Below are 111,299 nucleotides of genomic sequence, written 5' to 3' on the forward strand. Positions count from 1 at the left end.
GCCATCGCGGCGAGGACGTCGTAATACCAGCCGAACGGCGCCTCGGGGACGCCGAACCAGCGGAAGTAGTTGGCCATGTAGCCGGCGTGGTCGGAGACCCGGGCCATGGTGAGCAGGTAGCCGTCGTCGGACGTGTTCGCGCCGATGAAGTGCCACAGCACCAGCGTGCCCACGACGATCGTGTCGAGTCCGGTGAACTTCCACCAGTGCGAAGGCAGGAAGTTGCGGTGCCCGCGCCCGTCCGTGCCGTCGAGGCGGCCGAGGGCGACCAGGGCGATCGCCGTGGCGAGGAGGGCCACGATCATCGCGACCAGCTTGATCAGCGTGGGGCTGGACGAGAACCGGGAGTCCACGTTCATCGTGAACGACAGCCCGGCAGGCGCCGCCCCGTCGCGGAGGTCGCTGAACACGCCCACGACCTGCGGGCGGAGATCGCCGGTGAGGGAACCGGCGATCGGGTCGCCGGTCGGGGTGTTCAGGCCCACGAATTCGGCGGATGTCGCGTCGATGTTCGATGTGATGCGGATCTCGCTGCAGGCGCCCGACTGCACCTGCGCGCGCGGCGCCGTCGCGATGGTGACGTTGCGGTCGAGCACGTCCACGGACTTGTCCGACACCCGCACGAACATCGCGTTCAGCGCGGCACCCTCGCCCTGCGCGGGCGCCGTGGCCAGCAGGATCCCGCCCTGCGCGGGCAGCCCGGACACCGCCGAACACGGGATCGCCGCCGCCAGGTCGATCGGGACCTGCGACACCAGCGGTGCCTCGAGGTCACCGACGACGCCGTTCTCCGGCCAGTTCACCGCTGCGGTCGTCTGCTGCACCGGCATGAACGGCGTGGCCACTGCCAGCACGAATCCGATGAGGCCGGTGACGATGGCGATCAGACGAGCGGTCCGGTACTCGCTCCGCCGGTCCTGGCGAGCAGGCGGCGAAGAGACTTCGGGATCGGAGACGGAAGTTGTCAGAGCATCGGGCACGGTTGTCGATGGTATGTCAGGAACCTGAGGAGGCATATTGCCGCCTACCAGAGGGTAGGGGCGTCTCTAGTAGTAGCGCACCGGTCCGGCCGACCACGTACCCGACCTGGTCACCTGTTCGGATTCGACCTGGGCGGGTGTCGCCGACTCGTCCAGCGGTGTGTACCGCTCGAGTGAACCCCAGTCGCGGTCCCAGTCGTTCGACAGGTAGGTGGCCAAAGTGCTCGCCGACAGCAGCTGGTCGGTCCAGCCCAGCGGGCCGCCGCCGAACTTGTCCTGCCAGGCATTCGTGGACTCGGCCCCGATGCGGTCGGGAAGGACACGCCACTGCGGGACCTCGGCGACCCCGTACCGGTGGTCGAACGGGCGCTGGCAGGGGAATGCGAGCCCGACAGCCCAGTCGAGGAGCACCGGGTCGCTGGACCCGACGACGGTCTGCAGCGTCTGCATCTTCGGCACCCGCGGCGGGGTGACCGCCAGCCACTGGCCGGGATCGGTGTCCGGGTCGTCCGCGACCAGCCGGACAGTGTTCGCCTCGGCGGGGAGCTGATCGAACGGCACCCGCAGGTTGCGCCACGACGGCGACGGTCCGATGTCGATCGGGTCGACGGTGCCGAGCGCGGTGACGGACCCGTCGGGTCCGGTCACCCCGTACTCGACCTTCAGGCTCTGACCGGGGGTGACGACGCCGTCCGCGTCGACCGACCGGATGCGTCCGGCCGCCGAGATCGTGAGGATCGGTGCGTCGTCGCTGCGGTCGGGCAGCCCGTACCAGCCGGTGGTGAGGGAGGCGGGTTTCTGCTCCCCACCCCGCTGGTAGCTGCCGAGGACGGGGGTTCGGGCGGGGTCCAGGCCGAACGGCAGCGTCACGGTGCTGCCGTTGACTCCGGCGGTGGCCTCGGTGCCGCCGCCGGTTCCGGAACTGGTGCCGGTGGTCGTCTCGTCGGTTTCGGTGTCGACGGTGTTGGCGCCGCCGGTGGCAATCTTCTCGGAGTCGGCGGTGAGGTCGTCTGCGATGCCGTTGGGGGTGAAGCCCTCCGCGGACGTTGCGCCGAACGCGCCCGCACCGTTCGGATCGGTGACCGGTGTGAGCGGCTGCAGCAAGGCGGCGGTCGGGTCGGTTTCGACGAGGACCTCGTCGGCGAGCGCGCACGTGCCGCCGGTGACCGACTCGATGTTGGCCTTCGCGATGGAGTACCCGGGGTACTGCGCGACCGCGCCCTTCAGCAGCGACAGCACCTCGAACAGGACGACGGCACCGGCCGCGACGGTCAGCGGCGACGGCGCGAGCATCCGGGCGCGCTTCCCGTTTGGCTTCTTGCCCGTCTCGTACGGCTCGCGGACGTGGTACCAGGCGGCGAGGAGCAGCGTGAGGACCGTGAGTCCGAGGAACAGCGTGGAGAAGCCCTTGCCCGCGATCATCGGCGGCTTGTCCCACCACGGGACGCCGTAGCTGGAGACGTACCACCAGCCGTTGGAACTGGTGAACGCGACGGCGAGGATGAACAGGACACCCGCGGCGAACAGCGTGCGGTTCCGTTTGGAGCGGATACTCGCCGCCCCCACCCCGACCGCGGCGAGCACCGCGACCGAACCCGCGAGCCCCGCGTACACCCCGAAGTGGTGGGTCCACTTGGTGGGCGTGAACATCATCAGCAGCAGCGACGCGAACACGATGCCGAGGATGCGGCGCGACGGCCCGATCGCGGTCCCGGGCACCTTCCCCTTGCGCAGGATCAGCATCACGCAGACCACGACGCACAGCAGCATCACGAACACACCGAAACGTCGGGCCAGCGAGCCGTCCGGGGAGATCCCCATCAGCGAGTCCCAGCGCAGCCGCTCGTCGAACCAGGCCACGTTGGGGCCGAGGGCGGTGCGCACGCGTGTCGACTCGAGCACCGTCGCGAGTGTCTGATCCGCGAAGACGGCCACCAGCACGACCGTTCCCGCGGCGAGGATCGGCAGGATCTGGGACGCGAATCCCACCCGGTGGCCACGCGCGATGATGATCTGCAGGATCGGCCGCGCACCCGCGATCAGGGCGGCGATACAGATCAGCCCGGACGGTCCGGCGGCGAGCGAGAACGCGGCGATCAGCACGGCGACGGCACCGGGAAGCAGTCGTCCGGTGGCGATGGCCCGCTCGATCGAACACCACGTGAGGAGGGCGCCGAGCGCGATGACCGGTTCGGGACGCAAACCGTTGTCGTACGGCAGCCAGAACGCCAGGAAGACCAGGCCACCGGTCCAGAGGGCAGTCCTGTTGCGGCGCACGGCCACACCGAGGCGGGGAATGACCTCCCGGCTGATCACCATCCAGCAGAGCAGCGCCGCAAGCAGCGTCGGCAGTCGCATCCACATGCTCGCCGTGCTCACCTTCGCCAGCGCCGCGAGCAGTTCGTACGACCAGCCGAACGGCGCCTCGGGGACGCCGAACCAGCGGAAGTAGTTGGCCATGTAGCCGGAATGCTCCGACACCCGCGCCATGCCCAGGAGGTAGCCGTCGTCGGACGTGTTCGCGCCGACCACGTGCCACAGCAGCAGCGTCCCGATCACGACGGCGTCGACGCCGGTGAACTTCCACCAGTGCGCAGGCAGGAAACGTCGGGCGCGCCTGCCGTCGATGCCGTCCACGCGGTGCAGCGCGTACAGCGACGTCAGCGTCGCGAGGACGCACACGATCATCGCGAGCAATTTGAGCAGCGTCGGGCTGGACGAGAACCGGGAGTCGGGCTCGACGTGCACGCTCAGGTCGGCGGGCGCCGCGCCCTGCAGATCGGTGAACAGGCCGACCATCTGCGGTCGCTGGTCGCCCTCGACGGACCCGGCGAGCGGTTCGGCGGTGCCCGTGACCTCGGCCGACGTCCGCTGGTAGTCGGACGTGACGGTGAGTCCGGTGCAGCCCTGCAGATCCGCCGCACCCGCCGAGATCAGGGACCTGCCGCGCAGGGTGACGTCGACCGTGCCGCCGGCGCCCGCCTTCACGACGAGGCCGTTCTTCTCGAAGTCGGGCGCCCGGTTCGGGAGGGTCGAGACGACGGTGCCGCCGTCGGGCCCGAGTTGGGTGAACACCGAGCAGGGAACGTTCACCTGCATGGCCAGCGGCGTGTACGAGACGAGTGGCGCCTCGACACTGGCGAGAGTGCCGCCCTGCGGCCAGTCGATCGTCGCGGCGTCCTGCTTCACCGGCAGGAACGGGGTGGCCAGCGCGAGAACGAAACCGATCAGGCCGGTGACGATCGCGACGAGCCGGGAAGTGCGGATGCTCCGAACGTCGGGCAGCGGCGGTTGTGGCACAGCACGATGTTAGTCACCCGTGAGTACTTGTTAACCGCCGGACGTTAATAAGTACTCACGGGTGGCGCAGCCACCGGACGTCCCACACCCACACGCCGTCGACCGATTTCGCGGGCGCCCCGACGAGTTGCCGGACCGTCTCGCGCAGGACGCGATCGTTCTGGGTGTGCGGCAGGACCAGGACGTCGGCGTTCCAGAACTTCAGGTCGGTCAGCGCCTGGGCCCTTTTCGCGTCGTCGATGGCCGGCACCTGGCCGGACGACTGCGCGGAGGCGAGCAGCAACGCGGTCGGGCGGTCGTCGGGCCCGTACTTGCCCCGCTGCTCGCTGCCGGCCGGGCCGACGAAATATCCACCGGCAATGGGGAATGCGAGATCCTGCTCGGTTTGCCAGCGCAGCATCCGGGCGTTCTCCGGGGAGGGGAGCGGCACCGTGACGACGGAACCGTCGGTGACGTACTCCCGCCACGTGCCGTCGGCGAAGAAGTTCGGTGCGGTGTCACGCTGCACGACGGCCAGGGGTGTCGGCGCCAGCGGAAGCAGCGCCACCGCGAGCCACCCGATCCACAGCAGGGTGGTGGTCCGCTGGCCCTCGCGGGCGGACGCCAGGGCGCGGTCGGTGCCCAGTGCGAGCAGCAGGGCGGCGGCGGGCAGGCAGCCCATCGCGAAGCGCGATTCGAGGACGGATTCGAGAAGCGGCAGGTGCGAGATCAGCTTCCATGGCAAGGGAATTCCGGTGTCCCAGCCGCCGATCGTCAGCGACGTCCCGAGCGACAGGACGCCCATCACGGCGACCGTCGCGGCCGCGGCGCGCGCGAGCGGCATCCGCCACAGCCACAGCGCGGACAGGCCGAGGAGAATCAGCAGGGGCCAGCCGAAGTACGCGTTCTCCTCGGTCGCGTTCATGCTGAACTCGGCGGACCCGGGCTCGCCCGCCAGGGAGGACGTCGGGAAACTGGTGAACGATTCGGTGTCGTTGCCCACCGGGCCGTGCTCGATCGCCCGGTAACTGTCGGGTCCGAAGAACTGCCACCAGAGGGGAACGGCGGCGATGGCCAGCGCGACGCCACCCGCGATCGCAAAACCCTTGATGCTGTGCCTGACTGCCGCGAACGCGGTCCGCGGGCGCGACGCCGCGTAGGCAACCCCGAAGACCGTGAACGCCAGCGCGTAGATCAGCAGCGGTTCCTCGCCGAGGAAGATCTGGTAGGCGATCAGCAGGCCCAGCACAATGCCGTCGCGCACGGGTCGCGCGCCGCTGCCCAGCCTGATCACGGCGAGCGCGATGAAGGGCAGCAGGAACAGGGCGACGAAGTTGGGATGCCCGTTGGTGTGCGAGATCAGGGCGGGTGCGAAACCGCACAGGCCGCCGCCGACAGCCGCCGCGAGACGCGAGGACACGACGTGCCGCGAGAAGACCCAATACCAGGCAATTGCCGTGCCCGACAGGCCAAGTGTGAGTGCCAGAGTGAATGTGACGTTCGGTCCGAACAACAGCGTGACGGGCGCCAGCGGAATGCTGATGCCGAACATCGCCGTGTTGCCCATGAGGTTGACGCCCAGCGGATAGTTCTGCAGGTCGCTGGACAGCGGGTTCTCCAGATGGACCAGCGAACGTGCGGCGACCGCGAAGAACCATTCCCACATGGTCTGGTCCTGGCCGCTGCGCACCAGATAGCCGGTTCCGAGGTGTTTCCACTGGCGGGCCAACACGAATGCGGCCAAGCCGACGTAGAAGACGACCACTGCGACATCGGCCGGGTGCGGCCGGAAACGCGAGCGGACAGGGCGAGCGGTGGTGCTGGTGCTCTCGGCGGGCCGAGTCGTCTCGACCGGGGTGAGTATCTCAGTCACGCAGCAGCGCCTCCGGGTCTCGGGTCGATGTCAATCGGTCGAGGGTACCGGAGGTCGCTGAGAGCTTCCTGGGTTGCGATCGGGTAATTGTTGCGTGTATCACATCAAGTTGATTTGTGAACTTCTGATCAATACAGGGATATTCTTCTGCCCCACTGGTTACGCTCAGCATGCTTTTCCGTATCGGTTGCAGTGCATTCTGAATGGGGTCGGCATGACGGACATCAGCACATCTCGATTTGGGTACAAACGCTTCACACGGACGGTTGCAGTCGCAGGCATCGCAGCGCTTGCCATGGTAATAGGCAACGGCTCGGCGTCGGCCGGCGTGGACAATTCCAGCTCCGTGATCGATTCACGAGGAAATCGCATCGAAGTCGTCCAGGGCGACACACAGTATCAGGTCGTACCCCCGCTCGACGGCGTACCTACCAGTGTGGAGTTCTTCCACAACGGTTACGCGGGGGTCGCCATCACCGGGCCGAACGCGGAAGAGTTCAAGGGAACTCAGCTCACCGTCGGTTATCAGATCGGTTACCCGGTCTCGTTGGCAGGCGCGACCATCGTCCTCAACTCGCCCGGACTCGGGTTCGCAATCGGGTCGAGCAATGGAATCAACGTCGATTTCGGCCCGATGGGGATGCTTGAAGGTTTCGGACTGAACGCAGGGACCAACGCGGAACTCGCCGGCGACATCATTCCGTCGCAGGAACTCGACATCGACCTGGAACCGGGTGGAATCACCACCGTCCCGCTCCTGGAGGGTCAGGAGTTCGACGGATCGGCGGCTGTGGTCAGGATGCAGGGAGTTCACGGTTCCATCTCCGGTGCTATCGGGCCGGTCACCATCCGTCCGTACGCCATGGCGGTGACGGAGAACGGTGACACCGTGATGACTTACGGTGTGCCGCAGAAGCTCAACTAGGCAGCCCGCCCGACAGGGTGCCTGACACGGGTCGCCGGACCGAGGTCCGGCGACCTTTGTCGGCTCACATGGACGACGACGTCGCTGGCGACGAACACGGCGGCGCCGAGCAGTGCGATCACGAAAAGCGCCCAGTGCCCGACGTAGACACCGACGATCGCTCCGATCGTCGCGGCTAGTCCGGCATGCACGATCACCTCACTGGGGGCGGTGCCGAGTAGATAGTCTTCGGCACCGCTACCGGCGCGTCGAGGCTCCACTGCATCCGGCATGACCGCTCCTCGCGACGACCCGACATTTCCCCTCGGGGCGCGGAAAATACCCGCTTCCCTGATTGGGTGCGGAGTTCCCGCGACGCGGCGAAATAAACTCGAACAGACCGATCAGTTTCTTGTGACGACGACGAACGGCCCGGTCTCCGACACCGTGAATCGCGGGTCGTCGAACAGTTCCTTCGGGAACGTGACGGTGTAGCGGCGCACGTTGGGGTCGTTGGGATACACGTCCTCGGCGAGCCGCAGCGTGTACCCGTCGGGGCCCTGACGGAACACGAACGCGTCGGGGGTCCGCCACGGCGCCGCGTCGAGTGCGGCCACCAGCTGGTCGGATGTCTCGAGCTCGCTCCACTCCGCGATGGTCCGGGCGCGTCCGGCGAAGTCCGCCAAGGGATTCGAGTAATGCGACGTCAGCGCCTGGAACCCGAGGTAGGGGTAGAAGCTGAGGAAGCTGGTGTCGGCGGTGAGGACCACCGTGTCGTCGCGGTCGCGGGGGACCTGCGCCCGGATCAGTTCGTCGACTGCCGCGTAGTGGGCGGCGGCCCCGGGTGGACGCTGGTCGGCGCGTTCGCCGTTGCCGTCGGTGTCGGTGTAGGCGACGGCGATGTCGGAGTCGAGGAACTTCGGGATGTTCTGGACGAACGACAGCGCACCGAGCACGCCGATCACCAGGACCGCCCCCTTGACCCGCGGGTTGTCGCTGGTCGCGAGCACGAGCCACCCCGCGAATTCGACGAATCCGAAGACGCCTGCCGCGCCGAGCAGGACGATCAGCACAGGCTCGAGCCGGAACGAGAGCAGGGTGCTGCCGAGCACCGTGAACGCCATCGACAGCAGCGACCACAGGTAGATGGCCACCACGCCGACGCCGAGGGCCTGCGCGCGCCGCGATGTCGACGCGCGGGCGACGAGCCAGATGGTGCCGAGCAGGCACAGCGCCCCGGTGAGGGAGAAGTGGATCATCGGCAGCGGCAGTTGTGCGCCTGCCTCGGGCAGGTAGTGCAGCGCGGTTCCCGACGCGGCGGGCGAACCGCCCACGACCTTCAGCAGATACGGCAACCACACGGTCAGGGCGAGGAGCCCGGACACGGCGGCGATCACGATCAGCCGGACCAGCGGGTCGATCGCTGCCCGCCACGACTTCCGGTCGCGCACCCGCAGCGCCGCCGCAAGTAGTGCGAGCAGGGTGATCGCGAAGGCGGCAAGTCCGAGATAGAGCGTGTAGAACGTGGCGGCGAGACCGAGGAACAGGCCGGTGCCGATCACGGCACCCCAGCCGCCGCGGCCGTCGACACGATTCAGTCCGCCCCAGGCGAGGACGAGCGCGGGACCGATCAGCAGCGTGATGACGGCGCCGTACGGTTCGGGCGAACCGTAGGCCAGGACGAGGGCCGTCGTCGCGAGGGACACGACGATGGCGAGGTCGTGGCGGATCAGGTTGCTCCACAACACCAGTGCCACGACGGCGGCGACGGCGAGGGACCCGATGGCGTACGGCTTGAACGCCTCCCAGCCGTCCATGCCGAGGAGGTTGGCGACGCGTCCGCCGGCCCAGAACCAGCCGGCCGGGTAGTACGGCGGCAGGTCGGCGTACGTCATGTCGCGCAGTGCGGCCGAGTCGGTCAGCCGCGTGAGATATTCGGTGCGGAACTCCTGGTCGACGGAAACGCCGTGCAGGTACAGCTTGGTCGCGGCGAGCGGCAGACCGAGCGTGACGGTGACGAACCCGGACAGGCTCGCCCACGACAACAGTCGGGCGAACCGCACGGCCCGGTGCAGCCGGACCAGCAGCACCGACACCGCGATACCCGCGATGGCCACGACCTGGCCGACCGTCGTAACCGCCTGGGTCACGTTGGACGAGTTGAACGCAGGCCACTGCACCCGCCCGAACGCGAACAGTCCGACCGCTGCCACCACCGCGGCCACGACGGCCCCCAGCAGCATTTCGACAGCTGTCGACAGGGACCGTCGGGCCGGTGCTACGTCTGCTTCCGTCACGAGGGCGAAGCTTAGATGGGCAGCTTCTTGAAGATCGGTCGCGGGATGTGCCGCAGGATCATCATCACGTACCGGAACGCGCCGGGCGCCCAGACGAGATCCTTGCCCTTCTCCGCCGACGTGACGGCGAGCTTGGCCACGTCTTCCTTGTTCACCGTCAGCGGGGCTTCCTTCACGTCCGCGGACATGCGGGTGCGGACCTGGCCGGGACGGATGACGAGGACGCGGGGACCGAACTCGCGCAGGGCCTCACCGAGTCCGAGGTAGAAGCCGTCGAGTCCGGCCTTGGTGGAGCCGTAGACGAAGTTGGAGCGGCGCACGCGCTCGCCCGCGGCGGACGACATGGCGATGATCTGGCCGAAGCCCTGTGCCTTCATCTTCTCGCCGACCAGCACGCCGACGGACACGGCCGCGGTGTAGTTGACCTCGGCGATCTGGACGGCCTTGCGCTGGTTCTGCCACAGTTCCTCGGCGTCGCCGAGCAGGCCGAACGCGACGATGGCAACGTCGACGTCGCCCTTCGCCCAGGCGTCGTCGATGACCTTTGGGTGGGTCTCGGTGTCGACGGCGTCGAAGTCGATGACGTCGACGGCGTTCGCGCCTGCCGCCTTCAGCTGGGCCACCGCGCCGTCGCGCCCGGGGTCGCCCGGCAGTGCGGCGAGGATCACCCGCATCGGCGCCTTCTTCAGGTACTCCTCGCAGATCGCGAGACCGATCTCGGAGGTGCCACCGAGCAGCAGGAGGGTCTGGGGGTTCCCGACAGCGTTGATCACTACAGTTCCAACCTTCTGGACATATCGGAGGCGAAGACATTGGTGGGGTCGTACTTGCGGCGGGTGGCGATCCACTCGTCGATCCGCGGGTACATGGCGTGGAACGTCTCGGCGGTGGTCCGCGAGTCCTTGGCCGTGTAGAGACGGCCGCCGAACTTCAGGACCCGCTTGTCGAGTTCGGTGACGAACTCGTTCAGGCCGGGCTTGATGCGGAAGTCGACGCAGATGTTCCAGCCCGGGATCGGGAAGCTCAGCGGCGCTTGGTTGCCCTCGCCGAACAGCTTGAACACGTTGAGGAACGAGTAGTGCCCCGACGTCTGGATGTCGCGGATGATGGCCTTGAACTCCTCGACCGCGGTGGTCGGCACCACGAACTGGTACTGCAGGAATCCGTTCGACCCGTAGGCGCGGTTCCACTCACCGAACATGTCGAGCGGGTGGTAGAACTGCGTCAAGTTCTGGACCTTGTCGCGGTAGGTGCCGGACTTCCGGAACCACAGCTCGCCGATCATCGAGAAGTTGAACTTGTTGGCGAGGCCGTTCGGGAACACGTCCGGGAACGTCAGCAACTGCGGCGCGTCGAACGCCAGCGGGTTCTTCTGCAGCTTCGCAGGCAACTGGTCGAGCTTCGCCAGCGAGCCACGGGAGATCGCGGCCCGGCCCAGCTTCGGCGGCGCGGCGATGGCGTCGAACCACGCGCTCGAGTACTCGTAGTTGGCCTCGCTGCCGTCGCTGTGCAGCGCGATGGTCTCGTCGAGCGTCTGGGTGACGTCGCCGTCGGCGATGAAATATGCCGTCTCGGTCGGCGTCATCTTGATGGTCGCCTTGAGGATGATGCCCGTCAGGCCCATGCCGCCGATCGTCGCCCAGAACAGCGCGCCCTTGGGGTCGTTGCGACCGCCCTTCGGCGTCAGCGTCCGCACCTTGCCGTCGGCGGTGAGCAGGTCCAGCGACACCACATGGTTGCCGAAGCTGCCGGCGCTGTGATGGTTCTTGCCGTGGATGTCGGAGCCGATGGCCCCGCCGACGGTGACCTGCCGGGTGCCCGGCAGCACCGGAACCCACAGACCGAACGGCAGCGCCGCCTTCATCAGCTGATCCAGGTTCACACCGGCGTCGACCTCCACCAGGTGGGTGTCGCGGTCGATGCGATGGATCCGGTTCAGCGCATTCATGTCGATGACCAGGCCACCGGCGTTTTGCGCCGGGTCGCCGTAGGAGCGGCCGAGGCCACGGGCGATCACCCCACGCTGCAGGTGAGCCGGCTTCGACTCGTTCTGCTCCGCGACCTGGGCGACCGCTTGCGCGATCACCTCCACGTCGGGAGTGGACAGCACCTGCGCCGTGGTGGGCGCGGTGCGCCCCCAGCCGGTGAGGGTGCGGGTCTGTGTGGGGAGCGCCTGGGTGGGCGTCTCTTCTGCTGTCGTGGACATCGGCATAGAGGCTACCGCCTGTGAGTACTTCTCAACCGCGGGCGGTTAAGAAGTACTCACGGGGCGCTAGCCTCGTCGTCGTGTCAGAAACCCAGCCGAGTCACGAGCACGAACCTCACGTTCCGCTCCCCGTCGAGATCCCCGTCACCGAGAACATCGCCGACGACGCACTGGACCTGAAGACGCAGATCGTCCGTTTCGTCCTGACCGGTGGACTGTCGGCGGTCGTCGACTTCGGCCTGTACTTCCTGCTGTTCGAGGTGGTCGGGCTGCCAGTCAACGTGGCGAAGTCGATCAGCTTCATCGCGGGCACCACCACCGCGTACCTGATCAACCGCCGGTGGACGTTCAAGGCGGAACCGAGCCGTGCCCGCTTCGTCGCCGTCGTGATCCTGTACGCGGTCACGTTCGCGGTGCAGGTGGGCCTCAACTGGGTGATGTACCACGCATTCCCCGACGAATGGTGGCGTCTGCCGCTCGCGTTCGTCATCGCGCAGGGCACGGCGACGGTCATCAACTTCGTGGTGCAGCGCGCGGTGATCTTCAAGATCCACTGAGGCGGCCGCCGGAAGCTTCCACTGACTGGCCCGGCAACCGGGCGGCAATGCCCCGGCGGGTGCTGCGATACCGACTGGTCGGGTGTTTCGGTAACGACTCAGCAACTTCCCTGGCGCTGCCGACGCGTTCGGTGAGAATCGATCAATGCTGATTGTTCTCGATACCTCGGCCGTCACGCGAGACGCGCGCTTCGAGACGTTCGTCCGCGACACCCTCGACCGAGGCAGCCGGGTGCTCGTCCCCCGACTCGTCCTCGTCGAGGTCGCTCACCGGTACCAGCGGGAGTCGGTCGCGATGATCGAGGCCCTCACCGTCCAGGCGCGAATGTACGACCGGCTCGGGCTCCGCGACGACCTGTCGGCGTTCGTGGACGCCGCGCGGGCCAAGGCCGACGGCTACGTCGACTCGCTGGCCCGGCAGCTGGAGGCGATGGGCTGCGACGTGATCGAGCCGGCGTACACCTCGCACCTCGAGGTCGCCGCCCGTGAACTGCAGCGCCGTCGCCCGTATGTGGACCGGAAGCGGCGCGGTTACACGGCCACGGTGAACTGGTTGACGGTCCTGGACATCGCGGATCGCCGCCCGTCCGAGGACGTCGTGTGGGTCAGCGCGAACTCCCGGGGGTTCGGGAGCGGCGAGCCCGGGGCGTGGCACGACGAGATCTGGGCCGAGCTGCAGGACCGCGGTCTCGACCACCGGCTGCGGTGGGTGACCGGGCTCGACGACGTGGATCTGCGGGACACCGGCCTGCCCCGCCGCGAACGGGTCTCCGTGCCGATCGCTGCCCCGCCTGCCGCGGTCCCCGCTCCGCCTGCCGCCGTCCCCGCCCCGCCGTCCGCGGTCGCCTCCCCGCCCGCCGCGGCACCACGACCCGTGGTCGCGGCCCCGCCACCCCGGTCGCCCCTCGTCGTTTCAGACCCCGTGGTCCCCCCGGTCGCGCAGACGCCGCGCCCCCGGGTGGCGCCGCAGCGGATCCTGCCCTCGGCCAATGCGGACACCGGTGGCCGCCGCGGTATCGGCCGAATGCGGGGCGGTCGTAAGCGCAAGGTCACCGTGGTGGAGGAGCTGGACGACCTCGATTTCGGCTGATCCGACCGGCCGGTAACGATTCGGGCAACGGTCATAACGACTTGGGGCCGAAGCCACCATCAGCGACACACGAGCGTGGCGAGTACTCCAAGGTTGAACTTACGTATCCGTCAACGGCGACGGGTATCGGCGACCAGGGGAGAAGGCATGAAATCTGTGCCGAACGACCGCAAGCCGTCTGCGCCGCAGCGGAATGGGACACCGACCGTCCAATACCGTTCGGGGGCGCGGCTGGCGGGGCCGAGTATTGAATCCCAGGTTCTCTACCAGGCGTGCAGATGGTTCCTCCGGCCCGTGGTGCGGATGGCGCCGATCAACGAGTCGGCGATCCGCAGGGCCGCGCTGCTGGATCTCGCGGCGGGGATCCGCCCCGCGTCCGGTATCCGCCGCCAGAAGGTGCGGCTGCCCGGGTTCGATGCGGAGATCGTCCGCGCCCCGGGAGTCTCACCGGAGCTGAGCGACGGCGTCGTCCTCTATCTCCACGGCGGCGGGTTCCTGTGCTGCGGACTGAACACGCACCGGCCGGTGGTCGCGACGATCGCGAAGCTGACCGGACTGCCGGTGATGCACGTCGGCTACCGGCAACTGCCCGACACGAACATCAGCGGTTCCGTCGACGACTGCCTGACGGCGTACAAGTGGTTGCTGGAGAACGGAGCCCGCGCGGGCGGGACGGTGTTCGCCGGTGATTCGGCGGGTGGGTTTCTCGTGTTCGCGACGGCGTTGAAGGCCCGCGAGGAGGGTGTCGATCTGCCTGCCGGACTGGTCGGGCTGTCGCCGCTGCTGGACCTGGACTGCGCCGACAAGCTGGTGCACGCCAACGCCGCCCGCGACGTGTTCGCTCCCGTGGAGGCGCTCGTCACCATCGGCAAGCTGGGCGGCGAGGTGGACGGCGTGCTCGACCCCGCGCTGTCACCCGTGAACGGCGTGCTCGAGGGTCTGCCGCCGTCGTTGCTGTTCGCCGCGGAAGGGGAGGTGCTGCGGTCGGATTCGGAGCTGATGGCGCATCGGCTGAGCGCTGCGGGTGTGCCGGCGACGCTGCAGATCTGGGACGGTCAGGTGCACGCATTTCCGGCGTTGTGGCCCGGACTGCCGGAAAGTCGTGTGGTGCTTCGGCGTATCGCGCGGTTCGTCGCGTCGCGGGTGCGGCCGGACGACGGTGTGGCCCGGGACAAGACCGCCTGACTACCGCGGCGGTCCCTTCTCCAGGACGATCGTCGTCGACCGCGCACTACCCGCCTCGTCGAGCCAGCGCAGTTCGACCGCGTCGCCGGGGTGCCGCGCGATCATGAGTCCGGTGAGGTCGTCCGAGGACCGGATGGGGATTCCGTCGAACTCGGTGACGACGTCCCCGATCTCGATGCCCGCATCGTCGGCGGGGGTGCCGATGCTGACCCAGAGGACCTCGGCGCCGCGAGCGTCGTCGGTGACGCTGATCCCGAGGAGGGGAGTGTCGCCGATGTGCACGGTGGCGGACGCCGTCCCGGCGCGGACCTGATCGACGATCGTCATCGCGGTGTCGATGGGCACCGCATACGACCTCGGCTGGGCGGGAGCGGGTTTCGCCGGATCGGAGTCGGCGTTGCCTGCGGTGTTCACGCCGATGACGGCAGCGGCGTCGTCGACGAGGGGGCCACCGGAGTCGCCGGGCCGGACCGCCGCATCGATCTGGATCAACCCGTTCAGGCGGTTCCGGGAACCGTCGATGGAGCTGCGGGCGGTGATCGCCTGCCCGAGATCGGTCACGAAACCCCGCGCCGCCACCGGAACTCCGCCCCCTTCGGCGTTGCCCACCGCGGTCACCGGGTCGCCGATGCCGATCGCGGTGTCCTTCGCGAGGGTCGCGGCGGGGAGGTCGCCCGCGCCCTGGAGCCGGAGGACCGCGATGTCGCGCGAACTGTCGTAACCGAGCACGTCCGCGACGTATTCCGCACCGTTACCGAGGCTCACCGCGCTGATGTCGAGTGCACCGTCGATCACGTGATGATTGGTGAGGACGACGCCGTCGGGGGTGAGCACGATGCCTGTTCCCGCGGTTTCGACGAGCCCCGAGTCGGCGACGAGGGTGACGATCGCCGGGACCACCCTGGCCTCGACCTCCTCCGGGGACAGGACGACGGGCGGCGGCGGTGGCGGTGGGGCGGGCTGGGCCACCGTCGCCGCGGGCTGCCGCGATTCGCGGACCGTCGGTGCGCTCAGCAGCAGGCTGCCGATCACCGCCGTGGCCACGGCGAGGACCGTTGCGGCGCGGGGCGTCGTCATGCCCGGGTGTCGTCGTCGCGGATTCGGTCAGGACTGTTTCAGCGACCCCCAGCCGTGCCAGGTGTCGATCTCGATCCACGCGCTGACCCGTTTCCGGTCGCGGACGGGGTACGGCTTGCCGCTGTAATGCGTCGCGAGGCGGTCGATGTCGGCGAGGTCTTCGTCGTCGACGAACTCCGTCACCCGGCCCTGGACGCTGACGTGGGTGATCCAGTCGCCGGGGTCCATCGCGGTGAGGCTGACCCGGGGGTCGCCCCGCAGGTAGTCGAGGCGCTTGCGCTCGGCGTCCATGTTGACCAGCACCCTGCCGTCCTCGTACAGATACCAGGTGGCCACGGACACGGGCTGCCCGTCGGGCCGGACGCAGGCGATGGTGGCGTAATTGGGCCGGGCGAACATCTCGGCGGCCTTCGGTGTCAGAGGTGGCTTCGACATGTCCGAAAGATACTCCCTAGCGTCGGTCCCGGAACTGCGGTTCGCGCTTGTCCTTCCGCGCGGCGGTGGCCTCCTCGAAATTGTCGGTCAGCAGCCGCACCAGCAGCTGTCCCAGGCCTTCCTGGTGGATGTGGGCTTCGAGGGAGGCGGCGTCGAGCCCCGACCACAGCGTGCGCTTCGTCAACTCCAGACCCGGCCGGGAGAAGCGCGACATGCGTTCGGCGAGGTCGAAGCATTCGTCCAGCAGGTCCTCGCCGGGCACGCACCGGGACACGAGTCCGATCCGTTCCGCCTCCGCGGCGTGTACGTCGCGCCCGGACAGCATGATCTCGAAGGCTCGGGACGAACCGATCGCGCGGGGCAGGAGATAGCTCAGTCCCAGTTCGCTGGCCGTCAGTCCGTTGTTGATACCGGCCGCGCGGAAGTACGCGTCCTCCGCCGCGATCCGGATGTCGGAGGCGAGCGCGAGGCACAGCCCGCCGCCGATGGCGGCGCCGTTGACGGCGCTGATCACCGGCTGGTGCATCCGGCGGAGCGAGAGCACCACGTTGTCGAGCATCTCCATGGCCCGCAGTGCCACGGTCGGCGGGGTGAGGCCGTCGACGTGGGGGAGCGGGCCCGCGGATCTCTGGTCGGCGCCGGAGCAGAAGCCGCGGCCCGCGCCGGTGACGACCACCGCGCGCACCGAGTTGTCGTTGCTGATCTCCTCCAGCGCGTTGCGGAACGGGATCATCACGTCGAACGCCATCGCGTTCATGCGTTCCGGGCGGTTGAGCGTCACCAGGGCGATACCCGGCCGGGGGTGGTCGACGACGACGAAGGTCACGCCCTCGATACTAGAACACGTTCTCGTAAGTCACCCCCCATGTGAGTGTTTTCGTGTACCCGGGCACACGAAAACACTCACATGGGGAAGGTGGGGAGCGCTCCGGTGTCGATGGCCTGCTTCAGCGACGGCGCCGCCGAATCCTTCTCGGACAGCTGGAACGTCAGCGGGCTGCCGTCCCGGCCCGTCGTCGGCCAGTCGATGCCCAGGTCGGGGTCGAGCGGGTGCAGGTCGTGGTCGAGGGCCGGCGTGTACTCGATCGAGCACAGGTACATCACCGTCGACGCGTCTTCGAGGGACAGGATCGCGTGGCCGACACCGGCCGGAAGGTAGACGGCACGGCGGTCGACGTCGTCGATGAGCACCGAATCCCACTGCCCGAACATCGGCGACCCCACCCGGAGATCGACGATGACGTCGAGGAACGCGCCCTTGACGCAAGTGACGTATTTCGCCTGCCCGGGCGGGTCGTCGGTGTAGTGGATGCCCCGCAGGACACCGGCGGCCGACACCGAGCAGTTGGCCTGCGCGAGTTCGAGCGGGTGCCCGACGGCGGCCTCGAACTCCGACCCCTTGAACCATTCGAGGAACACGCCGCGGTCGTCGCCGAACTGCCGTGGGGTGATCTCCCACGCGCCGGGGACCTTCAGTTCCCGATACTCCACGTCACCAGTCCTTGCCGCGTTCGAGAAGTTCGAGGAGGTAGTCGCCGTAGCCCGATTTGCCGAGAGCCTCCGCACGCGAACACAGTTCGGCGTCGGTGATGAACCCGCGGCGCCACGCGACCTCTTCCGGGACGCCGATCTTCAGCCCCTGCCGGTGTTCGAGCGTGCGCACGAAGTTCGACGCCTCGAGCAGCGAATCGACGGTGCCCGTGTCGAGCCACGCCGTTCCGCGGGGCAGCACCTCGACCTGCAACCGTCCGGCCTGCAGGTAGGCCTGGTTGACGTCGGTGATCTCGTACTCGCCGCGGTCCGACGGCCTCAGGTCGCGCGCGATGGAGACGACGTCGTTGTCGTAGAAGTACAGCCCGGGGATCGAGAAGTTCGACTTCGGGGTGGCCGGCTTCTCCTCGATCGACATGGCGCGGCCGGTGTCGTCGAACTCGACCACACCGTAGGCGCTGGGATCGGACACCCAGTAGGCGAAGACGGCGCCGCCGTCGATGTTCTCGAAGCGGTTCAGCCGCGAACCGAGACCGGGGCCGTAGAAGATGTTGTCGCCGAGCACGAGGGACACGGACTGGTCGCCGATGTGGTCGGCGCCGAGGACGAACGCCTGCGCGAGGCCGTTCGGTTCCTCCTGCACCTTGTACGTGAGGTTCACCCCGAACTGGGAGCCGTCGCCGAGGAGCCGGCGGAACTGCTCGGCGTCGTGCGGGGTGGTGATCACGAGGATGTCCCGGATGTTCGCCAGCATCAGGGTGGAGAGCGGGTAGTAGATCATCGGCTTGTCGTAGACCGGGACCAGTTGTTTGCTCACTCCGAGGGTGATCGGGTGCAACCGGGACCCGGTGCCGCCTGCCAGGATGATTCCACGCATGTGCGCAGTGTTCCAGTGTTCGCGCCGGATAGAAACTCGGGCTCGCCACTAGGGTGGGTGCACATGAGGCTTCTCGTGACCGGCGGCGCCGGGTTCATCGGCGCGAATTTCGTGCACCAGACGGTCGCCGAGCGGCCGGACGTGCAGTTGACGGTGCTCGACGCGCTGACGTACGCCGGCAACCGGCGCTCACTCGACGCGGTGGCCGACCGCATCGAGTTCGTGCACGGCGATGTGGCGGATTTCGCGCTGGTGGATCGCCTGGTCGCGGAGTCGGACGCGGTGGTCCATTTCGCCGCGGAATCGCACAACGACAATTCGCTGGCCGATCCGACGCCGTTCGTGCAGACGAACGTGATCGGCACGTTCTCGCTGCTGCAGGCCGTCCGCGCCCACGACGTCCGCTATCACCACATCTCCACCGACGAGGTGTACGGCGACCTCGAACTGGACGACCCCGAGCGCTTCACCGAGTCGACCCCGTACAACCCGTCGAGCCCGTACTCGGCGACCAAGGCGTCGAGTGACCTGCTGGTGCGGGCGTGGGCGCGGTCGTTCGGGGTGCGAGCCACCCTGTCGAACTGTTCCAACAACTACGGCCCCTACCAGCACGTCGAGAAGTTCATTCCGCGTCAGATCACCAACCTGATCGACGGCGTGCGCCCCCGCCTGTACGGCAGCGGGAAGAACGTGCGCGACTGGATCCACGTCGACGACCACAACGCGGCCGTCTGGACCATCCTGGAGAAGGGCAGTCTCGGCCAGACGTACCTGATCGGCGCCGACGGCGAGGTCGACAACCGGACCGTCGTCGGGACGCTGCTCGAACTGTTCGGCCGCGACGCCGACGACCTCGACTTCGTCACCGACCGCCCCGGCCACGACCTGCGCTACGCGATCGACTCGACGCGTCTGCGCACCGAACTGGGCTGGACGCCGCAGTACGAGGATTTCCGCAGCGGGCTCGAGGCCACCGTGCGGTGGTACCGCGACAACGAGTCGTGGTGGCGGGCGCAGAAGGAATCCGCGGAGAAGGCGTACGCGGCTACGGAATCCGTCATCGGCTGAGGCGCGCCGGTCAGTCGGGGACCGACCCGCGGAACGCCCACGCCCGCGCCGTCAGTGCGATGCGCCCGGCGTCGTCGCGCGGCAGTCGGGCATCGAGCAGGTCGCGAAGAGCGGTTCGGCGTCCGGCGGGCAGCGACGTGCAGTAGCCGGGCGCGGGGCCCTGACCGCCGAGGAACGGCCGCCAGAAGTCGTCGAAGCCGGCGAACACGGTGGGAACGTCGAGCGGGTGCACGGTCACCTCGGTGAACCCGGCGGTGGCCAGCGCGTCGCGGAGAGGCTGAGGCCGGCAGAGCGGGAAGCGGACACCCTCGTCGAGGGTTGCGGCCACCTCGTCGAGTTCGCGGGCGGCGTCCCAGAAGACGCGGATCATCTGCATGCCCTCGGCGTAGTCCCACACGTACCCGGCGACCGTCCCGCCCGCGCGGGTGACGCGGCGCATCTCGGCGAGCCCCTCCACCGGATGCGGCACGAAGTTGAGGACCAGCCCGGACACCACGCGGTCGAACTCGCCGTCCGCGGCAGGGATCGATTCGGCGGTGCCCGGCCGCACGTCGAGGCGGGGATCGTCCGCGCCGGCCCGGGCCGCCGCGGCGAACGGCTCCGAAGGCTCGACTCCGACCACCCCGGCCGGATCGAACAGTCGGAGGACGGTGTGGGCGAGGGCGCCGGTCCCGCATCCCACGTCGCACCAGACGTCGCCCGGGCCGGCGGCCAGCCACCGCAGGAACTGCGGCGCGACCAGCCTGCTCCAGCGACCGATGTAGTTCTCGTACGCGGGATCGACCTCCCAGGCGTCCGTCATCGCGGTCTCCTCACGAGGGCTGCGGCACCCGGGAATCCTCGTGCACGAGGGCGTTGCGCAGCGAACGCGAACCGGCGACCGCAGCGACGAAGCCGGCGAGTACCTCGCACAGCGTGAACACCAGGCGGGATGCGAGGGCCAGCCCGAGCGCCACCCCGCTGTCCATGAACGGCGACAGCGCCGCGACGACGACGGCCTCGCGGACCCCGATGCCGGACGGCGCGACGACGACCAGCACGCCGGCGCACATGCCGAGGGCGATCGCGCCGATGCACTGCACCAGGGTGCCCACCGCGAATCCCGACGTGCTCGACGCGAGGAGCCACAGATGCACGCCGTACAGCACCCAGCTGACGGCGCACCAGCCGAGCGCCCGCCCGATCTTGTGCATCGTCAACTGCCGGTGCAGCGGTGCGCGCCGCAGGATCCGCAGGGCCAGGTTCACCAGCCGGGTGAGGATCGGGGGATAACAGCAGACGAGGGCGATGGGGACGAGCACGATCACCGCGACCGCCGCGACGGTGCTGATGTGGAACAGGGCGGGCAGCGCCAGCAGCCCGACGACCAGTGCGGATGTGATGCTCAGCCCCACGGTGACGAGGACGGCGACGAATCCGTTGGCGCGCGACACCCCGGCCCGGCGGACGAGTTCGGTCTGGAGGACGAACGCCCACACGCTGCCCGGCAGATACTTGCCGAGCTGGCCGACCAGATAGCAGCGGGCGGCGTCGAACGCGGGAATCGGGTGTTCGAGGGCGCCGAGCGCGTGCTGCCACGCGCGCACCGCGGCGGCCATGCCGAGGAACACGAACACCGCGGAGGCGGCGAGCGCCCACCAGTCCAGCTGGCTGATGGTGTCCCGGACCTCGGCCCACTGCGATTTCACGGCGAACGCGACGGCGACGACGATCGCGAGGGTGACGAGGATTCGCAGCGCGTTCATCAGGACGGCGCGGCCGCCGCGGTCGGGGACGATCTCGGGATCGGTGTCCACGAGGACCACCCCCTCACCGGCAGTGCGCTGCGGCAGTGCAGCGTTCGTTTCCGACGATAGCAATCAGGGGGCGCAGGATCAGGAAACGAGCGGTTTCACCGCAAGCCGGCGCCACCAGGTGAACGCGTCGGCGAGCGACTGCGGGAGTTCCGCGTCCGCCTCGAGCCGCCCCGACGCGAACAGATTCACCACCGCCTCGATGTCCCGGTCGGCGATCCCGGACCGGCTCATCCCCACCCGGTTGGCGCCGCGCAGGGCGGCGGGATTGCCGAACACCGTGGCGAACGGCGGAATGTCCTTGGCGACGACCGATCCCATTCCGACCATCGCGCGCGCCCCGATCACCCGCCGCTGATGCACCACCGCGCTCATGCCGATATTGACGCCGTCGCCGAGGGTCACGTGGCCGCCGAGGGTGCTCGACGGTGACAGGACGCAGTCTTCGCCGATCCGGACGTCGTGCTCGACGGACGTGTGGTTCATGACGAATCCGCCGCGCCCGATGGTCGTCGGCCGCTCGGCGCCTTGCTGGACGGCGCTCATCTCCCGGATCACGGTGCCGGCGCCGATCACCACACCCCGGTGCGGGCTGACCTCCGTCCACGTGCGGGGATGCGTCTTCCCGATCCACTCCGGCGGCGCCCCGAGCGTTGCGTGGGCGCCGATCCAGCAGTCGTCGCCGATGTCGAGGGGGCCGGTGAGGACGGCATACGGTCCGATGCTCACCCGGTCCCCGACGGTGACGCCGTCGCCTATCACGACGGTCGGGTGGATCTCGCAGTTTTCACCGATGGTCATGAAAGTTTCGGATTCCTTCCAGGAGCCGTGCAGACCGTGGGAACCTTCAAGGGGTTGCAATCTGTGAAGACGGTGTGAACTGCACGTCAATCTATCGGAGGAACCGTGATCGCGATCTCGAGTATTTCCTTCGGAGAGGATGTCGAGCGCGAGGTCCTCGACACCCTGCGATCCGGGATGGTCGCGCAGGGACCGAAGGTCGCGAGGTTCGAGGAGGGGTTTGCCGAACTCGTCGGCACCCGGCACGCGGTGGCCGTCAACAGCGGGACCACCGCGCTCATCGCGGCGCTGCGGGTGCTGGACCTTCAGCCCGGCGACGAGGTGCTCACCACCCCGTTCACGTTCGTGGCGACGCTCAACGCGATCCTCGACGCCGGCGCGACGGCACGGTTCGCCGACATCGGGGAGGCCGACTTCGCGATCGACCCCGACGTCGCGGAGCAGTGCGTGAACGAACGCACCCGGGTGCTGATGCCGGTGCACCTGTACGGGCAGACCGCGGACATGGGTGCGCTGATGCCGCTGGCCGAGTCGCGGGGACTGGCCGTGGTCGAAGACGCGGCGCAGGCGCACGGCGCCACGTTCGACGGCAGGGGCGCGGGCAGCTTCGGGCTCGGCTGCTTCTCGTTCTACGCCACGAAGAATCTCACCACCGCCGAGGGCGGGATGGTCACGACGGACGACGACGCGGTGGCCGACCGGTTACGGGTGCTGCGGAATCAGGGCATGCGCGGGCGCTACGAGTACGAGATGGCCGGCCAGAACTTCCGGATGACGGACCTGCAGGCCAGTCTCGGGTTGCCGCAACTGGGTTCGTATCTGCAGCAGGTCGAGTCGCGCCGGCGGAACGCGGAGGCGCTGCGGACCGGGTTGAAGGACGTCGAAGGTCTGGTTCTGCCTTCGGAACTCGCGGGCCGCGGGCACGTGTGGCACCAGTTCACCGTCGTCCTCGCGCCGGACGCACCGATCGACCGCGACACCCTCGCCCGGCGTCTGGGCGATCGCGGTGTGGGCAGCGGCATCTACTACCCGAGAACCGTCTACGACTACGACTGCTACCGCGAGCATCCCCGGGTGATCGTCTCGCCGACACCGATCGCGACGTCGGTGGCCCGCCGGTGCCTCAGCATCCCCGTTCACGCCGCGCTCTCCACCGACGACGTCGACCGGATCGTCGCGGCGGTCCGCGAGGCGATGGAGGCGTGATGACGTCCACGCGACCGCGGATCGCGCTCGTCGGATCCGGGAAGATGGGTTCGCTGCACGCCCGCGTCCTCGCGCAGTCGCCGCTGTGCGACCTGGCGCTGCTGGTGGAACCGCGGGAAGACCACGGACGGGACGTCGCCGCACGGTTCGGCGCCGAGTGGGCCGCGGATTTCGACGACCTGGACGGCATCGACGCCGTCGTCGTCGCGGCCGCGACCCCCGCACACTACGAGGTGGCAGGCCGCGTCCTGGACCTCGGGAAACCGCTGCTCGTCGAAAAGCCGCTCGCCGCAACGTACGAGGAGAGCACCGATCTGGTGAAACGCGCCGCCGCAACGGGTGTCCCGCTGATGTGCGGTCTGCTCGAGCGATTCAACCCGGCGGTCCGGACGGCCCGCGAATTCGCCGGTGACGTGTGGCAGGTCAACGGAATCCGGCACTCGCCGTTCGTCTCCCGCATCCCCACCGGTGTCGCGACCGACCTGCTGATCCACGACGTCGACCTGGCGATCGGATTCGTCGGATCGCCGCCGGTCGGGGTGAAGGCCGAATTCGGTTACTTCCACGACCGTTCGCGGCGCAACGACGCCGAGGACTGCGCGGAGGCGGTGCTGCGATTCGAATCCGGTGCGGTCGCCACCATCTCGGCCAGCCGGGTGAGTCAGCGGAAGGTCCGGCAGTTGTCGCTGCTGGAGCCGGACCGTCTGATCGAGATCGACCTGCTGCGCCGCGACATCACCATCTACCGGCACATCGACGACGACCTGCCCGCCGACCGCGACGGGTACAAGCAGCAGACGGTGATCGAGATCCCCACCATCCGCTACAGCGACGAACCCCTCGCCGCCCAGCTCGCGCATTACGTCGGGCTGGTCGGCGGCGAGGGGGACGCCGACGCGGAGCGCGAGTCGATCCTGCCCGCGCACCGCGTGGTCCACGAGGCGACCGTATCGGCTACCGGCTGAGCGCTCCGGCGACCGCCAGCCGGGTGTCTTCCGCGATGAGGTCGGCGTTGAGGGTGGCGGCGGCGGTCAGTCCGGCTCCGGCAGCGACGATCACCTGCGCCTTCGGGTCCGCGACGTTGCCTGCCACCCACACCCCGGGAACAGCGGTGGCACCGGTCGCGTCGGCGGCGACGGCGGTGCCGATCACGTGTCCGGCCATCTCCATCTCGGTGGTGCCGAGGCCGAGGGTCGTGAGGAAGTCGGCGCGGGCCCGGAACAGCGGCGGGACCACCACGGCGGCGAGGGGGAAGACCCGGCCCGTGCGCAGCCGGACACCGGTCAGCCGGTCGTCGCGCACGTCGAGTCCGGCCACCGCACCGTCGATCACGGCGACGCCGCGGGCGGCGAGTTGCTTGTATTCCTCGCCGGTGGGTTCGTTCGCGTCGTTCAGGAACAACGTCACCTGATCGGTCCACTGGCTCCACATCAGTGTCTGGTGCACCGCCAGCGGACTGCCGGCCAGGACGCCGACCGGCTGGTCCCGGACCTCCCAGCCGTGGCAGTACGGGCAGTGCAGTACGTCCCGTCCCCATCGTTCGGCCACCCCGGGGATGTCGGGGAGGACGTCGACGAGGCCGGTGGTCACGAGCAGCCGCCGCGCTCCGACGGTCCGGCCGTCGGCGAGCGTCACCCGGAACTCTCCGTCCCCGATCTTCTCGGCGGATGTGACGGTGCCGGTCACGATCTCCCCGCCGTAGCCGGTGACCTCCTCGCGTCCGACGGCCAGGAGTTCACCGGGAGGGGTGCCTTCTCGGCCCAGATAGTTGTGAATATGCCCGGCCGGTGCGTTGCGGGGTTCGCCCGCGTCGATCACGAGCACGGATCGGCGGGCCCGCGACAGGGTCAGTGCCCCGCTGAGTCCGGCCGCGCCGCCGCCGATGACCACCACGTCGTAGCTGTCTTCCATCGCGTTCTCCTTCGTTCGTCGACCTCGTGACGTCCACTGTCCGGGGAGATCGCGATCCTGGCAAGAATGTTTGCCAGTGTGGCAACATGGTGGTGTGAACGACGATCTACCCGATCTGGACGGCGTCCTCGACGCCGTGGGACCGCGGCTCAAAGCGCTCCGGCAGCAGCGGGGCGCGACCCTCGCCCAGCTCTCCGAATCCACCGGGATCTCGGTGAGCACCCTGTCGCGGCTCGAGGCCGGCCAGCGCAAACCGACCCTCGAACTGATGCTCCTCCTGGCCCGCGCCCACCAATTGCCCCTGGACGAACTGGTCGACGCACCCGCCACCGGCGACCCCCGCGTCCACCTGAGGCCGCTCGACCGCAACGGCACGACGATCATCCCGCTCACCCGCAGGCCCGGCGGGATCCAGGCGTTCAAGCACGTGATCCCGCCGGGCGACCCGACCGCGGTACCGAACCTGCAGGTCCACGAGGGCTACGAATGGCTGTACGTCCTGTCCGGCCGGCTGCGGCTGCTGCTCGGCGAACACGACGTGATCCTGACGCCGGGGGAGGTCGCGGAATTCGACACCCACGTGCCGCACTGGTTCGGCAATCCCGGACCGCAACCGGTGGAGATCCTCAGCCTGTTCGGTCCCCAGGGCGAGCGGGCGCACGTCCGGACCGTCCCGCGGGGAACGACGTAGGGCAGCGACCGTCGGTAGAATTCGTGCGGACCGGTGACGAGCGCTCCCTCCGAGGCGCAGGACGTGATGGGGAGGCCCTGTGCGACGCTGGATTCTCGGTGTTCCCGTAGCGGTTCTGATTCCGCTCCTCGCCGCCTGCTCCACGTCCACGGCACCGCCGGTGGCGCAGCCGCAGGAAGAGTCGCCGCCCGTGGTCGCGACGCTCGTGGGCCTGGGCGATTCGATCCCAGCGGGTGACGGTTGCCCCGGGTGCACGCCGTTCGTGGAACTGTTCGGCGATCAGCTGTCCGGCGACGACGCCGTGCCCGTCCAGGTCGCGAACCTGGGTGTCGGGGGCTGGACCAGCACCGACCTGCTCGACTCGCTCGAACCCGGCGCATACGACGCCGACGCCGTGAGTGCCGCCGATCTCGTCACCGTCACGATCGGCGCCAACGACTTCTACACCGAACTCGACGACTACCTGGACGGCGACTGCGGCGGCGACGACGGGCTCGGCTGCTTCGCGCCGGTGCTGCCGCAGCTGCAGACCACGTTGACGTCCGTGCTCGACCGCATCGCCGAGCTGCGGGCCGGTCAGCCGACCGCGGTGCTGGTCACCGGGTACTGGGACGTCTTCCCGGACGGCGACGTGGCCCGCGACTTGTACGGTCCGCAGTTCCTCCGCGACAGCGCCGTGCTGACGTTGCGCGCCAACGACGTCATCTCGGAGGTCGCGGGCGAGGAGGGCGCCACCTACGTCGACCTCTTCAGCACGTTCAAGGGGACGTGGGGCGACGGCGACCCCACCGGACTGCTGGCCGACGACGGCGACCACCCGAACCAGGTCGGCCACCAGCTGATCGCCGACGCGTTGTCGTCCGCGGCGGCCGCGTCCGGGTCGGCCGATTTTTCGGGAGTCACGGCGTCCGGTTGGTCGCCACGCTGACTGTTCCTCCTCCCCCTCCTCCGCCCACGAAAGTGCCACGCGCCCTGCATCAAAGCCAGGACAAGACCTAGACCGGTCAGGATCCGCCCCCAAAACGTTCCCGGCGGGGAGAATTCGAGGGTAAGGGTGGACACCGTGCCGCGGGTGGGTGGCAACTTCACCTGGAGGAGCCCGCCCGGGCTCGCCGAAGTCTGGGCGGGTCTGCCATCCACTCTCGCACTCCATCCCGGCCAGGCCAGCAACGCGAAAGTTGCGGTGCCCGATCCCGTAAACTCCACGGTTTCACGGGTGTCAGTGGCGGCGTTGTCGGCCAGCACGTGCAGTGTCCGCGGCGACGCGGACAGCCGTCCGTCGGGCCACTTTTGTGGCGCGATGCGGTGGCCGACCGTGACGGTCCCATCGTGAGTCACTGTCCACTCGCCGGGGGGAAGACGGTCCAGTGCGTGCGTTCCGCCGTAGGGGCCGCTGTTCTGGACCACTACAGTGCCGAGCCGCAGTGCGTCGAGCCAGCTCACGCTGGTACCAGGCGCCTTCGCCAGCAGTCGGTCGACTGCATCGGGGCACTCGACTCCGCCGTAGTAGTTGAGACACAGTGAGTCGACGAAGTCCTCATAGCTGATGCCTGCGTAGCTGTTGACCGCCTTGACGCCCGCAGGCTGCCAGACGTTGCCGAACAGAATGTCGCCCCATTGATCGGTAGGTTTCTCGCTCGGAATGTTCTCTGGATGCGCGATGACGAAAGTGGTCCCCGGATAGCGGTTCCTGAAGTGGTCCTCATAGAAGGAGATGTGGCGAGGGAACTTCCACGGCGTGACAGAGCAGTTTCCAGGAAACCACGCGTTGGTCTGCACAGCCAGCACCACAACGATTCCGACGGCGAGTGCGGACGAAAGCGCGCGCGGATTACGCATGGAAATACCGACAGTCGAGACAACGAGTGCGGCGGCGATGCCGAGCGCGACGAGATGAATCCTGCCGTCTTCGGGCACGTTCGACCACGACAGGTAGAACTGCACGAGAAGGAGCCCGCCGGTGAGGACGGAACGACGCATCACGTGGCTGCGATGGAGTCCTGCGGACAGCACGACCGCGGTCGCTACCATCACAGGGAGCTGGCCGTACTCGATGAGTCGCACCGGCCACCGGAACAGCCAGAGCTGGGACGGACCGAGCAGCAAAACCCCGTAGACGGCGCCGAACAGAATCAGCGAGACGCTCCTGCGTCCCATGGTCCGGAGTGTGTTCCAGCGGATCCACGGTGCGAGGGGAACAATGAACCAGACCAGATACACGAGCGGAACGGTCATGACGGGTTGGCCGAAAGCGGGTATGTCTGGTCGATTCGAGAATGCGCTGGCATTGAGAACGTCGCCCAGATCGGGGCGGAGGAAACCGTCGTTGTGCGCACCTCCCTGCGTCCGAACCGACACCTCGGTGGTGAAGGCCAGCGGGAGGTAGACGATCAGTGTGGCCAGTAGCACGGAAGCTCCGCTCCACAGTAACCTCGCGAGGCCGGAGTACCGGCGGAAGGCAACGCACTCACCGATCACTGCGAGATACACGACAGCGACGCCCACTGCGCCGTAAGGGTTTCCGGTCGTCAATGCGAGGAATCCGAATACGAACGGAACCAGTGGATTCAGGCGACCCTGTGCGGAAGCCCTCGTCGACCACCACACGTGCGGAATCCACGCGAATGCAATCAGGCCAGACGCCCAACTCGATGCGTCGAAGTACAGGGTGTACCCGGCAAACGGCATGCCGAATCCGGCAACAAAGGACATCGACCGGGTCGCACCGTACTGGCGAGCAACCACGTAGACACCCACAGCGAGGATGGCGAGAAACTGCATCTTGACGAGGGTGATGCCCACTGCCAGATTGGGCACCGACGCGATCAGGAGGGAGTCGGCGAGAATGACGGGGTTGTACGTGCCGTACAGAGCCTCTGCCGGAAGATTCCCGCCCGCCCACATGTCGGGGATCAGAGTCGGCCACGACCCCGCCAGGAGACGCTCGCCGACGGCGTACCAACCGGGCGCGAATGCCGCGGCGCTGTCATCCCAGAAGTAGAACGAGCGATTAGAGAACAGAGGAATCCCTGCCGTGGCGGCCACGGCGACGGCGAGCAGAACCGGCGTTCCGATCCGCTTCGCGACGTCCGGAAGCGAGATCACGGATGGGCTTCGGTCGAGCGAGTGATGCCTCGAATTCGCATATCCGGAGCGTAGTATTTCGGCGGGTCGATGCCGGGAAACGGGAGGCGGTGGCAGTTCGTGTCTGGTCTCATTCAGCCGAATCCGCGAGATGCCGGCACGCCCGAACTGTCCGTGGTGATTCCGGCGTTCAACTCCGAGGAGGTGCTTGAATCCACGGTCCGGAGCTTTGCAGAGCACTTCGCCGGCCGCGACGTCGAAATCATCGTCGTACAGAACGGATCGACCGATTCCACCGTCCGGGTATGCCAGGCGCTCGCGGACGAGTGGACGGACCCCACCGTGTCCTTCGCCTTTCTGAACAGTGCAAAAGGGATGGGTAACGCTCTGCGAACGGGGGCCTTGGCGTCTCGGGGTGACCGGGTGATACTGACTGCGGACGACCTTCCCTTCGGGTTCAGTGACATCGACGCGGCATACCGACTGGAAAGAGAATGGGGGCAGCTTCCTTCGGTGATCATCGGATCGAAGGCGCACCCCGAATCTGTGGTCGATCGTGGGCCCCTGCGGTCGGCGATGACGATGGGCTTCGGAGCCCTTCGGAGGGCGTTGCTGGGGACCCGGACCGGAGACCCCCAGGGGACCTTCGTGGTGGACGGAACCCTGCTGCGCAGTCTCGCCGACCGGCTGTCGGAGCCGGGTTTCCTCTTCACGACCGAACTGACCTACGCCCTCGAGTTGTCGGGTATCGCGCCTGTCGAGGTGCCCGTCCGGTTGAACGATGATCATCGGGCCCATCCGAGCCGGATCGCACTCACGGATGTAGTGCGCATGGCGTGGGGATTGCTGTCCCTGCGCCGACGCAGGCAAGGGCTCTGCGGTGCCTCCGTGAATCTGTCCGGAACGGCAGGCTGAGCCGCGACGAAGGCGACGGTCGCGATACCCTGCGCATGTGGATACAGCAAGCGCTTCCGTTTCCGATGTCGAGCTAACCGAGCATCGGGCGGAGTCTGATCGCCTCGTTGTACAGCGGGGACCGTTCACGGGCACCTCCTCGATCGTCAACGACGACCTCTACGCAGTGGTCAAGCGCGGTGGGTCCACCCGCACACGATTCCAACTTCGTATGCACGCCGGCGCCACCGTGCATACCAACACCTTTTTCGGCCGATTCCCTGCCAGCTACTGGCAGCGATGGACGACAGCAACCGAGGTCACAGCGATAGCGCGCGTCGACGCTGCGGACCGCTGCCGGGTCCAGCTCCTGGCCTCCGATATCGGCGGCCACCGCCGGATCATCGCGGCAGAATCCGTCATCGGCTCCGAGACCGTCACCCTGACAGCGAGGCTCGACAAGTTCGCCGACGGCGGCGCCCTGTGGCTTCAATTCGATGCCATCGAAGGCGGCGTCACGGTCAGCGACATCGAGTGGACCGTCGCGTCCCCCGGTACCGTCCGGCCGGTGGCCGTCGCCATCTGCACATTCAACCGGGCCGATGACTGTGCCAACACCGTCGCCGCTCTCGCGTCCGATGAGCGGGTGCTGTCCTCACTCGACGCGGTATACGTCGTCGACCAGGGCACCGACGCGGTCGAGAGCCGCGACTTGTTTCAGCAGGTCGCTCCGCGGTTCGGCGGCCGACTGCACTATCTGCGGCAGGCGAACCTCGGTGGCGCGGGCGGATTCAGTCGTGGCCTCTACGAGGCTTCGGCCGCGGGCCCGCACGCCGATGTGATCCTGATGGACGACGACGTCCTGTGTGAGCCGGAAACGGTCCTGCGGTTGAGCGCCTTCGCGAACATGACGACCGACCCCGCGCTGATCGGCGCACAGATGCTGTTCCTGTACAACCCCAACTACCTGCTGGCGTCGGGAGAACGCGCGGACTTGACCACCCTGCAGCGTGGGCTGCCGACAGACAAATTCGGGGTCCGCAACGCCAACGTGCTGAAGAAGCTGCCCGAGCGCCGGATCGACGCCGAATACAACGGCTGGTGGTCGTGCCTGATCCCGGCCGAAGTCGTCCGACAGATCGGCATGCCGTTGCCCGTCTTCTTCCAGTGGGACGACGTCGAATATAGCTTGCGCGCCGGACGCGCGGGCATCCCGACGATCACACTGCCGTCCACCGGCGTGTGGCATGCGGACTTCTACTGGAAGGACGTCGACGGCTTCGCCCACTACTTCAGTACTCGCAATGGCCTGATCACCGCGGCGCTCGACCCGAATTTTGCCCCGACTCTCCTGGCGAAACAGCTCGCTCGGGAGATCAGTCGCTCGATCGTGAGCCTCCAGTACGGTCTAGCGCACACGCAGTTGCGTGCTATCGAAGGGTTCCTCGAGGGCCCTGACGCTCTCGCCGACGGCGGGCAGGCAGCCCTCGCCATGATCAACGAGGAGCGCAAGCGGTTCCCAGAGACTGTGGCCCGACCGGTATCCGAACTCCCCAGCGGCGTGCGTTTCCACCGGGCGGATCCGCCCCCGAAGGCAGGGTGGGAGGACCTGGTACTGGCTAAGCGGGCCGGCAACCATTTCCGTGGACGACTCGAGCCCGGACCGGTCGCGATTTCCTACGAGGACGCGCGCTGGTGGCATGTCGGGCGGTTCGAGCACGTCTACGTCACCGATGCCTCACAGGCGGGTGTGCGCGAACGGCGGTACGACAGGCATCTCGCTGCGGAGATGAGTGGCCGCCTCGCCGGTGTGATCAAGCGATTCCGGGCAGAGGCGCATCCTGTTGCACGAGCGTTTCGCGCGGAGATGGCCACCCTCACCAGCCGGGACAACTGGACTCGGCTCTACACCCGGACAGACGAGGCGAACGGGACCGAACACTCATCTTGACACTGGTGCGGTGATCCGCACGACCACCTGCTCGTGGTTGGCGGTGTAGCTGAGGTACTCGAATCCGATACCGGTGCGGTCGACGAACTCCGTCCACGCCCGGTATTCGTGTTCCTGCCAGCCGGGGAAGTTGAAGAACTCGTCGAACACGATCACCGTGCCCGCGACGAGCCGGTGTTCGAGCCGGTCGAGCACCGACTTCGTCGACGAGTACAGGTCGGCGTCGAGGTGCACGAACGACACCGGTCCGGGGTGTTTCTCGAGGAAGCCCGACAGCGTGTCCTCGAACAGTCCGGGCACCAACTCCGCGCCCCGCACCTTGGGGAGTTTCTCCTGCGCGAACTCCCCGGCCGGGAAGCCGGTGCGCCACGTCTGCGGCAGCCCGGAGAACACGTCGAACCCGAACACCTCGTGCTCGGCGTCCTTCAATTGTTCGACGATGATCCGGAGCGTCGCGCCCGACGCCACCCCGAATTCGAGGGCCAGACCCTCGATCTCCACCTGCGACAGTCCGTAGCGCAACGTGTCCTGCGGGTTCCAGAACACGGGCGCCTTCGGCATGTGCTCGAGCACGAACTCCGCGGCCTCGTTGGTGGCCCGCACGTCCAGCGCCTGGGTGATGTCGCGGCGGGCCTGCTGTTCGAGTTCGCCGAGCCGCTGCTGGACGTCGGAGATCTCGATGCGGGCATCCGACAGCTCGGACAGCACCCGGGCCAGTTCCTGGTTGGTCGCGGTCAGCTCGGCCAGGGTCTGGTCGTGCTGGTTCACGGTGAGCTCGCGGGACCGCCGGTCGGATTCGGCGACCACCTCGGACATTGCACGCTGAAACTTGAGACGGGCCTTTCTCCGAAGATCGAACATAGCCCCATGTTGCCACCCGCATCCCGGCTCAGGGAGTGAACCGGGGTGCGGGCCGGACGCCCGGTCAGTGACCGCGGACGACGCCGGCGGGCGCGGCGACGTCGCAGCGACCGCGGTCCACGCGGATCACCCGTCCCGGCTCGCGACCGTCGGCGGGGAAGCTGACGAAGGTGTGGGAAAGTGTGTCGTTCCAGCCGTAGGGCAGGAGGTGTCCGGAATCGAACATGGTGGGTGTGATCCTCGGGTCGATGAGTGCCGACCGGACCACTGCGCGGGTTCGGTCAGGCGAGGGGGAAGGGGGAGTGGACGCACGCGGCGTCGACCGACGAGACAGTCATCGGACACTCACTCCTTCGCAACACATCGAATTCTTCGACCGGAACCCCACGATGCTCCCACCCGGCGGAACCCGGGCGCAACCGAATTTACGGCCGCTCGAACCGCTCCTGACGGCCCAGCTTGCGCAGCCGCATCCACTCCCGCAGACCCTGCGGATCACGCCTCGTGACGAGGAAATACCACCCGAACCGCACCCATTCCTGCGGCAGCAGCTTCCGCATGCCCGGCTGGGACAGCAGATAGCCGCGGTTGCGGTAGGTGAAGAACCGTTTCGTCTCGTTGTCCGGGTACTGCGTATGCATCCGGCCGCCGAGGATCGGCTTGAACTCCTCCGCGCCGTTCGGGTGCACGTACGCCGTCTGCAGGCAGGTGCCGAACGGCAGCCCCGACCGCACCAGCCGGCGATGCACCTCCACCTCGTCGCCGCGGACGAACAGCCGCAGGTCGGGGACGCCGACCGTGTCGATCGCCGACGCCCGGAACAGGGCGCCGTTGAACAGCGACGCGATGCCCGGCAGTAGGTCGGCCGAGTCGTCGCCGTCGGTGAACAGTTCGGACCGCAGCCGGCGCCACTCGACGCCGCGGCGCAACGGGAAGGCGAGGCGGTCGGGGTCGTCGATGTCACAGACCACGGGCGACACCTCGGCGAGCCCGTGCCGCTGGGCGCAGTCGAGCAGCGTCTCCAGGACCTTCGGCCCCTCGGGCCTGCCGTCGTCGTCTGCCAGCCACACCCAGTCGGCGCCGAGCGAGAGGGCGTACAGAATCCCCAGGGCGAAGCCGCCCGCCCCGCCCAGATTGTGCTGCGAGCCGAGGTAGCTGGTGGGGATCCCGGACGATTCGACGAGTGCGCGCACGTCGTCCTCGGCGGCGTTGTCCACGACCACGAGATGGTCCAGCGGACGCGTCTGCGAGCCGAGGATCTTCAGCGACTCCGCCAGCAGTTCCCGGCGTTTGTGGGTGACGACGACGCCGACGATCCGCTCGGCAGCAGCGCTCACGCGGACTCCGCCTCGGCTTCCGCGGCCGCGCGAACGGGACGCTCGTTCGATCCGACGCTACGGGCGTCCCGTTCGGCCGGGCGGCTCAGCCCGGACTTCTCCCGGTCCATCTCGTAGATGACGTGGCGGACGTGGTCGGCGGCGTCGTCGCCCTCGTACGCGCGGACGACGTCCTCGATGCCGCCCTCCTGCCGGATCTGACCGTGATCGATCCACATGGCCCGGTCGCAGAGCTGGGCGAGGAACTCGTTGGAGTGGCTGGCGAACACCAGGATGCCGGACCGCTCCACCAGCGCCTGCAGCCGCACGCGCGCCTTCTTCATGAACTCCGCGTCGACGGCGCCGATGCCCTCGTCGAGCAGCAGGATCTCCGGGTCGATGCTGGTGACCACGCCCATCGCGACACGCACCCGCATGCCGGTGGAGTACGTGCGCAGCGGCATCGACAGGTACTCGCCCAGCTCGGTGAAGTCGGCGATCTCGTCCATCTTCGCGAGCATCTGCTTACGGGTCTGCCCGAGGAACAGCCCGCGGATGATGATGTTCTCGTAGCCGGAGATCTCGGGGTCCATGCCCACACCGAGGTCGAAGACCGGGGCCACGCGGCCGCGGATGCTGGCGCTGCCGCGGGTGGGCTCGTAGATGCCGGACAGCAACCGCAGCAGCGTCGACTTGCCCGCACCGTTGTGACCGACCAGACCGATCCGGTCGCCTTCCTTCAGCGACAGGTTGATGTCGCGCAGGGCCTCGACCACCACGACATCCGAGTTGTTGCGCCCGATGGATCCGCCGGCCTTGCCGAGGAACGCCTTCTTCAGCGACCGGGACTTGGCGTCGAAGATCGGAAAGTCGACGCAGGCGTCCCGCGTCTCGATACTCACATGCTCCGTCATTGCCCCTCGCTCCGCTCAACCGTCGTCATATCGGCAAACCCCTATACCCAGTAGGGCACGCGGGCCCGGTACTTGCGAAGCGCGAGGATGGCGGCGGTCCACCCGACGACGGTGATGGCCAGCACGATGTACCAGTGGTACGCCTGCTGGTCCTGGCCGATCATCGGCGCGCGCACGATGTCGAGGTAGTGGAACAGCGGGTTCAGCTCGGCGAGCTTGACGCGCTCGGCGGCCTGACCGCCCTGCACCTCCAGGCTCTGCGTGGTCCACATGATCGGTGTCAGCACGAACAGCAGCAGCGTCATGCTGCCGAGGATCGGCGCGATGTCCCGGTAGCGGGTGGAGAAGATGCCGAACATGATCGACACCCACGCCGCGTTGACGACGATCAGCGCGATCGCCGGGATCGCGGCCAGCGACATCCAGGTCAGGTGCCGCCACACCCCGAACGCGAACACCATGATCACGTAGATGACGAGGTTGTGGGCGAACAGCAGCAGTTGCCGCCACACCAGCCGATACACGTGGACGCTCAGCGCCGACGGCAGCTGTTTGATCAGCCCCTCGTTGGCGATGAACACCTCGGACCCCTCGAGGATGCTCGCGCTGATCAGGTTCCAGACGATCAGACCCACCGTGACGTACGGCAGGAACTCGTCCAGCGGGATGTCCAGCAGGGCCGAGTAGAGGATGCCCATCGCCGCGGCCTGCACGCCGGTGGCGATGGTGATCCAGAACGGGCCGATCACCGACCGGCGGTAGCGCTGCTTGATGTCCTGCCAGCCGAGGCTCAGCCACAGCTCGCGCTGAGCGAAGCCGTCCCTGAGGTCCTTGAACGCACGCCGGAAGGTCTGCGAGTCGGACGCCGGGAGCGGGCCGCCTGCGGCCTCGGTTTCGATAGCGGATGCTGACACGGGCACCGAGCCTACCGGGAGTCGAGTTCCATGCTGTTTCGCCCGTTGCTACAGGTACTGGCCGGTACCGCTCGACTGCGATCCCGGATCGTTGTTGTGCGGCCCGTGCGGGTTGCCCATGCTGATGCCCGGAGGCAGGGCTCCCTGACGCATCTGCTCGAGTTGGGAGCGGGCCGCCATCTGCTGGGCGAACAGGGCCGTCTGGATGCCGTGGAACAGTCCTTCCAGCCACCCCACCAGCTGTGCCTGCGCGATGCGGAGTTCGGCGTCGCTGGGGACGGTGTCGTCGGTGAAGGGCAGCGTGAGGCGTTCGAGTTCGTCGCGCAGTTCGGGGGCCAGGCCCTGCTCGAGCTCGTGGATCGACGACTTGTGGATCTCCTTCAGCCGGTTGCGGCTGGCGTCGTCGAGCGGTGCCGCGCGCACCTCCTCCAGTAGCTGCTTGATCATCGTTCCGATGCGCATGACCTTGGCCGGCTGCTCCACCATGTCGGCGATCGACTCGGCGCCGTTCCCGTTCCCGTTCTCGGTTGCGGCGGCTGCGGCGGTGGAGTCCTCGGGCTTGCTCGCGGCCTCCGCGACGGGAATGGCCATGGGCTGACCGTCGGGACCGATCACGACTACGTGTTCATTCTCCGAGTTCGTCATGCCTCCATCTTGGCTGTTCCTGCGCGGCAGTGCGAAAGTGCGTCCGATTTGGCCCTTTCCATCTATGTTGCATTTGGCAACAATCGATGGCTGGCTTCGACCGTATTGACTTGGGGTCTTAGAGTGTCGGGCATGGCTTACGACGTTGCCCGCGTTCGGGGACTCATCCCCTCACTCGGCGACGGTTGGATCCATCTCGATCCGCAGGCCGGCATGCAGATTCCGGACGCGGTGTCGCGCACTGTCTCCACGGCCTTCCGGGCTTCTGCCTCTTCGTCGACCGGACGACATGTGTCCAGCCGGCGCAGTGCGGCGGTTCTCGATGCGGCCCGAGCAGCCGTCGCCGACCTGGTCGGAGGCGATCCCGCCGGGGTCGTACTCGGACCCGACCGATCCGTTCTCCTGGCCTGGCTGGCGGAGTCGCTGAGCACGCGACTCGGTCTCGGAACCGGGCTCGTGCTCTCCCGCCTCGACGAGGAAGCGAACGTGGCGCCCTGGCTGCGCGTCGCCAGCCGTTACGGCGCCCAGGTGCGGTGGGCGGAGGTCGAGATCGAGACCTGCGAACTCCCCAGCTGGCAGTTCCAGGACCTCATCACCACCACGACGCGTCTGGTCGCACTCACCGCCGCCTCCCCGATCGTCGGCTCGGCGCCCGACGTCCGCGTCGCCTCGGACCGCGTCCACGAAGTCGGCGGACTGATGGTCGTCGACGCGATCGGCGCCGCCCCCTACGCGCACGTCGACATCAATGAACTCGGTGCGGACGTCGTCGCCGTCGGCGCCACCTCCTGGGGTGGACCGCAGGTCGGGGCACTCGTCTTCCGCGACCCCTCCCTCCTCGACCGCATCCCGGCCGTGTCGCTGAACCCGTATGCGCGGGGTGTCGAACGTCTCGAGGTCGGGGTGCACCAGTTCGCGCTCCTCGCCGGACTCACCACGTCGATCGACTTCCTCGCGAACCTCGACGAGTCGGCCACCGGTTCCCGGCGCGAGAAGCTCGAGGCGTCCATCAGCTCACTGCAGAACTACCAGGACACCCTGTTCGACCACCTCATGTCCTCGCTGAAGCGGCTACCGCAGGTCATGGTCATCGGGCGGTCGCCGAGCCGGGTTCCCACGCTCAGCTTCACCGTCGCCGGAGTCTCGGCCGACAAGGTCGCCTCGCACCTCGCAGACAAGCGCATCGCCACCGTCAGCGGCGTCCACGGCGGTTCCCGGCTGCTCGACGCCCTCGGTGTCAACGACGAGGGCGGCGCCGTCACCATCGGGCTCGCGCCGTACACGACCCGCTACGAGATCGACCAGCTCGTCAACGAGCTCGCCACCCTGGGCTGAAACCGAGCTCGCCCGATGTGACATTCGTTTCGTCGGGACGAAGGTCACACCGGGCGACGCGTCACTTCCGCGGGATCGTCAGGATCACCTTGCCGACGGTGTCGGCGGAGTCGAGCAGTTCGTGTCCGCGCGGCGCCTCGGTGATGGGCAGTTCGGCCGAGACGACGGGGTGGACCGCGCCCTCCGCGATCAGCGGCCACAGCCGCTTGCGGACGTCGGCGACGATCTCGGCCTTGCCCTCGCGACCCGACTCGGGGCGTCCCCGCAGTCCGGCGGCGGTCACGTGGGCGCGTTTGGCCAGCACCTTGCCCAGGTCCAGTTCGCCCTTGCGGCCGCCCTGCATGCCGATGACGACGAGCCGGCCGTCGGCGGCGAGCGCGTCGACGTTGCGGCCGAGGTACGCGCCGCCCATGTTGTCGAGGATCACGTCGGCGCCGTGTCCGCCCGTCGCCTTGCGGATCTCGTCGACGAAATCGGCTTCCCGGTAGTTGACGAGGATGTCGGCGCCGAGTTCGCGGCAGCGCGCCAGTTTCTCCTCGGATCCGGCGGTGACGGCCACGCGCGCGCCCAGCGCGACACCCACCTGGATGGCGTGGGTGCCGATGCCGCCGCCGCCGCCGTGCACCAGCAGCACGTCGCCGCGGGACAGTCCGGCGCCCATCACGACGTTCGCCCATACCGTGCACGCGACCTCCGGCAGCGACGCCGCGACGAGCAGATCCACCCCTTCGGGGAGTGGGAGAAGCTGCGACGCGGGGACGGCCACCTTCTCCGCGTAGCCGCCGCCGGCCAGCAGCGCACACACCTGGTCGCCGACGGACCAGCCGGACACTCCCTCGCCGAGTTCGGCGATCGTGCCGGAACATTCGAGCCCGAGGATGTCGCTGGCCCCGGGCGGCGGGGGATAGAACCCCTGACGCTGCAGCAGGTCGGCGCGGTTGACGGCCGTCGCGGCGACGTCGAGGAGGACGTGACCGGGGGGAAGTTCCGGGTCCGGCTGCTCGGCCCACGTCATGACTTCGGGGCCGCCCGGTTGGTCGATGGTGATCGCATACATGGGAACGACGCTAGCGAAACGCGGCGCCGTCCGGTGCCGGCGACCGGTCGAAGCGACCGCTCGGCCTCTTCCGGCACCGCACGCTACTGGAAAGTAATGTCGGACTACTAGAATGTGAACCTGTGACAGCAGAAACCTCCGACGCCGAAGCCGCGACCAACTGGTTGACGGCGGCCGAGATGCGCGCATGGCGCGGATACATGGACGGCAACCAGCGGCTGATGGACGTCCTCAACCGGGATCTGCAGGAGAAACACGACCTCTCCCTCGCGGACTACCGGATTCTGGTGCTGCTGTCCGAGTCGCCGGACGGTTCGCTGCGCATGAGTGACCTCGCGGACGGCGTCCTCTCCTCCCGCAGCCGCCTCACCCACCAGATCCGGCGGATGGAGGCGCAGGGCATGGTCACTCGCGACACCTGCCTCGAAGACGGCCGCGGGGTGCTCGCCGTCATCACCGACGAAGGTCGCGCCCGGCTCGCCGACGCGGCCCCCACTCACGTGGCCGGGGTGCGCAGCAACCTCGTCGATCTGCTCACCAAGTCTCAGCTCAAGGTTCTCGCCGAGGTGTTCGAACGCGTCGACAAGGCCATCGGCGACCGCTGACCGGTTGCCCGATGCCGCCTCCGTACCGATAAGATCGCCCACGGAAGCGTGGCAGAGCGGCCGAATGCACTCGCCTTGAAAGCGAGCGTGGCGTTAAACCCACCGGGGGTTCAAATCCCTCCGCTTCCGCAGAGTGAAAAGGCTCTGATCTGGTGATGGATGCCAGGTCGGAGCCTTTTTCGTTGCGGTGACCGGTGAAGGTCAGTCGGCCCGTGCCCACGTTTTGCCCACACCTGCCGCAGATCGAGCCTGATCGAGCATTGGACGGGATTGGAGCAACGAGCTCCCATGGCGTTGACCTGGTTGTCGGATCTCGGAACACTTGGGTTGACGCAGTTGACCGCTAGGAGGAGCGCATGGACCCCCTGGTCGAGCAGGAACGCAAGCTCATGGCCCTTCTCACCCGCCGCGTCCACGAGACGTTCACCGACGCGCGCGCGGCCGGCGTCCCCGCCGAAATCTTCGACGATGTCGAATCGATCGCCGCGTCGATGGCCGCGGCACTGCCCACCACCCACGTCTACGACTTGCTGGTGGGCCCGTTCTACGACACCGGCGGCCTGACCCGGTGGTGGGGCATCAGCCGCCAAGCGGTCAACAAGGCTGTCGCCGCAGGCACCGTGATCGCCTGCCGGCTCGACGACGGCCAGTGGGTCTACCCGACGTGGCAGTTCACGGACGCGAGAACGGTGCATCCGCACCTGATCGCCTTGTGGAAGGCTCTGCGCACAGCCGCCGACCCGTGGACCTGCGCGGTCTGGCTGCGCAGCCCGCAGCCCGAACTCGGCGACCGCACTGCGGTCGACTGGGTCACCACCGGCCGCTCGGTCGAGGAGCCGCTAGCGCTTGCCCGGGCCGACGCCGAGCGGTGGGCCGCGTGACACGAGATTCCGTTGCCCTCCGCCCTCCGTCCCGTCCACTGCAGCATTTCCCCGGTTGCGAGCTCACCGCGGCGCAGGCGCTGCACCGCGGACACAGCAAGGGAAACGGTCCGTGGTGGTTCTCCTCCTTCGGCGGCGGCCGGTTCGATCTGACACCGCCACGGGGCACCTGCTACCTCGCGCTCGACGAGCTCACCGCGATCCGGGAGACCGTCGGGGCGGCGCTGGCGACGACCGGGATCATCAGCGAGGACTTCGCCGCAGTACGCCAGCTGTCGAACCTGGTCGTGCCTCACGCACACCGCGTGGCCGACACCTGCGCGGACGCGGCCGCGGATTTCGGTCTGACCCGAGAACTGTCGTCCATGACCCCCTATTCGGTGCCGCAGGAATGGGCCGCCGCGTTCGACGCCGTCAGCTTCACCGGCCTGCGGTACCAGACCCGCTTCACCACCGGCCCGAGCGCCAACGCAGTGGCGCTGTTCGGGGAGGCGGGTGAGGCGGACTGGCCGACAGACCCGAGTCCCGAGCCGCTCACGGTGGCCGCTCGCCGGCACGGCTTCACCGTCGCACGCCCGCCGCGGTCGGTGCGCATCGTCTCGCCGCCGACGAGCTGATCCGGCTCCACGGCCACATCACCATCACAAAACTCTGCGTGAGACTACGGGGATGAGGGCTGCTGTCGTTTCCTACTTCTTCCGCGGCTTCGGCTGTTTCGGTGGCAGTTCGGCGACCTCGGCGAGCGCGCGTTCGATCCACGGGGTGGCGAGGCCCGGGGTGTCCCGCCACCGGTCGGGTATGGCCAGGTATTCGCGCATCGGCTTCTCACCCGGGCCGAATCGGCCGACGCCGTCGGTGGACGCCAGTTCGGCTTTCGCCTGCTCGTCGAGGAGCCGCACCCCGACGCTCGGCCCGAGCAGCCCGGCGAACATGTTGCCGTTCACGAACGCGCCCAAATTGCCGAACATCGGCTTCACCTCGACGCCGGGGGTGTCGGGGATCAGCGAGCGGAAGAACTGCTTGTCCTCCTCGGAGGGTTTGGGCATCTTCACCGCTACTGACCCTGACGTTCCTCGGGCGTCATGATGCTGAACGTCGCGCCCTGCGGGTCGGCGACACCGGCCATGCGGCCGACGGTGGGGATGTCCATCGCTTCTTCGACGATCGTGCCGCCGAGTTCGACGACCTTGGCGGCGCTGGCGTCCACGTTCTCGACGGCGAAGTACACCCGCCAGTGATTGGGGGTGCCGGGCGTCATCGGCTGACCGCAGCCCCCGACCTGATCCTCGCCCACCTCGAGCAGGTGGTACGTGTACTCCGGCCCCATCGACATCGTCGACGACGTGATCCCGAAGACGCTGTTGTAGAACGCGAGTGCCTTGTCTACGTCGCCGGTGTTCAGTTCGTTCCACAGGCACGCGCCCGGGTCGCCGACGAGCGAGGCCCCGATGTGCCTGTTCGCCTGCCACAATCCGACGGCCGCCCCGGTGGGGTCGGTGACGAAGGACATGCGACCGGCGTCCGAGACGTCGAACGCAGGCATCAGCACCTGGCCGCCGGCGCCGGGGACCTTCGCGACCGTCGCGTCGACGTCGTCGACCGCGATGTAGGTGTTCCAATTCGCAGGCGCCCCCGCCTTCGCCGCGTCGGGCGGCAGTGGCGCGATGGCGGCGACGTTCTCGCCGCGCACCGTGGCCATCGAGTAGACGGGGCCCTCGGGCATCGGCCGGTCGTCGTACTCCCAGCCGAGCAGTTCCGAATAGAACTCCTTGGCCGCGTCCTGATCGCTGGTTTGCAGGTCTACCCAGCTCGGTGTTCCCTGGGCGTATTCCGACTTGTTGGGCATGACTGGACCTTTCCGTGTGAGGTGTCAGGCCGCCGGGACGGGGTGGCGGCCGGTGTAGGCGATGAGCCGGGTCACCGCGTCGCTGGTGTGCTCGACGGGTACGGGGTCGTCGAACCCGACGGCCTTCCTGCCTTCGGGCGAGATGATCTTGTGTGCCAACGCCAGCACGTATTCGGCGAGCGGCTCGGAAACGGCCACGTCGCGATCGGTCGCTGCCGCGAAATCCCAGGCGTGGATCAGGAATTCGATCGACAGGATCCCCGCTGCGACGGTTGCGGGGGCGTTGTTCGTCCCGAGCGTCACGGTGCCGTCCAGGCCGCGATTGCGCCACGCCTCCAGCGCGGGCTGGGCGAGGTCGGCGATTCTGGCCTCGACGGGTTTGCCGGGGTCGTCGTCGAACGTCGCGCCCGCCGCGCCGCCGAGGGCGGTGATCGAACCGACGAGATGATCGGCGAGCTGGGCGACGGTGAACTCGGTGCACGGCGTCTGCCGGGACATGTCCTCCGCCGTGACGCCGCGCAGGACGCGTTGCACGACAGCCAATGTCGCTTCGGCGCTGGACAGTTCGTCGAGCGGGTCCGGTGCGGCCGCCCAGTCGTCGGGCCCGGCGTCGCTGGTCTGCGCGGCGACGACGAGCCGGTCGAGGTAATGGTTCCAGCCCTCCGCGTGGCGGGTGGCCTGTTCGGCGTTCAGCCCGTCGTGCACGAGGCGCACCTCGGTGCCGCCGGCGGTCGGGGTGAGGGTGACCGTCACGGTGGACGCTCCCGGTGGGAGTTCGTCGTCGCCTTCCCAGCCCCATCCGAACACCACCCGCTGTCCGGGAACGACCTCCCGGAAGGTGCCCGCCGCCGAGTGCCCGGGAACCACGGTCCACCGGTACTCGCCTCCGGCCTGCAGGTCGACGCGGGCCGCGACGGTCTGCCACCGCCGCAATCGGTCCGGTCTGGTGACGAGATCGAACGTGGCGTCCGGGTCCAGCGGGACGACGACGGTCTTGTCGAATGGCATCAGCTGTCTCCTTTGGATCCTGCTTCGTCGGTGGCGTCCGCGACGAGGCGGTCGAGTTCGTCGATCCAGAAGGAGTCGAACAACGTGCGGAGCTGTGCGAGTCCCTGAGGATCGAGCCGGTAGTACCTGAAGCGTCCGTCCTTGCGCGCGGTGACCAGCCCGGCCTCGGTGAGCACCCGGAGATGTTGCGAGATCGCAGACCGGCTCGCTGGGAAGTGTGCGGCGAGGTTGTTGACGGTCTGTTCACCTGCTGTCAGCAGTTGCATGAGGCGTCTCCGGGTGGGCTCAGCTGCGACTTCCAACTGATCGAGCACGACCAATACGTTAGTCGTGACTAACACGTTGTGCAATGGGTCTCGCCGCCAACGCCGCGAAGTGGAAGAATTCTTGGCGACGAGGGAGTGAAAATGACAACGTCAAGCCCCTGGCCCACGATTCACCAAGAACGCCGCGCCCTGGTGGACGACCTCGAACCGCTGACCGACACTCAGTGGTCGACGCCGTCGCTCTGCGAGCGGTGGACAGTGCGGGACGTGTTCGCGCACATGACGGCGACGGAGAAGATGACGCCGCCGAAATTCGTCGGAAAACTCGTCGGGTCGGGATTTCGGATCAACAACATGTTCGAGAAGGACATCGCACACGAAGAGGAAGGAACACCGGCGGAGTCGCTCGACGAGTTCCGGGCGCACATGGCCGACTCCACCCACCCACCGGGCCCGATCGACGCCATGCTGGGCGAGATGATCGTCCACGGCGAGGACATCCGCCGGCCGCTCGGCATCGCGCACGAGTATCCGATGGACGCCGTCGTCCGCGTCGCCGACTTCTACAAGAATTCGAACCTGCTGATCGGGTCGAAGTCGCGGGTCGCCGGGCTGACGCTGCGGGCGACCGACACCGACTGGAGCAACGGATCGGGACCCGAGGTCTCCGGCCCGATGCTGGCGCTCGTGCTGGCGATGACGGGACGCAGCGCCTCGCTCGACGAACTCAGCGGGGAAGGTCTTGATCAGCTGAAGTCGGCACTGTCCAAGTAGCGGTCCGCCAAGCGAACCGTGGTGACTACAACGTGATCACGGTGGAGCACACAGCTGTCACAAACCCTCTAAGCTCTTGTTGACCGGACGCATTTTGTACTGTGCAATCGGGGTCCACACAGTCCGGGGAAGAGGGTTTACTTTATGCGTCGCGAAGCAATGGCTGCTGTCGGTCTGGCAGTGTCACTGACCCTTCTGGGGCCGGCGTTCACTGCAGTGGCCGATCCGGTGCCTGCTCCGGTCGCGCCCCAGGGCCACGGCGTCGCGAGCGTCGACAAGATCGTCCCGCTCACCGACACCCGTAGTGCCGTCTTCATCAATTCCCCCGCCATGGGCCGTGTCGTCCAGGTGCAGGTCCTGCATCCCGCCGGTGGCGGCTCGCGGCCGTCGCTGTATCTGCTCGACGGCGTCAGTGCGGGCGCCGAGTCGGACTTCCGCGAAAGCACGTGGACGCAGAAGACGGACGTCGTCCAGTTCTTCGCCGACAAGAAGGTCAACGTGGTGCTCCCGGTGGGGGGCACCGCCAGCTACTACACCGACTGGCTGCAGCCCGACCCCACGCTGGGAATCAACAAGTGGGAGACGTTCCTGGCCGACGAACTCCCGCCGATCATCGACAAGAACTTCAGCGGCAACGGCGTCAACGCCGTCGCGGGTGTGTCGATGGGCGCGATGGGCGCCGCCAACCTCGTCACCAGGCACCCGCAGCTCTACCGCGGACTCGCGGCCTACAGCGGATGCCTCGACAACTCGAACCCCAGCTCGCGTGACTCGGTCCGCGGCACGGTGGCGTTCAAGGGCGGGAACCCGGCCAACATGTGGGGTCCCGACACCGATCCCGCCTGGACCGCGCACGATCCGTCGGTGAACGCCGAAGCGCTGCGCGGCAAGCAGATCTACATCTCCACCGGCAACGGGCTTCCCGGACCGTACGAGATCACCGGAGACATCGCGTCCACGATCGCGGTGGGCGGCCCGCTCGAGGCGGCGGCGAACCTCTGCACGCAGACGTTCCAGCGACGCCTGACCCAGCTCGCGATCCCGGCGACGTTCGCCTACCGCAATTTCGGCACGCATTCGTGGCCGTACTGGCAGGACGAACTGCGCACGTCGTGGCCGGTCCTGAAGAGCGCGCTCGGCGTCTGAACGGGCGTTCCTAACCGACCACGGTGATCCGGTCGGTGTTCGGCGGCGTAACGGGTGAATGCGCTCCCAGATACGTCGTGAAGGCGTCGAGGTCGCAGCCCGCGTGCACCGTCTCCGTGCGGGTGCGGAACGCGTCGAACCCGTCGCCGCCGTCGGCGAGGAACTTGTTGACCGCCACCCGGTAGGAGAGCGCGGGGTCGACGGCTGCACCGTTCACCCGGAGGTCCGAGATGCGTTCGCCGACGATCGCCGAGCGATCCAGCGCGTATGTCAGCGAACTCGACGGCGCCAGGATCCGCTCGGTGACCGTGCCGTCCCCGCGGGGCTGGAACTGCTGCTCCAGGGCGGTCTTCAGCACCGCGCCGGTGACGGTCAGGACCTCGAGGGTGTTGCCGAACGGTTGAGCGGCGTACGTCTGCCCGTACGTGACGGCGCCGTCGGCGCCGCGCAGCAGGTCTTCGCGGAGTCCGCCGGGGTTGGTGAGCGCCACCTGGGCGCCGTGCCCGGACCCGGCGGCGAGCTGGGCGTCGGCGACGACGTTTCCGAGGGTCGATTCGCCGCCGGCGGTCTCGTCGCGGGTGAGGTCGCCGGACAGCGACGCCACCCGCGCCGCACCGATCCGGGAGGCCTGGGCGGTGGCGCTGTCGGCGAGCGCCTGGATGTCGGGGTCGGGCGGGATGTCGTGGGTGACCACCTGATTGAACGCGGACGTGCGGTCGCGCAGGACGTCCCGGGTGGTGCGGTCGATCGACACGTCCACCACGGAGACGATGCGGCCGTGGGACGCGCCCTGCATCATGACGCGCGGGTTGCCCATCGGGTCGGGAAACGAGCAGTTGTACTGCTGGTGGCTGTCGGCCGTGAAAATGACGTCGATCTTCGGGGACGCCCGCAGCGCGAGGTCGCGTGCCGGTCCCGACGTCACCTCGCACGAGTTCGGGCCGTTGTCGGCGACGGGTTCGGCTCCCCGGTGCAGCAGCAGCACGATGGCCCGGACGCCGAAGAAGTCGAGGAGATCCGCGGTCCGGTCGACGGCAGTGAGCTCGTCCGTGAAGCGCAGCCCGCCGACGCCCTCCGGGGTCACCATCGTGGCGGTGTCGGCGGGCATGGTCGCGATGACCCCGACCGGGATGCCTTCCACGTAGTCGACGGTGAACGGCAGTGTCGCGGGTGCGCCGTCGTCGAACTCCATGTTCGCGGCGAGGAGTGGGAAGTCCGCGCCCGCGAACGTGTTTCCGAACCGGCAGCCGTCGACGGGATGGCAGCCCCCGGTCTGCATCCGCCGGAACTCGGTGTATCCCTCGTCGAGTTCGTGATTGCCGATCGCGGACGCGTCGACGCCCATCCGGTTGAGCAGTTGCACGGTTGGTTCGTCGTGGAACATCGCGGATTCGAGCGCCGACGACCCCCAGTTGTCGCCCACCGAATACAGCAGTGCACGGGTGGCCTGACCGCGCAGCTGGGCGACGTAGGCGGCCAGGTAGGCGGCGCCGCCGGCCGGGACCAGCGAACCGTCGGCGTGCTTGACCTGGCTGCGGACGCCGGGCGGCGGTTCGAGGCTGCCGTGGAGGTCGTTGAAAGCGAGGAGCCGGACGGAGACCGCCGAATCCTGGGCCTGCGCCGACAGCCCCGACGTCACCGAGATCGCCAGTGTTGTCGCCAGTCCAGCCGCCAGCACGGCAGTGCGGAGCGCGGCGCGGCGACGCATGGACGGTCTCCCTTCGGCAAAACCTCACTGAGTCTGCCAACAAGGAGTCACGGGCGTTGTACCCGTGGGTAACGTTTACATCTCGAGCGTTACGCCCGGACGGCGATGTTCGCGATCGAGCGCGCCTCGGTGCTCGTCGCGAACGCGAGGAACGCGTCGTTCTCCTCGGGATCGCCGATCGTGATCCGCACCCCGTCGTTGCCGTACGGGCGCAGCACGACACCGGCCTCGGCGCTGGCCGCGCCGAACGCTCCGGAGCGGGTGCCCAGCGGGAGGTAGACGAAGTTGGCGGCGGATTCGGGCACCTCGTATCCGGCGGCGAGCAGGGCGTCGCGTACCCGGCCCCGCTCGGCGACGATGCCGTCCGTGCGTGCCAGCAGTTCACCGGATGCGGCCAGCGACGCGATGGCGGCGGCCTGCGCGACGGCGTTGACCGTGAACGCGATGTGGACCTTGCTCAGCGCGGTGACGACCGCGGGATCGGCGATCGCGTATCCCACACGGAGACCCGCCAGGCCGTAGGCCTTGGAGAACGTGCGCAACACCACCACGTTCGGGTACCGGCGGAACAGGTCGAGACCGTCGGCGCCCGACCGGTTGTACTCGAAGTAGGCCTCGTCGAGGGCGACGACCACGCGGTCGGGCACGGCGTCGAGGAACCGCTCGAGCTCATCCGTGCCCAGGGCAGGCCCGGTCGGATTGTTCGGGGTGCAGACGAAGATCAGCCGCGTCCGGTCGGTGACCGCGGCCGCCATCGCATCGAGGTCGTGCCGGTAGTCGGGGGTGAGGGGCACCGTGACCGGGACCGCGCCCGCCACGCTGGTGACCACGGGGTACGCCTCGAACGAGCGCCACGCGAACATGACTTCGTCACCGTCGTTGCAGGTGGCGTGGACGAGTTCCTGGCACAGGCTCACGGATCCGGCCCCGACCGCGACGTTCGCAGTGGTCACCCCGAAGTGGTCGGCGAGGGCCGCGATCAGCGCGACGTGACCGTTGTCCGGGTACCGGTTCGCGACGGCGACGGCGTCTGCGATGGCGTCGCGCACGCTCGGTAACGGTCCCAGCGTGGTCTCGTTGCTGGCCAGCTTGATCGCGCCGGGATAGCTCTTGCCGGGAACGTATGCCGTGATCGAGTCGAGGTCTGCCCTGGTTCGCGGAGTCACCAGGCGATTATGCGCCTCCCGATCCACTGCGCCGACGCCCCCTTCGTGCCAAGGTAGGGACATGTCGGGATTCTTCAGGGACAGTGCGGCCCTGCGGACGTCCGGAGACGCGCCCGTAGACCCGCAGAGGCGCGTTCCGCTCACCGCGGTGGAACCGGACGGTCCGGCGCGGGGCGGGATCGTGATCCTGCACGAGTCGCGCACGTTCAGCGACGCCCTCCTCGATCTGATGCGTTCGCTCGCGATGGAGGGGTGGGTGACGGTGGCGCCGCACCTCTTCCACCGGGAACCGGCGACCAGCGACGTCGAGGTGTTCGGCGACGCCCTGTTCGCCGACTTCGACGCCACCTTCGACTGGCTGATCGCGCGGGGGATCTACGCCGACTGCGTAGGGGTGCTGGGCTTCGACGACGCCGGGACCGCCGCTCTGCTCGTCGCCACGACCCGTCCCGTCGGTGCCGCCGTGAGCGTCGCCGCCCGCGGAATCGTCGAACCGCTGTCGGAGGACGCGCCCGCGCTGGTGCACGCGGCGCCCGGGCTGAAGGCGCCGTGGCTCGGTCTGTACGGGGAGGACGACCCGTCCACACCGCCCGATCAGGTCGAGATGTTGCGCGACGCCACCGCCAAGTCCGACGTCGCGGGACTCGTCGTGAGTTATGCCGGGCTCGCGCACCGGGCCGACGAACCTCCACAGGTGCCCGACCGGGACGACGACCCGGGCGCGCAGGCCATCGTCGACGCGCAGCGGCGGATCTTCGACTGGTTCGACAGCCACCTGCGTTAGAGCGGCCATTCCTGCGCGCTGACCAGCCGTTTTGCCTTTGTGGTGGAAAGGTGTGTAATCTTTCGCACCGGCGGTCCGAAGGGATCGGAACCACCCCAGGGAGGCGTGCCAGAGCGGCCGAATGGGACTCACTGCTAATGAGTTGTCCCTTTTACGAGGGACCGGAGGTTCAAATCCTCTCGCCTCCGCCACACCGGGCCTAGACGGCCGGTGAAAGCTAGACAACTGAAGAACATGCGCCCGTAGCTCAACGGATAGAGCACTTGACTACGGATCAAGAGGTTAGGGGTTCGAATCCCTTCGGGCGCACAAAGAAACCCCGTCGACTGTAGTGATGCAGGCGGCGGGGTTTCTCTATTGCTCCCATCCGGCGGCCCGGGTCAGCAGCAGGAGGTTCCGGCGTCGGTGCCGCAGCAGGTGGCCTCCTCGGCATCGGCGGCGGTGTCGGAGTCACGGTGCCGGGGGCTCGACCCGAACGTGTCGGAGTCGGCGAGCACGGTGTAGACCTCCCACTTCTCGCCGGCTGGGCCGGTGACCCACACCTTGTCCTGGGTGGCGAAGCAGCAGGTGGTGCCGATCTCTTCGTCGGTGAAGAGGCCCTCCGCGGTCAGCCGGGTGATCTCCTCGTGCACTTCGGCGCTCGATTCGACCTCGACGCCGAGGTGGTTGACGGTGCCGCCCTGGCCGGGGTTCTCCAGCAGCACCAGTTTCAGGGGTGGTTTCGTGATGGCGAAATTCGCGTATCCCGGCTTCAGTTTCGCGGGCCGGGTGTCGAACAATTTCGAGTAGAACGTGACTGCTTCCTCCAGGTCGTCGACATTGAGGGCTAGTTGGGCGCGGGACATGACAACCTCCACTTGTGTGACATATGTCGAATTGCTCTGCATTCACAGAATCCCACCTTTTTGACATATGTCAAGAAGGTGGGATCATGGCTTCATGCCCAAGACGCTGCCGGTTCTCGATGTGTCCGGACCGATCTGCTGCGCGCCCGTCTCGGCCGCCCCGATGACCGACGAGTCCGCGCTGCACGTCGCGCTCCGGCTCAAGGCCCTGGCCGATCCGGTCCGGATCAAGCTGATGTCGATCCTGCTGACCACGAGCGAGGGCGAGGTGTGCACGTGCGATCTCGCGACCGGCGTGGGCCTGTCCGAGTCGACCGTCAGCCACCACCTCGGCCAGCTGAAGAAGGCGGGAATGGTCCAGGCAGTGCGCCGCGGCATGAACGTCTTCTACAGCGCTCGACCGGATGCCCTCGACGCACTGCGGGTCGTCCTCGACCCCAACTGCTGCGCCTGACCGGTCACGACGTTCGCGTGCTCGATTCGAGGCCGATGGTGGTGGTCGTCGAACCGAGGCCGATCCGCGGCCAACCGGCGGTGACCGAGATGAAACCCGATGCGGGGATCGCGTCGAGCCAGTAGTGCGGCTCGGTCCGGTACTCGGGCGGCCCGCTCCCGCACGGCTTCGACGCCGCCGCCGGATGGTAGGGGTCGGCCTCACCCTCGATGTCGTCGACGCGCGCCCGCACCGACAGATAGGACCACCGCGTCGACGGATCGTCCGGGTCGGACAGCGAGCGGGTCTCGTACTGCGCCAGCTCCGCGGGTCTGCCCGTCGCGGTCAGGGCCATCCGGAGCTGGAGGCCGTCCGGGAACGCCACGATCTCGAACAGCTCGAGCGTGAGGTGGTCTTCGGCCGTGAGGAGCAGGGGGCCGTGGACCCGGTGTCCTCCGGTGGTGGGTGGTGCTACTGCCGGCCAACGCGGTCTGCGCATGACCTCTATGATCCCACCGATCCGAATGCAGATGCAATGGTGGACAACGAAGTTCATGCCGTGTAGGGGCCGGCTCAGCTGGTGGGCGGGACGAATTCCGGCTGGTCGAGGAGTCGGAGCCAGGTTCCGTCCGGCTGCCTGCGGACGACCTGCGCCCGCGCGCCGGATCCGTCCTTCGGCGGGGTGGACGTGAGCGCGATGTCGTCACTGATCAGGGTGGGGAGCGGTGTCTCCGGTTCGAAGTGCGGCGCGTTCGCGAGCACCGACTCCCACAGCTTCCGGATGGCGGCCCGGCCGACGGTCCGGCTGCCGGGCGGGTACGCCATCACGGCGTTCTCCTCGTACAGGGCGGCGACTCCGGCCGCGTCGCCCGCGTTGCTGCGCTCCACGAACAGTCGGGTGAGGTCTTCGGGGTGCTGGGCCTTCTCGTAGTCGGTCACCGGGAATCCTTTCGTGGCTGAACTGCGGTCCCTTTCCAGGGTGGTGCCGGCGCAACCGGAAGTCCAACAGATAGTTCTGCTGAATACTAGAATCAGTGGTTATGGAACTGAGGCAACTCGAGTACTTCGTCGCGGTCGCCGAGGAAGCGAACTTCACCCGTGCCGCGGAACGCGTCCACATCAGCCAGTCGGGAATCAGCGCTCAGATCCGGCAACTCGAGCACGACCTCGGCGCCACGCTGATCGACCGGTCGAGCCGGACGGCGACGCTCACGGCGGCGGGGGAGGCGGCGCTGCTGCACGCCCGCGCGGCCCTCGCCTCGGCCGACGCCATGCGGCAGGCCGTCGACGACGTGAACCAGCTGATCCGGGGGAGGCTCGTCGTCGGGATGGTCACCGCGTGCACGATCAAGCCGCTGTTCGACGCGCTGTCCGCGTTCCACGTCGCGCACCCCGGGATCGAGATCACGCTCACCGAGGACAGCTCCGACCGCCTCGTCGAACGCGTCCGCGCCGGTGCGATCGATCTCGCTCTCGTCGCCACCTCGACCGCCCCGCCGGAAGGGCTGGACGCGTTCCCGATCATCAGCGAGGGGCTGGTCGCCGCAGTGTCGCCGGATCACCCGCTGGCCGGGCAGTCGCGAGTCACGCTGACCGAACTCGGCGACCATTCGATCGTATGTATGCCGACGGGAACGGGCATCCGGACGGTGTTCGACGAGGCGTGTGCGGCCGCAGGCCTGCGTCCCGACATCGCCCTGCAGGCGAGCGCACCGGACGCCGTCGCCGACCTCGCGATCCGCGGGCTGGGCGTCGCGATCCTCAGCGAGTCGATGGCCACGGACTACCGGGGCCGATTGACGGCGGTCGCTCTCGACGGCGTCGACATCCCGGCCGTGCTCGCGCTGGTCTGGAAGAGCCTCGGGGGTCCCGCGCTCCGCGAACTCGTCCGGCACACCCGCCGTTCCTTCGGGGACGTGCAGACCGAACCCGCCGCCGTCGGCCGGTGACTCGTCACACCACCGACGTCATCCCGCCGTCGACGAAGATCACCTGACCGTTGACGTACCGGGAGGCGTCCGACGCCAGCCACACCGCCGGACCCACGAGATCGTCCGGAGTGCCCCACCGGCCTGCCGGCGCCCGGCCGCGGAGCCAGGCGTCGAACTCGGCGTCGTCGACGAGGGACTGCGTCATCTCGGTGTGGATGTAGCCGGGGGCGAGGCCGTTGATCTGCAGCCCGGAGCGTGCCCACTCCGCCGTCATCGCGCGGGTCAGATTCCGCAAACCGCCCTTCGCGGCGGTGTACGGCGCGATGGTGGGCCGGGCCAGGTCGCTCTGGACGGAGCAGACGTTGACGATCTTCCCGCTGCCACGGCCGATCTGGAATCGCGCGACCGCACGCCCGACGAGGAAGGCACTGGTGAGGTCTGTCGTGATCACCCTGTTCCAGTCCTCGAGGGTTACATCGAGCAGGGGCTGGCGGTGCTGCAGCGCAGCGTTGTTCACCAGGATCTCGATCGGCCCGACCTCCGACTCGATCCGCTCGACGGATTCTGTCACCCGCCCGGGATCGGTGACGTCGAACGCGTACGCGTGGACCCGGGTCTCGCCGAACTCCGCGCCGAGCTGCTCGCGGGCCTGCGCGAGACGGCTCGGCGACACCCCGTTGAGCACGATCGTGGCGCCCGCCCCGGCCAGACCCCGCGCGAGCGCGTAGCCGATTCCCCGGCTCGAACCGGTGACGAGGGCGATGCGCCCGGACAGATCGAACAGGGTCACAGCGCACCCACCGGGTTGCCGAGCGTGCCGATTCCGTCGAGCGTGATCTCGGCGCGGTCGCCCGGTTCGACCGGGCCCGACGTGAACGGGCAACCCGTGAGCACCACGTCCCCCGGCCCCAGCGTCAGATACCGGGTGAGGTGGACCAGTTGCTCGGACACGTTCCACGCCAGCTGCCGGGTGGACGCCTCCGCCACGGTGACCCCGTTGACGCGCACGGCGATCGGCACGTCGCCGGGGTCGAGGTCCGTCTCGATCCACGGACCCAGCGGGGTGAAGCCGTCGCCGTGTTTCGCTTGGGTGAGTTTGTCGTCGAGCGCGATCTGCTCCACGGCGGTGACGTCGTTGCCGATCGTGTAGCCGAGGATCGCGGACGGGACGTCCTCGGGGCGCAGATTGCGGCACGTGCGGCGGATGACGACGGCCAGTTCGCCCTCCACGACGACCTTGCCCAGCCCCTCGTCGACCAGGATCGGATTTTCGGGGCCGATCACCGTGCGCGCCGACTTCATGAACGCCTGCAACGGGAGGTCGCGATCTCCGGGTGCGCCGTTGTGCGCCATCCCGAGCAGGACCCGCGGTTCGGCAGGCGCGAGCAGGCGCGCCCCGTCGACGTCGTGTGCGGGTCCGGTGAACGTCAAGGTGTCCGCGAACGGATCGGCCACCTCGTGCCAGCGACCGTCGCGCAGGCACACAGGCCGCGGTCCCGAGGCGGTGGCGATGCGGGCCAGCCTCATGCGTCGACCCGATCCTCGGACGGGGCAACGGCATCCGGGCCGTGCACCGGGTCGGCCATCGCGTCCCACGCGAGCCCGAGGTCGCGGCCACGGGTTTCGGGGGTCACGAACGTCGTGGCGAACGAGATGACGCTGAGGACCAGCACGTAGATCGCGAGCGGCACCCACGAGTTGTTCATCAGCGACAGCAGCAGCGCGCCGACGAACGGGGCGATGCCCCCGGCCAGGATCGCGCTCGTCTCCCGGGCCACCGCGACGCCGATGTAGCGGTGACGGTTTCCGAACAGCTCGGGCAGGGCGGCGCACTGCGCGCCGAGCATCACGTTGACGCCGATCCCGTAGCTGACCGCGAGGGTCGCGACCACGAGGTAGGGGTTGCCGAGCGAGAGTAGCCACCACGACGGGACGGCGAGGACGAGTTGCAGCGCCGCACCGAACCGGTACACCCGCATCCGGCCGAAGCGGTCCGACAGCGCGCCCGAGAACGGGATGACGAGCATGCCGATGGCGGCGCCGCACGCGATGGCGAGCGGTCCGATCGACTTGCTGACGCCCACCACGGTCGTCACGTAGCTGATGCCGAGGGTCTGGAAGATGTACGAGCCGCCGTTCTCGGCCATCCGCAGGCCGATGCCGCGGAGCACGCTGGGCATCGAACTGCCGATCAGTTCCCGGAACGGGCTCTCGCTGACCTGATCCTGCTTCTCCAACTTGATGAAGGTGGGGCTCTCCTGCATGCGGAGCCGGATGAACACGGCGACGGCGATGAGGAAGATGGAGGCCAGGAACGGCACCCGCCACACCCAGGCGAGGAGCAGTTCACGATCGATCTGACCGAGGATCGCGAAGACCCCGGACGCCATCAGGGTGCCCACCATGATCCCGACGAACGGGAGTGCGGAGAAGAACCCGCGTCGCTGGGTGGGCGAGTACTCCGCCATCAGTGTGGTGGCGCCGGCCTGCTCTGCGCCGGCGCCGAAGCCCTGCAGCAGTCGCAGCACGACCAGCAGGATCGGTGCCCAGATGCCCACCTGGGCACCGGTGGGCAGCACGCCGATCAAGGTGCTCGCACCGCCCATGATCGCGATCGTGATCATCAGGACGGCCTTGCGTCCGAGACGGTCACCGAGGGCGCCGAAGAACAGACCGCCGATGGGTCGGGCCAGGAATCCGACGGCGTACGTGCCGAAACTGGCCATCAGCGCGGCCGACGCGCCCATCGCGGGGAAGAACAGCTCACCGAAGATCAACGCCGACGCCAGGCCGTACAGGGCGAAGTCGTAGTACTCGAGTGCGCTGCCGATGGAACTGGCGAGCGTCGCGCGCTTAAGGTTCGCGGCGTAGTCCGGGTCGTCGGAGGCGCGCACCGGTCGGGTGGATCCACTGTGTTCCGGCATTTTCGAGTGTGGGGACATCTTCTGCTCCGTTGCGGGACGGGACCACGTTCAGCGCGGTCACAAATAGGTCGGTGCAGTGACCCAGGTCACTGGCATGGCGAGGACCCTACCGCGCACAGCGTTATTTGTCATACGTAATCGAAAGTGTTGACTGAATCACATGATTAGTGCAGAGTTTTTATTCTGAACATATGGCCAGAGCTGGTCTCGTACCGAAGGAAACCGCAGTGAGCGCACCTGACCCGAAGCCGCACGACGGGCGACTCCGTGTAGTCGCCGCGACCCCCGTCAGCGAGGAACTCATCGACCTCGTCACGCGGGCGGAACCGCGCATCGACTTCATCCGCGAGCAGGATCTACTGCCGCCGTCCCGATTCCCGGGCGACCACTCCGGCGACCCGTCGTTCACCCGGACCGCGGAGCAGCAGAAGGCCTTCGACGACCTGGTCGATTCGGCGCAGGCCCTGTACGGCGTGCCCGACGAGACGCCTGCGGCACTGACGAGAACGGCGCGCGTCAACCCCGGCCTCCGCTGGGTGCACACGATGCCGGCCGGCGGCGGAGCCCAGGTGAAGGCGGCCGGACTCACCGACGAGCAACTCGGCCGCATCGCATTCAGCACCTCCGCCGGCGTGCACGCGGCACCACTCGCCGAGTTCGCCGTCTTCGGCCTGCTGGCCGGCGCCAAGACCCTCCCGCGGCTACTCGCCCAGCAGCGCGACAAGACGTGGAGCGGCCGGTGGGCCATGGGAACCGTGTCCGGGCAGCGCATCGTCATCGTCGGACTGGGCAGCATCGGCCGCGCGACGGCGCTGAAGCTGAAGGCCCTCGGCGCGACGGTCGTGGGAACGAGCAGGCGCGACACCGCGGTCGAGGGGGTCGACGAGATCGTGCACCCCGACCGACTGGTGGACGTGGTCGGCGACGCGGACGGCATCGTCGTGACACTTCCCGGAACCAGCGCCACCGAAGGCCTCGTCAGCGCAAAGGTATTCGGCGCCGTCAAGCCCGGAGTGACGGTGGTGAGCGTCGGCCGCGGCAGCGTCGTCGACGAGGCCGCCATGACCGCGGCCATCGAGGACGGGCGGGTCGGCTTCGCCGCGCTGGACGTGTTCGCGTCCGAGCCGCTGGCATCCGACAGCCCGCTGTGGACGCATCCGAACGTACTGGTCAGCCCGCACACCGCGGCGCTGAATCCCGCGGAGGACCGGCTCATCGCGGAACTGTTCGCGCGCAACGCCACCCGGTTCCTCGACGGCGAGGAACTGATCAACCGCGTCGACACCGTCGAGTTCTACTGACGATCCGGAGCCACGACGGCCCGTCCGGTGGGCGGGTCGTCGTGGTCTCGTCAGGACGCGAGTAGTTTCGCCTTCGCCGCCGCGAACTCCTCGTCCGTGAGCACGCCCGCCTCCTTCAAGCGGGCGAGTTCCTGAAGGCGGGACACCAGGTCGTCGCCGCCCGCGGGTTCCGGTGGTGGTGGCGGCGGTGCCTGCTGTTGCGCCGCTTGCTGTTCCGCGTACTGCTGCTGCGCCGCCTCGTCGATCCGGGCCTGTTGCTCCGCGTCCTTGCCGGCGGCGCGCCGGTTCATCGCGTTCGACGTCGCCCGCGCGGTGCCGGTGATGACCGCAGTCCGGGCCACCGTGCCGAGCAGCCCGGGACGTCCCATGCGGCGTGGACCCCTGAAAACCATGTCGTTGCTCCGTTTCCGTTCGTGACCGTCAGACCGCGGCGGCGATGGCCGCCTCGACCACCTCGCGCGGGATGTGCAGGTGCAGAGCCACCTCGCCGCCGGCGTGGCGGGACGCCGCCGCGAGCTTGCGCGCCCACGTCTGCTCGTACACGAGCGCCACCGCCGACGTGCCCGGCTCCAGTGATTCGCGTACCACCTCGAGGTCCTCGTCGCTGATCAGCGCCTTGGCTTCGAGGGACAGGGCGGCGAGTCCGATGCTGTCGAGGTCCTCGTCCACCTCCACCTGACTCAGTGTGCCGTCGGCCCCCTTGGAGACGAACACGAGATCGAGGATGGTGACCACGCCCTGCGCGACCACCTCCCGGAACGTGTCGATCACCGCGGGATCGGCCCGCTCACCCGGAAAGGTGAGGAACAGGAACGCGACCGGACCGACATCTTCAGCTGAAATCGACATCTTCTCTCCCTGCGCTGGGTGCCCTGGTGTCGATGATCGCCACCGGCCCGGGGGTGCGCATCATCCACGACGGGTGATTCCTCGCGCCGCCGTTCATCCCTTACGGATGATGCCCCCGGGTCCGGGTTCTGTGAGGCTCGAGCGCAGTGCCGTTGCCGGGTGGTTCGAGAGACGGGTGATGCATGCCTTCCGTGGGAGCCTCGCTTTTCTGGATCGTGGCCTGCGCCGTGATCGCCCCGCTGCTCGCCGGGCTGTTCCCCCGCAAGCTGGTGCCCGAGGTCGTGCTCCTCCTCGTCGCCGGGATCGTCATCGGCCCGCACGTCTTCGACCTCGCGGTGGCGGGCAGCGAGATCGACCTGCTGCGCGAACTGGGGCTGGGGCTGCTGTTCCTGCTGGCCGGCTACGAGATCGACACGGCCGAGATCACCGGTCGCGGCGGCAGGCGGGCGCTGCTGACGTGGCTGATCTCGCTGGCGCTGGCGTTCACGGTGGTGTCGCTGCTGAGCCTGGCCCACGTGGTCGACGCGGGGACGGCGGTGGCCATCGCCATGACGTCGACGGCGCTCGGCACGCTCCTGCCGATCCTCCGGGACGCGGGCGGACTCGACACCCGGCTGGGCCGGACGATCCTCGAGCACGGCGCATTCGGTGAACTCGGCCCCGTCGTCGCGATGGCAATCCTGCTCGGGTCCCGGGGTTCGGTGGCGTCCGTCGTGGTCCTCGGACTGTTCACGGCCGCGGCCGTGCTGGTCGCGTTCATCCCCGCCCGTGTGCGGCGCGAGGGCTCCCGGATCACGGCGATCATCCGGTCGGGGGCGGAGACGACGTCGCAGACGACGGTCCGGCTGACGATGCTGCTTCTCGTTGCACTCACCGTGCTCGCGGCGGAGTTCGGGCTCGACACCATCCTCGGAGCGTTCGCAGCGGGATTCATCCTGCGCAGGGCCACACCCGACGGCGACGAGACACTCGAAACCAAACTCGACGGCCTCGCGTTCGGTTTCCTGATCCCGATCTTCTTCGTGACGTCGGGCATGGCCATCGACGTCGCCGCGGTGGCGTCCGAACCCGGCGTCCTCATCGCATTCGTCCTGCTGATCCTGCTGGTGCGGTCGGGACCGGTCTACTTCGCCGGAAGATTCGACCGCGGCGCCGACGGCACCGACCCACCCTTCACCGTCCGTGAACGCACCCAGCTGGCGCTGTACGCGGGAACCGGTCTGCCGCTGATCGTCGCCGTCACCGGTGTGGCCGTCGACTCGGGCGACATGACGCCCGCCAATGCCTCCGTGCTCGTCGCGGCGGGTGCGATCACCGTCCTCCTCTTCCCGCTCGCGGCATCGCTGCTCGCGCCGGCCCCGGACCCTGTGGCCGACCCGGCCGGCCCGGGCACACGAGGAGACAAGAACCCCGGGAGCAGACCGTGACTCGAACCGAAACGACGCAGGCGCCGGCCCGTGCGACGCTGACCCTCGCGACGCTCATCCTCGTCGCCGCCGTCGCCAACCTGAACCTGTCCGTCGCGAACGTCGCGCTCCCCGACATCGGCCGCGCATTCGACGCGAGTCAGACACAGCTGAACCTCATCGCCGTGGCCTACTCCCTCGGGCTCGCCGCGTCGGTCCTCTACCTCGGGGCGCTCGGCGACCGCTACGGGCGCAAGCAGATGCTGGTGCTCGGCATGGCTCTGTCGCTGCCGGCGTCGGCGATCGCGGGGTTCGCCGGGAACTTCGAAATACTGTTCCTCGCACGCGTTCTCGGTGGCGTCTCCGCCGGGCTCGCGTTCCCCACCACCCTCGCGATCATCACTGCGCTGTGGTCGGGACCGCCGCGCACCAAGGCGATCGCACTGTGGTCGGCCCTCGGTGGCGCGATCTCCTCGCTCGGACCGATCGTGTCGGGGGCGCTCCTCGAGCAGTTCCATTGGGGCTCGGTGTTCCTCGTGACCTTTCCGCTCGCCGGTCTCGCCCTCGTCAGCGCCATCCTGTGGGTGCCCGCCCACGTCAACGAAACGACCGATCCCGTCGACAATCTCGGCGGCATCATCTCCGTCGTCTTCATCGCCGCCCTCATCCTCGCGATCAATTTCGCGCCCGTGAACGGCTCCGGGGCGCTCGCCGTCGGTCTCGGACTGATCGCCCTCGCCGCGGGCGCCGCGTTCTTCCTGCAGCAACGGCGGGCGGCGCACCCACTGTTCGATCTGCACGTCGCCGCCCGCCCGACGTTCTGGGTGGCCGCCGTCGGTGGGGTGATCGTGTTCGGTGCCCTGATGGGCGCGATGTTCATCGGGCAGCAGTTCCTGCAGAACGTGCTCGGGTACTCCACGCTCGCCGCCGGATCCGCGATCATCCCGGCCGCCGTCGCGATGGTCGTCGTCGCACCCCGCTCCGCGAAACTCGTCGAATCGCACGGCTCCCGGTTCACCCTGCTCCTCGGCTACCTGTTCGTCGTCCTCGGACTGGTCGTCGCCCTGGTGTGGTGGGACGAGAACGCGTCGTACTGGTGGGTGGCGCTGGCCTACGCGTTCGTCGGTATCGGGGTCGGGTACGCGGGAACCCCGGCGTCGCGGTCGCTCACCGGTTCGGTGCCGGTGTCGCGGGCGGGCATGGCGTCGGGCACGTCCGATCTGCAACGCGACCTCGGTGGCGCGATCATGCAGTCGATCCTCGGTGCGGTGCTCACCGCCGGTTACGCGAAGTCGTTGTCGGCCACGATCGCCTCGTCGCCGGACGCCGACCAGGTAAACGCGGAAACCCAAGCGGCGCTCACGAAGTCGTATTCCAGCGCCGAGGTGCTCGCGGAACGCTATCCGCAGTACGCGGAGCAGATCATCGCCGCCGCCCGCAACGCCTTCCTGGACGGCGACGACCGCGCGTACCTCGCCGCGATCGTGGTGGTGTGCGCCGGGGCCGTGGTGGTGTTCTTCTTCTACCCGCGGCGCGACAAGGAGAAGCGGCTGCTGTCCGAATACGCGACCGAGAGTGCGCAGTAGGGCGAATGTATCGTCGGTCGCCTCGGAAGCGCCGAAAGGTACATTCGCCCGGCGGTTGCGGGGTAAATTCCCGAGAGGGGCACCTCGACGACGGGACCGCACGATGACAGCTCAGGTCGTGACCAAGACGAATCGGCGACGAGGCCTCGCGGCGGTCGCGGCAGCATTGCTGCTGGTGGTGACGGCGGCGTGCTCCGACGACTCCTCCTCCACGGGCACCTCCGCGACCTCGACGACGACGCAGGCGGGATCGCCGGGCGCCGAGGCGGGCGCCGCGCAGATCGACCCCGGTGTCGCGGACCGACTGAACGAGGCGATCGAGAAGACGATGTCGATGGCGGCGATTCCCGGCGCGATCGTCGGCGTGTGGGGGCCCGACGGCGACTACGTGAAGGCGTTCGGTGTCGCCGACAAGTCGACGGGCGCACCGATGGAGACCGACTTCTATCACCGGATCGGCAGTGTGACAAAGACGTTCACGGTGACGGGTCTGCTGCAACTGGTCGACGAAGACAAGGTGGCCCTCGACGACCCGATTTCGAAGTACGTGGAGGGTGTGCCCGCGGGTGACCAGATCACGCTGCGCCAGCTGGCCCGGATGCAGAGTGGGCTGCCCAACTACACGGCCAACAAGGACTTCCAGCAGGCGTTGCTCTCCGACCCGATGCGGGAATTCACGCCGCAAGAACTGCTGGGGTACGCGTTCACGCAGCCCGCGACGTTCCCGCCCGGTCAGGGATTCGAGTATTCGAACACGAACACGGTTCTGCTGGGGCTCGTCGTCGAGAAGATCAGCGGAATGCCGCTCCCGGAGTACGTCTCGCAGAAGATCCTGCAGCCGCTGAAGATGTCGGACACCAGTTTCCCGACCACCAACGCGTTCCCCGAACCGCACGCGCAGGGTTACACCGAGCAGACCCTGGACGAGAAGGAAGCCGTCGCCACCGACTGGAATCCGTCCTGGGGATGGGCGGCAGGCGCCATGATCTCCACCCTCGACGACCTGCGCATCTGGGCGCCCGCGCTGGCCACCGGAACACTGCTGCAGCCGGCCACGCAGGCGCAGCGGCTCGAGACGGTGACCGCGCCGGGTCTGGCGTCCGACGTCGGCTACGGGCTGGGCATCTTCGACATCGCGGGCTGGATCGGGCACAACGGCAGCCTCCCCGGCTACCAGACGGTGTGCATGTACCTTCCCGAGACGGAGACCACGGTCGCGATCATGCTCAACACCGACATCCCCTACGAGGACAGCGAACCGAGCACGGCGCTGGCGGGAGCCGTCACCGAGGTCATCTCGCCCGAACACATCTACCGGCTCCGGCCCGGGGTGCAGAATCCGGACGCGTCGTCCCCTGCCACACCGACGCCGTCGGAGACCCCGGCGCAGGCGCCGTCCACGACCCCCGCCCCGCCGACCAGCTGACCCCCACGTGAGTGGCAAAGCGTGCCCGGGCACACTTTGCCACTCACGTGCCCGGGCACGGTAGTAGCGTGCATCCACGACGATTCTCGTGACGGGGGCAACCGGGAACATCGGCCGAATGCTCGTCGACCACCTGCTCGCGCGGGGCGCGACGGACGTCCGGGCCCTCACGAATCATCCTGACAAGGCCCAACTTCCGGACTCGGTCACCGTCGCCGAGGGATACCTCCGCAGACTCGACAGCCTGCCCGCGGTGACGCCGGCGATGGGGGAGTACGCCCGCTGGTATCTGGAGGGGATGGCGGGCCTGGTCGACGCCCCGCAACAGGCGAACCGTCTTGTGGAGCAACTCACCGGCCGTCCGGCGACCACGTTCGCGCAGTGGGCGTCGGCGCACGCCGACGAGTTCAGCGGTTCGGGGTCAGCGCGATGACGGGGATCGGGCGGTCCGTCTTCTTCTGGTAGTCGCGGTACCGGCCGTGGTTGATCTCGTTCATCTTCGCCCACATCCGGTCGTAATCCGGTTCGCCCGGAAGCACTTTCCGCGCCGCCACGGTGATGTGTTCGCGGCCCACCTGGATCTCGCAGGTCGGGGCGGCCAGCACGTTGTGCATCCACGCCGGCGACGTCGGCGCACCGCCCTTCGAGGCGACGACCAGATAACTCGCGCCGTCGCGGCCGTAGGTCAACGCGGACGTGCGCGGCTGACCGGACTTCCGGCCGACGCTGCGCAGCAACAGCGTCGGCATCCCGAACAACAACCGATGCCCCACCCAGCCGCCACTGTGTTCGTAGACGAACTGGTGCAGCTGAAGGGTTTTCACGAACAGGTCGGCCACGGCGTCCTCGTCTCGGCATCGGAAGAGATCGTGCCCACAGGGTAGTCCGTCGTCAGGCGCGGCGAACCGCATGCAGGACGGTGTCGTGGATCGTGACGGGCAGGTCGTCGGGGTCGCGTGCCTCACGGGACGGGACAGCCGACACGAGTATCTTCCACTCCGCGGGGTCCAGCACGGCCGCGACCTGTTCCGGGGTGAACAGCATGTCGGGAACATTGGGCCGCCCCACGGACGTCTCCAGATCGGACGGATGATGACCGACGACGAGTAGGTGCCCGCCGGGGCGGACCGCTCCCGCCAGGCGCCGGTGCAGGGCCTCGCGGGCGGGTCCGGGCAGGTGCATGAAATGCGCCGACACCAGGTCGAATCGGCGGGCAGGCGGCTCCCACGACAGGATGTCGGCCTGCTCCCACGTCGTCCGGTCCGCGATGTCGGGACCGGCCTCGGCGGCCCGTGCGGCGGCGCGGTCCAACGCCACCGTGGACACGTCCACCCCGGTGACGGTCCACCCGCGGGTCGCCAGCCAGATCGCGTCGGCGCCCTCACCGCTGCCGACGTCCAGGGCGTTGCCGGGGGTCACGTCCGCGACCTGCTCGACGAGGCGCGGGTTGGGGTTGCCGCTCCACACCGCGGTGGTCGAACGGTAGCGCTCGTCCCAGAACTCTTGGCTGAGGAAATCGGTCGTGTCCGGTGCATGCTCGTGAGTCATGCTCCCACTGTGCCGCGCAGCCCCGCCCGACCGGGAATCCTGTTGCCGTAACGGCAAGCGATTACGGGCTGGAGAACGTGTAGATCCGGCACCCGCTCATGTTCGCGGCCGACACGACGCCGTCCGCGCGCGCGAAGTCGCCCTTGGCGGAGAGATTGTTCGCGAGGGCGGCCTGGTCGTCGCAGAAACCCTGGTCCGCGGGATTGGCCGGGGGATTGCTGATGTACGTGTCGCCGGGGGCAGCCACCGCACAGGCCACCGGACCGACGAGTGGGACGGCCGCTGCTGCAATCGCAATGGAGGCCGCCGCGACGATACGGCGGATCATCATGCGCCTCCGAATGTGGTTCGAACGGTTGCTGATGACACCATCCTGCACCGATCCGGCGTCGGCGACCAGACCCCCCAGGGGTGGGAATTGCAACACCTTCACCGTCAGCGACGCAGGGCGGCCTGAACCCGGTCCGCGGCGACCACCGGATTCTCGTGCTCCCAGATCCGCACCACCGTCCACCCGGCGTCGGTCAGCGTCGAGTCGGTGTCCCGGTCGCGGGTGACGTTCCCGGCGAGCTTCTCGGCCCACCACTGCGCGTTGTTCTTCGGGAACGTGGCGTGCTGCGGGCAGCTGTGCCAGAAACACCCGTCCACGTACACCGCCACCTTGCGTCGCGGAAACACCAGGTCGGCACGCCGCCGAACCCCCTTCATCGGCGCCCGGTCCACGAAGTACCGGACCCCTCGGCGGTGCAGTTCGCGGCGCAACGCGAGTTCGGGTGCCGTGTCGCGACGCCGCTGCGCCCGCATCCGGGCGCTGGTCGCGGGGTCGGTGGCAGGCATCGCAGGTCCGTCCGGCTACGCGGCGGCCTCGGGGAAGCCGCCCATGCGGTCGAGGTGGCTCTCGACGTCGTCGATGAAACCGGGGACGAAACGCAGATTGCCCATCCGGGCCCGCTTCAGGAACCCGGCGGTCGCGCGCGCCGACAGCAGCCGGGTGTCCTCCAGGAATCCGCTGAGATCCTCGTACTGCTCCTGCACCGGCCACGTCGACGTGTGCACGCGGAAGGCCTGACGGTTGCTGCCCCACGCGGCCACCGGCCACGCGTCACCCGGCTTCATCGGTGTCTCGATACCCCGCTCGTACTCGGCAGGCTCGAGCAGTCGCCGCCCGACCCACGACGCCATCCGCACACTCACGGCGTTGCCGACGAGCTTCCACCGATGACTGTTCCGCAGGCCGGGGACCAGCGCCGCGGGTGCCGTCCAGTCGGGGTCGAAACCCTGCAGGCGTTCGGCGTCCACCAGTCCCGGGGTGACGATCTCGCCCGACGGCAGTCGCACGGCGGGCGGGCTCGCGATCCCGACGGACGAACCGCCCTTGAGCGTCGGCACCGCGTTGACCGCCCACCCGAGGCCGCGGGTGCCCTCCGTCCAGTAGAAACCGCACGGGAAGTCGGTGGGGTCGTCGACGGGGCGTTCCCCGGCGTCCTCACCGAACAGCACCGCGCGGGGATCCTCGGTGCGGGAGGCGAGCATCAGGACCCGCTGCCGGCGCTGAGGGAGTCCGAAGGCGCGCGCGTCGACGACCCGGTACGCCCACATGTAGCCGAGGTCCTCGAGGGCGTCCGTGATGTGCCTCATAGCCGCCCCGCGACCCAGCTGCAGCATGAACGGAACGTTCTCGATCAGGAGCCAGCGCGGACCCTTCTTCCGCTTCACCAACCGGAACACCTCGTCGACGAGACCGGATCGCGCACCGGTGATGCCTGCGGTCCGGCCGGCCTGGGAGAGGTCCTGGCAGGGGAATCCGGCGGCGACGAGTTCGATGTCCTGGGGGAGGGAACGCAGCTTGGTGACGTCGGAATGCACTGGGACGTCCGTGAATCGGGTACGCAGAACCGCCTGGGCGCCCGGGTCGATCTCACAGAGCAGTTCGGTGTTCCAGCCGTGCTCCCTCAGACCCAACTCGAGCCCGCCGATACCGGCGAACAGGCCCACCATGCTCCCGGTTGACGTCACGGCACCCTTCCTCACGAACCAGTCACCCGAGAACGTTACTCGAGATCTGTGGCCGCTTTGACCAACGACCCGTGAGTACTTATTAACCTCGGGCGGTTAAGAAGTACTCACGGGTGGCGCAGCCACACATGATACGAGGCCGCGGTCGCGTGGCCGGCCTGTCCTCGGCGACCAACACGCAGACTTTCCACCACCGAGAGTCCTAGACTTCCTGTAGGTGGGAGCACAGGGAGGCGGCATGATCTCGGGTTTCCGGAACCGGTCGCATCTCGTGCGTGACGCCCAGGGCAGCGGCCTCGTCGAGGCGTTCGTCATCATCGGGATCTGCACGATCCTGCTCACCCGCGCCTACCTTCACCTCACCGGTTATCCGCAGGTCGGGGGATCGTCGCTGCACATCGCGCACGTCCTGTGGGGTGGGCTCGGCATGGTCGTGGCGCTGGTGACCGTGTTCTCGTTCCTCGGGATGAAACCGCGGGTCCTGGGTGTCGTGATCGGCGGCATCGGGTTCGGGTTGTTCCTCGACGAGATCGGCAAGTTCGTCACCAAGACCAACGACTACTTCTACCGGCCGTCCGTCGCGATCATGTACGTGGTGATCGTCGTGCTGCTGCTGGTCAACCGGTCGCTGCACGACGTGCGGCCGCCGACCCCGACGGAGGACGTCGCCAACGCCGCCGCCATCGCGCTCGGCGGCCTGGACCGCGGTCTGGACCGCGCGCGCCGCGTGCAGGCGCTGGCGCAGCTGCGCCGGGCGGCCGCGGCCGGGGCGGACGAGGCGACGCTGACGTCGGTGCGGGATTTGCTCGACCACTGCCCGGACCGGACCGGACGGGCCGTGCCGACGGCCCGGGAGCTGGCCCGCCGCGCGACGCCCGCGTTCGCGAAGGGCCCCGGCATGCTCTGGACCGCGGCCGTGCTCCTCACCCTGTTCTCCACCCTGGGACTGCTCAGCGCCGTGATCACCCTTGACGACGACCTCCGCGGCGACGAGGGAACCGACATCACGACGGTCGGTCAGCTCACCGGGTCCGCGATCGCGTTCGTGCTGTGCTGGTCGGCCGTCGTGCGACTGCGGAACGGCAAACTGTGGCCGCTGCAGTTCCTGCGGGCGGCAGCGCTGGTCACGGTGCTCCTCACCGAGGTGTTCGATTTCGTCGCACAGGAATTCGGGGCGCTGCTGAACGTCGCGGTCGGACTCGGCGCCCTCGTCGTCTTCTCGTCGCGCATCGCGGTCACGGAACGAGCCCGGGCACTGACGCTCGACAACTCTGCTGCAACGAAACTCGGCCCGTTGCCACCTCGGGAGCCGTCGTCGCTTACCGTAGACAGGTGAGCATCCAAGCCTCCGGTGCCTCGACCTGGCCCGCAGTACTGACGTGGCGGGCGGACAACGCACCCCGAATGGAATCGGTGCGCGTCCAGCTGAGCGGCGACCGCATCAAGGCCGCAGGCCGGATCATCGGCGGCGAGTGCCCCGAGCATCCCGCGTTCAGCGCGTCCTACGACCTCGTCACCGACGAGAGCGGCATCACCCGCCGGTTGTCGCTGCGGACGTCCGTCGCGGCCGGGGAGCGGCAGATGTCGATCAGCCGGGACGAAGAGGGCACGTGGATGGTGGAGCACGGCGCCAATCACCAGCGGTCCACGTTCGAGGGCGCCCTCGACGTCGACATGGTGCTCAGCCCCTTCTTCAACGCCCTGCCCATCCGGCGGTACGGGTTGCACCTCGGGTCCGAGGACGTCGAGGTCCCCGTCGTCTACGTGAACCTCCTGGACCTGCGGGTCGAGGGCGCGATCCTCACCTACAGCAGTGGTCCGGACGGCATCCACGTGCTGTCGCCGGTGTCGAGTTCCTCGGTGACCGTCGACCGGGACGGGTTCATCATCGACTACCCGGGCCTGGCGGTGCGGATCTAGGCGCTTCGCGCTCGTGCGCCTTTTTGGTAGCTCCGGCAACCAGAAAGGCTCACAGGCGGCGGAGCCGCCCCCCGCGCCGGCCGGCGTCGCGCATCTCCTCGATCCAGCCTTCGCGGCCGGGAACGATGCCGGTGATCTCCCAGGTCTCCTGGTTCTCGTACGTCAGGCGCGCGCCGTGACCGTCTTCGACGAGTGACGCCGTGGACGACTGCTCCGCGAGTTCGGTCCGCGCGTCCTGCAGCAGCGTCAGCGCCTCGTCCAGTGCGATCAGCAGCGCGTCCCGGTTGCCCTCGCACATGGCCCGGACGAGCCCGGGTGCGCTGCCCGCCACGCGGGTGCCGTCGCGGAACGAGCCGGCCGCCAGGCCCAGTGCCAGCGGTCCGCCGCGGGCCCCGGTGATCGCGAGGGTCTCGGCCAGCAGGTGCGGCAGGTGCGAGATCCGCGCGACCGCCCGGTCGTGTTCGGCGGACTCGGCGGGGACGACGACGGAACCGCAGTCCAACGCGAGTTGCGCGACCTGCGTCCAGATGCCGGGGTCGACGCCGTCGTCGGTGCCGACCACCCACACGGCCTCGCGGAACAGGTCGGCGCTGCCGACGCTCCACCCGGACGCCGACGTCCCGGCCATCGGATGCCCGCCCACGTAGCGGTCGGCGAGTCCCTGCCGGGCCGCGGCCGCCGCGACCTCGGCCTTGACGCTGACGACGTCGGTGATCGGGCAGTTCGGTGCGTACAGGGCGATCGCGGTGAGGGTGGCGGCGACGGCGGGCACCGGGACCGCGATCACGATCAGCGCCGATGCGGCGGACGCACGCTGAAGCACCGCGACGAGATCGGTGTCGGCGTCGAATCCGTCCGCGCGGGCGGCGTCGACGGACGGTGCGGACCGGTTGTGACCCCACGCTTCGCGGCCCGCGCGCACTGCCGCACGCAGCAGCGAACCGCCGATCAATCCCAGGCCGAGCACGCACACCGGAGGTGTGGAAGGGGTATCTGACACCCGAACAGGTTGGCACATTCGACGGCGGACTTCATTTACCGGCACCCAGCGGGCTACCGTTGCGCTCATGGGTGCACAGCGCGCGGAAAACAACAGCGCCTCCACGGATCGGGCAGAGGATCTGGAGGGCTTCGGTGTCGCAGTAGTACACGAGGACGGCCGGTGGAAGGTGAAGGCCCTCACGTCGGCTGCTCTGACCAGTCTGAGCGTCGCGGAGGAGGAGCTTCGGGCCCTCCGTAGCGCGGGCGCGTTCTTCGGGCTGCTGGACGTGGACGACGAGTTCTTCATCGTGCTCCGTCCGGCGCCGTCGGGAACGCGACTGCTGCTGTCCGACGCCACCGCCGCCATCGACTACGACATCGCCGCCGACGTCCTCGAGGCGCTCAATGTCGAGGTCCCGGACATCGATCCGGACGATCTCGACGACGTCGAGCCGTGGGAGGAGGGCGACCTGTCGCTGCTCGCCGACCTCGGTCTGCCCGAACCCGTGCTGGCGGTCATCACGTCCGAGACGGATCTGTACCCCGACGAGCAGCTCGGGATGATCGCGCAGCGGCTCGGGTTCACCACGGAGCTGACCGGGGTCCTCGACAAGCTTCCCCGGTAGTCCCGCACGCCGTGACTCTTCAGGACGACGAGCGGATGATCCGCGCGGCGATCGAGGCGGCGCGCGCCGCCACCGATGCCGACGTGCCCGTGGGCGCGGTCGTGTTCGACGCCGACGGCGTCGAGGTGTCGCGGGCGGTGAACTCGCGGGAGGCGATGTCGGATCCGACGGCGCACGCGGAGATCATCGCGTTGCGCGCCGCGGCGCGGGTGTACGGCGACGGGTGGCGCCTCGAGGGGGCGACGCTCGCGGTGACGCTGGAGCCGTGCACGATGTGCGCGGGCGCGCTCGTGCTGGCCCGGATCTCCCGTGTCGTGTTCGGGGCGTGGGAGCCGAAGACCGGTGCCGTCGGCTCGTTGTGGGATGTGGTCCGCGATCGGCGTCTCACGCACCGTCCGCAGGTCAGGGGTGGTGTTCTCGAGGACGAGTGCGCCGGCATCCTCGAAGACTTCTTCCGGGAGCGGCGCTGACCGGTTTTAAACGCTTTCGTGGGGTACTCGACACATTGTGGCCGGGTCGTCGTGACCCGTGCTTCTCTGGAGGACAGGCGCTGACGAGGCGCCGCCGGACCCGTCACCGGGTTCGAAATCGGATTCACGGAGGTATCTCGTGGGAATCGCAGACAAAGCTTCGAACAAGGCGGAAGACCTCAAGGGTCAGGCGAAGGAAACCACCGGCAAGGCGACCGGCGACCCGGACCTGCGCGACGAGGGCAAGGCAGACCAGGCTTCCTCGGCGGTGAAAGACGCCGGCGAGAAGGTCAAGGACGCCGCGAAGAACCTCAAGGACAAGCTCACGTAAAGCGGCTTCACCTGGCGATTTCGGGCTCGGGCGCCACATCCGGTAAAGTCACCGGCGGTGGCGTGTCCGAGCGGCCTAAGGAGCACGCCTCGAAAGCGTGTGACGGGTAACCCCCGTCCGAGGGTTCAAATCCCTCCGCCACCGCCAGAACTCCCCACCTGCACACGCAGGTGGGGAGTTTTTTTTGTGTGCCGGTCCCGTGACGCTCGGTCACAACACTTTCGCAGGTCGTTCCGGGTGACACCCCTTGAAGCTGCAACTAGCCTGAGCTCATGAAAAGGCTGTGGTGGTTGGTCGGCGCAGTAGTCGTTGTCGTACTCGCGGTGCTGGTGGGACCGTGGTTCTACGGCCAATTCATCGCTGAGGACGACGCACCGGCGGCGTCGGTGTCGACCGAGGGCGCGGAGGCGGCCACCGGATCGGTCGACGGGCAGTGGACCGTCACACCCGGGCAGGGCTCCAACGAGACGGCGGCCGGGTACACCGTGCACGAGATCCTCAACGGCGCCAGCGTCACCGTGGTCGGGTCGACCGGCGACGTGACCGGCAACGCGACCGTCGAGAGCGAGAAACTCACCGCAGGCGAGGTGACCGTGCAGGTGGCGACGATCGCGACCGATCAGTCCCGCCGCGACGGCCAGTTCCGCGGCAACGTGATGGACACCGCGACCTTCCCGACGGCCACGTTCACGCTCGACTCCCCGGTCGATCTGTCCGGGCTGCCCGCGGACGGTTCCGTGGGAACGGTGTCCGCGCAGGGCACGCTGACGCTGAAGGGTCAGTCGCGTCCGGTGACCGTCGACGTCGACGTGCTGCGTTCCGGCGACGACCTCATCGCGTCGGGCAGCATCCCGGTCACCTGGACGGACTTCGGTGTGACGCCGCCGTCACTGGGTTTCGTGACCGTGGACGGCAACGGCACGGTCGACTTCCTGGCCAGCTTCGCGCGCTCCTGACGGCGTCCAGCCGGGCGGGCCGAACACGTAGCCGAGCTTGTCTCGCCACGACGACGCCCGCCGCCAGTCCCGGCCGATCGCAGCGTATTCGTGGGTCTGCAGTGTCCAGATGTTATAGGTGCCCACCGGTTTCGTGAGTCCGTAGGTGGGGCGATGCGTTTCGGGTTGGAACGTGCCGAACATCCGGTCCCAGACGATGAGGATGCCTGCGTAGTTGCGGTCGAGGTATTCGGGATCGCAACCGTGGTGGACGCGGTGGTGTGAGGGTGTGTTGAACACGAACTCGACGGGCCGGGGCAGCTTGTCGATGCGCTCGGTGTGGACGAAGAACTGGTAGACGAGGTTCACGGAGAATCCGATGAACACCATCCACGGCGGAATGCCGATCAGCGGCAGGGGAATCCACATCAGGATCTCGGCGCTGTTGTTCCACTTCTGGCGGAGCGCGGTGGAGAAGTTGAAGTACTCGCTCGAATGGTGCGCCTGGTGGGTGGCCCAGATGAGGCGGATGCGGTGCGACATCCGATGGTACGTGTAGAACAGCACGTCGACGCCGAGGATGAGGATCACCCACGTGTACCAGGCGTCCGCGGGCAGGTGCCACGGCGCGAGGTACACCCAGATCGCGGAGTACCCGATCAGGGCCAGCAGCTTCCAGAACGTCGTCGTCAGGATGGACACGGCGCCCATGGACACGCTGGCCCAGGCGTCGCGCCGCTCGTAGCCGCCGCGCACCGGGCGGGACCGTCCGTCGGGGTCGACGGCGGCGTCCTCGAGGTGCCGGGCCGCGAACCATTCGATGACGAGGAACAGCACGAACGCGGGGATGGCCAGCGTCACCGGCTCGTGCAGGGGCGTCAGCAGCGCCGAATTCCATGCCGACGTCACGGTCTCCCACATGCTGCTTCCTCCATACAAGACGATCGTCCAGTTCAATGTACCTCCGAGTGACACGCATCACTAAGCGTGAGTTGCCGGTTTTCATACTCGGATGGTAGGAATTCGGTGTGCACATCACCGCAAAGGTGGACTACGCCGTGCGGACGCTGATCGAACTCGCCGCGGCCGGGCCGTCCCCGTCCAAGGCCGAGTTCCTGGCACAGTCGCAGACGATTCCGCACAAGTTCCTCGAGGCCGTGCTCGCCGACCTCCGCCGCGGAGGACTGGTCAACAGCAGGCGCGGACCCGACGGCGGCTACTGGCTGGCCCGTCCCGCCGAGGACATCACGATCGCCGACGTGATCCGGACCGTCGAGGGTCCGCTGGCGTCGGTGCGCGGTGAACGCCCGGAGGACGTCGACTACGCGGGGCCGGCCGCCAAACTGCAGGACGTGTGGATCGCGGTGCGGGTGAACTTGCGCGCCGTGCTCGAGAACGTGAGCCTCGCGGACGTGGCGAACGGGCAGCTGCCGGGTTTTCTCACCACGTTGACGTCCGATCCGGGGGCCTGGGAGCGTCGCACCCGCCCGGCTACGTCGGTTGACGAGGGCGCAGCGCGCGGCTGATCGTCCGGCCTGCCGCGCGCACGAGCGGGACCAGCGCGTTGAGCGACGCCCCCTCCGCCGACACCACGAGCGACACGGCCGCGACCGCCGTTCCCGGACGTTCGAAGATCGGGGCCGCGACGGAGACGGCGTCCATGGTCACCTGACGATCACTGATCGCGACCTCGGACCGGCGGATCTCGGCGAGGGTCCGCCGCAGCACGACGGGGTCGGTGACGGTCCGTTCGGTGAACTTCTCGATCGGCCCGGCCAGCACGTGCTCCTGCACGTCGGTGGGCATGTACGCGAGCAGAGCCAGCCCGATGCCGGACGCCGTCAGCGGGAATCTGCCGCCGACGCGGGTCTGGACGGGCACCGCCTTCTGGCCGGCGATGCGTTCGACGAACACGACCTCGGTGCCCTCCGCGATGCCGAGCTGCACGTTCTCCCGCGTGATCTGCGACAGGTCTTCCATCACCGGCATCGCCAGTTCGCGGAGCATCGTGCCGCGAGGTGCGAGCGATGCGATCTCCCACAGCTTCAGCCCGACCGTGAAGCGACCGCTGCTGTCACGCTCGAGTGCGCCCCATTCGATGAGGTCGCTGGTCAGCCGGTGCACGGTGCTCAGCGGGTACCCGGACTTGCGGGACAGGTCGCTGAGGGTCAGCCGCGGCGACGCCGGGGTGAACAGTTCGAGGAGCCGCAACGAGCGAATGGTCACCGAACCGGTGATCGCCATTGCTCGGTCTCCGTCTCACAGTTCCAGCGTCAGGCGTGGACAGCTCGCACGCGAGACGCAGATCATCATGGTGTCGTTGGCTGCCTGCTCGTCCGCTGTGAGCAGGGAATCCCGGTGATCGACAGTACCGCCGAGCACGGGCGTCTCGCAGGTTCCGCACGTCCCCTCCTCGCAGGACGACAGCACCTGGACGCCTGCGGCGGTGACGGCCTGCAGGATCGACTGCTCGGGCGGCACGGTGACGGTCTTGCCGCTCAGCGTCAGCTCCACCTCGAACCCCTCGGACCGGACCGGTGCCTCCAGGTCCTTGGCGGCGAACCGCTCGAGGTGCAGCGCGCCGGACGGCCAGCTGTCGCAGTGCGCGGTGACGGCGTCGAGCAGCGGTGCAGGCCCGCAGCAGTAGACGAGGGTGTCCTCCCGGACGTCGCCGAGCAGCCCCGGCAGGTCGATGAACCCGTGCTCGTCCTGGGGGTGGATCACCACCCGGTCGCCGAACCGCTCGGCGAGCACGTCGGCGAATGCCATCGAACTGCGGCTGCGTCCGCCGTAGACGAGGGCCCAGTCGGCGCCGGCGTTGTCCGCGGCGTGCGCCATCGTGAGGATCGGGGTGATCCCGATGCCGCCGGCGACGAACACGTACCGCGGTGACGGTTCGAGTTCGAAGTGGTTGCGTGGACCCCGGATCGTGACGCGGTCGCCTTCGCTCAGCTTGTCGTGTACGAACTGCGAACCGCCGCGGCCCAGCGCCTCCCGCAGCACGGCGACGCGCCAGGTGCCGGTGTCGGCCGGGTCGCCGCACAGCGAGTACTGGCGGGTGAGTTCCGGTGTCAGGACCAGGTCGACGTGCGCACCCGGCGTCCACGCAGGCAGGTCGGCGCCGGACGGGTCGCGGAACTCCAGCACGACGACGCCGTCGGCGCCGAGGGTCCGGGTGGTCAGCTCCAGTTCGAGCACGGGTTCGGGTGGGATGGGCATGGCGGTCTCTTCCGGGTCAGACGGGAACGGGAGCGGAGTCCGGTGCGGCGGGCAGCGGCGCGGCAGGCGCTGGCGGGGCGGGGTGGTGGCCGTCGGGGCAGGCGAGCAACCACTCCCACAGGGCGGCGGGTTCCTCGGCCACGTGGCGGGCGCCGCAGTGGCATTCGCCCTCGAGCAGGTCCGAGCCCGGCAGCCACACGATGCGCATCACGTGGGAGCCGCGGAGCATCCTCGTCGGTTCCACGGCTCAGCCCGCCGTGGCGGCGACGGCCTGCGGCGCGCCGGCCAGCTTCTTCAGGAGGCGGCGGGCGCCGAGTCCGCCGGCGTCGATGTTGATCGACAATTCCTGGTAGCCGTCCTTCTCCGTGTCGAGTGCCTGCTGCAGGATGTTCAGCGCCACGACGTCCTGCATGACGACGGTGCGGTTGTTCTCGGCCAGGAACGTCGTCACGGCGTCGTCGCCGACGGCGAAGTCGCGGGCCACGGCCCAGAAGTCGAGGGTGGAGTTCTCGGTCGACGGGGTGATCGCGTAGACGATCTCGCTGTGGAACGCGTGCGGGTCGGAGCCGTCGTCGCCGGGCAGCGGCGCTCCGACCGGGGCGATGCGGCTGTGCAGCAGGTACAGGCACGGCGGCGTGTACTCGATGTCCTGCCAGCGGGTGATGCGTCCCTCGATGCCGGTGGACTCGGAGTAGAACGGCGGGCACTCGGCGTCGTCCATGTGCCGCGACACGTAGATGACGTTCCGGTCCTCGTCGATCTCGGTGGTGATCGGGGTTTCCGCCACCTCGGGGGTGCCGATGTAGCCGCCGTGCAGGTACGTCTCGTGGGAGAGGTCCATCAGGTTGTCGACGAGCAGGCCGTAGTTGCAGTCGATCGGTTCCATTCCGGACACGACGGTGTAGTCGGGGGAGTCCATCCACGGTGCGCGGGGGATGCGGGTGGGGTCGCCCTGCTCGGGGTTGTCCGGGTCGGCGATCCACACCCACACGAACGAGTCCTGCTCGACCACCTGGTACGAGCGCAGCCGGGCGGTGCGGGGAACGCGGGCCTGGCCCGGCACGAACACGCAGCCGCCGTCGCTGCCGTAGGTGAATCCGTGATAGCCGCAGACCACGGAGTCGCCGTCGAGCCGGCTCGGCGCCTCGGACAGCGGGTACCGGCGGTGCACGCAGCGGTCGCTCATCGCGACGGCCTCGCCGGCCTCGGTGCGCCAGAACAGGATCGGCTCCTCGCAGATGGTGCGGGAGAACAGTTCGCGTCCGACCTCACGGCCGTAGGCTGCGACGTACCACTGGTTGCGGGCGATCGTGGACATGAGTGCCTCCGGAATATGCTGGGCTGCTGCGTGATTCGTGACGCCCGGCTCGAAGAGGCGGCGGCGTCGTCCCCACCACTGTGCGGCACCGGAGGTGATCCACCACACTCGGTTTCCGAATGTCGGAAGGGTGAATTTTCTCAGGGCTTGCGAACGAGATAGGCGAACATCGTCACCGACATGTGGAAGTCGCCGCTGCGGGCGGCGGCATTCAGCTGGTCCAACAGGTCGTCGCGCTGCGTTTCGGTGATCGCTCCCTCGGCGACGGCGGCGGCGGTCATCATCTGGACGAGGGGACCGGTCACATCCGCCGGATCCTGGATCAACGCCTCCGAGCCGACGTCCTCGACGACGAGACCGGCGGCGGTGAGCTGACCCGGGAGCAGTCGCCCGGAGTGCGGGTTGGCGGTGTGCGCCAGCATCACGTTCATGATCTTCTGCAGGACCAGGGGATCGCCGGGATGCATGATCGCCGTGCCCCAGTCGCTGTCGACGATCACGCCGCGCCCACCGGGCCGCAGCACGCGGACCACTTCCGCCACCGCGCGGTTCGGTTCGCTGAGGTGCTGGAAGACCCGCTCGCTGCGCACGACGTCGAGACGATTGTCGGGGAACGGCAGCGAATACGCGTCGCCGATCACGAACTGCGCGGTCGAGCCGTCCTCCTCGGTCCGCTCCCGGGCGAGGAGGGCCATGCCGGGATTGGGATCGAGTCCGATCGCCCGGCCCGACGCGGTGACCGCGGCCGCGAGTGCGCGGGTCTCCGATCCGGTGCCCGAGCCGATGTCCAGGGCGCTCTCGCCCGGCTGTATGTGCAGCGCGGCGAACGACCACTCGCGCAGTCGCCGGATTCCCGGGCGCGCGGCCTGGACGTCGAGAACGGACGCGAGTTGGTCCAGGGCGGCGCGGTCGATCTCGTCCGCCCGGAACGACAGCGGTGCCGTCGGATCGGACATGGGTCCACCGTAGCGCCGCGGTGACCCCCGACACAGTGCCGTGCGGACTGTGGCCAAGAACATGAAAGTTGCGCTCTCGCGCAAATTTGCAGAGTTCTGCAAGTTCTGTACCCTCGGAGTAGTGATTTCGGAAATCGGACTGCGGGACCGCAAGAAGGCCGCCACCCGCGCAGCCCTCAGCGGCGCCGCCGCACGCCTGGCCCGCGCGCTGGGCATCGAATGCGTCACCGCCGACGCCATCGCGTCCGAGGCGGGGGTCTCCACCCGGACGTTCCACAACTACTTCTCCAGCAAGGAAGAGGCGGTCCTCGCGCACTTCGAGCAGTCCGTCCACGGCTGGGTGGACCTGCTCCGCGCTCGTCCCGAGGACGAGCCGATCTGGGATTCCCTCGAGCACATGGTGATCCAGATCGTCACCGATCCCGCGAAACCCCTCGAGGACACCGCGATGATGATGGAACTCGTCGAGTCCAGCCCCGCGCTGCTCGCCAAGAAACTCGAAATGCACCTGCGCGTCACCCGGCTGATCGGTGAGGTGATCGCCGAACGCACCGGCACGAACATCGACACCGACCTCTATCCCAACCTGCTGCACATGGCGGTCGGATCGGCGTGCAAGGCGTCCCTCGACCTGTGGATGAGCGGCAAGTCGGGCGCCGACGGGCCCGAAGAACTGGTCCGCGACGCCATGCGACAACTCCGTCAGGGAATCCCGCAGCCGTAGCCGGCTGCCCCCAGAACCACTCTTCGTTCCACCGACTCAGAAGGAGCCTCTCGTGGCCACCTACCTCTATCGGATCGGCAGATTCGCCTACCGGCGAAAAGGCGCGGTCCTCAGCGCCTGGTTGGTGATCCTGGTCCTCATGGGCGTCGGGGCGGCAACGCTGTCCGGACCCACGAAGGACTCGTTCACCATCCCGGGCACCCCGGCCCAGCAGGCTCAGGACCTGATGGCCGAGCGCTTCCCCGAGGCCGCGGGCGCCGATCCCATGAACGCCGTCAGCGCACGGTACGTGTTCGCCGCACCCGAGGGGCAGACGCTCGAGAGCGAGCAGAGTCAGCAGGCGATGGACGCGGTGCTCGCCAAGGTGCGCGGCATCGAACAGGTCCAGGACGCCGCCAAGGTCGATCCCGCCACCGCCTCGGGCGCCGACGCCGCGAAGGCGCTGGTCAACCCCGTCACCGCGAACGAGCAGCTCGTCGAGATGGCGAAGTCGACCGCGGCCGACAAGGGCATCAGCGAAGCGGACGCCGGCGCGAATGCGCAGGCGCTGTCACCGCTCAATGCGAACAAGACCGTCGGCTACGTCACGGTGCCGTTCAAGGGCAGCATGGGCGACGTCGACCAGGCGCTGCGTGACCAGATCGACTCCGCCGCCGACGCAGGCCGCAACGCCGGCCTGACCGTCGAGATCAGTGGTTCCGCCGCCAACGAGGCCGAGCCGCCGGGAGGCGCCACCGAACTCGTCGGCATCGGCGTGGCCGCTGTCGTGCTCGCGCTGACGTTCGGTTCGCTGGTCGCCGCGGGTCTGCCGTTGATCACCGCGATCATCGGCATCATGATCGGCAGCCTCGGCATCACCGTCGCCACCGGATTCACCGACCTCAGCTCGATGACGCCCACGCTGGCCATCATGATCGGCCTCGCCGTCGCCATCGACTACTCGCTGTTCATCGTGTCCCGGTTCCGGCACGAACTCACGCTCACAGACGACCGCTCGGAAGCCGCCGGACGTGCCGTCGGCACCGCCGGTTCCGCCGTGGTGTTCGCCGGTCTCACCGTCATCATCGCGCTGATCGCGCTGCGCGTCGTCGGGATCCCGTTCCTCGCCGACATGGGTGCCGCCGCCGCGTTCACGGTGTTCATCGCCGTCTCGATCGCACTGACACTGCTGCCCGCGATCCTCGGGCTGTTCGGGAAGAAGGCGTTCGCAGGCAAGATCCCGTTCCTCAGCAGCCGCGACCTCGAGGACGACGAGGGCAAGCCGAGCCTCGCCCTGCGCTTCATCAGCGCCGTGGTCCGCAGGCCCGCGATCCCGCTCGTCGCCGGTGTCGTGGTGCTCGGGGCGCTCGCCATCCCCGCGACCGGCCTGAGCCTGGCCCTGCCCAGCGAGGGCACCGGCGATCCCGCCACCAGCTCACGGCAGGCCTACGACCTCGTCAGCGAGGGCTTCGGCCCCGGCAAGAACGGCCCGCTGCTCGTCGTCGTCGACGCCAAGGACGTCACCACCGGCACGCCGTCGGCGGCGTTCGGTGAGGTCGTGAAGAGCATCAGTGCACAGGACGACGTGTCCAACGCGCAGGTCGTCGGCGTGAACAAGGCCGGCGACACCGCGCAGATCCTGGTGACGCCGAGCAGTGCTCCCAGCGATCCCGCCACGATGGATCTGGTGAACAACATCCGCGGGGCGGAGGCAGATCTGCACGACTCGATCGGCGTCAACTACGGCGTCACCGGGCAGACCGCGCTCGAAGGCGACGTGTCCGAGACGCTGCAGGACGCGCTGATCCCGTACCTCGCGGTGGTCGTGGGCCTGGCCTTCCTCCTGCTCCTGCTGGTGTTCCGTTCGGTGCTCGTGCCGCTGACCGCCACCCTCGGCTTCCTCCTCAGCGTCGCGGCCACGTTCGGTGCCACCGTCGCGGTGTTCCAGGAAGGCTGGGGCGGCATCATCTCCAACCCGCAGCCGATCGTCAGCTTCATGCCGATCTTCCTGATCGGTGTCGTGTTCGGACTCGCGATGGACTACCAGGTGTTCCTGGTGACCCGGATGCGGGAGGAATACGTGCACGGCGCGACCGCGAAGCAGGCCGTCACCGTCGGCTTCAACCACGGCGCCCGGGTGGTCAGCGCCGCCGCGGTCATCATGATCTCGGTGTTCGCGGCCTTCATCGCCGAGCCGAACTCGTTCATCAAGTCGATCGGCTTCGCCCTCGCGGCCGCCGTGTTCTTCGACGCCTTCATCGTGCGCATGGTGATCATCCCGTCGGTGATGGCACTGCTCGGCGACAAGGCGTGGTGGCTGCCGAAGTGGCTGGACAAGATCTTGCCCAACGTCGACATCGAAGGCGAGAAGCTGAAGAAGGCGCTGCACGACGCGGACGAATCGCTGCAGCCCGTCCGCTAGGCGCTCCGCGCCCGTGCGCCTTTCTGGTAGTGGGAACAACCAGAAAGGCGCACAAGGCCGCAGGCCCTTTCTGTTGGTAACCTTCGGACATAATGATGACCCGCCAGGATCGCTGCTGCCCATGTTGAATGCCCTGCTCACCACGCACCTCCGCCCGTACAAGCGGGAGCTCACGGCGGTCGTCCTGTTCCAGCTGGTCGCGACGGCGGCCGCGCTCTATCTTCCCAGCCTGAACGCCGATCTCATCGACAACGGCGTCACCAAGGGCGACACGGCGTACATCCTGTCCACGGGCGTCATGATGCTGCTCGTGACCGTCGTGCAGATCATCTGCTCGATCGGTTCGGTGTTCTTCGGTGCCCGTGCCGCAATGGGTTTCGGACGCGACGTGCGCCGTGCCGTCATGCATCAGGTCGGGAGTTTCTCGTCCCGCGAGTTCGGCCGTTTCGGCGCGCCGTCGCTGATCACCCGCAACACGAACGACGTGCAGCAGGTGCAGATGCTCGTCGTGATGAGCTGCACGATCCTCGTGATGGCGCCGATCATGTGCGTCGGCGGCGTCGTGATGTCGATCCGGGAGGACGCCGGACTGGCCTGGATCCTGGCGGTCACGGTGCCGGTGCTCGCGCTGTCGATGGGTTTCGTGATCTCGCGGATGGTGCCCGCGTTCCGGGAGATGCAGACCCGCATCGACGGGGTCAACCGGGTGCTGCGTGAGCAGATCACCGGCATCCGCGTGGTGCGGGCATTCGTCCGCGAGCGCTCCGAGATGAAGCGGTTCGGCGACGCCAACGAGCAGCTCACCCAGACCGCGCTGCGTGTCGGCAGGCTGACGGCGGTGATGTTCCCGCTCGTGATGGTGATCGCGAACGTCACCAGCGTCGCCGTCATCTGGTTCGGCGGTCACGAGATCAACAGCGGCACCATGCAGGTCGGCTCGCTGACCGCGCTGCTCAGCTACATCATGCAGATCCTGATGTCGGTGATGATGGCCTCGTTCATCGCGATGATGGCCCCCCGCGCCACCGTCTGCGCCGAACGCATCGGCGAGGTGCTCGCCACGGATTCCACGGTCGTGCCGCCCGTCGATCCGGTCACCGTGCTGGAGAACCCCGGTGTGGTGGAACTGCGCGACGCCCAGTTCAAGTTCCCCGGCGCCGACGAACCCGTCCTGCGCGACATCAGTTTCCGCGCCGAACCCGGCAAGACCACCGCGATCATCGGCGGCACCGGATCCGGCAAGACGACCCTGCTGTCACTGATCCCGCGACTCATCGATGCCACATCGGGCGCCGTCACCGTGTCCGACACGGATGTGCGCCGCATCGACCTGGACGTCCTGCGGGCCGGCATCGGACTCGTCCCGCAGCGGCCGTACCTGTTCTCGGGCACCGTCGCCACCAACCTCCGGTACGGCAAACCCGACGCCACCGACGAGGAATTGTGGCGGGCGCTGGAGATCGCGCAGGCCGCCGATTTCGTGCGCGCCATGCCCGAGGGCCTCGACACCCCGGTCGCGCAGGGCGGCACGACCGTCTCCGGCGGTCAGCGGCAGCGGCTCGCCATCGCGCGGGCGCTGGTGCGTCGTCCGTCGATCTACCTGTTCGACGACTCGTTCTCCGCCCTCGACCTCACCACCGACGCCCGGTTGCGGGCGGCGCTCAAACCCGAGACCTCGGACGCGTGCGTCATCGTCGTCGCCCAGCGTGTCTCGACGATCGTGGAGGCCGAGCAGATCGTGGTCCTCGAGGACGGCGCGGTCGTCGGCATCGGAACCCACGACCAACTGCTCGAGACGTGTCCGTGTTACGTCGAGATCGTCGAATCCCAACGATCGGTCCAGGAAGCACTATGAGCGATCGCGCAACCACCACCACCGAAAGGCCCGTCGGCCCGCGTATTCCGGGACCGGTCGCTCCGGGAGCCCCGGGGTCCAAGCCGCACGATCTGTGGCCGTCCACCAAGCGGCTGTTGCGGCGGCTGCGTCCCCACCGCATCGCCGTCGGCGTCGTTTTCCTCGTCGCCGCCGTGTCGGTGGTGCTCACGTCGATCGCGCCGCGCATGCTCGGTCAGGGTACGAACCTGATCTTCGACGGCATCATCGGCGCGCAGTTGCCGGCCGGAATGTCGAAGGATCAGGCCGTCGCCGCGCTGCGGGCCGACGGCCAGAACACGTTCGCCGACATGGTGTCCGGGATGGCCGTCGTGCCCGGGGTCGGCATCGACTTCAGCGCACTCGGCCGGGTGCTGGCGATCGTGCTGGCCCTGTACCTGGGGTCGTCGATGTTCATGTGGCTGTCGGGTTTCCTGCTGAACATCATCGTGCAGGGTGTCGTGAAGAACCTGCGCGCCGAGGTCGAACGGAAGATCCACCGGCTTCCCCTGCGGTACTTCGACTCCCATTCCCGCGGCGACCTGCTCAGCCGGGTCACCAACGACATCGACAACGTCTCGCAGTCGTTGCAGCAGACGATGAGCCAGCTGATCGTGTCGGCGATGACGGTGATCGGCATCCTCGTGATGATGATCGTCATCTCGCCGCTGCTCGCGCTCATCGCCGTGCTGACGGTGCCGCTGTCGATCCTGGTGACGGCGCAGATCGCGATACGGTCCAAGACCCACTTCGTGTCGCAGTGGAAGTCGACCGGCGAACTCAACTCGCACGTGGAGGAGGCGTACACGGGCCACGAACTGGTCACCGTGTTCGGTCGCGGCCGTGAGGTGGAGGCACGGTTCGAAGAGCAGAACGAGGCGCTCTACCAGGCCAGCTATCGGGCCCAGTTCATCTCGGGGCTGATCATGCCCGCGATCATGTTCCTCGGAAACCTCAACTTCGTGGCCATCGCCGTCCTCGGCGGCATGCGCGTGGCGTCCGGCACCATGAGCCTCGGCGACGTGCAGGCCTTCATCCAGTACTCGCGCCAGTTCACCCAGCCCCTCACCCAGATCGGGGCCATGGTCAACCTCATGCAGTCCGGTGTGGCGTCCGCCGAGCGGGTGTTCGCCATCCTCGACGAGGACGAGGAAGACCCGGACCCGGCCGACGCACCCAACCCGGCCGAGGTCGCGGGCCGGGTGGAGTTCTCGGACGTCTCGTTCGGCTACTCACCCGACAAGCCGCTGATCGAGAACCTGTCGCTGGTCGCCGAACCCGGCCAGATGGTCGCCATCGTCGGACCCACCGGTGCAGGCAAGACCACCCTCGTCAACCTCATCCTGCGGTTCTACGAACTCGACGGCGGCAGCATCCTCCTCGACGGCGTCGACATCGCCGCAATGTCGCGTGACGACCTGCGGTCCCGCATCGGCATGGTGCTGCAGGACGCGTGGCTGTTCGGCGGCACCATCCGCGACAACATCGCGTACGGGCGCCCCGACGCCACCGAGGAAGAGATCCAGGCGGCCGCGCGGATCAGCTACGTCGACCGGTTCGTCCACTCGCTGCCCGACGGCTACGACACCGTCATCGATGAAGAAGGCAGCAACATCAGCGCCGGCGAGAAGCAGTTGATCACCATCGCCCGAGCGTTCATCTCGCAACCGTCGATCCTGATCCTGGACGAGGCAACCAGTTCCGTCGACACCCGCACCGAACTGCTCGTCCAGCACGCGACGGCAGTCCTGCGCAGCGACCGCACGAGTTTCGTGATCGCACACCGGCTGTCGACCATCCGCGACGCCGACCTCATCGTCGTCATGGAGGACGGTCGCATCGTCGAGCAGGGCAGCCACGAGGACCTGCTCCTCACCCGCGGCGCGTACTACCGCCTGTACAACAGCCAGTTCGTTTCTGCGTAGCCGCCCGTGAGTACTTGTTAACGTCCCGCGGTTAACAAGTACTCACAGGCACGCAGTGCTTCCCCCGGCCTCGAAGGTGGCGGTGTCGCAATAGGCGGAGCGCGGGTAGTACGGACCCATCGTGGCGGCGGGGTCGGTGTGATCGTTCTGCGACGCCTGCACCGACTGCGGGTAGAAGGCGTCGGACGGCAGCATGTACCGCAGGAAGAGCACCTTCTTCGCGATGTCGGTGGAGCCCCAGGGGATGACGGTGACGGTCGGGTCGGAGGTGGCGCGGGCGGGGACGTCCTGCGGTGCGGCGACGACGTACGTGTAGTTGCCGTCGCCGTCGGTGCGGGTCTGGAAGTCGGCGGCGCACGCGACCACCGGGTACGGCGTCAGCTGATCGTTCTGGCACATCGACCAGTACCGCACCTGGCTGCCGGGTGCGGTGACGGGTTGTCCCGCACGGGTGTCGGGGAACGTGGGTGCCCGGCCCTGGACGACGACGATGCGCCCGGGCTGATAGGTCAGCCCCGCTCCGACGTATTTGTTGTCACCGTTGGGGAACAGACCGGACGTGCTCGCGGGGTTCACGAACGTCGCCTCCGGCACGTTACCGGGGAACGCACCGGACGCGGCGCCGGCGATGATCTGATCGAATCCGGCCTCCGCGACCTGTCCGAGCGGGCCGTTGTCGTAGGCGGACGGGTCGAGTTCGGACCCGCACGTCGGCACCTGCGACGTTCGGCCCGCGGACGTCAGCGTCACGTCGGGCAGTGGGACGCCGCCCGACGGTGATGCCGGGTCGTCGGGCACGTACACCCGGATGATGAGGAAGCCGACGGGCACCGACTGCGCGCCGGCCCCGGTGGGCAGGGCCTGAATCTGGTTTCGCGTGTGGTCGGCCGGACCGGTCACGACGGTGGCGCGCCAGCGCTTCTGCGCGGCGGGCAGGGAACCGGCCGCGGCGTCGGCGAACGGGTTGCCGCTGCCCGGGTCGGGCCCGATCTGGTTGTCGCGCAACGTGTCGACGGTGTCGAAGTTGGTGCCGTACGTGTTGAGCGAGAAGTAGCGGGCGGCGGGGTAGGCGCCGCTCAGTTCGATGGTGTCGCCGGACGCCAACGCGTAGGGCAGAACCCAGTACGTCGCGTTGGCGTCGGGGAACGCGACATTGAGCACCGTCGAGTTGGACATGAACTGCCACGCGCACTGCGCCGTCGGCGGCGGGGCCGCGGAGGCGAGGGACGCCCCGCCGGACCACAACAGCAGAAGCAGCACGGCGGCAACGATTTTCCCGGACATGGTGGTCAGAACACCTCCCCGAACGCGGTCAACTTGGCGATGCCCTCGCGGTCGATCTCGCCGGGGGTGTACCGGTTGATCACCTGGATGTAGGTGAGGTACCGGGCCATCGCGTCCGCGCTCTGCTGCGCGAACGCCGGGGGCAGCGGCGCGGCGAGCTGAGTCGGCAGATACTGGGTCATCAGCTGGGCGGCCATCGCGGGGCCGCGCGGGTCGTGATCGAAGGTGTTGTCGAGTTCCGCCCGACCGCGGTCGGTGGCGTAGTCGTAGAACTCGTACTGGAACGAGGCGGGATCGACGTAGGCGGTGGGGCCCAGCCACTTCGAGTACACCGCGACCTTCGCCTCGGGGGTCCGCAGCACGTAGATGTGGGTGGGGGAGTTGTTCCAGTTGATCCCCTGCGGTGCATGCTCGTTGGTGGCGAGCACGACGTGGTCGCGACCCGCTGCGGCGTTGCTCCGCAGCAGCGGCATCAGGTCGGCGCGTTCGGCGTAGGTGGCGAACAGGTCCCCGGACATCCAGTTCCGGTCGCCGTGGCCGAGCGTCGCGAGCAGCGGCACCACGTCGACGCTCGACGTCAGCTGTCCGCGCGGGGTGTCGGTGTCGCCGGTGAACCGCCCGGTGGGGTCGGCGACGATCAGCGGGATGTGGAACGCCTCGTCGTAGGCGGTGGACAGTTTGCCCGCGACGAAGCCGTGCGCGCCGGCGTATTCACCGTGATCGGACGTCATGACGAAGACGGTGTTCGCCGCGACGTCTTCCGGCAGCGAGTCGATCACCGTGCCGATGTGGTGATCGACCATCGACAGCACATTGGTGTAACTGTCCAGTGCCCGTTCCCAGTACGTGTACGGCGCGAACGCGATGTGCCGGTCGGGATCGGTGCCCTGGCCGTACGGCTGCAGGTAGTAGTTCGACAGATTCTGGACGTCGTCGGTGACGCCGCCCCACACCAGCGCCTGGAACTCCCGCGCGAACACCTGGGTGCTCGGTTTCGACTGCAGCGCCTTCTCGGGTTCCCAGTTGGGCGGCACGGACGGGTAACCCAGCCGCGGCGGGTCGCTCTCGCCGGTGGTCACCGACCAGGACCGGGCGGGGCTGAGCGGGGGAACGTTGTTCGCGTACAACGACTGGTAGCGTTCCGCTTCCGTTCCGGCCCAGAAGAACTGCTGGTCGTGCGGGTTGACGAAGCTCGCCGTCAGGCAGAACGGGCCGTCGGAGGGTTTGCGCGTCGACAACCACGCCGCGGCCTGGTCGGCGATGTGCCCGTCGAATTCGAAGCCCTCACCGTTCAATCCGATGATGTCGGGCATCGTCAGTCCGTCGAACCCGTATTCCTCGAGGTAGCCGGGGGCGAGCCCCGAATCCTCGTCGGGGGACGGCGACAGATGCCACTTCCCGACGTACGGCGTGACGTACCCCGCCTGCCGCAGCAGTTTGCCGTACGTCGGGAACTCCCGGCCCATCGCCGGGGACGGGACGGGCGACGCCCGATTACCGGTCCGCGTCTGCAGCATCCAGTTCTGCAGCGGATAGAGCCCGGTGACGAAACACGCACGTCCCGGACTGCACGCCACCCCGGCCGTGTAGTGCTGCGTGAACTTCACCCCCGGCGCCCACAACTTGTAGAGGTTGGGCATGAACCGCTGCAGGAACTGATCCGGAGTGGTGATCCCCGCCGGAAAGACCTGCGGAAACCGCATCTCGTCGACGACGATGAACACGATGTTGGGCTGCACGTAATTGCCGCGCTGACGGCTCAGCGGCTTCTGCGACGCGTCCGCCCGACGGTCGAAGAGACCCGACATCACGGTCACCCCGCCCGCGACCGCGGCACCGGAGAGAAACGTTCGCCTGTCGATCCGACGGCCGGTCTTCTCGTCGCTCATGGCGGTTCCTCCGGTCGCGGGGGTGGGATCGTCTCACTCTCTGTACCCACTTTCGTACGAAGTAGTGATGTGTCGCCGAAAATGTCGCGCGTGATTGGATACACCCGTGAATGCCGTAGTCCCGACCCCGCCCGATCCGTTCTTCACTGTCGGCACCCGACTCGAGGGGCAGCTCGGCCGAACCGGAACCATTCACACCCCGCACGGCGACATCGCGACGCCGTCGTTCGTGGCCGTCGGCACCAAAGCCACCGTGAAGGCGGTGCTGCCGGAGAGCATGAAGGAACTGGGCGCGCAGTCGCTGCTCGCCAACGCGTACCACCTGTACCTGCAGCCGGGCCCGGACATCGTGGACGAAGCCGGCGGGCTGGGCAAGTTCATGAACTGGGACGGCCCGACGTTCACCGACAGCGGCGGATTCCAGGTGATGTCGCTGGGCGTCGGATTCAAGAAGGTCCTCGCGATGGAAGCGGTCGGGGTGCGCTCCGACGACGTCATCGCCAAGGGCAAGGAACGCCTCGCAACCGTCGACGACGACGGCGTCACGTTCAAATCGCACCTGGACGGGTCGCGGCACCGGTTCACCCCGGAGGTGTCGATGCAGATCCAGCATCAGCTGGGCGCCGACATCATGTTCGCGTTCGACGAGCTCACGACGCTGCTGAACACCCGCGGCTACCAGGAGCAGTCGGTGGAGCGGACGCAGGCGTGGGCGGTGCGCTGCATCGCCGAGCACGAGAAGCTCAACGCCGAACGGTCCCACCGCCCGTACCAGGCGCTGTTCGGCGTCGTCCAGGGCGCGCAGTACGAGGACCTGCGGCGGCAGGCGTGCCGGGGGCTCGAATCGATCACGGGGGAGAGTGGCCGCGGCTTCGACGGGTACGGCATCGGCGGGGCGCTCGAGAAGCAGAACCTGGGCACCATCGTCCGCTGGTGCAACGAGGAGCTACCCGAGCACAAGCCGCGTCATATGCTCGGCATCAGCGAGCCGGACGACTTCTTCGTGGCCATCGAGAACGGCGCCGACACGTTCGACTGCGTGAACCCGTCGCGGGTGGCGCGCAACGCCGCGATCTACCACCCGGACGGCCGGTTCAACATCAACACCAGCCGCTTCCGGCGTGATTTCACCCCGATCGACGAGAACTGCGACTGCTACACGTGCGCGAACTACACCAGCGCCTACATCCATCACCTGTTCAAGGCGAAGGAAATGCTGGCGTCCACGTTGTGCACGATCCACAACGAACGCTTCACGGTGCGGTTGGTCGATCAGATCCGCGACAGCATCGAGGGCGGCTACTTCGAGGAGTTCAAGGCCGAGACGCTGGGCCGCTTCTACCGCACGTGAGTGGGAAAGCGTCCCCGGGGACGCTTTCCCACTCACCTGGGGGTCAGAGCTGGTAGGTGGGTTCGCGCTTCTTCACGTACGCGATGACGCGGTACGTGATCGGCATGACCAGCACCTCGACCAGCGTCTTCCACAGGAATCCGACGATCACGTAGTTGACGAAATCGCTCCACGTGCTGATGCCGATCGCGCCGGCGGCGATGGAGCAGAAGATCAGGGTGTCGGCGAACTCACCGACGATGGTGGAGCCGATGAGCCGTGCCCACAGGTGCTTCTCCTTGGTCCGCTCCTTGATCAGGACCAGCGTCACCGAGTTCAGCATCTGCCCGACGAAGTACCCGGCCAGCCCGGCGAGCAGCAGTCGCGGGTAGACGCCGACGACGGACCGCAGCGCTTCCTGGTTCTCGTAGAAGTCGGCGGACGGCAGTTCGATGAGCAGCCAGAAGCAGAACGCGGCCAGGATCAGGGCGCCGAAGCCCAGGTAGATCGCGCGTCGCGTCGACTTGAACCCGTACACCTCGCTGAGCACGTCGCCGAGGATGTAGGCCAGCGGGAACAGGAAGAAACCGCCGTCGGTGATGACCGGCAGGATCTGCAGCGGGCCGACGGTGAGCGACGAGTCGGCGAAGAATGCGACGCCTTTCGTCGCGCAGATATTCGAGATCAGCAGCGTCGCGGTGAAGAGGGCAACGAACGTGGGGTAGTACCCCCGGCTGACGTGCGCGAACGTCGCGTGGTCGTCTTGCTTGGTCTGCTGATCTGAGGCTGTCACGCCGCAATCCAAGCACTTGCATGTGGAGAGGCGCGAATCAGGAACGGGTGAACGTACCTTTTGTCCGATCTGAGGCGTTGAAAGGTACGTTCACCCGCGGGATGGGTCGTGCCCGGACTAACCCTGGACGACGCGCGTGCCGCCCGCCAGTTCGTCGTGCTTGCCCTGCTTGGTGGGGCTGCCGTTGATCGTCACGGCGATGACGATCGCCGCGACGACACCGAGCAGTCCGAACAGGAACCCGAGGAACGGGAACCCGCCGAGCGCGGCGACGACGTAGAAGCCGTTCCTGGTCAGCGACTGCTGCTGGGTGGGCAGTCCGCCGTTCGGGCCCTCGACGCGCAGACCCAGGACCTGCTTGCCGACGGTCTGGCCCCGCGTCGTCTCGAGGAACACGAAGTAGCCGACGGCGGCGGCCGCGGTGAGGATCGCCCCGAAGACGCTGCCCAGGAAGGTGCCCAGCACCAGCGAGATGACGATGGTGACCACGGCCGTCGGAATGCCGACGATCAGGCCGTCGATCACCCGCGCGCCCAGGCGGGGAAGAAGTTCGCCGGGCCGGGACGGGTTGAACCCGAAGTCGGGCGGCGCGAACGGCTGGGTGCCGAACTGTGCAGAGTCGAACTGCTGCGCCGAATCGAACTGCGGCGGCGCGCCGAACTGCTGGCCGTACTGCTGCTGGCCGTACTGCTGCCCCGCCCCGTTGTAGTGCGGTTGCCCGTACTGCTGCCCGCCGAACTGCTGCTGTCCCTGGTTGGGATCGAATCCGCCAGTAGTCATGTGTTCCCCCTCGATCGTCTCGGATGACGCCTGAGCACCTTACGCAAGGGGTGGGAGTGACTCGAGTGACGGGAGTAGCAAAACGGGTGAGCGTGCTTCCGGCCCGAGGGGCGGGAGCACGCTCACCCGTGGGGAGCGCACGGTCAGGCCGCGACGTAACGGCCGGTGAGCACGCGGTACGCGTAGGTCGACGCGATGATCGTGATCGGGATCGAGACGAGAAGTCCGACGCCGCAGAGGATTGCACCGACGATGTTGATGCCGACGAGGGCCAGGGCCAGCAGCAGTACCGGTCCGACGTTCTGCGAGATCGTGCGGAAACTCGACTTGATGCCGGTGATCGCGTCCTCGTTCTGATCGATGACGAACTGCAGCGTCCACCAGGTCAGGAAGACGACGATCAGACCCGGGATGACGAGCAGGAAGAAACCGATGATGGAGGCGATACCGATGATGACGCTGGCGATGATGATCGCCCCGACGTTGGTGAACTGGAAGAACGATCCGAACGCCGGCTTGTTGCCGTCCACCTCGTGCAGTGCGCCGCGCACGAGCGCCGCGTTGATCAGGTAACCGACGATGGTGGTGACGATCGAGCCGATGATGCGCCACACCGAGAACGCCGAACTCATGTCGGACGACGTGCTGAAGCCGCCGAAGATGAGGTTCAGCACCACCTGGATGACGGCGGCGATCAGCAGGATGCCGATCCAGATGAGCGCGTTGTCCTTGAACTTGTTCCAGCCGTAGCCGATCGCGTCACCCACGGAGAACTGTCCCGGCGTCTGGCCGGGGGCGCCGTAATCCGACATCGGCGGGGGCGGCGGATATCCGCCGGGCGGCGGTCCCTGCGGAGGGGGCGGGTAATTTCCCTGCGGCGGCGGGTAATTACCGCCGGGCGGGGGTCCTTGCGGGGGCGGGTAATTACCGGGGGGCGGCGGATAGTTTCCACCGGGCGGAGGGGGATAGTTTCCGCCGGGAGGCGGTGGCGGATATCCGCCGGGCGGCGGTCCCTGCGGCGGCGGCGGGTAATTCCCCGGCGGCGGCGGATATCCGCCGGGCGGCGGTGGAGGATTGCCCCGCGGAGGGTATCCGCCCTGGTCACCACCTTCGGGTTTGTCGTTAGGGTCGTATCCACCAGTCGTCATGTGATCCCCTCAGCAAGAGTTGAATGCTCGCGCGTGACAGTGCGAATAAACACTACGTGGACAATCCTTTACCCGCCTCCCTTTGGTCTGCTTCTTCTCCTGCGGTTTTGATGCTTTACGCTGGTTATCGTGACTAATTCTGGGGGATCGGACGATTCGAATCCGTACAACGGGCAGACACCACCCACTTACGGCGAGGTTCCGCCGTTGCCGCGCGACGGATACGGGGTCGACGAATCCGGTTATCCCACCTATTCGGCGCCCACCGAGAAGTACCCCGACTATCAGCAGCCGGGCGCGTACGGGACTTCCCCGAATCCGTATGCCGCGCCGAATCAGTACGGCGGCGACCAGTACGGGGCCCCCGGCCGGCAGCAGTACGGGACGCCCAACCCGTATGCCGCCCCGAATCAGTACTCCACCCCGAATCAGTACTCCACCCCGAACCAGTACGGCGGCGCACCCAATCAGTACGGGGCGGCGGGCCAATACGGTGGCCCCGCCCCGCAGTACGGCGCCCCGAACCCGTACGGCGCGCCCTACCCGCAGTCGCGCGGGACGAACGGTCTCGCGATCGCGTCGCTGATCACGTCGATCGTCGGCGGTTGCTTCTACGGTGTCGGCTCCATCGTCGGCATCATCCTCGGCATCGTGGCGCTGGGCCAGATCAAGCAGTCCGGTCAGGAAGGACGCGGACTCGCGATCGCGGGAATCGCCATCGGCGGCGCCTACGTCGTCGGGTGGATCCTGTTCTTCGTGATCATGCTGATCGCGGCGGCGTCGGGGGCCTGACGACCCACGGTTCGCGGTGCAGGCGGGCCGGGTCGAACCGGGCGAGGAGGGTCGAGAGATCCACGACCTCGCCTGGTTCCGCGAGTCCGAGTGACTCCGCCAGCACCCCGAGGACGTCGCTCGGTGTGCGTCCCAACGCTTTCTGGTCGGTGAGGGTGACGGCGCCGTCGCGTTTCGCGAGCCGTTTGCCGTCCTCGTTGAGTGCGAGCGCCACGTGTGCATAGGTGGGGGCGGTGAGCCCGAGCAATCCCGCGAGGTACGCCTGGCGGGGCGCGGACGACAGCAGGTCGTCGCCGCGGACCACCTGGTCGACCCCCTGGGCGGCGTCGTCGACGACCACCGCCAGGTTGTAGGCGGGTGTTCCGTCGCCGCGGCGCAGCACGAGGTCGTCGACCATTCCGGAATAGGTTCCGTGCAGGACGTCGTCGATGGTGAACGACGTGACGGCGGCGCGCAGACGCAGGGCCGGTGGTCGCCCGCCGGCGAGACGGTCGGCGCGCTCGTCCGGTGTCAGATTGCGGCAGGTCCCCGGGTAGGCGCCCTGCGGTGCGTGCGGGGCCGACGCCGCCTTCAGGATTTCTCTTCTCGTGCAGAAGCACTCGTACGTGAGGCCGGCGGCGTGGAGTTCGGCGATGGCGGCGTCGTACCGCGGGAGCCGGTGCGACTGCGACACGACGGCGCCGTCCCAGTCGAGACCGAGTTCCGCGAGGTCGGCGAGTTGCCGCTCCCGGGCGCCGTCGCGAACGCGGTCGAGGTCCTCGACGCGCATGAGGAACCGCCGGCCGGTGGACCGGGCGAACAGCCACGCCAGGACGGCCGTCCGCAGGTTGCCGAGGTGCAGGTCGCCGGAGGGGCTGGGCGCGAACCGTCCCGCACCCTCCGCGTGATGGGGCAGGGGTTCACTCTGACGAGACGGATGTGACATCGGGACGAGGGATCAGCTGGCCAGTTCGATCGACGACGACGGCGCGACGTCGGCGCCCTGCAGAATCATGCCGATCTGGACTTCCAGGGCGTGCTCGAGGTACTCGGGCGGGTACAGCGCCGGACTGCCGATCGCATCGACCGCGAGGCCGTCGACGGTGGCGAGGAGAAGTGCCGCACGGGTTTCCGCTTCCGGCGTGCCGATCCCGATGAGCACCGCGGACAGTCCGGTGCGGATGGTGAACAGGGTCGTGCGGCGGATCTCGGCGAGCGACGGGGAGGTGGCCGCCCGGACGGCGAATGCCGCCCTGACGTGCGCCTCCCGCGACCGTGGCTCGTCGAGGGGGAGCAACTGCGACATCGCGGCGAACAGGTCCTGGGCGGGGTCGCCGTCGCGGTCGACCTCCGACAGGCGGGTGAGCAGTTTGTCGACGAGGGTGCGCAGCGCGAACGCGAACATCTCGTCCTTCGTGGAGAAGTGGTGCTGCACGGCGCCGATGGACACACCCGCCCTCTTGGCGACCTCGCGCACGCTGGCGCCCTCGAGGCCCGATTCGGCCGCGACGTCGAACAGGGCCGCAGCCAGGTGTTCGGGGCTGGTGGACGAGTACCGGCGTTCGCGCATGCCTCGAACATTACTTACGTATTGAATCAATACATGCGTCAGGTGCCCGTGTCGCCTCGAGTGGCGGGTGTGACTTTCGGTTATCGGCGGACGTACGTCAGGAAGATCATCCCGCTCTCGAACGCGCGGGTCGAGGTCAGCCGGAACCGCTGGGGGACGAATTCGCCGTCGAACAGCGGAATGCCGGAGCCGATCGCGACGGGGTTGAGCTTGATCCGGAGCTCGTCGACCTCGGGTTGCACCGCGGCGGCCAGCTTCCCGCCGCCGCACAACCAGATGTCCTTGCCGTCCTCCTTCTTGAGTTCGCGCACCTTCTCGATCGGATCGCCCGCCACGATCTCGACGCCCGGATCGGGCGACTCGGTGATCGTCGTCGAGAACACGTACTGCCGCAGATGCGCGTACGGGCTGGCCACGCCGAGGTCGAGGCCGGGCTGGTAACTGGCGCGGCCCATGAGCACGGTGTCGAAATGCCGGTTGGTGGCCTCGATTCCCATCGCTGCCCGAACGTGGGTGGGGACCGTCTCGGGGTACTCCGCGATCATCGCGGGCATGTGATCACCCTCGAGTTCGAAGACGGTGCCGCTGGGGTCCGCGCCGTCGGCGCCGGCGATGAATCCGTCGATGGTGGTGGCGACGTAGTAGACGAGTTTTCGCATGTGAGTCCTCCCGCGGTCGGTAACTACTCCATTTGTAGTACTATGACTACAGTGGTTGCAAGTTCTTTTTCGAGGAGTGTCGATGGCGCAGAATCCGGAACGACGTGCGGCGCTCGTGAACGCGGCGATCGAAGTGCTCGCGCGAGAGGGTGCGCGCGGCCTCACGTTCCGTGCCGTCGACGTCGAGGCGAACGTTCCCAAGGGGACGGCCTCCAACTACTTCGCCAGCCGCGACGACCTGTTCGACCAGGTCGGCAAGCGGATCCACGAGCGCATGGGTCCCGACCCCTCGGTGATCGAGGAAAGCGTCCGCAAGCCGCAGAATCTCGACCTCGCGATCGAGTACATGCAGGGATTGTTCGGCCGGATCACCCGCGACCGGACGGGTTACCTCGCGCTGCAGGAGTTGCGGCTCGAAGCGGTCCGTCGTCCCGAACTGCGCACCACCCTGACCCGCACCATCTCCGGCAACCTGGAGCACGACATCGGGTTTCACCTGGGCTCGGGACTGCCCGGCGACCGCAGCACCGTGCTGATGCTCTACCTCGCGATGAATGCGCTCATCGTCGAGCACCTGACGCTGCCCGGGGTGCTCGAGGGCGTCGACACCGAGCGGCTCATCGCCGATCTCGTGACGCGCGCCGTCGCCACGCCGGACGCCTGAGCGCGTCGTCCGTCGACCTATATCTCAGGGCGCGGGTATGACGGCGCGCGGCAGGTCGGCCCGCAATTCCACGTCGGTGACGAAGTCGCCGTCACCGGGCACGTAGCGGCGCTGCGGATCGAAGTCCTCCACCCGGAAGCTGTCCAGGGTCGGGGAGTGCGTCGTGACCGCGAGGGTTCCGCCGTCGACGTCGAACTGCAGCAGGCGCTGGAATCCGGTCTCGCGGAGACCGTTCACGGTGAAGTACTGGTAGTCGGCGAGCAACTCCACGACCTTCCGGTCGGTGTCGCCCACCTTCCGGTCGGTGACCGTCGTCTGCCCGTCGACGTGCCCCGCGAGGACCAGGAACACCGTGTCGAACGGGACGACGAGCCGGTTCCAGATCTGCTGTCCCGCACTGGTACCGATGTCGCCGAACCCGCTCATCCGCAGCGAGCCGTCCTCGTCCAGGTAGTAGTGGCTGCCGATCACCACGTTGCGGTCCGGGTGGGCGGCGAGCACGTCCTCGGCCCACTGCAGCACGTGCTCGGGCGGGTTGTAGCCGATGTAGAGCATCAGGAATTTCGCGCCTGCGATGTCGAGCAGGTCGTAGTGCGCCGAATTGTCCGTGTCCGTGACGGATTCACCCCAGTACGGCTGGTCGCGGAACCGCCACGGGCCGAAGAACTCGTTGTAGAGGGCGTGGTTCTTCTCGTGCTCGCCGGGAATCAGCCGTCCGCCCACGTTCCACAGGTTGTCGTGGTTGCCGGGCAGGACGCCGTACGGGACGCCGGCGTCCTCGAGCGTTGCCATCGCCCGGTCCGCCACCTCGAACTCGGGGCGCGCGCGGGACTCGGGCGCCCCCGGACGTATCCAGCTCTGGACGAGGTCGCCGGTGTGCATCGAATACGCGATCTTGCGTTCGGCGGCGTTGTCGGCGGTCCAGCGGGTCATGTCGAAGTACACCTCCGGCCGGTCCCGGGACACGTACTGGGTGTCGGAGATGTGCTGCAACGCGAAGTCGTACGTGTCCGGGTCGGCGAACTGCTGATCGGCGGTCGCGTTGGCCTCGCGGAAACTCCGGTCCCGTCGCGGGCTGTCGATGACGAGGATCTGGGCGGCGTCCTGATTTTCGATCCGGGTGGTCAGAGAGACCGGACCGCCCGGCTCGGACGGCTGCGCTGTCGCGACCGGTTCACCCCAGCTCTGCGCCGCCTCGTCCCACACGTGCATCGCGAGGTCGTCGAGATTCACCGAACGTCCGTGCCACGTCACGTCCGAGCCCGCGGTGTCCGGACCGAACCGGACCTCGTACCGCATGTACGGGTATTTGCCGAAGTCGTGACCGGTGGCCGACATCCCGTCCGCCTCCGCACCCGGAACCCGCTGCGACGGCGTGGCCTCGCCGGTGGTCCCGGTGAACATCAGCGCCGACGTGAGCGGCGCCGACGTGACCAGGCCGCGGGCGGGCAGACCGGACGCACCCCGGGGTTCGGGATCGGCCACCGCGACCACGTCACCGCCGAGCAGCACAGCGGCCAGTGACACCGCCGTCAGCGCGGCAATCCTGCCCGGCACGCTCATGACTCGAGGTTACAAGCGCGGCCGGGCAGGGGTGGGGTGGAAGCGCCGTCAGGCCTTGCGGCCGAGGAATGCCAGGACCCGGGTCTGCTCGTCGGAATCCGCGGGGACGTCCACGGCAGGGCCACACACTCCGGCCGTGCGGATGTTGTCGCCCAGTTGCTCCGCGACGCCGCCCACCCAGGTCAGGTCGTCGGCGGGGATGGTCTCGTCGAGGCCGGTGGCCCGCGCGAGGTCCCAGCCGTGCACCACCAGGTCGAAGCAGTAGAAGCTGTCGACGGTCTTGCCGAGTTCGGTGCGGCCGAAGTGCCCGTCGTACTCGCGGCCCGCCTTGGCCGAGTCGTCCAGGATCTCCTGCATGCCGTCGCGCGTCGACGCCCACGCGGCAACCGGGTCGTCGTCGACGGACGGCGGCTCCGGCAGTTCCAGATCGACGACGGTGACGATGTAGCGCTGCGTGTCGATCACGTGCCGCACGATGTCGCGGGCCGTCCAGCCGTCGCACGGAGACGGGTCGTCCCAGCGTGCGGCGGGCACGGATTCGACACGCTTTGTGAATTTGGCGGCGAGGTCGCGGTAATGGGCTGCGGGGGTTTCGGTTGTCGAGGTCATGCTGCCGATTCTTCTCCCGTCCGGCGCCCGCGGGCTTGAACATTTCCGACATCGACGACGGAATCCGTCCCGTGCCAGTCGGGGGCCTCACCGGCGAGCAGGTCGGACGGGGTGAGCGAGGAGATCCGCCGGCATTCCCGCGACAGGTGCGCCTGATCGCTGTAGCCGGCGGTGGCGGCCAGTTCGGCGAGCCCGGTCCGCGTTCCCGACTGCGCCAGCGCCATGAACCGTTGCAGCCGCAGGATTCCGCGGAGCGTCGCGGGACCGTATCCGAACGCGTCGTTGCATCGCCGCTGCAGTTGCCGTTCCGTGACGGAGGCGGCGTCGGCGAGCGCCCCGACGTTCCACGACTGCCGTCCCAGGGCCTGCCGCACGGTGCCGATCAGCGGGTCGGCCTCCGGTCCGCGGTTCCGCCACGCGCGCACGGCGTTCTCGAACAGGGCGATTCGTTCCGCGTAGCCGGACGCGTTGTCGAGCCGGTCGGTCAGCGTCCGCTCCCACGTGGACCCGAGTACGTCGCCGAGGCCGACCCGGAGGTTGCGGACCTCGGCCGCCGACGTCCGCAGCAGATGCGAGGCGGCGCCGGGACGGAAACGGACACCGACGGATTCGGTGCCGGGCGGCAGCGTGAACGACCACGCCGTGGTCTCGGGACCGCACACCCGGATCCCTGCACCCCGGATCCACAGGATGTCCATGCAGGCGTCGGGCACCAGCAGGTGCTCGCCCTGCGTGCGCGCAGACCACCCGCACACGAGGGTGCCTGCGAGGTCGGGTGACGGCGAGGTCGGCGTGTACCAGCCCATGCACGGGAGCCTAATCGCCGATACCGACACGTGCGGGCCCGTCACATCGCCCGAAGTGCCCGCACCGGCGCGCAACTCGAGGTGAACTGTATGCACGGGTCCGCAGAGGTTCCCCGGAGGCCCGCCACTTCGCCGTCACAGAGAACGAGGACTCCATGAAACGAACATGGGCGCTGGCAGCGATCGTCGCCGTCAGCCTGACCTTCTCGAGTTGCGCCTACGACCGCACCGATTCCGGCGACACGGGCGGCAACGCCCCGGTGTCCCCGACGCCGACGTCCCCACCTGCCGTGCCCGGAACACCCGTGCTGAAGATGGGACCGACGACGCTCGGCGACGTGGTGGTCGACGAGGGTGGGATGACGGTGTACGTGTACGACAAGGACGTGGTCGGCTCCGGTGCCAGTTCGTGCCGGGACACGTGCCTGCAGTCGTGGCCGCCGGTCACCTCCGTGACCGAGAACCCGACGGTGCAGGGGTTGCAGGAAGTCGTCGTCGACACCATCCCGGCAGCGGACGGCACCCATCAGCTCACCGTGAACGGCCGCCCCGTGTACCGCTACAAGGACGACAACGAACCCGGTGACGCATACGGGCAGGCGGTCGGCAGCGTGTGGTGGGCCCTCGACTCCGCAGGCAACCCGGTCACGACAACTGCGGGCGGCGAGTAGGACGCTCGATCCTGAGGTGGACGGTGACGGTCAGCGCCGCCGACAGCGCGGCGGCGAACCACAGGGCGTCCAGCCCGATCCAGTGGTGTGCGAGAGCGCCCGTCACCGCTCCTGCCACCAGGCCCGCCCACAGCGCGAAATGTCGTAGCCACGCCCACCGCGGCCCGCCGAACAGCGCCGCGGCCAGCCGGTGGCCCATCTTCACGAGGGCGCCCGTCATGTAGGTGAGGCCGATGGTGACCTCGCCGTCCTTCTGGAAGAAGGAGTTCTCGGCGCCCATGGCGAGCAGCATCGCGCCGACGGCCACGGTGCTCGCCCCGACGGTCGCGGCGACGGCGCCCGCGATCAGGAGCCCGGACACGACGGCGAGCACCGTCGTCCGGACGGACAGCCGCCTGCGATCGGACAGGTGCACGACCACGGCGCCCAGGGCGCAACCGAGGACGAACATGCCGATCACCGCGGCAGCCGTCAGCGCATGCGCCCATTCCGCGTCCGCGAACCCGACACTGAACCGGGTGAGATTGCCGCTCATGAACGCGACGAAGAACCCGCCGAGCGTGATGAATCCGAGCGCGTCGACGTAGCCGGCCAGCGCAGACAACACCACCGCCAGCACGAGCATCCGTCTGCTCTCGTCGATCGGCACATCACACATCAAACACCGCGGTGAACGACAGCGGCCCCCGATCCGTGGATCGGGGGCCGCTGTGGCGTAGTTCAGGTGATCGGATCGCCTCGACTAGGACGTGCCGAGCGCGGGCGCGAGCGTGTTGGCCCAGGACTCGTGCAGCCGGTCCTGCCAGTAGTTCCACGTGTGCAGGCCCTCGTCGGCGATGTGCGTCTGCAGCTTGGCGCCTGCGCGCTGCGCCGCGGGCACGAACGTCCGACTGCTCAGACCCGAGGCGGTCTCGAGGGGAACAGTTTGCGAGAACTTCACCGGATCGAACGACTTGCTGTCCGGGTCGACGGTGGGATCGCCTGCCGCGGAACCCGCACCGGACGAGATGTAGACGGACTTGCCGCGCAGCGCGCCGACGTTGAGCAGCGGATCGTTGTGGATCCAGGCGGCGGACGGCCAGAAGCCCCACATGTTCAGCGCGTCGCCGCCCATCTGGGCGACCGAAACCTGGATGCCCTGCGCGAAGCCGGGCGAGCTGGCCGTCGGGTACCCGCTGTACGACGCGACCGCCTTGTAGAAGTCAGGGCGGTGAATCGCGAGGTTCAATGCGGAGGTGCCGCTCATCGACAGACCCGCGACCGCGTTGTTCACGCCGTCGCTGCCGAACTGCGACGCCATCACCGGGGGCAGTTCCTTGGTCAGGAACGTTTCCCACTTGACGCGGCCCAGCTTCGGGTCGTCGCGCAGCCAGTCGGAGTAGAAGGTGCCGCCGCCGCCGAACGGGATGACGACGTTGACGTGCTTGCCGGCGAAGAAATTCTCCACGTCGGTCTCGATCAGCCAGCCGTTGTTGTCGTCCGGCGCGCGCAGACCGTCGAGCAGGTACAGCGTCGGCGCGGGACCGCCACCGGCGGCCTTGAGCACCTTGACGGGAATGTCCTTGTCCATCGACGGTGAGTACACCGAGATCAGGGCCGAGTCGGCATGCGCGATGCCGGTTCCGGCCAGTACGGACACGAGGCCCGATGCCAACACTGCGACCAGTCCCACGATCAGCGCGCGGGTGCGACGTATCGCCATCCGAATGTCCTTCTATCTCGTAACAGACACTGCACAGCGAACGCTGCACCGGAGACGATAACAGGGAGATAACGGGTTGTGCCTGTCGTGGCCTGGGATTCCCGGTCCGGAAGGGTCCGCAGGCGGTGCTCCGAGGGCGGCGCCTGAGGTTTGCCCGGAGATGCAAGAAACCCCTGTGAACCACTTTTCAGCGGTTCACAGGGGTTCCTGTGGCGGAGGATAGGGGATTTGAACCCCTGAGGGCGTTAACCCAACCCGCGTTCCAGGCGAGCGCCATAGGCCACTAGGCGAATCCTCCGTGGAGGAGCATACCCAACGACGACGGCTCACCGTTAAACGACCAGGTGGCCGCAGGTTCTACGCCCACTTCAGCTGACCGAGGGCGTGCTCGGCGAGCGGCACGGAACGGTCACAGGACGTGTCCGGGTTCGCGGTCGCATCCAGGCCGAATTTCGTCTCGATCGACAGGGTGCCCGCGTCGGTGGTGACCTCGAGGATGCATTGGTACTTGCTCTCGGCGAGCGCCCGGCCCTCGAGTCCGCCGACGTCGATCGTGCGCAGCGGGTCGACCGGTTCCGGCGCGCTCGTGGTGGTGACGGTCACAGTGTTCAGCGCCTCGGGTTTGCCCCACGTGCACGCGCGACGCTCCGGACTGTCGGTGGCGGTGCCCTCGCCGGCGCCTGCGGTCAGGAGCGGTGCGAGCGTCGCGTCGTCCGCCAGGGAGCACGGCTCGGCCGCGTCCCAGCCGACCGCGTCGGACGTGGCCGCGTCTTCGCTGCTCCCGCCGCACGCCGACAGTGCTGCGACGGCGACGGCGAGGGCCGCCGCGTGTGCTGTCCTTCTGAGTTTCATCCCGATCCTTTGCCGACGGTGACCGAATGCGGGGGCGACCGTAGCACTGGCGGTGGTCTGACGTGCGGCGTCGGGCGCGGGCCGGGGTGGATCCCGGTAGCGGCTCGAGGCCGTCTACACTCTGTGGTGGATCCCGCGCGGCGCGCATCCTGTGAACTCCCCCAGGGCCGGAAGGCAGCAAGGGTCAACGGGCTCTGCCGGGTGCGCGGGGTCCCCTATCTTTCGCATACCCGACCCCCGATGTCGGTGAGAGGCCGCTCCTGATGACCAACCAGACCCAGATCGGGTTGATGAGCCATGAGGAACTACTTTCGGAGCATGAGCGCCAGACTGCGAGCTACGCGCAGCTGAAGACGGAGAAGCTCACGCTCGACCTCACCCGCGGCAAGCCCTCGCCCGAGCAGCTGGATCTGTCGGCGGCGCTGCTGACCCTGCCCGGTGACGGCGACTTCCGCGACGGCAACGGCACCGACACCCGCAACTACGGCGGGCTCACCGGTCTGCCGGAACTGCGCGCGATCTTCGGTGAACTGCTCGGCATCCCCGTCGAGAACCTGCTCGCCGGCAACAACGCCAGCCTCGAGATCATGCACGACAACGTCGTGTTCGCCCTGCTGCACGGCACCCCCGACTCCCCGCGCCCCTGGGCGCAGGAGGAGAAGGTCAAGTTCCTGTGCCCGGCCCCCGGCTACGACCGTCACTTCGGGATCACCGAGACCTACGGCATCGAGATGATCCCGGTGCCGATGCGCCACGACGGCCCCGACGTCGGCGTCATCGCCGAACTCGTCGCGAACGATCCGCAGATCAAGGGTCTGTGGGCCGTTCCCAACTACTCCAACCCCACGGGCGCGGTGTACTCGGAAGAGGTCACGCGGGCGCTGGCGTCGATGCCGGCCGCCGCCCCCGACTTCCGGCTGTTCTGGGACAACGCCTATGCGGTGCACCCGCTGGTCGGCGAGACGGCACCGTCGCTGGACATCCTGGGGATGGCCGCGGAGGCGGGTCACCCGAACCGGCCGCTCGTGTTCGCGTCGACGTCGAAGATCACGTTCGCCGGTGCGGGCGTCAGCTTCTTCGGTTCCTCGACCGCGAACCTGGCCTGGTACCAGAAGTTCCTCGGCAAGAAGAGCATCGGACCGGACAAGCTGAACCAGCTGCGTCACCTGCGGTTCTTCGGTGACGCCGACGGTGTCCGCGCCCACATGGAGAAGCACCGCGAGATCCTGGCGCCGAAGTTCGCGCTCGTCCTGAAGATCCTCGAGGACCGTCTCGGGGCGTCGAAGGTGGCGTCGTGGACGGAGCCGAAGGGCGGATACTTCATCAGCCTGGACGTCGTCGAGGGCACCGCGAAGCGCGTCATCGCCCTGGCGAAGGAGGCGGGGATTGCGCTCACCGCCGCCGGATCGGCGTTCCCGTACGGAATCGACCCGGAGGACAAGAACATCCGGCTCGCGCCGAGCTTCCCGTCGATGGACGATCTGGACAAGTCGATGAACGGTGTCGCCACGTGCGTGCTGCTCGCTGCCACCGAATCTCGCCTGGATCTGCCGAAGTCCTAGAAATAGACGTCCGGCCGCTCACCTGTTTCAGGTGAGCGGCCGGACGTGTCTCTACATCCTGGCGTAGCGCGCCATCACGAAGCTGTACAGGCCGTACGCGGCGATCCCCAACGCGGCGAGGACCAGTAGGAACTGCCCGAACGGCGCCGAGCCGAGGGTCTTCACCGCGCCGTCGATGCCCGTCGCCTTGGACGGGTCGGAGTTGAAGACCGCCACGATCACCAGCACACCCGCGCCGGCGATGACGAGGCCCTTGGCCACGTAGCCGACCACCCCGAGCGGTTCGACGAATTTCGACGGGGTGCCCTTCAGGTCGTCCAGGAAGTTCTTCGCCGCTCCCTTGTAGATGTGGTAGCCGCCGATCGCGATGGCGACGAGGCCCACGACCACGAGGAGGGTCTTGCCTGCCCCGGACTCCATGAGTCGCGCACTCATTCCGGCGTTCTGCTGACCGCTCGATTTCCCGCCGCCGCTCGCGAACTGGTACGACGAGAAGGCGAACGCGAAGTAGACGACGGCCAGGCCGAAGGCCTTCGCGCGGTCGAGCAGCGACGTGTCGTCGCTGTCGCCGGACTTCTCGGTGGCGTGGGGGCCGAGAACCGTTTCGGCGAGTCGCCACAGCGCCATGGCGATGAACGCGACCGTCGCCACCCACAACGCGAACCGGCCGCCGGGTTTGGAGGCCAGCGTGCCCAGCGCCCCGGACTGGTCGGCGTTGCCACCGCTACCGAAGGCGAGCTGAACGATGATGTACGCGATCAGCAGGTGCACGAAGCCGCTCATCACGTGGCCCGCCCGCGCCACCCGTTCGAAAGTGGTGCTGTCGGTTGCCTTGTCCACGGCCCGGCTCATCCCACCGGCTTTGTTCGTTTCGTGCTGGGCCATCGGGTGTCCTTACGGCTCGTGCGCTTGGACCGGAGTCCCTTGACCGTAGGGGTACCCGGTATCCACCGCGCCGACACGGGCCGACCGCTATCGCACAGCGTTCGTGAAGACCGGGCCGCTGGCCTGCACCGGCCACGACGTGCGCCTCCGCGAGTTCTGCGGGGGCCACGACGCGCTGCACTGGCGCGACGGACCGACCGCCGGCGTGGCGTCGATGCTGGGTTACGCACCGGTAATGCAGTGATGTGGATAACTCTGTGAATAATCCGCGCGTCGCGGTGAAGGGCGCACCCGCCCCATCGTGGGATGGCAGGATCGAACCATGGCACGCACGCTGAACCTGGTAGGGGATCCGGACGCCGACGCACTCCTGGCGAGTGATCCGCTGGCGTTGCTCATCGGGATGCTGCTCGATCAGCAGGTACCGATGGAGACGGCATTCGCGGGCCCCAAGAAACTCGACGACCGGATCGGCGGTCTCGAGGTGCACCGCATCGCGGAGATGGATCCGGAGGAGTTCGCGGCCGTCTGCTCGCAGACCCCCGCGGTCCACCGCTTTCCCGGATCGATGGCCACCCGTATCCAGTCGTTGTGCGCGTTCCTCGTCGAGAACTACGACGGCAGCGTCGAGGCGCTGTGGACGAGCGGCGACCCCGACGGCAAAGAAGTGTTGAAGCGGTTGAAGGCGCTGCCGGGGTACGGCGACCAGAAGGCCCGAATCTTCCTCGCGTTGCTCGGCAAGCAGATCGGGGTGGAGCCGAAGGGCTGGCGCGAAGCGGCAGGCGACTACGGCACCGAAGGGTCCCGGCGTTCGATCGCGGACGTCGTGGACGACAAGAGTCTCCACGAGGTCCGCGAGTTCAAGAAGGCCGCGAAGGCCGACGCGAAGAAGGCGGCGGCAGCGAAGAAGAAGTAGCCGCCGCTACTCCGTATCGTCCGGCTCCTGTTTCCGTTCCGCGTCGAGTTGCCGCCTGCGTTCGGCCTCGTGCATCCACGGGAAGACGCTGTTGCCCTGGCCGCCGCCGATGGGTCCGTGCCCGAGCACACCGTGTTCGTACGCCGACTCGGCGTGCAACGCGAGGTCGATGCCGGAGGACTCGTCCTCGGCGCTCACCCGGAACCCGAAGATCCGGTCGATCAGCTTGCCCAGCCCGAACGTCACGCCGAACGCGTACAGGGCGACGACGACCACGGCCAGCACCTGCTTGCCGAGTTGCGCGAACCCGCCCCCGTACAGGAGGCCTTCGGCTCCGCCCGTCATCACCTCGGTGGCGAGCAGGCCGATCAGGATCGTGCCGACGATGCCGCCCATGAGGTGGACTCCCACCACGTCGAGCGAGTCGTCGTATCCGAGGCGGAACTTCCAGCCGACGGCGAACGAGCAGACCACACCGGCGACCGCACCGACGATCACGGCGCCGACCATGCTCACGGTGCCGCAGGACGGGGTGATCGCGACCAGGCCGGCGACGACGCCGGACGCCGCACCGAACGTCGTGGGGTGGCCGTCGCGCTTCTGCTCGACGAGGAGCCAGCCGAGCAGGCCGGTGCACCCGGCGACAAGCGTGTTCAGGAAGATCGCGGCGGCCGTGCCGTCGGCGGCGAGCGCCGAACCCGCGTTGAAACCGAACCAGCCGAACCAGAGCAGGCCGACACCGAGCAGCACCAGCGGGAGGTTGTGGGGGCGCATCGACTCGGACTTGAATCCGAGCCGCGGTCCCAGGACCAGGGCCAACGCCAGGCCCGACGCGCCGGACACGATCTCCACGACCAGCCCGCCCGCGTAGTCGAGGGCGCCGAACTGCGCGATCCAGCCCTGCGGGTTCCACACCCAGTGCGCGACCGGTGCGTAGACGACGAGGGCCCACACGGGCACGAAGATCATCCAGGCCGAGAACTTGGCCCGGTCGGCGATCGCACCGCTGATCAGCGCGGCGGTGATGATCGCGAACGTCAGCTGGAACGTGGCGAACAGGATCTCGGGGACCTGCCCGTGGACGGTGGTCGGGTCGATGCCCGCCATCCCCACGTGCTCGAGCCCGCCGATCAGTCCGCCGCCGATGTCGTCGCCGAAGATGAGGGAGTACCCGGCCACCAGCCAGGCGACCGTGACGAGCGCGATCGACACGAAGCTCATCATGATCATGTTCAGTACGCCGGTGGAGCGGACCATCCCGCCGTAGAACAGGGCGAGCCCCGGGGTCATCAGCAGGACCAGCGCGGTACTGATCAGAAGCCAGGCGGTTGCTCCGGCGTCGATTGCAGGCACGACATTCTCCTCACACACCCGGACGAAACCCGGTGCGGAAATTCACGATGGCCGCGGGCCGTTTCAACTGTGATGCCGATGCGTTGCGAACGTGTTACGCAATGCGGTCAGGTCCGGATTCCTACCTGTGAGTAGCGCCCCGAGCGGGTGCCGAGCAGGCGCTTCGACCACCCGGACCGGACTGTCGGGGCCCGCCGGTAGTCTTTCCGCGTGGCCCTGTACCGGAAGTACCGACCCGCATCCTTCGCCGAGGTGGTGGGGCAGGAGCACGTCACCGAACCACTGAGCACCGCTCTCGACGCCGGACGGATCAACCACGCGTATCTGTTCTCCGGTCCCCGCGGCTGTGGCAAGACGTCGTCTGCCCGCATCCTGGCCCGATCGCTGAACTGCGTGGAGGGGCCGACCTCGACGCCGTGCGGCCAGTGCCCCTCGTGCGTGGCGCTCGGCCCCGGCGGGTCGGGCAACCTCGACGTCACCGAACTCGACGCGGCCAGCCACGGTGGCGTCGACGACACCCGTGAGCTGCGCGACCGCGCGTTCTACGCGCCCGCCGAGTCCCGGTACCGGGTGTTCATCGTGGACGAGGCCCACATGGTCACCACGGCGGGTTTCAACGCGCTCCTCAAGATCGTCGAGGAGCCGCCGGAGCACCTCATCTTCATCTTCGCGACCACCGAACCCGAGAAGGTGCTGCCGACCATCCGTTCGCGCACTCATCACTACCCGTTCCGGCTGCTCGCGCCCACGACGATGCGCGGGCTGCTGGAGAAGATCTGCCAGCAGGAGAGTGTTCCGGTCGCCGACCCGGTGTATCCGCTGGTCATCCGCGCCGGCGGCGGGTCCCCGCGTGACTCGCTGAGCATCCTCGACCAGCTCCTCGCCGGCGCGGGCGAGGAGGGCGTCACCTACCCGCGCGCGCTCGCCCTGCTCGGCGTCACCGACGTCGCGCTGATCGACGACGCCGTGGACGCGCTGGCCACCGGCGACGGCGCCGCGCTGTTCGGGACGGTCGACCGCGTCATGGACGCCGGGCACGATCCGCGCCGGTTCGCCGTCGACCTGCTCGAGCGCCTGCGCGACCTGATCCTGATGCAGGCGGTCCCCGACGCCGCCGAACGCGGCCTCGTCGACGCTCCCGGTGACGTGCTCGAGAACATGCGCGCCCAGGTCCAGCGGATCGGCCCCGCCACGCTCACCCGGTACGCCGAGGGGATCCACGCCGGTCTCGGCGAGATGCGCGGCGCCACCGCCCCCCGCCTGCTGCTCGAAGTGATGTGCGCCCGGATGCTGCTGCCGTCGGCGTCCGATGCGGAGTCGGCCGTGCTGCAGCGGCTCGAACGTGTCGAGCGCGGACTTCCGCCCGCAGGCTCCGCGCCGGCCGCCGCCGCAGCCGAGCGGCCCGCGGCGGCATCGGAGCGCGCGCCGCAACCGCCCGCCGAGCCGGAACCGGAGCCGAAGTTCCAGCGACCGTCGATGCGCCAGGCCGCGGCGGCCACCGTGCCCCCGCCGCCCGAGCCGGAACCCGAGCCGATGCCGCGGCCCGTTCCGGAGCCCGAGCCCGCTCCCGTTCCAGAACCGGAGCCGACGCCGCAGCCCGAACCGACGCCCGTTCCGGAGCCGACGCCGGCACCCGAGCCGACGCCGCAGCCCGTGCCCGAACCGGCGCCCGAGCCCGGGCCCTCTCCCGTTCCGGTCCCGGAACCCGAGCCGACTCCTGCACCCGCGCCTGAGCCGGCGCCCGCTCCCGCGCCGGAGCCGACTCCCGAACCGGAGCCGGAGCCGCCGCTCGCACCCGAGGTGGAGGCGGCCCCCGCAGCGTCCGCGGGTCCGGATGCTGCGACCCTGCGCGAGGCCTGGAATTCGCTGCGCGAGAAGGTGAGTCAGCGGAACAAAATTCTGCCCGCCATGTTGTCGGCCGCCACGGTGCACGATGTGCAGGGCAACCGCCTGATCCTGGCGCACCCGGTCCCCAACCTGGGTGCCCGGATCGCGTCGCCGCACAACGCCCAGGTGATCACCGAGGTGCTGTCCGAGATGTTCGGCGGCACCTGGGAAGTGGAGTACCAGGCCGGTGCCCCGACGGCGCCGCCCCCGCCGATCGCGAAGGCCGCTGCGGCCCTGACGAAGCCGGCGGGCGCACCCCGGTTCTCCCGGCCCAGCCAGGAGAGGAGTGCGCAGCGGCCGCCGCAGCAGCAGTCCGACGGCCGGCGCACCGACGCGGGTCCCGGTGCGGCGCAGGCACGCCCGTCGTCCGAACCGGACGACGACATTCCTCCTCCGGAGGCACCCGACTACCCGGACGATCCCGGGCCTATCGACTACGAGGCTTCGGCGTCGACGCCGCCCGTCTCCACACCCGAGGACGAAGAAGAGATGTTCAAGGAGGCGGCGGAACCCGCCGATCCCGCGACTCGCCGCGACCCGGAGGACGTGGCGTTCGAACTGCTCAAGGACATGCTCGGGGCCAAGAAGCTCGAGGGCTGAACCGGACGGCCCCGTCCAGTCACGCCGGCTGCGCATCCTGCAGTTCGAGCACGAGGCCGGCCGGTTGTGATCGCCTGGGTCACGATCCAGGATCGCTTCGGTCCTTCCTACTGTTTTGCAACACGTTCTAAGGTGGAGTGCCGGGGTATGCCCCGTGCAGAGCGCCGTGTGCACGGTCGGCGTCGACGCAGATAAGGAAGGAACACTCCACAGTGACCACAGAGGCATTCATTTATGAAGCCATCCGGACCCCGCGCGGCCGCGGAAAGAAGACCGGTTCGCTGCACTCGGTCAAGCCGATCTCGCTGGTCACCGGCCTGATCGACGAGCTCCGCGCCCGCTTCCCCGACCTGGACGAGGATCGCATCTCGGACCTGGTCCTCGGCGTCGTCACCCCCGTCGGCGACCAGGGCATGGACATTGCCCGCGTCGCCGTCAACGACGCCGGACTGCCCGACACCGTCGGCGGCGTCCAGCTGAACCGGTTCTGCGCGTCCGGCCTCGAGGCCGTCAACACCGCCGCGCAGAAGGTGCGGTCCGGCTGGGACGAACTGGTCATCGCCGGTGGCGTCGAATCGATGTCCCGCGTGCCGATGGGCTCCGACGGCGGACCGTGGGCGCTCGACCCGGCCACCAACTATGACAACTACTTCGTCCCCCAGGGTGTGGGCGCCGACCTGATCGCCACCATCGAGGGCTTCTCCCGCGAGGACGTCGACGCGTACGCCGTCCGCTCGCAGGACCTCGCCGCGAAGGCGTGGACCGGCGGCTACTTCGCCAAGTCCGTCGTCCCGGTCAAGGACATCAACGGCCTCGTCGTCCTCGACCAGGACGAGCACATGCGTCCCGGCACCACCCTCGAGAACCTCGCGGGCCTCAACCCGTCCTTCGCCGGTGTCGGCGAGATGGGCGGCTTCGACGCGGTGTCGCTGCAGAAGTACCACTGGGTCGAGAAGATCAACCACGTCCACCACGGCGGCAACAGCTCCGGCATCGTCGACGGGGCCGCACTGGTCCTCGTCGGGTCCGAGCAGGCCGGCAAGGACATGAGCCTGACCCCGCGCGCCCGCGTGGTCGCGACGGCCACCAGCGGTGCCGACTCCACGATCATGCTCACCGGCCCGACCCCGGCCTCGAAGAAGGTGCTCGCCGCCGCCGGTCTGACCGTCGACGACATCGACCTGTTCGAGATCAACGAGGCGTTCGCGTCCGTCGTGCTCAAGTTCCAGAAGGACCTGAACATCCCCGACGAGAAGCTCAACGTCAACGGCGGTGCCATCGCCATGGGCCACCCGCTCGGAGCCACCGGCGCCATGATCACCGGCACGATGATCGACGAGCTCGAGCGCCGGAATGCCCGGTACGCCCTCATCACCCTGTGCATCGGCGGCGGTATGGGCGTCGCCACCATCATCGAGCGCGTCTGACCGCCCGGACCATCAGGAGACTTGAAGCAGTGAGCGAGCAGAACATCATCAACTGGGAGCAGGACGCCGACGGCATCGTCGTGCTCACCATCGACGATCCCAACCAGGGCGCGAACACCATGAACGACGCCTACATCTCCTCGATGAAGGCGACCGTCGACCGCCTCGTCGACGAGAAGGACTCCATCACCGGTGTCGTGATCACGTCCGGAAAGAAGACGTTCTTCGCCGGTGGCGACCTGAAGAACATGATCAAGGTCGGCCCGGAGAACGCCGACGAGATCTACAGCCACAGCGTCGCGATCAAGTCGGACCTGCGCCGCCTCGAGACCCTCGGCAAGCCCGTCGTCGCCGCCATCAACGGCGCCGCACTCGGTGGCGGACTCGAGATCGCCCTGGCCACGCATCACCGCGTCGCCGCCGACGTGAAGGGCGTCAAGATCGGCCTGCCCGAGGTCACCCTCGGTCTGCTGCCCGGCGGCGGTGGCGTCGTGCGCACCGTCCGCATGCTCGGTCTGCAGAACGCTCTCATGCAGGTGCTGCTCCAGGGCCAACAGCGCGGACCGGTGCAGGCGAAGGAGGTCGGACTCGTCGACGAGGTCGTCGCCTCCGTCGACGAGTTGGTGCCCGCCGCGAAGGCGTGGATCAAGGCCAACCCCGAGGGCGGCGTCCAGCCGTGGGACAAGAAGGGCTACCGGATCCCCGGCGGCACCCCGTCCACCCCGGCGTTCGCCGCGAACCTGCCCGCGTTCCCCGCGAACCTGCGCAAGCAGCTCAAGGGTGCACCCATGCCGGCACCGCGCGCCATCATGGCCGCCGCCGTCGAGGGATCGCAGGTCGACATCGACAACGCGCTCCTCATCGAGGCCCGCTACTTCACGTCGCTGGTCACGGGACAGGTCGCGAAGAACATGATCCAGGCGTTCTTCTTCGACCTGCAGGCCATCAACTCCGGCGCGTCCCGCCCCGAGGGCATCGAGAAGACCCCGATCACCAAGGTCGGTGTGCTCGGCGCCGGCATGATGGGCGCCGGAATCGCCTACGTCTCCGCGAAAGCCGGCTTCGACGTCGTCCTCAAGGACGTCACCATCGAGGCCGCCAACAAGGGCAAGGCGTACTCCGAGGGCATCGAGGCCAAGGCGCTGTCGCGGGGCAAGACCACCGAGGAGAAGTCGAAGACGCTCCTCGACCGCATCACGCCGACCGCCGACCCCGCCGACTTCGCCGGTGTCGACTTCGTCATCGAGGCCGTGTTCGAATCGCAGGACCTCAAGCACAAGGTGTTCCAGGAGATCGAAGACATCGTCGACCCGAAGGCGCTGCTCGGCTCGAACACGTCGACGCTGCCGATCACCGGCCTCGCGACCGGTGTGAAGCGCCAAGAGGACTTCATCGGAATCCACTTCTTCTCGCCCGTCGACAAGATGCCGCTCGTCGAGATCATCCGCGGCGAGAAGACATCCGACGAGGCCCTCGCCCGCGTCTTCGACTACGTGCAGGCCATCCGCAAGACGCCGATCGTCGTCAACGACTCCCGCGGCTTCTTCACCTCCCGCGTCATCGGCACGTTCATCAACGAGGCCATCGCCATGCTCGCGGAGGGCATCGAGCCCGCCACCATCGAACAGGCAGGCATGCAGGCCGGCTACCCGGCGGCACCGCTGCAGCTGTCCGACGAGCTGAACCTGACGCTGATGCAGAAAATCCGCAAGGAAACCGCGGAAGCCGCGAAGGCCGAAGGCAAGGAACTGCCCGCCGACCCGGCAGGCGACGTCATCAACACGATGGTCGATAAGTTCGACCGCAAGGGCAAACTCGGCGGCGCAGGCTTCTACGACTACGCCGACGGCAAGCGCACCGGCCTGTGGCCCGGGCTGCGGGAGAACTTCGGTTCCAAGGAACTCGAAGTCCCGTTCCAGGACCTCATCGAGCGCATGCTGTTCATCGAGGCCATCGAAACGCAGAAATGCTTCGACGAGGGCGTGCTCCTCACCACCGCCGACGCCAACATCGGCTCCATCATGGGCATCGGCTTCCCCGCCTGGACCGGCGGTGTGTCGCAGTACATCCAGGGCTACGAAGGCGGCCAGGCCGGCTTCGTCAAGCGCGCCGAAGAACTCGCCGCCAAGTACGGCGAGCGCTTCACCCCGCCGGCGTCGCTGAAGGCGTAGGCGGCTCCGCCGCCCGTGCGCCTTTTTGGTAGCTGCAACAACCAAAAAGGCGCACGGGGAGGGTTATCCACAACTTCGCGGTTATCCACAGGAAGAGTGGATAACCGCGTTTTTGTCGGCATCGGAGTCGGACGCGCATCGCACGATGCGCCGTATGACAGACATCGATCACCACGACTTTCAACGCCTCGTCGACACTCAGTTCGGGCTCGTCACGCAATCCCAACTCGAGCCCTTCGGCTTCACGCGGGGCCGGGTGCGGCATCTGCTGGACTCTGGTCAGTGGCGCCGGGTGCTCCAGGGCGTCTATGCCGTCACCAACGGCCCGTTGACCCGGGAAATGATCCTTTCGGCCGCCCTTCTCTACGGTGGCGGCCACTCGATGCTCAGCCACATCACCGCCGCGGAGGAATGGGGGATGGTTCGCGTCCGCGACGGCGAACCGATACACATCACGGTGCCCTACGGGAAGTCTTCGCGGTGCCAGAGCGCGACGGGCATGCGTCCGTCGCGTAAGCCGGGCAATCCGATCGCGCTGTCGTCGTCACTGCATCCCGGTGTCGTCGTGCATCGGTCGAGGGCGCACG

The 111,299-nt window shown here is 68.1% G+C and carries 112 protein-coding genes, 5 tRNA genes and 1 other RNA gene (1 of these 118 running past the window's edge); 52 read left to right on the forward strand and 66 right to left on the reverse strand.

The genetic code is table 11. The annotated features are described in order from the left end of the window. From MLGJGCBP_RS13395 to MLGJGCBP_RS13405, 3 genes are all read right to left on the reverse strand, one after another. A partial coding sequence (locus MLGJGCBP_RS13395) for an arabinosyltransferase domain-containing protein (RefSeq protein ID WP_201453054.1) occupies positions 1-980 on the reverse strand: 980 nt, incomplete at its 3' end. A gap of 66 nt (positions 981-1,046) precedes the next feature. Further along, entirely contained in the window at positions 1,047-4,280 is a 3,234-nt protein-coding gene (locus MLGJGCBP_RS13400; protein ID WP_160096167.1) for an arabinosyltransferase domain-containing protein, read from the reverse strand. Between the two features lie 55 nt (positions 4,281-4,335). Then, complete coding sequence (locus MLGJGCBP_RS13405) at positions 4,336-6,132, reverse strand: glycosyl transferase (RefSeq protein WP_160096168.1); 1,797 nt, start codon at positions 6,130-6,132, stop codon at positions 4,336-4,338. A gap of 214 nt (positions 6,133-6,346) precedes the next feature. Here MLGJGCBP_RS13405 and MLGJGCBP_RS13410 point away from each other — a divergent pair, with 214 nt between their 5' ends. Further along, positions 6,347-7,057 (forward strand): MspA family porin, encoded by a 711-nt coding sequence (locus MLGJGCBP_RS13410; RefSeq protein WP_160096433.1) that lies wholly within the window; start codon positions 6,347-6,349, stop codon positions 7,055-7,057. Here MLGJGCBP_RS13410 and MLGJGCBP_RS13415 read toward each other — a convergent pair. The 4 genes from MLGJGCBP_RS13415 to MLGJGCBP_RS13430 all read right to left on the reverse strand — a co-directional run bounded on the left by MLGJGCBP_RS13415 (position 7,054) and on the right by MLGJGCBP_RS13430 (position 11,539). After that, complete coding sequence (locus MLGJGCBP_RS13415) at positions 7,054-7,329, reverse strand: hypothetical protein (RefSeq protein ID WP_160096169.1); 276 nt, start codon at positions 7,327-7,329, stop codon at positions 7,054-7,056. The two genes, MLGJGCBP_RS13410 and MLGJGCBP_RS13415, sit on opposite strands and share 4 nt — an antisense overlap. Positions 7,330-7,440: 111 nt before the next feature. After that, a complete protein-coding gene (locus MLGJGCBP_RS13420) occupies positions 7,441-9,333 on the reverse strand; it encodes a galactan 5-O-arabinofuranosyltransferase (protein WP_201453055.1) in 1,893 nt (630 codons plus the stop codon). A gap of 11 nt (positions 9,334-9,344) precedes the next feature. After that, complete coding sequence (locus MLGJGCBP_RS13425) at positions 9,345-10,106, reverse strand: decaprenylphospho-beta-D-erythro-pentofuranosid-2-ulose 2-reductase (protein WP_087561224.1); 762 nt, start codon at positions 10,104-10,106, stop codon at positions 9,345-9,347. Then, positions 10,106-11,539, reverse strand: coding sequence for an FAD-binding oxidoreductase (locus MLGJGCBP_RS13430; RefSeq protein ID WP_087561249.1), 1,434 nt, complete (start codon positions 11,537-11,539; stop codon positions 10,106-10,108). Before MLGJGCBP_RS13430 ends, MLGJGCBP_RS13425 begins: the two co-directional genes overlap by 1 nt. An 80-nt stretch (positions 11,540-11,619) precedes the next feature. Here MLGJGCBP_RS13430 and MLGJGCBP_RS13435 point away from each other — a divergent pair, with 80 nt between their 5' ends. The 3 genes from MLGJGCBP_RS13435 (at position 11,620) to MLGJGCBP_RS13445 (ending at position 14,371) form a co-directional block, all read left to right on the forward strand. Then, positions 11,620-12,096 (forward strand): GtrA family protein, encoded by a 477-nt coding sequence (locus MLGJGCBP_RS13435; protein ID WP_072938553.1) that lies wholly within the window; start codon positions 11,620-11,622, stop codon positions 12,094-12,096. Positions 12,097-12,241: 145 nt separating this feature from the next. Then, positions 12,242-13,186: a PIN domain-containing protein gene (locus MLGJGCBP_RS13440; RefSeq protein WP_160096170.1), complete on the forward strand. Its 945-nt coding sequence runs from the start codon at positions 12,242-12,244 to the stop codon at positions 13,184-13,186. Between the two features lie 147 nt (positions 13,187-13,333). Continuing rightward, positions 13,334-14,371 (forward strand): alpha/beta hydrolase, encoded by a 1,038-nt coding sequence (locus tag MLGJGCBP_RS13445; RefSeq protein ID WP_160096171.1) that lies wholly within the window; start codon positions 13,334-13,336, stop codon positions 14,369-14,371. On the opposite strand, the gene MLGJGCBP_RS13450 is transcribed toward MLGJGCBP_RS13445, so the two are convergent. The 5 genes from MLGJGCBP_RS13450 to rfbA all read right to left on the reverse strand — a co-directional run bounded on the left by MLGJGCBP_RS13450 (position 14,372) and on the right by rfbA (position 18,251). Continuing rightward, a complete protein-coding gene (locus tag MLGJGCBP_RS13450; protein WP_160096172.1) occupies positions 14,372-15,448 on the reverse strand; it encodes a S1C family serine protease in 1,077 nt (358 codons plus the stop codon). Between the two features lie 27 nt (positions 15,449-15,475). Then, positions 15,476-15,883: a TIGR03618 family F420-dependent PPOX class oxidoreductase gene (locus MLGJGCBP_RS13455; protein WP_087561228.1), complete on the reverse strand. Its 408-nt coding sequence runs from the start codon at positions 15,881-15,883 to the stop codon at positions 15,476-15,478. A 16-nt stretch (positions 15,884-15,899) separates the two neighbouring features. Next, positions 15,900-16,709 carry an enoyl-CoA hydratase gene (locus MLGJGCBP_RS13460; RefSeq protein ID WP_160096173.1) on the reverse strand — a complete coding sequence of 270 codons (810 nt, stop codon included), beginning with the start codon at positions 16,707-16,709 and terminating at the stop codon, positions 15,900-15,902. 77 nt (positions 16,710-16,786) lie between these two features. After that, on the reverse strand, positions 16,787-17,374 hold the full coding sequence (locus tag MLGJGCBP_RS13465; protein ID WP_160096174.1) for a dTDP-4-dehydrorhamnose 3,5-epimerase family protein: 588 nt from the start codon (positions 17,372-17,374) through the stop codon (positions 16,787-16,789). A 1-nt stretch (position 17,375) separates the two neighbouring features. Next, positions 17,376-18,251, reverse strand: coding sequence for a glucose-1-phosphate thymidylyltransferase RfbA (gene rfbA / locus MLGJGCBP_RS13470; protein WP_160096175.1), 876 nt, complete (start codon positions 18,249-18,251; stop codon positions 17,376-17,378). A 63-nt stretch (positions 18,252-18,314) separates the two neighbouring features. On the opposite strand from rfbA, the gene rfbB reads away from it, so the two are divergent. Then, on the forward strand, positions 18,315-19,319 hold the full coding sequence (gene rfbB, locus MLGJGCBP_RS13475) for a dTDP-glucose 4,6-dehydratase (RefSeq protein WP_160096176.1): 1,005 nt from the start codon (positions 18,315-18,317) through the stop codon (positions 19,317-19,319). A 10-nt stretch (positions 19,320-19,329) separates the two neighbouring features. Here rfbB and MLGJGCBP_RS13480 read toward each other — a convergent pair whose 3' ends face one another. The 3 genes from MLGJGCBP_RS13480 to MLGJGCBP_RS13490 all read right to left on the reverse strand — a co-directional run bounded on the left by MLGJGCBP_RS13480 (position 19,330) and on the right by MLGJGCBP_RS13490 (position 21,913). Further along, positions 19,330-20,121, reverse strand: a complete 792-nt coding sequence (locus MLGJGCBP_RS13480) for a class I SAM-dependent methyltransferase (RefSeq protein ID WP_160096177.1) — start codon at positions 20,119-20,121, stop codon at positions 19,330-19,332. 10 nt (positions 20,122-20,131) lie between these two features. Next, a complete protein-coding gene (locus MLGJGCBP_RS13485; RefSeq protein WP_160096178.1) occupies positions 20,132-21,124 on the reverse strand; it encodes a lysylphosphatidylglycerol synthase transmembrane domain-containing protein in 993 nt (330 codons plus the stop codon). 69 nt (positions 21,125-21,193) lie between these two features. After that, positions 21,194-21,913 carry a DapH/DapD/GlmU-related protein gene (locus MLGJGCBP_RS13490; RefSeq protein ID WP_160096179.1) on the reverse strand — a complete coding sequence of 240 codons (720 nt, stop codon included), beginning with the start codon at positions 21,911-21,913 and terminating at the stop codon, positions 21,194-21,196. A gap of 105 nt (positions 21,914-22,018) precedes the next feature. Between MLGJGCBP_RS13490 and MLGJGCBP_RS13495 the strand changes: the two genes are divergently transcribed. Beyond that, on the forward strand, positions 22,019-23,119 hold the full coding sequence (locus MLGJGCBP_RS13495) for a DegT/DnrJ/EryC1/StrS family aminotransferase (RefSeq protein ID WP_087561236.1): 1,101 nt from the start codon (positions 22,019-22,021) through the stop codon (positions 23,117-23,119). Then, the gene (locus MLGJGCBP_RS13500; RefSeq protein ID WP_160096180.1) at positions 23,119-24,084 is read left to right on the forward strand and encodes a Gfo/Idh/MocA family protein; all 966 of its coding nucleotides are present in this window, start codon (positions 23,119-23,121) and stop codon (positions 24,082-24,084) included. Before MLGJGCBP_RS13495 ends, MLGJGCBP_RS13500 begins: the two co-directional genes overlap by 1 nt. Here MLGJGCBP_RS13500 and MLGJGCBP_RS13505 read toward each other — a convergent pair. After that, positions 24,074-25,030: an NAD(P)/FAD-dependent oxidoreductase gene (locus MLGJGCBP_RS13505; RefSeq protein WP_160096181.1), complete on the reverse strand. Its 957-nt coding sequence runs from the start codon at positions 25,028-25,030 to the stop codon at positions 24,074-24,076. The genes MLGJGCBP_RS13500 and MLGJGCBP_RS13505 overlap by 11 nt on opposite strands. Before the next feature lie 94 nt (positions 25,031-25,124). On the opposite strand from MLGJGCBP_RS13505, the gene MLGJGCBP_RS13510 reads away from it, so the two are divergent. From MLGJGCBP_RS13510 to MLGJGCBP_RS13530, 4 genes are all read left to right on the forward strand, one after another. Next, positions 25,125-25,721 carry a helix-turn-helix domain-containing protein gene (locus tag MLGJGCBP_RS13510; RefSeq protein ID WP_201453056.1) on the forward strand — a complete coding sequence of 199 codons (597 nt, stop codon included), beginning with the start codon at positions 25,125-25,127 and terminating at the stop codon, positions 25,719-25,721. Positions 25,722-25,800: 79 nt separating this feature from the next. Next, on the forward strand, positions 25,801-26,649 hold the full coding sequence (locus tag MLGJGCBP_RS13515; RefSeq protein ID WP_160096183.1) for an SGNH/GDSL hydrolase family protein: 849 nt from the start codon (positions 25,801-25,803) through the stop codon (positions 26,647-26,649). A 2,276-nt stretch (positions 26,650-28,925) separates the two neighbouring features. Continuing rightward, positions 28,926-29,720, forward strand: a complete 795-nt coding sequence (locus tag MLGJGCBP_RS13525) for a glycosyltransferase (RefSeq protein WP_236581072.1) — start codon at positions 28,926-28,928, stop codon at positions 29,718-29,720. A 37-nt stretch (positions 29,721-29,757) separates the two neighbouring features. Next, positions 29,758-31,650, forward strand: a complete 1,893-nt coding sequence (locus MLGJGCBP_RS13530; protein WP_160096185.1) for a glycosyltransferase — start codon at positions 29,758-29,760, stop codon at positions 31,648-31,650. Here MLGJGCBP_RS13530 and MLGJGCBP_RS13535 read toward each other — a convergent pair. The 6 genes from MLGJGCBP_RS13535 to MLGJGCBP_RS13560 all read right to left on the reverse strand — a co-directional run bounded on the left by MLGJGCBP_RS13535 (position 31,642) and on the right by MLGJGCBP_RS13560 (position 36,300). Next, on the reverse strand, positions 31,642-32,511 hold the full coding sequence (locus MLGJGCBP_RS13535) for a class I SAM-dependent methyltransferase (RefSeq protein WP_160096186.1): 870 nt from the start codon (positions 32,509-32,511) through the stop codon (positions 31,642-31,644). The genes MLGJGCBP_RS13530 and MLGJGCBP_RS13535 overlap by 9 nt on opposite strands. Before the next feature lie 64 nt (positions 32,512-32,575). Beyond that, the gene (locus tag MLGJGCBP_RS13540; protein ID WP_236581073.1) at positions 32,576-32,737 is read right to left on the reverse strand and encodes a hypothetical protein; all 162 of its coding nucleotides are present in this window, start codon (positions 32,735-32,737) and stop codon (positions 32,576-32,578) included. Between the two features lie 199 nt (positions 32,738-32,936). Continuing rightward, entirely contained in the window at positions 32,937-33,848 is a 912-nt protein-coding gene (gene glfT1 / locus MLGJGCBP_RS13545) for a galactofuranosyltransferase GlfT1 (RefSeq protein ID WP_160096187.1), read from the reverse strand. After that, complete coding sequence (gene wzt, locus MLGJGCBP_RS13550) at positions 33,845-34,741, reverse strand: galactan export ABC transporter ATP-binding subunit Wzt/RfbE (RefSeq protein WP_087561585.1); 897 nt, start codon at positions 34,739-34,741, stop codon at positions 33,845-33,847. Before wzt ends, glfT1 begins: the two co-directional genes overlap by 4 nt. A 41-nt stretch (positions 34,742-34,782) precedes the next feature. Further along, the gene (gene wzm, locus MLGJGCBP_RS13555; protein WP_160096188.1) at positions 34,783-35,655 is read right to left on the reverse strand and encodes a galactan export ABC transporter permease subunit Wzm/RfbD; all 873 of its coding nucleotides are present in this window, start codon (positions 35,653-35,655) and stop codon (positions 34,783-34,785) included. Positions 35,656-35,703: 48 nt separating this feature from the next. Further along, complete coding sequence (locus tag MLGJGCBP_RS13560; RefSeq protein ID WP_160096189.1) at positions 35,704-36,300, reverse strand: bacterial proteasome activator family protein; 597 nt, start codon at positions 36,298-36,300, stop codon at positions 35,704-35,706. Between the two features lie 132 nt (positions 36,301-36,432). Here MLGJGCBP_RS13560 and MLGJGCBP_RS13565 point away from each other — a divergent pair, with 132 nt between their 5' ends. Continuing rightward, on the forward strand, positions 36,433-37,635 hold the full coding sequence (locus MLGJGCBP_RS13565) for a cysteine desulfurase-like protein (protein WP_012691164.1): 1,203 nt from the start codon (positions 36,433-36,435) through the stop codon (positions 37,633-37,635). A gap of 61 nt (positions 37,636-37,696) precedes the next feature. Here the strand turns inward: MLGJGCBP_RS13565 and MLGJGCBP_RS13570 are convergent, their stop codons facing one another. Next, a complete protein-coding gene (locus MLGJGCBP_RS13570; RefSeq protein ID WP_160096190.1) occupies positions 37,697-38,692 on the reverse strand; it encodes an NAD(P)H-quinone oxidoreductase in 996 nt (331 codons plus the stop codon). A gap of 122 nt (positions 38,693-38,814) precedes the next feature. Here MLGJGCBP_RS13570 and MLGJGCBP_RS13575 point away from each other — a divergent pair, with 122 nt between their 5' ends. The 4 genes from MLGJGCBP_RS13575 to MLGJGCBP_RS13590 all read left to right on the forward strand — a co-directional run bounded on the left by MLGJGCBP_RS13575 (position 38,815) and on the right by MLGJGCBP_RS13590 (position 40,795). Beyond that, the gene (locus MLGJGCBP_RS13575) at positions 38,815-39,297 is read left to right on the forward strand and encodes a MarR family winged helix-turn-helix transcriptional regulator (RefSeq protein ID WP_087561581.1); all 483 of its coding nucleotides are present in this window, start codon (positions 38,815-38,817) and stop codon (positions 39,295-39,297) included. Positions 39,298-39,339: 42 nt separating this feature from the next. Then, a tRNA-Ser gene (locus MLGJGCBP_RS13580) sits at positions 39,340-39,426 on the forward strand. A 227-nt stretch (positions 39,427-39,653) separates the two neighbouring features. Continuing rightward, the gene (locus tag MLGJGCBP_RS13585) at positions 39,654-40,178 is read left to right on the forward strand and encodes a hypothetical protein (RefSeq protein ID WP_160096191.1); all 525 of its coding nucleotides are present in this window, start codon (positions 39,654-39,656) and stop codon (positions 40,176-40,178) included. Then, positions 40,175-40,795: an RES family NAD+ phosphorylase gene (locus MLGJGCBP_RS13590; RefSeq protein WP_160096192.1), complete on the forward strand. Its 621-nt coding sequence runs from the start codon at positions 40,175-40,177 to the stop codon at positions 40,793-40,795. The genes MLGJGCBP_RS13585 and MLGJGCBP_RS13590 overlap by 4 nt, the downstream gene beginning before the upstream one ends. Positions 40,796-40,867: 72 nt before the next feature. On the opposite strand, the gene MLGJGCBP_RS13595 is transcribed toward MLGJGCBP_RS13590, so the two are convergent. From MLGJGCBP_RS13595 to MLGJGCBP_RS54295, 4 genes are read right to left on the reverse strand one after another with little or no spacing between them, the layout of a single operon-like run. After that, positions 40,868-41,230, reverse strand: a complete 363-nt coding sequence (locus MLGJGCBP_RS13595) for a TfoX/Sxy family protein (protein WP_160096193.1) — start codon at positions 41,228-41,230, stop codon at positions 40,868-40,870. 2 nt (positions 41,231-41,232) lie between these two features. Then, a complete protein-coding gene (locus MLGJGCBP_RS13600; protein ID WP_160096194.1) occupies positions 41,233-42,024 on the reverse strand; it encodes a VOC family protein in 792 nt (263 codons plus the stop codon). 24 nt (positions 42,025-42,048) lie between these two features. Further along, the gene (locus tag MLGJGCBP_RS13605; RefSeq protein WP_160096195.1) at positions 42,049-43,032 is read right to left on the reverse strand and encodes a TIGR03086 family metal-binding protein; all 984 of its coding nucleotides are present in this window, start codon (positions 43,030-43,032) and stop codon (positions 42,049-42,051) included. Continuing rightward, entirely contained in the window at positions 43,032-43,298 is a 267-nt protein-coding gene (locus MLGJGCBP_RS54295; protein ID WP_236581075.1) for an ArsR/SmtB family transcription factor, read from the reverse strand. The genes MLGJGCBP_RS13605 and MLGJGCBP_RS54295 overlap by 1 nt, the downstream gene beginning before the upstream one ends. A 141-nt stretch (positions 43,299-43,439) precedes the next feature. Between MLGJGCBP_RS54295 and MLGJGCBP_RS13615 the strand changes: the two genes are divergently transcribed. Both MLGJGCBP_RS13615 and MLGJGCBP_RS13620 read left to right on the forward strand, forming a co-directional pair. Further along, entirely contained in the window at positions 43,440-44,072 is a 633-nt protein-coding gene (locus tag MLGJGCBP_RS13615) for a maleylpyruvate isomerase family mycothiol-dependent enzyme (RefSeq protein WP_160096196.1), read from the forward strand. Positions 44,073-44,216: 144 nt separating this feature from the next. Further along, positions 44,217-45,218, forward strand: coding sequence for an alpha/beta hydrolase (locus MLGJGCBP_RS13620; protein ID WP_087561573.1), 1,002 nt, complete (start codon positions 44,217-44,219; stop codon positions 45,216-45,218). 10 nt (positions 45,219-45,228) lie between these two features. Here the strand turns inward: MLGJGCBP_RS13620 and MLGJGCBP_RS13625 are convergent, their stop codons facing one another. After that, positions 45,229-46,926 carry a bifunctional metallophosphatase/5'-nucleotidase gene (locus MLGJGCBP_RS13625; protein WP_160096197.1) on the reverse strand — a complete coding sequence of 566 codons (1,698 nt, stop codon included), beginning with the start codon at positions 46,924-46,926 and terminating at the stop codon, positions 45,229-45,231. Positions 46,927-47,015: 89 nt separating this feature from the next. Further along, positions 47,016-48,092 carry a histidinol-phosphate transaminase gene (hisC, locus tag MLGJGCBP_RS13630; protein ID WP_160096436.1) on the reverse strand — a complete coding sequence of 359 codons (1,077 nt, stop codon included), beginning with the start codon at positions 48,090-48,092 and terminating at the stop codon, positions 47,016-47,018. Positions 48,093-48,153: 61 nt separating this feature from the next. Here hisC and MLGJGCBP_RS13635 point away from each other — a divergent pair, with 61 nt between their 5' ends. From MLGJGCBP_RS13635 to MLGJGCBP_RS13645, 3 genes are all read left to right on the forward strand, one after another. Further along, positions 48,154-48,876 carry a dienelactone hydrolase family protein gene (locus MLGJGCBP_RS13635; protein ID WP_087561571.1) on the forward strand — a complete coding sequence of 241 codons (723 nt, stop codon included), beginning with the start codon at positions 48,154-48,156 and terminating at the stop codon, positions 48,874-48,876. Between the two features lie 99 nt (positions 48,877-48,975). Beyond that, a tRNA-Ser gene (locus tag MLGJGCBP_RS13640) sits at positions 48,976-49,067 on the forward strand. A gap of 45 nt (positions 49,068-49,112) precedes the next feature. Beyond that, positions 49,113-49,185, forward strand: a tRNA-Arg gene (locus tag MLGJGCBP_RS13645). A gap of 71 nt (positions 49,186-49,256) precedes the next feature. On the opposite strand, the gene MLGJGCBP_RS13650 is transcribed toward MLGJGCBP_RS13645, so the two are convergent. Then, on the reverse strand, positions 49,257-49,721 hold the full coding sequence (locus MLGJGCBP_RS13650) for an ArsI/CadI family heavy metal resistance metalloenzyme (RefSeq protein WP_087561570.1): 465 nt from the start codon (positions 49,719-49,721) through the stop codon (positions 49,257-49,259). 94 nt (positions 49,722-49,815) lie between these two features. Here MLGJGCBP_RS13650 and MLGJGCBP_RS13655 point away from each other — a divergent pair, with 94 nt between their 5' ends. Continuing rightward, positions 49,816-50,175, forward strand: a complete 360-nt coding sequence (locus tag MLGJGCBP_RS13655) for an Rv2640c family ArsR-like transcriptional regulator (RefSeq protein ID WP_160096198.1) — start codon at positions 49,816-49,818, stop codon at positions 50,173-50,175. A gap of 4 nt (positions 50,176-50,179) precedes the next feature. Here MLGJGCBP_RS13655 and MLGJGCBP_RS13660 read toward each other — a convergent pair whose 3' ends face one another. Further along, a complete protein-coding gene (locus MLGJGCBP_RS13660) occupies positions 50,180-50,653 on the reverse strand; it encodes a hypothetical protein (protein WP_087561568.1) in 474 nt (157 codons plus the stop codon). A gap of 74 nt (positions 50,654-50,727) precedes the next feature. After that, complete coding sequence (locus MLGJGCBP_RS13665) at positions 50,728-51,093, reverse strand: YybH family protein (protein WP_160096199.1); 366 nt, start codon at positions 51,091-51,093, stop codon at positions 50,728-50,730. A gap of 101 nt (positions 51,094-51,194) precedes the next feature. Between MLGJGCBP_RS13665 and MLGJGCBP_RS13670 the strand changes: the two genes are divergently transcribed. After that, a complete protein-coding gene (locus MLGJGCBP_RS13670; protein WP_160096201.1) occupies positions 51,195-52,103 on the forward strand; it encodes a LysR family transcriptional regulator in 909 nt (302 codons plus the stop codon). A 4-nt stretch (positions 52,104-52,107) separates the two neighbouring features. On the opposite strand, the gene MLGJGCBP_RS13675 is transcribed toward MLGJGCBP_RS13670, so the two are convergent. The 3 genes from MLGJGCBP_RS13675 to MLGJGCBP_RS13685 are packed head-to-tail and all read right to left on the reverse strand — an operon-like array spanning position 52,108 to position 55,009. After that, positions 52,108-52,875 carry an SDR family oxidoreductase gene (locus tag MLGJGCBP_RS13675; RefSeq protein WP_160096203.1) on the reverse strand — a complete coding sequence of 256 codons (768 nt, stop codon included), beginning with the start codon at positions 52,873-52,875 and terminating at the stop codon, positions 52,108-52,110. Beyond that, on the reverse strand, positions 52,872-53,612 hold the full coding sequence (locus MLGJGCBP_RS13680; protein WP_160096205.1) for a fumarylacetoacetate hydrolase family protein: 741 nt from the start codon (positions 53,610-53,612) through the stop codon (positions 52,872-52,874). Before MLGJGCBP_RS13680 ends, MLGJGCBP_RS13675 begins: the two co-directional genes overlap by 4 nt. Next, positions 53,609-55,009, reverse strand: coding sequence for an MFS transporter (locus MLGJGCBP_RS13685; RefSeq protein WP_160096437.1), 1,401 nt, complete (start codon positions 55,007-55,009; stop codon positions 53,609-53,611). The genes MLGJGCBP_RS13680 and MLGJGCBP_RS13685 overlap by 4 nt, the downstream gene beginning before the upstream one ends. Positions 55,010-55,236: 227 nt before the next feature. Here MLGJGCBP_RS13685 and MLGJGCBP_RS13690 point away from each other — a divergent pair, with 227 nt between their 5' ends. Next, entirely contained in the window at positions 55,237-56,310 is a 1,074-nt protein-coding gene (locus tag MLGJGCBP_RS13690; protein WP_160096207.1) for a D-2-hydroxyacid dehydrogenase, read from the forward strand. Positions 56,311-56,360: 50 nt separating this feature from the next. Here the strand turns inward: MLGJGCBP_RS13690 and MLGJGCBP_RS13695 are convergent, their stop codons facing one another. Together MLGJGCBP_RS13695 and MLGJGCBP_RS13700 are read right to left on the reverse strand one after the other, a co-directional pair. After that, positions 56,361-56,702, reverse strand: a complete 342-nt coding sequence (locus MLGJGCBP_RS13695; RefSeq protein ID WP_087561561.1) for an SHOCT domain-containing protein — start codon at positions 56,700-56,702, stop codon at positions 56,361-56,363. Positions 56,703-56,730: 28 nt separating this feature from the next. Beyond that, entirely contained in the window at positions 56,731-57,159 is a 429-nt protein-coding gene (locus tag MLGJGCBP_RS13700) for a DUF6325 family protein (protein WP_087561560.1), read from the reverse strand. A gap of 182 nt (positions 57,160-57,341) precedes the next feature. On the opposite strand from MLGJGCBP_RS13700, the gene MLGJGCBP_RS13705 reads away from it, so the two are divergent. From MLGJGCBP_RS13705 to MLGJGCBP_RS13720, 4 genes are all read left to right on the forward strand, one after another. Continuing rightward, positions 57,342-58,586 (forward strand): cation:proton antiporter, encoded by a 1,245-nt coding sequence (locus MLGJGCBP_RS13705; protein ID WP_160096209.1) that lies wholly within the window; start codon positions 57,342-57,344, stop codon positions 58,584-58,586. Then, complete coding sequence (locus MLGJGCBP_RS13710) at positions 58,583-60,151, forward strand: MFS transporter (protein WP_160096211.1); 1,569 nt, start codon at positions 58,583-58,585, stop codon at positions 60,149-60,151. The genes MLGJGCBP_RS13705 and MLGJGCBP_RS13710 overlap by 4 nt, the downstream gene beginning before the upstream one ends. Before the next feature lie 103 nt (positions 60,152-60,254). Further along, the gene (locus tag MLGJGCBP_RS13715) at positions 60,255-61,577 is read left to right on the forward strand and encodes a serine hydrolase domain-containing protein (protein ID WP_160096213.1); all 1,323 of its coding nucleotides are present in this window, start codon (positions 60,255-60,257) and stop codon (positions 61,575-61,577) included. A gap of 118 nt (positions 61,578-61,695) precedes the next feature. Then, a complete protein-coding gene (locus MLGJGCBP_RS13720) occupies positions 61,696-62,010 on the forward strand; it encodes a hypothetical protein (protein ID WP_160096438.1) in 315 nt (104 codons plus the stop codon). Here the strand turns inward: MLGJGCBP_RS13720 and MLGJGCBP_RS13725 are convergent. The 5 genes from MLGJGCBP_RS13725 to MLGJGCBP_RS13745 form a co-directional block, all read right to left on the reverse strand. Next, positions 61,985-62,416, reverse strand: a complete 432-nt coding sequence (locus tag MLGJGCBP_RS13725; protein ID WP_087561598.1) for a nitroreductase family deazaflavin-dependent oxidoreductase — start codon at positions 62,414-62,416, stop codon at positions 61,985-61,987. The genes MLGJGCBP_RS13720 and MLGJGCBP_RS13725 overlap by 26 nt on opposite strands. Before the next feature lie 52 nt (positions 62,417-62,468). Continuing rightward, complete coding sequence (locus MLGJGCBP_RS13730) at positions 62,469-63,125, reverse strand: class I SAM-dependent methyltransferase (RefSeq protein ID WP_160096215.1); 657 nt, start codon at positions 63,123-63,125, stop codon at positions 62,469-62,471. Between the two features lie 61 nt (positions 63,126-63,186). Next, complete coding sequence (locus tag MLGJGCBP_RS13735) at positions 63,187-63,456, reverse strand: hypothetical protein (protein WP_160096217.1); 270 nt, start codon at positions 63,454-63,456, stop codon at positions 63,187-63,189. A 104-nt stretch (positions 63,457-63,560) separates the two neighbouring features. Continuing rightward, on the reverse strand, positions 63,561-63,962 hold the full coding sequence (locus MLGJGCBP_RS13740) for a very short patch repair endonuclease (protein ID WP_160096219.1): 402 nt from the start codon (positions 63,960-63,962) through the stop codon (positions 63,561-63,563). Positions 63,963-63,977: 15 nt separating this feature from the next. Continuing rightward, positions 63,978-65,123: a DNA cytosine methyltransferase gene (locus MLGJGCBP_RS13745; RefSeq protein WP_160096439.1), complete on the reverse strand. Its 1,146-nt coding sequence runs from the start codon at positions 65,121-65,123 to the stop codon at positions 63,978-63,980. A gap of 256 nt (positions 65,124-65,379) precedes the next feature. Here MLGJGCBP_RS13745 and MLGJGCBP_RS13750 point away from each other — a divergent pair, with 256 nt between their 5' ends. Then, positions 65,380-66,477, forward strand: coding sequence for a hypothetical protein (locus MLGJGCBP_RS13750; protein ID WP_160096221.1), 1,098 nt, complete (start codon positions 65,380-65,382; stop codon positions 66,475-66,477). Beyond that, positions 66,474-67,061 (forward strand): putative glycolipid-binding domain-containing protein, encoded by a 588-nt coding sequence (locus tag MLGJGCBP_RS13755; RefSeq protein WP_160096223.1) that lies wholly within the window; start codon positions 66,474-66,476, stop codon positions 67,059-67,061. The genes MLGJGCBP_RS13750 and MLGJGCBP_RS13755 overlap by 4 nt, the downstream gene beginning before the upstream one ends. A 49-nt stretch (positions 67,062-67,110) precedes the next feature. Here the strand turns inward: MLGJGCBP_RS13755 and MLGJGCBP_RS13760 are convergent, their stop codons facing one another. Then, positions 67,111-68,079 carry a prephenate dehydrogenase gene (locus MLGJGCBP_RS13760; RefSeq protein WP_160096225.1) on the reverse strand — a complete coding sequence of 323 codons (969 nt, stop codon included), beginning with the start codon at positions 68,077-68,079 and terminating at the stop codon, positions 67,111-67,113. Positions 68,080-68,128: 49 nt separating this feature from the next. On the opposite strand from MLGJGCBP_RS13760, the gene MLGJGCBP_RS13765 reads away from it, so the two are divergent. The 5 genes from MLGJGCBP_RS13765 (at position 68,129) to MLGJGCBP_RS13785 (ending at position 70,425) form a co-directional block, all read left to right on the forward strand. After that, a complete protein-coding gene (locus tag MLGJGCBP_RS13765) occupies positions 68,129-68,668 on the forward strand; it encodes a tRNA adenosine deaminase-associated protein (RefSeq protein WP_087561549.1) in 540 nt (179 codons plus the stop codon). 11 nt (positions 68,669-68,679) lie between these two features. Continuing rightward, positions 68,680-69,138: a nucleoside deaminase gene (locus MLGJGCBP_RS13770; RefSeq protein ID WP_005561213.1), complete on the forward strand. Its 459-nt coding sequence runs from the start codon at positions 68,680-68,682 to the stop codon at positions 69,136-69,138. Between the two features lie 139 nt (positions 69,139-69,277). Then, the gene (locus MLGJGCBP_RS13775) at positions 69,278-69,469 is read left to right on the forward strand and encodes a CsbD family protein (RefSeq protein ID WP_005253302.1); all 192 of its coding nucleotides are present in this window, start codon (positions 69,278-69,280) and stop codon (positions 69,467-69,469) included. Positions 69,470-69,525: 56 nt separating this feature from the next. Further along, a tRNA-Ser gene (locus tag MLGJGCBP_RS13780) sits at positions 69,526-69,616 on the forward strand. 125 nt (positions 69,617-69,741) lie between these two features. After that, positions 69,742-70,425 carry a YceI family protein gene (locus MLGJGCBP_RS13785; RefSeq protein ID WP_160096227.1) on the forward strand — a complete coding sequence of 228 codons (684 nt, stop codon included), beginning with the start codon at positions 69,742-69,744 and terminating at the stop codon, positions 70,423-70,425. Here MLGJGCBP_RS13785 and MLGJGCBP_RS13790 read toward each other — a convergent pair. Continuing rightward, positions 70,357-71,325: a sterol desaturase family protein gene (locus MLGJGCBP_RS13790; protein ID WP_160096229.1), complete on the reverse strand. Its 969-nt coding sequence runs from the start codon at positions 71,323-71,325 to the stop codon at positions 70,357-70,359. The two genes, MLGJGCBP_RS13785 and MLGJGCBP_RS13790, sit on opposite strands and share 69 nt — an antisense overlap. A 107-nt stretch (positions 71,326-71,432) precedes the next feature. On the opposite strand from MLGJGCBP_RS13790, the gene MLGJGCBP_RS13795 reads away from it, so the two are divergent. After that, complete coding sequence (locus MLGJGCBP_RS13795) at positions 71,433-71,930, forward strand: RrF2 family transcriptional regulator (protein WP_160096231.1); 498 nt, start codon at positions 71,433-71,435, stop codon at positions 71,928-71,930. Here MLGJGCBP_RS13795 and MLGJGCBP_RS13800 read toward each other — a convergent pair. From MLGJGCBP_RS13800 to MLGJGCBP_RS13820, 5 genes are all read right to left on the reverse strand, one after another. Further along, complete coding sequence (locus tag MLGJGCBP_RS13800; RefSeq protein WP_160096233.1) at positions 71,896-72,648, reverse strand: IclR family transcriptional regulator; 753 nt, start codon at positions 72,646-72,648, stop codon at positions 71,896-71,898. The genes MLGJGCBP_RS13795 and MLGJGCBP_RS13800 overlap by 35 nt on opposite strands. Positions 72,649-72,663: 15 nt before the next feature. Then, positions 72,664-73,623 carry a PDR/VanB family oxidoreductase gene (locus tag MLGJGCBP_RS13805; RefSeq protein ID WP_160096235.1) on the reverse strand — a complete coding sequence of 320 codons (960 nt, stop codon included), beginning with the start codon at positions 73,621-73,623 and terminating at the stop codon, positions 72,664-72,666. Positions 73,624-73,639: 16 nt separating this feature from the next. Further along, a complete protein-coding gene (locus MLGJGCBP_RS13810) occupies positions 73,640-73,852 on the reverse strand; it encodes a hypothetical protein (RefSeq protein ID WP_160096237.1) in 213 nt (70 codons plus the stop codon). Between the two features lie 18 nt (positions 73,853-73,870). Further along, a complete protein-coding gene (locus MLGJGCBP_RS13815) occupies positions 73,871-74,941 on the reverse strand; it encodes an aromatic ring-hydroxylating dioxygenase subunit alpha (protein ID WP_160096239.1) in 1,071 nt (356 codons plus the stop codon). A gap of 140 nt (positions 74,942-75,081) precedes the next feature. Then, positions 75,082-75,897, reverse strand: coding sequence for a class I SAM-dependent methyltransferase (locus MLGJGCBP_RS13820; RefSeq protein WP_160096241.1), 816 nt, complete (start codon positions 75,895-75,897; stop codon positions 75,082-75,084). A 121-nt stretch (positions 75,898-76,018) separates the two neighbouring features. Between MLGJGCBP_RS13820 and MLGJGCBP_RS13825 the strand changes: the two genes are divergently transcribed. The 4 genes from MLGJGCBP_RS13825 to MLGJGCBP_RS13840 all read left to right on the forward strand — a co-directional run bounded on the left by MLGJGCBP_RS13825 (position 76,019) and on the right by MLGJGCBP_RS13840 (position 82,820). After that, entirely contained in the window at positions 76,019-76,621 is a 603-nt protein-coding gene (locus MLGJGCBP_RS13825) for a TetR/AcrR family transcriptional regulator (RefSeq protein WP_087561595.1), read from the forward strand. A gap of 52 nt (positions 76,622-76,673) precedes the next feature. After that, positions 76,674-79,022, forward strand: a complete 2,349-nt coding sequence (locus MLGJGCBP_RS13830) for an MMPL family transporter (RefSeq protein WP_160096242.1) — start codon at positions 76,674-76,676, stop codon at positions 79,020-79,022. Between the two features lie 121 nt (positions 79,023-79,143). Further along, entirely contained in the window at positions 79,144-80,877 is a 1,734-nt protein-coding gene (locus MLGJGCBP_RS13835) for an ABC transporter ATP-binding protein (protein WP_160096244.1), read from the forward strand. Beyond that, positions 80,874-82,820 carry an ABC transporter ATP-binding protein gene (locus MLGJGCBP_RS13840; RefSeq protein ID WP_160096246.1) on the forward strand — a complete coding sequence of 649 codons (1,947 nt, stop codon included), beginning with the start codon at positions 80,874-80,876 and terminating at the stop codon, positions 82,818-82,820. The genes MLGJGCBP_RS13835 and MLGJGCBP_RS13840 overlap by 4 nt, the downstream gene beginning before the upstream one ends. Before the next feature lie 42 nt (positions 82,821-82,862). Here MLGJGCBP_RS13840 and MLGJGCBP_RS13845 read toward each other — a convergent pair whose 3' ends face one another. Together MLGJGCBP_RS13845 and MLGJGCBP_RS13850 are read right to left on the reverse strand one after the other, a co-directional pair. Next, the gene (locus tag MLGJGCBP_RS13845) at positions 82,863-84,104 is read right to left on the reverse strand and encodes a hypothetical protein (protein WP_160096248.1); all 1,242 of its coding nucleotides are present in this window, start codon (positions 84,102-84,104) and stop codon (positions 82,863-82,865) included. 5 nt (positions 84,105-84,109) lie between these two features. After that, the gene (locus MLGJGCBP_RS13850; RefSeq protein WP_160096250.1) at positions 84,110-85,993 is read right to left on the reverse strand and encodes a sulfatase-like hydrolase/transferase; all 1,884 of its coding nucleotides are present in this window, start codon (positions 85,991-85,993) and stop codon (positions 84,110-84,112) included. Positions 85,994-86,099: 106 nt separating this feature from the next. On the opposite strand from MLGJGCBP_RS13850, the gene tgt reads away from it, so the two are divergent. Continuing rightward, a complete protein-coding gene (tgt, locus tag MLGJGCBP_RS13855) occupies positions 86,100-87,344 on the forward strand; it encodes a tRNA guanosine(34) transglycosylase Tgt (RefSeq protein ID WP_087561536.1) in 1,245 nt (414 codons plus the stop codon). Positions 87,345-87,387: 43 nt separating this feature from the next. Here the strand turns inward: tgt and MLGJGCBP_RS13860 are convergent, their stop codons facing one another. The 3 genes from MLGJGCBP_RS13860 to MLGJGCBP_RS13870 form a co-directional block, all read right to left on the reverse strand. Continuing rightward, the gene (locus MLGJGCBP_RS13860) at positions 87,388-88,116 is read right to left on the reverse strand and encodes a queuosine precursor transporter (protein WP_087561535.1); all 729 of its coding nucleotides are present in this window, start codon (positions 88,114-88,116) and stop codon (positions 87,388-87,390) included. Positions 88,117-88,233: 117 nt separating this feature from the next. Beyond that, entirely contained in the window at positions 88,234-88,896 is a 663-nt protein-coding gene (locus MLGJGCBP_RS13865) for an RDD family protein (protein WP_160096252.1), read from the reverse strand. A 143-nt stretch (positions 88,897-89,039) separates the two neighbouring features. Then, positions 89,040-90,044, reverse strand: coding sequence for a hypothetical protein (locus MLGJGCBP_RS13870; RefSeq protein ID WP_236581077.1), 1,005 nt, complete (start codon positions 90,042-90,044; stop codon positions 89,040-89,042). A gap of 207 nt (positions 90,045-90,251) precedes the next feature. Between MLGJGCBP_RS13870 and MLGJGCBP_RS13880 the strand changes: the two genes are divergently transcribed. Then, entirely contained in the window at positions 90,252-90,836 is a 585-nt protein-coding gene (locus MLGJGCBP_RS13880; protein ID WP_160096440.1) for a DUF4190 domain-containing protein, read from the forward strand. On the opposite strand, the gene gluQRS is transcribed toward MLGJGCBP_RS13880, so the two are convergent. The 3 genes from gluQRS to MLGJGCBP_RS13895 all read right to left on the reverse strand — a co-directional run bounded on the left by gluQRS (position 90,805) and on the right by MLGJGCBP_RS13895 (position 93,044). Then, positions 90,805-91,761, reverse strand: coding sequence for a tRNA glutamyl-Q(34) synthetase GluQRS (gene gluQRS / locus MLGJGCBP_RS13885; protein WP_160096256.1), 957 nt, complete (start codon positions 91,759-91,761; stop codon positions 90,805-90,807). The two genes, MLGJGCBP_RS13880 and gluQRS, sit on opposite strands and share 32 nt — an antisense overlap. Before the next feature lie 12 nt (positions 91,762-91,773). Then, a complete protein-coding gene (locus tag MLGJGCBP_RS13890) occupies positions 91,774-92,385 on the reverse strand; it encodes a TetR/AcrR family transcriptional regulator (RefSeq protein WP_160096258.1) in 612 nt (203 codons plus the stop codon). 80 nt (positions 92,386-92,465) lie between these two features. Continuing rightward, positions 92,466-93,044 (reverse strand): dihydrofolate reductase family protein, encoded by a 579-nt coding sequence (locus tag MLGJGCBP_RS13895; protein ID WP_160096260.1) that lies wholly within the window; start codon positions 93,042-93,044, stop codon positions 92,466-92,468. An 82-nt stretch (positions 93,045-93,126) separates the two neighbouring features. Between MLGJGCBP_RS13895 and MLGJGCBP_RS13900 the strand changes: the two genes are divergently transcribed. Further along, on the forward strand, positions 93,127-93,708 hold the full coding sequence (locus tag MLGJGCBP_RS13900) for a TetR/AcrR family transcriptional regulator (RefSeq protein ID WP_087561528.1): 582 nt from the start codon (positions 93,127-93,129) through the stop codon (positions 93,706-93,708). A 24-nt stretch (positions 93,709-93,732) separates the two neighbouring features. Here the strand turns inward: MLGJGCBP_RS13900 and MLGJGCBP_RS13905 are convergent, their stop codons facing one another. The 3 genes from MLGJGCBP_RS13905 to MLGJGCBP_RS13915 are packed head-to-tail and all read right to left on the reverse strand — an operon-like array spanning position 93,733 to position 96,686. Further along, a complete protein-coding gene (locus MLGJGCBP_RS13905; RefSeq protein ID WP_160096262.1) occupies positions 93,733-95,271 on the reverse strand; it encodes a metallophosphoesterase in 1,539 nt (512 codons plus the stop codon). A gap of 48 nt (positions 95,272-95,319) precedes the next feature. Next, positions 95,320-95,880, reverse strand: coding sequence for a TIGR03086 family metal-binding protein (locus tag MLGJGCBP_RS13910; protein ID WP_160096264.1), 561 nt, complete (start codon positions 95,878-95,880; stop codon positions 95,320-95,322). After that, positions 95,877-96,686: a helix-turn-helix domain-containing protein gene (locus tag MLGJGCBP_RS13915; RefSeq protein ID WP_160096266.1), complete on the reverse strand. Its 810-nt coding sequence runs from the start codon at positions 96,684-96,686 to the stop codon at positions 95,877-95,879. The genes MLGJGCBP_RS13910 and MLGJGCBP_RS13915 overlap by 4 nt, the downstream gene beginning before the upstream one ends. 155 nt (positions 96,687-96,841) lie before the next feature. Here MLGJGCBP_RS13915 and MLGJGCBP_RS13920 point away from each other — a divergent pair, with 155 nt between their 5' ends. Continuing rightward, a complete protein-coding gene (locus tag MLGJGCBP_RS13920; protein ID WP_160096268.1) occupies positions 96,842-97,357 on the forward strand; it encodes a COG4315 family predicted lipoprotein in 516 nt (171 codons plus the stop codon). On the opposite strand, the gene MLGJGCBP_RS13925 is transcribed toward MLGJGCBP_RS13920, so the two are convergent. The 4 genes from MLGJGCBP_RS13925 to MLGJGCBP_RS13940 form a co-directional block, all read right to left on the reverse strand. Beyond that, entirely contained in the window at positions 97,332-98,015 is a 684-nt protein-coding gene (locus tag MLGJGCBP_RS13925; RefSeq protein ID WP_087561523.1) for a YoaK family protein, read from the reverse strand. The two genes, MLGJGCBP_RS13920 and MLGJGCBP_RS13925, sit on opposite strands and share 26 nt — an antisense overlap. A gap of 84 nt (positions 98,016-98,099) precedes the next feature. After that, positions 98,100-99,059 (reverse strand): alpha/beta hydrolase, encoded by a 960-nt coding sequence (locus MLGJGCBP_RS13930; protein WP_087561522.1) that lies wholly within the window; start codon positions 99,057-99,059, stop codon positions 98,100-98,102. 210 nt (positions 99,060-99,269) lie between these two features. Then, positions 99,270-99,357 (reverse strand) — tRNA-Ser (locus MLGJGCBP_RS13935). Between the two features lie 59 nt (positions 99,358-99,416). Then, positions 99,417-99,911 (reverse strand): hypothetical protein, encoded by a 495-nt coding sequence (locus tag MLGJGCBP_RS13940; protein ID WP_160096270.1) that lies wholly within the window; start codon positions 99,909-99,911, stop codon positions 99,417-99,419. A gap of 125 nt (positions 99,912-100,036) precedes the next feature. Between MLGJGCBP_RS13940 and ffs the strand changes: the two genes are divergently transcribed. Both ffs and MLGJGCBP_RS13950 read left to right on the forward strand, forming a co-directional pair. Beyond that, an RNA gene (gene ffs, locus MLGJGCBP_RS13945) (signal recognition particle sRNA small type) lies at positions 100,037-100,131 on the forward strand. Between the two features lie 43 nt (positions 100,132-100,174). Further along, on the forward strand, positions 100,175-101,473 hold the full coding sequence (locus tag MLGJGCBP_RS13950; protein ID WP_087561520.1) for an aminotransferase class I/II-fold pyridoxal phosphate-dependent enzyme: 1,299 nt from the start codon (positions 100,175-100,177) through the stop codon (positions 101,471-101,473). 51 nt (positions 101,474-101,524) lie between these two features. Here MLGJGCBP_RS13950 and MLGJGCBP_RS13955 read toward each other — a convergent pair whose 3' ends face one another. After that, positions 101,525-102,358: a DUF1206 domain-containing protein gene (locus MLGJGCBP_RS13955; RefSeq protein WP_087561519.1), complete on the reverse strand. Its 834-nt coding sequence runs from the start codon at positions 102,356-102,358 to the stop codon at positions 101,525-101,527. Positions 102,359-102,461: 103 nt separating this feature from the next. Here MLGJGCBP_RS13955 and MLGJGCBP_RS13960 point away from each other — a divergent pair, with 103 nt between their 5' ends. Both MLGJGCBP_RS13960 and MLGJGCBP_RS13965 read left to right on the forward strand, forming a co-directional pair. After that, positions 102,462-102,602, forward strand: a complete 141-nt coding sequence (locus MLGJGCBP_RS13960) for a hypothetical protein (protein ID WP_236581078.1) — start codon at positions 102,462-102,464, stop codon at positions 102,600-102,602. 78 nt (positions 102,603-102,680) lie between these two features. Next, positions 102,681-103,274 (forward strand): HhH-GPD-type base excision DNA repair protein, encoded by a 594-nt coding sequence (locus MLGJGCBP_RS13965; RefSeq protein WP_087561518.1) that lies wholly within the window; start codon positions 102,681-102,683, stop codon positions 103,272-103,274. Positions 103,275-103,280: 6 nt separating this feature from the next. Here the strand turns inward: MLGJGCBP_RS13965 and MLGJGCBP_RS13970 are convergent, their stop codons facing one another. Then, a complete protein-coding gene (locus tag MLGJGCBP_RS13970; protein ID WP_124390213.1) occupies positions 103,281-104,627 on the reverse strand; it encodes an ammonium transporter in 1,347 nt (448 codons plus the stop codon). Between the two features lie 210 nt (positions 104,628-104,837). Between MLGJGCBP_RS13970 and MLGJGCBP_RS13975 the strand changes: the two genes are divergently transcribed. The 4 genes from MLGJGCBP_RS13975 to MLGJGCBP_RS13990 all read left to right on the forward strand — a co-directional run. After that, positions 104,838-107,114 (forward strand): DNA polymerase III subunit gamma and tau, encoded by a 2,277-nt coding sequence (locus tag MLGJGCBP_RS13975; protein ID WP_160096272.1) that lies wholly within the window; start codon positions 104,838-104,840, stop codon positions 107,112-107,114. Between the two features lie 212 nt (positions 107,115-107,326). After that, a complete protein-coding gene (locus MLGJGCBP_RS13980; protein ID WP_012691313.1) occupies positions 107,327-108,541 on the forward strand; it encodes an acetyl-CoA C-acetyltransferase in 1,215 nt (404 codons plus the stop codon). 29 nt (positions 108,542-108,570) lie between these two features. Then, entirely contained in the window at positions 108,571-110,712 is a 2,142-nt protein-coding gene (locus MLGJGCBP_RS13985) for a 3-hydroxyacyl-CoA dehydrogenase NAD-binding domain-containing protein (protein WP_160096274.1), read from the forward strand. Positions 110,713-110,866: 154 nt separating this feature from the next. Beyond that, positions 110,867-111,299 carry the start of a type IV toxin-antitoxin system AbiEi family antitoxin domain-containing protein gene (locus tag MLGJGCBP_RS13990; RefSeq protein ID WP_160096276.1) on the forward strand. 605 nt of this gene lie beyond the right edge of the window, so the window shows 433 of its 1,038 coding nt (coding positions 1-433); the start codon lies at positions 110,867-110,869; the stop codon falls past the right edge of the window.

This window comes from Rhodococcus sp. T7 (genome assembly GCF_009872365.1).
In the GTDB taxonomy this organism is placed as follows: Bacteria; Actinomycetota; Actinomycetes; order Mycobacteriales; family Mycobacteriaceae; genus Rhodococcus_F.

Coding starts and splice junctions, on each gene's coding strand:
- MLGJGCBP_RS13410 (WP_160096433.1), top strand. CDS start 6,347: ATGACGGACATCAGCACATCTCGATTTGGGTACAAACGCTTCACACGG.
- MLGJGCBP_RS13415 (WP_160096169.1), bottom strand. CDS start 7,329: ATGCCGGATGCAGTGGAGCCTCGACGCGCCGGTAGCGGTGCCGAAGAC.
- MLGJGCBP_RS13430 (WP_087561249.1), bottom strand. CDS start 11,539: ATGTCCACGACAGCAGAAGAGACGCCCACCCAGGCGCTCCCCACACAG.
- MLGJGCBP_RS13440 (WP_160096170.1), top strand. CDS start 12,242: ATGCTGATTGTTCTCGATACCTCGGCCGTCACGCGAGACGCGCGCTTC.
- MLGJGCBP_RS13445 (WP_160096171.1), top strand. CDS start 13,334: ATGAAATCTGTGCCGAACGACCGCAAGCCGTCTGCGCCGCAGCGGAAT.
- MLGJGCBP_RS13450 (WP_160096172.1), bottom strand. CDS start 15,448: ATGACGACGCCCCGCGCCGCAACGGTCCTCGCCGTGGCCACGGCGGTG.
- MLGJGCBP_RS13455 (WP_087561228.1), bottom strand. CDS start 15,883: ATGTCGAAGCCACCTCTGACACCGAAGGCCGCCGAGATGTTCGCCCGG.
- rfbA (WP_160096175.1), bottom strand. CDS start 18,251: ATGCGTGGAATCATCCTGGCAGGCGGCACCGGGTCCCGGTTGCACCCG.
- rfbB (WP_160096176.1), top strand. CDS start 18,315: ATGAGGCTTCTCGTGACCGGCGGCGCCGGGTTCATCGGCGCGAATTTC.
- MLGJGCBP_RS13480 (WP_160096177.1), bottom strand. CDS start 20,121: ATGACGGACGCCTGGGAGGTCGATCCCGCGTACGAGAACTACATCGGT.
- MLGJGCBP_RS13490 (WP_160096179.1), bottom strand. CDS start 21,913: ATGACCATCGGTGAAAACTGCGAGATCCACCCGACCGTCGTGATAGGC.
- MLGJGCBP_RS13500 (WP_160096180.1), top strand. CDS start 23,119: ATGACGTCCACGCGACCGCGGATCGCGCTCGTCGGATCCGGGAAGATG.
- MLGJGCBP_RS13505 (WP_160096181.1), bottom strand. CDS start 25,030: ATGGAAGACAGCTACGACGTGGTGGTCATCGGCGGCGGCGCGGCCGGA.
- MLGJGCBP_RS13535 (WP_160096186.1), bottom strand. CDS start 32,511: ATGTTCGATCTTCGGAGAAAGGCCCGTCTCAAGTTTCAGCGTGCAATG.
- MLGJGCBP_RS13540 (WP_236581073.1), bottom strand. CDS start 32,737: ATGTTCGATTCCGGACACCTCCTGCCCTACGGCTGGAACGACACACTT.
- wzt (WP_087561585.1), bottom strand. CDS start 34,741: ATGACGGAGCATGTGAGTATCGAGACGCGGGACGCCTGCGTCGACTTT.
- MLGJGCBP_RS13560 (WP_160096189.1), bottom strand. CDS start 36,300: ATGACGAACTCGGAGAATGAACACGTAGTCGTGATCGGTCCCGACGGT.
- MLGJGCBP_RS13565 (WP_012691164.1), top strand. CDS start 36,433: ATGGCTTACGACGTTGCCCGCGTTCGGGGACTCATCCCCTCACTCGGC.
- MLGJGCBP_RS13570 (WP_160096190.1), bottom strand. CDS start 38,692: ATGTATGCGATCACCATCGACCAACCGGGCGGCCCCGAAGTCATGACG.
- MLGJGCBP_RS13585 (WP_160096191.1), top strand. CDS start 39,654: ATGGACCCCCTGGTCGAGCAGGAACGCAAGCTCATGGCCCTTCTCACC.
- MLGJGCBP_RS13600 (WP_160096194.1), bottom strand. CDS start 42,024: ATGCCCAACAAGTCGGAATACGCCCAGGGAACACCGAGCTGGGTAGAC.
- MLGJGCBP_RS13605 (WP_160096195.1), bottom strand. CDS start 43,032: ATGCCATTCGACAAGACCGTCGTCGTCCCGCTGGACCCGGACGCCACG.
- MLGJGCBP_RS54295 (WP_236581075.1), bottom strand. CDS start 43,298: ATGCAACTGCTGACAGCAGGTGAACAGACCGTCAACAACCTCGCCGCA.
- MLGJGCBP_RS13615 (WP_160096196.1), top strand. CDS start 43,440: ATGACAACGTCAAGCCCCTGGCCCACGATTCACCAAGAACGCCGCGCC.
- MLGJGCBP_RS13620 (WP_087561573.1), top strand. CDS start 44,217: ATGCGTCGCGAAGCAATGGCTGCTGTCGGTCTGGCAGTGTCACTGACC.
- MLGJGCBP_RS13625 (WP_160096197.1), bottom strand. CDS start 46,926: ATGCGTCGCCGCGCCGCGCTCCGCACTGCCGTGCTGGCGGCTGGACTG.
- MLGJGCBP_RS13635 (WP_087561571.1), top strand. CDS start 48,154: ATGTCGGGATTCTTCAGGGACAGTGCGGCCCTGCGGACGTCCGGAGAC.
- MLGJGCBP_RS13650 (WP_087561570.1), bottom strand. CDS start 49,721: ATGTCCCGCGCCCAACTAGCCCTCAATGTCGACGACCTGGAGGAAGCA.
- MLGJGCBP_RS13655 (WP_160096198.1), top strand. CDS start 49,816: ATGCCCAAGACGCTGCCGGTTCTCGATGTGTCCGGACCGATCTGCTGC.
- MLGJGCBP_RS13660 (WP_087561568.1), bottom strand. CDS start 50,653: ATGCGCAGACCGCGTTGGCCGGCAGTAGCACCACCCACCACCGGAGGA.
- MLGJGCBP_RS13670 (WP_160096201.1), top strand. CDS start 51,195: ATGGAACTGAGGCAACTCGAGTACTTCGTCGCGGTCGCCGAGGAAGCG.
- MLGJGCBP_RS13680 (WP_160096205.1), bottom strand. CDS start 53,612: ATGAGGCTGGCCCGCATCGCCACCGCCTCGGGACCGCGGCCTGTGTGC.
- MLGJGCBP_RS13685 (WP_160096437.1), bottom strand. CDS start 55,009: ATGCCGGAACACAGTGGATCCACCCGACCGGTGCGCGCCTCCGACGAC.
- MLGJGCBP_RS13695 (WP_087561561.1), bottom strand. CDS start 56,702: ATGGTTTTCAGGGGTCCACGCCGCATGGGACGTCCCGGGCTGCTCGGC.
- MLGJGCBP_RS13700 (WP_087561560.1), bottom strand. CDS start 57,159: ATGTCGATTTCAGCTGAAGATGTCGGTCCGGTCGCGTTCCTGTTCCTC.
- MLGJGCBP_RS13705 (WP_160096209.1), top strand. CDS start 57,342: ATGCCTTCCGTGGGAGCCTCGCTTTTCTGGATCGTGGCCTGCGCCGTG.
- MLGJGCBP_RS13715 (WP_160096213.1), top strand. CDS start 60,255: ATGACAGCTCAGGTCGTGACCAAGACGAATCGGCGACGAGGCCTCGCG.
- MLGJGCBP_RS13720 (WP_160096438.1), top strand. CDS start 61,696: ATGCTCGTCGACCACCTGCTCGCGCGGGGCGCGACGGACGTCCGGGCC.
- MLGJGCBP_RS13730 (WP_160096215.1), bottom strand. CDS start 63,125: ATGACTCACGAGCATGCACCGGACACGACCGATTTCCTCAGCCAAGAG.
- MLGJGCBP_RS13735 (WP_160096217.1), bottom strand. CDS start 63,456: ATGATGATCCGCCGTATCGTCGCGGCGGCCTCCATTGCGATTGCAGCA.
- MLGJGCBP_RS13740 (WP_160096219.1), bottom strand. CDS start 63,962: ATGCCTGCCACCGACCCCGCGACCAGCGCCCGGATGCGGGCGCAGCGG.
- MLGJGCBP_RS13745 (WP_160096439.1), bottom strand. CDS start 65,123: ATGGTGGGCCTGTTCGCCGGTATCGGCGGGCTCGAGTTGGGTCTGAGG.
- MLGJGCBP_RS13750 (WP_160096221.1), top strand. CDS start 65,380: ATGATCTCGGGTTTCCGGAACCGGTCGCATCTCGTGCGTGACGCCCAG.
- MLGJGCBP_RS13760 (WP_160096225.1), bottom strand. CDS start 68,079: ATGTGCCAACCTGTTCGGGTGTCAGATACCCCTTCCACACCTCCGGTG.
- MLGJGCBP_RS13765 (WP_087561549.1), top strand. CDS start 68,129: ATGGGTGCACAGCGCGCGGAAAACAACAGCGCCTCCACGGATCGGGCA.
- MLGJGCBP_RS13785 (WP_160096227.1), top strand. CDS start 69,742: ATGAAAAGGCTGTGGTGGTTGGTCGGCGCAGTAGTCGTTGTCGTACTC.
- MLGJGCBP_RS13790 (WP_160096229.1), bottom strand. CDS start 71,325: ATGTGGGAGACCGTGACGTCGGCATGGAATTCGGCGCTGCTGACGCCC.
- MLGJGCBP_RS13800 (WP_160096233.1), bottom strand. CDS start 72,648: ATGGCGATCACCGGTTCGGTGACCATTCGCTCGTTGCGGCTCCTCGAA.
- MLGJGCBP_RS13805 (WP_160096235.1), bottom strand. CDS start 73,623: ATGCCCATCCCACCCGAACCCGTGCTCGAACTGGAGCTGACCACCCGG.
- MLGJGCBP_RS13810 (WP_160096237.1), bottom strand. CDS start 73,852: ATGCTCCGCGGCTCCCACGTGATGCGCATCGTGTGGCTGCCGGGCTCG.
- MLGJGCBP_RS13815 (WP_160096239.1), bottom strand. CDS start 74,941: ATGTCCACGATCGCCCGCAACCAGTGGTACGTCGCAGCCTACGGCCGT.
- MLGJGCBP_RS13820 (WP_160096241.1), bottom strand. CDS start 75,897: ATGTCCGATCCGACGGCACCGCTGTCGTTCCGGGCGGACGAGATCGAC.
- MLGJGCBP_RS13835 (WP_160096244.1), top strand. CDS start 79,144: ATGTTGAATGCCCTGCTCACCACGCACCTCCGCCCGTACAAGCGGGAG.
- MLGJGCBP_RS13840 (WP_160096246.1), top strand. CDS start 80,874: ATGAGCGATCGCGCAACCACCACCACCGAAAGGCCCGTCGGCCCGCGT.
- MLGJGCBP_RS13845 (WP_160096248.1), bottom strand. CDS start 84,104: ATGTCCGGGAAAATCGTTGCCGCCGTGCTGCTTCTGCTGTTGTGGTCC.
- MLGJGCBP_RS13850 (WP_160096250.1), bottom strand. CDS start 85,993: ATGAGCGACGAGAAGACCGGCCGTCGGATCGACAGGCGAACGTTTCTC.
- MLGJGCBP_RS13865 (WP_160096252.1), bottom strand. CDS start 88,896: ATGACTACTGGCGGATTCGATCCCAACCAGGGACAGCAGCAGTTCGGC.
- MLGJGCBP_RS13870 (WP_236581077.1), bottom strand. CDS start 90,044: ATGACGACTGGTGGATACGACCCTAACGACAAACCCGAAGGTGGTGAC.
- gluQRS (WP_160096256.1), bottom strand. CDS start 91,761: ATGTCACATCCGTCTCGTCAGAGTGAACCCCTGCCCCATCACGCGGAG.
- MLGJGCBP_RS13890 (WP_160096258.1), bottom strand. CDS start 92,385: ATGCGCGAACGCCGGTACTCGTCCACCAGCCCCGAACACCTGGCTGCG.
- MLGJGCBP_RS13895 (WP_160096260.1), bottom strand. CDS start 93,044: ATGCGAAAACTCGTCTACTACGTCGCCACCACCATCGACGGATTCATC.
- MLGJGCBP_RS13900 (WP_087561528.1), top strand. CDS start 93,127: ATGGCGCAGAATCCGGAACGACGTGCGGCGCTCGTGAACGCGGCGATC.
- MLGJGCBP_RS13905 (WP_160096262.1), bottom strand. CDS start 95,271: ATGAGCGTGCCGGGCAGGATTGCCGCGCTGACGGCGGTGTCACTGGCC.
- MLGJGCBP_RS13910 (WP_160096264.1), bottom strand. CDS start 95,880: ATGACCTCGACAACCGAAACCCCCGCAGCCCATTACCGCGACCTCGCC.
- MLGJGCBP_RS13915 (WP_160096266.1), bottom strand. CDS start 96,686: ATGGGCTGGTACACGCCGACCTCGCCGTCACCCGACCTCGCAGGCACC.
- MLGJGCBP_RS13920 (WP_160096268.1), top strand. CDS start 96,842: ATGAAACGAACATGGGCGCTGGCAGCGATCGTCGCCGTCAGCCTGACC.
- MLGJGCBP_RS13925 (WP_087561523.1), bottom strand. CDS start 98,015: ATGTGTGATGTGCCGATCGACGAGAGCAGACGGATGCTCGTGCTGGCG.
- MLGJGCBP_RS13930 (WP_087561522.1), bottom strand. CDS start 99,059: ATGGCGATACGTCGCACCCGCGCGCTGATCGTGGGACTGGTCGCAGTG.
- MLGJGCBP_RS13940 (WP_160096270.1), bottom strand. CDS start 99,911: ATGAAACTCAGAAGGACAGCACACGCGGCGGCCCTCGCCGTCGCCGTC.
- MLGJGCBP_RS13950 (WP_087561520.1), top strand. CDS start 100,175: ATGACCAACCAGACCCAGATCGGGTTGATGAGCCATGAGGAACTACTT.
- MLGJGCBP_RS13955 (WP_087561519.1), bottom strand. CDS start 102,358: ATGGCCCAGCACGAAACGAACAAAGCCGGTGGGATGAGCCGGGCCGTG.
- MLGJGCBP_RS13965 (WP_087561518.1), top strand. CDS start 102,681: ATGGCACGCACGCTGAACCTGGTAGGGGATCCGGACGCCGACGCACTC.